The sequence below is a fragment of the Methylobacterium sp. 285MFTsu5.1 genome, assembly GCF_000383455.1.
In the GTDB taxonomy this organism is placed as follows: Bacteria; Pseudomonadota; Alphaproteobacteria; order Rhizobiales; family Beijerinckiaceae; genus Methylobacterium.
Genome location: NZ_KB911273.1, coordinates 113,519 through 205,448 on the forward strand (window position 1 = coordinate 113,519; position 91,930 = coordinate 205,448).

The 91,930-nt window shown below is 71.5% G+C and carries 91 protein-coding genes (1 of these 91 only partly in view); 57 read left to right on the forward strand and 34 right to left on the reverse strand.

What is annotated here, in order from left to right; genetic code table 11:
- Together H288_RS0109130 and H288_RS0109135 are read left to right on the forward strand one after the other, a co-directional pair.
- Positions 1-1,473: the 3' portion of an MDR family MFS transporter gene (locus tag H288_RS0109130; protein ID WP_020092280.1), read on the forward strand. Its footprint begins 63 nt before the window's first position; only the last 1,473 of its 1,536 coding nucleotides appear in the window; the start codon falls outside the window, past its left edge; its stop codon occupies positions 1,471-1,473.
- A gap of 275 nt (positions 1,474-1,748) precedes the next feature.
- On the forward strand, positions 1,749-2,783 hold the full coding sequence (locus H288_RS0109135; RefSeq protein ID WP_020092281.1) for a TerC family protein: 1,035 nt from the start codon (positions 1,749-1,751) through the stop codon (positions 2,781-2,783).
- 24 nt (positions 2,784-2,807) lie between these two features.
- On the opposite strand, the gene H288_RS0109140 is transcribed toward H288_RS0109135, so the two are convergent.
- From H288_RS0109140 to H288_RS0109150, 3 genes are all read right to left on the reverse strand, one after another.
- Entirely contained in the window at positions 2,808-3,563 is a 756-nt protein-coding gene (locus tag H288_RS0109140; RefSeq protein WP_020092282.1) for an N-acetylmuramoyl-L-alanine amidase, read from the reverse strand.
- Positions 3,560-4,300, reverse strand: a complete 741-nt coding sequence (locus tag H288_RS0109145) for a TerB family tellurite resistance protein (RefSeq protein WP_020092283.1) — start codon at positions 4,298-4,300, stop codon at positions 3,560-3,562. Before H288_RS0109145 ends, H288_RS0109140 begins: the two co-directional genes overlap by 4 nt.
- A 152-nt stretch (positions 4,301-4,452) precedes the next feature.
- Positions 4,453-4,722, reverse strand: a complete 270-nt coding sequence (locus H288_RS0109150; protein WP_012318984.1) for a hypothetical protein — start codon at positions 4,720-4,722, stop codon at positions 4,453-4,455.
- 251 nt (positions 4,723-4,973) lie between these two features.
- Here H288_RS0109150 and H288_RS0109155 point away from each other — a divergent pair, with 251 nt between their 5' ends.
- Positions 4,974-5,675 (forward strand): urease accessory protein UreE, encoded by a 702-nt coding sequence (locus tag H288_RS0109155; protein ID WP_020092284.1) that lies wholly within the window; start codon positions 4,974-4,976, stop codon positions 5,673-5,675.
- A 95-nt stretch (positions 5,676-5,770) separates the two neighbouring features.
- On the opposite strand, the gene H288_RS0109160 is transcribed toward H288_RS0109155, so the two are convergent.
- Together H288_RS0109160 and H288_RS0109165 are read right to left on the reverse strand one after the other, a co-directional pair.
- Positions 5,771-6,196, reverse strand: coding sequence for a GFA family protein (locus H288_RS0109160; RefSeq protein WP_020092285.1), 426 nt, complete (start codon positions 6,194-6,196; stop codon positions 5,771-5,773).
- A 164-nt stretch (positions 6,197-6,360) separates the two neighbouring features.
- Positions 6,361-6,576: a hypothetical protein gene (locus tag H288_RS0109165; RefSeq protein ID WP_020092286.1), complete on the reverse strand. Its 216-nt coding sequence runs from the start codon at positions 6,574-6,576 to the stop codon at positions 6,361-6,363.
- Positions 6,577-7,031: 455 nt separating this feature from the next.
- Here H288_RS0109165 and H288_RS0109180 point away from each other — a divergent pair, with 455 nt between their 5' ends.
- Positions 7,032-7,907, forward strand: a complete 876-nt coding sequence (locus tag H288_RS0109180; protein ID WP_020092289.1) for an SDR family oxidoreductase — start codon at positions 7,032-7,034, stop codon at positions 7,905-7,907.
- A 68-nt stretch (positions 7,908-7,975) separates the two neighbouring features.
- Here H288_RS0109180 and H288_RS0109185 read toward each other — a convergent pair whose 3' ends face one another.
- Complete coding sequence (locus H288_RS0109185) at positions 7,976-8,653, reverse strand: methyl-accepting chemotaxis protein (protein WP_020092290.1); 678 nt, start codon at positions 8,651-8,653, stop codon at positions 7,976-7,978.
- Between the two features lie 108 nt (positions 8,654-8,761).
- Between H288_RS0109185 and H288_RS32225 the strand changes: the two genes are divergently transcribed.
- The 17 genes from H288_RS32225 (at position 8,762) to H288_RS32235 (ending at position 22,808) form a co-directional block, all read left to right on the forward strand.
- The gene (locus tag H288_RS32225; RefSeq protein ID WP_020092291.1) at positions 8,762-9,976 is read left to right on the forward strand and encodes an integrase arm-type DNA-binding domain-containing protein; all 1,215 of its coding nucleotides are present in this window, start codon (positions 8,762-8,764) and stop codon (positions 9,974-9,976) included.
- On the forward strand, positions 9,966-10,532 hold the full coding sequence (locus H288_RS35050) for a hypothetical protein (protein ID WP_158684200.1): 567 nt from the start codon (positions 9,966-9,968) through the stop codon (positions 10,530-10,532). Before H288_RS32225 ends, H288_RS35050 begins: the two co-directional genes overlap by 11 nt.
- A gap of 108 nt (positions 10,533-10,640) precedes the next feature.
- Positions 10,641-10,865, forward strand: coding sequence for a helix-turn-helix domain-containing protein (locus H288_RS0109195; RefSeq protein WP_020092292.1), 225 nt, complete (start codon positions 10,641-10,643; stop codon positions 10,863-10,865).
- A 207-nt stretch (positions 10,866-11,072) separates the two neighbouring features.
- A complete protein-coding gene (locus H288_RS0109200; protein WP_020092293.1) occupies positions 11,073-11,504 on the forward strand; it encodes a hypothetical protein in 432 nt (143 codons plus the stop codon).
- The gene (locus H288_RS0109205; protein WP_026604791.1) at positions 11,501-11,734 is read left to right on the forward strand and encodes a hypothetical protein; all 234 of its coding nucleotides are present in this window, start codon (positions 11,501-11,503) and stop codon (positions 11,732-11,734) included. The genes H288_RS0109200 and H288_RS0109205 overlap by 4 nt, the downstream gene beginning before the upstream one ends.
- Positions 11,734-12,903, forward strand: coding sequence for an AAA family ATPase (locus H288_RS0109210; protein ID WP_020092295.1), 1,170 nt, complete (start codon positions 11,734-11,736; stop codon positions 12,901-12,903). The genes H288_RS0109205 and H288_RS0109210 overlap by 1 nt, the downstream gene beginning before the upstream one ends.
- A gap of 271 nt (positions 12,904-13,174) precedes the next feature.
- Positions 13,175-13,864, forward strand: coding sequence for a recombinase family protein (locus tag H288_RS0109215; RefSeq protein ID WP_020092296.1), 690 nt, complete (start codon positions 13,175-13,177; stop codon positions 13,862-13,864).
- A 231-nt stretch (positions 13,865-14,095) separates the two neighbouring features.
- Positions 14,096-14,491, forward strand: a complete 396-nt coding sequence (locus H288_RS35055; RefSeq protein ID WP_158684201.1) for a hypothetical protein — start codon at positions 14,096-14,098, stop codon at positions 14,489-14,491.
- Positions 14,492-14,570: 79 nt separating this feature from the next.
- Entirely contained in the window at positions 14,571-14,939 is a 369-nt protein-coding gene (locus H288_RS0109225) for a hypothetical protein (protein WP_020092298.1), read from the forward strand.
- A complete protein-coding gene (locus H288_RS0109230; protein ID WP_020092299.1) occupies positions 14,936-16,333 on the forward strand; it encodes a hypothetical protein in 1,398 nt (465 codons plus the stop codon). Before H288_RS0109225 ends, H288_RS0109230 begins: the two co-directional genes overlap by 4 nt.
- A complete protein-coding gene (locus H288_RS0109235; protein ID WP_020092300.1) occupies positions 16,333-16,644 on the forward strand; it encodes a hypothetical protein in 312 nt (103 codons plus the stop codon). Before H288_RS0109230 ends, H288_RS0109235 begins: the two co-directional genes overlap by 1 nt.
- A gap of 62 nt (positions 16,645-16,706) precedes the next feature.
- Positions 16,707-16,910: a ribbon-helix-helix protein, CopG family gene (locus H288_RS35060; protein ID WP_158684202.1), complete on the forward strand. Its 204-nt coding sequence runs from the start codon at positions 16,707-16,709 to the stop codon at positions 16,908-16,910.
- Positions 16,897-17,895 (forward strand): DUF2213 domain-containing protein, encoded by a 999-nt coding sequence (locus tag H288_RS33490; RefSeq protein ID WP_020092301.1) that lies wholly within the window; start codon positions 16,897-16,899, stop codon positions 17,893-17,895. The genes H288_RS35060 and H288_RS33490 overlap by 14 nt, the downstream gene beginning before the upstream one ends.
- Positions 17,895-18,689, forward strand: a complete 795-nt coding sequence (locus tag H288_RS0109245) for a hypothetical protein (protein WP_020092302.1) — start codon at positions 17,895-17,897, stop codon at positions 18,687-18,689. The genes H288_RS33490 and H288_RS0109245 overlap by 1 nt, the downstream gene beginning before the upstream one ends.
- Positions 18,690-18,937: 248 nt before the next feature.
- Positions 18,938-19,399, forward strand: a complete 462-nt coding sequence (locus H288_RS0109250) for a phage tail assembly chaperone (RefSeq protein WP_158684203.1) — start codon at positions 18,938-18,940, stop codon at positions 19,397-19,399.
- Between the two features lie 23 nt (positions 19,400-19,422).
- Positions 19,423-21,852, forward strand: a complete 2,430-nt coding sequence (locus H288_RS0109255; RefSeq protein WP_020092304.1) for a hypothetical protein — start codon at positions 19,423-19,425, stop codon at positions 21,850-21,852.
- On the forward strand, positions 21,849-22,808 hold the full coding sequence (locus tag H288_RS32235) for a hypothetical protein (RefSeq protein ID WP_020092305.1): 960 nt from the start codon (positions 21,849-21,851) through the stop codon (positions 22,806-22,808). Before H288_RS0109255 ends, H288_RS32235 begins: the two co-directional genes overlap by 4 nt.
- A gap of 23 nt (positions 22,809-22,831) precedes the next feature.
- Here the strand turns inward: H288_RS32235 and H288_RS35065 are convergent, their stop codons facing one another.
- From H288_RS35065 to H288_RS35075, 4 genes are read right to left on the reverse strand one after another with little or no spacing between them, the layout of a single operon-like run.
- The gene (locus H288_RS35065; protein ID WP_158684204.1) at positions 22,832-23,353 is read right to left on the reverse strand and encodes a hypothetical protein; all 522 of its coding nucleotides are present in this window, start codon (positions 23,351-23,353) and stop codon (positions 22,832-22,834) included.
- A 32-nt stretch (positions 23,354-23,385) separates the two neighbouring features.
- Positions 23,386-23,673 carry a hypothetical protein gene (locus H288_RS35070; RefSeq protein ID WP_158684205.1) on the reverse strand — a complete coding sequence of 96 codons (288 nt, stop codon included), beginning with the start codon at positions 23,671-23,673 and terminating at the stop codon, positions 23,386-23,388.
- Positions 23,674-23,692: 19 nt separating this feature from the next.
- Positions 23,693-23,998 (reverse strand): hypothetical protein, encoded by a 306-nt coding sequence (locus H288_RS33495; RefSeq protein ID WP_020092306.1) that lies wholly within the window; start codon positions 23,996-23,998, stop codon positions 23,693-23,695.
- On the reverse strand, positions 23,995-24,141 hold the full coding sequence (locus tag H288_RS35075; RefSeq protein WP_158684206.1) for a ribbon-helix-helix protein, CopG family: 147 nt from the start codon (positions 24,139-24,141) through the stop codon (positions 23,995-23,997). Before H288_RS35075 ends, H288_RS33495 begins: the two co-directional genes overlap by 4 nt.
- Before the next feature lie 152 nt (positions 24,142-24,293).
- Here H288_RS35075 and H288_RS0109270 point away from each other — a divergent pair, with 152 nt between their 5' ends.
- Genes H288_RS0109270 through H288_RS0109285 form a run of 4 tightly spaced genes read left to right on the forward strand, consistent with a single transcriptional unit; the run spans position 24,294 to position 25,628 of the window.
- The gene (locus H288_RS0109270) at positions 24,294-24,683 is read left to right on the forward strand and encodes a hypothetical protein (protein WP_245274486.1); all 390 of its coding nucleotides are present in this window, start codon (positions 24,294-24,296) and stop codon (positions 24,681-24,683) included.
- Positions 24,680-24,973, forward strand: coding sequence for a hypothetical protein (locus H288_RS0109275; protein WP_020092308.1), 294 nt, complete (start codon positions 24,680-24,682; stop codon positions 24,971-24,973). Before H288_RS0109270 ends, H288_RS0109275 begins: the two co-directional genes overlap by 4 nt.
- Positions 24,970-25,455, forward strand: a complete 486-nt coding sequence (locus tag H288_RS0109280; RefSeq protein ID WP_020092309.1) for a hypothetical protein — start codon at positions 24,970-24,972, stop codon at positions 25,453-25,455. Before H288_RS0109275 ends, H288_RS0109280 begins: the two co-directional genes overlap by 4 nt.
- Positions 25,446-25,628 carry a hypothetical protein gene (locus tag H288_RS0109285; RefSeq protein ID WP_020092310.1) on the forward strand — a complete coding sequence of 61 codons (183 nt, stop codon included), beginning with the start codon at positions 25,446-25,448 and terminating at the stop codon, positions 25,626-25,628. Before H288_RS0109280 ends, H288_RS0109285 begins: the two co-directional genes overlap by 10 nt.
- Before the next feature lie 555 nt (positions 25,629-26,183).
- Here the strand turns inward: H288_RS0109285 and H288_RS0109290 are convergent.
- The 3 genes from H288_RS0109290 to motA all read right to left on the reverse strand — a co-directional run bounded on the left by H288_RS0109290 (position 26,184) and on the right by motA (position 29,901).
- The gene (locus tag H288_RS0109290; protein ID WP_020092311.1) at positions 26,184-27,254 is read right to left on the reverse strand and encodes a cache domain-containing protein; all 1,071 of its coding nucleotides are present in this window, start codon (positions 27,252-27,254) and stop codon (positions 26,184-26,186) included.
- A gap of 900 nt (positions 27,255-28,154) precedes the next feature.
- A complete protein-coding gene (locus tag H288_RS0109300) occupies positions 28,155-29,015 on the reverse strand; it encodes a flagellar motor protein MotB (RefSeq protein ID WP_020092313.1) in 861 nt (286 codons plus the stop codon).
- A gap of 22 nt (positions 29,016-29,037) precedes the next feature.
- Positions 29,038-29,901, reverse strand: coding sequence for a flagellar motor stator protein MotA (gene motA, locus H288_RS0109305; RefSeq protein WP_020092314.1), 864 nt, complete (start codon positions 29,899-29,901; stop codon positions 29,038-29,040).
- Positions 29,902-30,192: 291 nt separating this feature from the next.
- On the opposite strand from motA, the gene dusA reads away from it, so the two are divergent.
- Positions 30,193-31,251 carry a tRNA dihydrouridine(20/20a) synthase DusA gene (gene dusA / locus H288_RS0109310; protein ID WP_081636460.1) on the forward strand — a complete coding sequence of 353 codons (1,059 nt, stop codon included), beginning with the start codon at positions 30,193-30,195 and terminating at the stop codon, positions 31,249-31,251.
- A 21-nt stretch (positions 31,252-31,272) separates the two neighbouring features.
- On the opposite strand, the gene H288_RS0109315 is transcribed toward dusA, so the two are convergent.
- The 3 genes from H288_RS0109315 to cobS are packed head-to-tail and all read right to left on the reverse strand — an operon-like array spanning position 31,273 to position 33,060.
- Positions 31,273-31,965, reverse strand: coding sequence for a TIGR02281 family clan AA aspartic protease (locus H288_RS0109315; RefSeq protein ID WP_020092316.1), 693 nt, complete (start codon positions 31,963-31,965; stop codon positions 31,273-31,275).
- Positions 31,962-32,174 carry a DUF1289 domain-containing protein gene (locus H288_RS0109320; RefSeq protein ID WP_020092317.1) on the reverse strand — a complete coding sequence of 71 codons (213 nt, stop codon included), beginning with the start codon at positions 32,172-32,174 and terminating at the stop codon, positions 31,962-31,964. Before H288_RS0109320 ends, H288_RS0109315 begins: the two co-directional genes overlap by 4 nt.
- Before the next feature lie 52 nt (positions 32,175-32,226).
- Positions 32,227-33,060 carry an adenosylcobinamide-GDP ribazoletransferase gene (gene cobS, locus H288_RS0109325; protein WP_020092318.1) on the reverse strand — a complete coding sequence of 278 codons (834 nt, stop codon included), beginning with the start codon at positions 33,058-33,060 and terminating at the stop codon, positions 32,227-32,229.
- Positions 33,061-33,146: 86 nt separating this feature from the next.
- On the opposite strand from cobS, the gene cobT reads away from it, so the two are divergent.
- Positions 33,147-34,187: a nicotinate-nucleotide--dimethylbenzimidazole phosphoribosyltransferase gene (cobT, locus tag H288_RS0109330; RefSeq protein ID WP_020092319.1), complete on the forward strand. Its 1,041-nt coding sequence runs from the start codon at positions 33,147-33,149 to the stop codon at positions 34,185-34,187.
- Positions 34,188-34,326: 139 nt separating this feature from the next.
- Here the strand turns inward: cobT and H288_RS0109335 are convergent, their stop codons facing one another.
- Positions 34,327-35,919: an ABC transporter substrate-binding protein gene (locus H288_RS0109335; protein ID WP_020092320.1), complete on the reverse strand. Its 1,593-nt coding sequence runs from the start codon at positions 35,917-35,919 to the stop codon at positions 34,327-34,329.
- 117 nt (positions 35,920-36,036) lie between these two features.
- On the opposite strand from H288_RS0109335, the gene H288_RS32245 reads away from it, so the two are divergent.
- The 4 genes from H288_RS32245 (at position 36,037) to queC (ending at position 38,938) form a co-directional block, all read left to right on the forward strand.
- Positions 36,037-36,714: a GntR family transcriptional regulator gene (locus H288_RS32245; protein WP_020092321.1), complete on the forward strand. Its 678-nt coding sequence runs from the start codon at positions 36,037-36,039 to the stop codon at positions 36,712-36,714.
- A 104-nt stretch (positions 36,715-36,818) separates the two neighbouring features.
- Complete coding sequence (locus H288_RS0109345) at positions 36,819-37,772, forward strand: dihydrodipicolinate synthase family protein (protein ID WP_020092322.1); 954 nt, start codon at positions 36,819-36,821, stop codon at positions 37,770-37,772.
- A 100-nt stretch (positions 37,773-37,872) separates the two neighbouring features.
- The gene (queD, locus tag H288_RS0109350; protein ID WP_020092323.1) at positions 37,873-38,229 is read left to right on the forward strand and encodes a 6-carboxytetrahydropterin synthase QueD; all 357 of its coding nucleotides are present in this window, start codon (positions 37,873-37,875) and stop codon (positions 38,227-38,229) included.
- Positions 38,219-38,938, forward strand: coding sequence for a 7-cyano-7-deazaguanine synthase QueC (gene queC, locus H288_RS0109355; RefSeq protein ID WP_020092324.1), 720 nt, complete (start codon positions 38,219-38,221; stop codon positions 38,936-38,938). Before queD ends, queC begins: the two co-directional genes overlap by 11 nt.
- Here queC and H288_RS0109360 read toward each other — a convergent pair.
- Positions 38,925-39,491: a TetR/AcrR family transcriptional regulator gene (locus tag H288_RS0109360; protein WP_026604793.1), complete on the reverse strand. Its 567-nt coding sequence runs from the start codon at positions 39,489-39,491 to the stop codon at positions 38,925-38,927. The genes queC and H288_RS0109360 overlap by 14 nt on opposite strands.
- Positions 39,492-39,651: 160 nt before the next feature.
- Here H288_RS0109360 and H288_RS0109365 point away from each other — a divergent pair, with 160 nt between their 5' ends.
- From H288_RS0109365 to H288_RS0109390, 6 genes are all read left to right on the forward strand, one after another.
- Positions 39,652-40,614, forward strand: coding sequence for a quinoprotein relay system zinc metallohydrolase 2 (locus H288_RS0109365; RefSeq protein ID WP_020092326.1), 963 nt, complete (start codon positions 39,652-39,654; stop codon positions 40,612-40,614).
- A gap of 41 nt (positions 40,615-40,655) precedes the next feature.
- On the forward strand, positions 40,656-41,510 hold the full coding sequence (locus H288_RS0109370; protein WP_020092327.1) for a quinoprotein dehydrogenase-associated SoxYZ-like carrier: 855 nt from the start codon (positions 40,656-40,658) through the stop codon (positions 41,508-41,510).
- Positions 41,511-41,512: 2 nt separating this feature from the next.
- Complete coding sequence (locus H288_RS0109375) at positions 41,513-42,109, forward strand: rhodanese-like domain-containing protein (protein ID WP_020092328.1); 597 nt, start codon at positions 41,513-41,515, stop codon at positions 42,107-42,109.
- 123 nt (positions 42,110-42,232) lie between these two features.
- Positions 42,233-43,051, forward strand: coding sequence for a 3-methyl-2-oxobutanoate hydroxymethyltransferase (panB, locus tag H288_RS0109380; protein ID WP_020092329.1), 819 nt, complete (start codon positions 42,233-42,235; stop codon positions 43,049-43,051).
- Positions 43,052-43,064: 13 nt separating this feature from the next.
- Positions 43,065-43,346 (forward strand): DUF333 domain-containing protein, encoded by a 282-nt coding sequence (locus H288_RS0109385; protein ID WP_020092330.1) that lies wholly within the window; start codon positions 43,065-43,067, stop codon positions 43,344-43,346.
- Positions 43,347-43,493: 147 nt separating this feature from the next.
- Positions 43,494-45,050: a serine hydrolase gene (locus H288_RS0109390; protein WP_020092331.1), complete on the forward strand. Its 1,557-nt coding sequence runs from the start codon at positions 43,494-43,496 to the stop codon at positions 45,048-45,050.
- 6 nt (positions 45,051-45,056) lie between these two features.
- Here the strand turns inward: H288_RS0109390 and H288_RS0109395 are convergent, their stop codons facing one another.
- Entirely contained in the window at positions 45,057-46,052 is a 996-nt protein-coding gene (locus tag H288_RS0109395; RefSeq protein WP_020092332.1) for a membrane protein, read from the reverse strand.
- Positions 46,053-46,270: 218 nt separating this feature from the next.
- Here H288_RS0109395 and thiE point away from each other — a divergent pair, with 218 nt between their 5' ends.
- The 3 genes from thiE (at position 46,271) to H288_RS0109410 (ending at position 48,574) form a co-directional block, all read left to right on the forward strand.
- Positions 46,271-46,999 (forward strand): thiamine phosphate synthase, encoded by a 729-nt coding sequence (thiE, locus tag H288_RS0109400; protein WP_020092333.1) that lies wholly within the window; start codon positions 46,271-46,273, stop codon positions 46,997-46,999.
- On the forward strand, positions 46,996-47,811 hold the full coding sequence (gene thiD / locus H288_RS0109405) for a bifunctional hydroxymethylpyrimidine kinase/phosphomethylpyrimidine kinase (protein ID WP_020092334.1): 816 nt from the start codon (positions 46,996-46,998) through the stop codon (positions 47,809-47,811). The genes thiE and thiD overlap by 4 nt, the downstream gene beginning before the upstream one ends.
- A 136-nt stretch (positions 47,812-47,947) precedes the next feature.
- Positions 47,948-48,574 (forward strand): XRE family transcriptional regulator, encoded by a 627-nt coding sequence (locus H288_RS0109410; RefSeq protein WP_020092335.1) that lies wholly within the window; start codon positions 47,948-47,950, stop codon positions 48,572-48,574.
- On the opposite strand, the gene H288_RS0109415 is transcribed toward H288_RS0109410, so the two are convergent.
- The 6 genes from H288_RS0109415 to H288_RS0109440 form a co-directional block, all read right to left on the reverse strand.
- Positions 48,549-49,568 (reverse strand): helix-turn-helix domain-containing protein, encoded by a 1,020-nt coding sequence (locus H288_RS0109415; RefSeq protein WP_042673838.1) that lies wholly within the window; start codon positions 49,566-49,568, stop codon positions 48,549-48,551. The two genes, H288_RS0109410 and H288_RS0109415, sit on opposite strands and share 26 nt — an antisense overlap.
- Before the next feature lie 252 nt (positions 49,569-49,820).
- Positions 49,821-50,399 (reverse strand): ABC-type transport auxiliary lipoprotein family protein, encoded by a 579-nt coding sequence (locus H288_RS0109420; RefSeq protein WP_020092337.1) that lies wholly within the window; start codon positions 50,397-50,399, stop codon positions 49,821-49,823.
- Between the two features lie 121 nt (positions 50,400-50,520).
- Positions 50,521-51,603: an MlaD family protein gene (locus tag H288_RS0109425; protein ID WP_020092338.1), complete on the reverse strand. Its 1,083-nt coding sequence runs from the start codon at positions 51,601-51,603 to the stop codon at positions 50,521-50,523.
- Positions 51,604-51,749: 146 nt separating this feature from the next.
- Positions 51,750-52,559 (reverse strand): ATP-binding cassette domain-containing protein, encoded by an 810-nt coding sequence (locus H288_RS0109430; protein ID WP_020092339.1) that lies wholly within the window; start codon positions 52,557-52,559, stop codon positions 51,750-51,752.
- A 10-nt stretch (positions 52,560-52,569) separates the two neighbouring features.
- Entirely contained in the window at positions 52,570-53,724 is a 1,155-nt protein-coding gene (locus H288_RS0109435) for an MlaE family lipid ABC transporter permease subunit (RefSeq protein ID WP_026604795.1), read from the reverse strand.
- 48 nt (positions 53,725-53,772) lie between these two features.
- Complete coding sequence (locus tag H288_RS0109440; RefSeq protein WP_020092341.1) at positions 53,773-54,948, reverse strand: MFS transporter; 1,176 nt, start codon at positions 54,946-54,948, stop codon at positions 53,773-53,775.
- Between the two features lie 145 nt (positions 54,949-55,093).
- On the opposite strand from H288_RS0109440, the gene H288_RS0109445 reads away from it, so the two are divergent.
- Entirely contained in the window at positions 55,094-56,392 is a 1,299-nt protein-coding gene (locus H288_RS0109445) for a hypothetical protein (RefSeq protein ID WP_020092342.1), read from the forward strand.
- Between the two features lie 103 nt (positions 56,393-56,495).
- Positions 56,496-56,936 carry a DUF1489 domain-containing protein gene (locus H288_RS0109450; RefSeq protein ID WP_020092343.1) on the forward strand — a complete coding sequence of 147 codons (441 nt, stop codon included), beginning with the start codon at positions 56,496-56,498 and terminating at the stop codon, positions 56,934-56,936.
- 71 nt (positions 56,937-57,007) lie between these two features.
- Here H288_RS0109450 and H288_RS0109455 read toward each other — a convergent pair whose 3' ends face one another.
- Positions 57,008-64,411: a hypothetical protein gene (locus tag H288_RS0109455; protein ID WP_020092344.1), complete on the reverse strand. Its 7,404-nt coding sequence runs from the start codon at positions 64,409-64,411 to the stop codon at positions 57,008-57,010.
- A 288-nt stretch (positions 64,412-64,699) separates the two neighbouring features.
- On the opposite strand from H288_RS0109455, the gene H288_RS0109460 reads away from it, so the two are divergent.
- Both H288_RS0109460 and H288_RS0109465 read left to right on the forward strand, forming a co-directional pair.
- Entirely contained in the window at positions 64,700-65,020 is a 321-nt protein-coding gene (locus tag H288_RS0109460; RefSeq protein WP_020092345.1) for an Hpt domain-containing protein, read from the forward strand.
- A gap of 133 nt (positions 65,021-65,153) precedes the next feature.
- Positions 65,154-65,474, forward strand: a complete 321-nt coding sequence (locus tag H288_RS0109465; RefSeq protein ID WP_020092346.1) for a 2Fe-2S iron-sulfur cluster-binding protein — start codon at positions 65,154-65,156, stop codon at positions 65,472-65,474.
- Between the two features lie 169 nt (positions 65,475-65,643).
- Here the strand turns inward: H288_RS0109465 and H288_RS0109470 are convergent, their stop codons facing one another.
- Positions 65,644-66,819, reverse strand: coding sequence for a VWA domain-containing protein (locus H288_RS0109470; protein ID WP_020092347.1), 1,176 nt, complete (start codon positions 66,817-66,819; stop codon positions 65,644-65,646).
- 335 nt (positions 66,820-67,154) lie between these two features.
- On the opposite strand from H288_RS0109470, the gene H288_RS0109475 reads away from it, so the two are divergent.
- Positions 67,155-67,562, forward strand: a complete 408-nt coding sequence (locus H288_RS0109475; RefSeq protein ID WP_020092348.1) for a hypothetical protein — start codon at positions 67,155-67,157, stop codon at positions 67,560-67,562.
- A 76-nt stretch (positions 67,563-67,638) separates the two neighbouring features.
- Here H288_RS0109475 and H288_RS0109480 read toward each other — a convergent pair whose 3' ends face one another.
- A complete protein-coding gene (locus H288_RS0109480) occupies positions 67,639-69,483 on the reverse strand; it encodes a cation:proton antiporter (protein WP_020092349.1) in 1,845 nt (614 codons plus the stop codon).
- 310 nt (positions 69,484-69,793) lie between these two features.
- On the opposite strand from H288_RS0109480, the gene H288_RS0109485 reads away from it, so the two are divergent.
- The 7 genes from H288_RS0109485 (at position 69,794) to H288_RS0109515 (ending at position 76,944) form a co-directional block, all read left to right on the forward strand.
- Positions 69,794-71,053 carry a hypothetical protein gene (locus H288_RS0109485; protein WP_020092350.1) on the forward strand — a complete coding sequence of 420 codons (1,260 nt, stop codon included), beginning with the start codon at positions 69,794-69,796 and terminating at the stop codon, positions 71,051-71,053.
- On the forward strand, positions 71,050-71,691 hold the full coding sequence (locus H288_RS0109490) for a hypothetical protein (protein WP_020092351.1): 642 nt from the start codon (positions 71,050-71,052) through the stop codon (positions 71,689-71,691). The genes H288_RS0109485 and H288_RS0109490 overlap by 4 nt, the downstream gene beginning before the upstream one ends.
- 233 nt (positions 71,692-71,924) lie before the next feature.
- Positions 71,925-72,776: a MoxR family ATPase gene (locus tag H288_RS0109495; protein ID WP_020092352.1), complete on the forward strand. Its 852-nt coding sequence runs from the start codon at positions 71,925-71,927 to the stop codon at positions 72,774-72,776.
- A gap of 64 nt (positions 72,777-72,840) precedes the next feature.
- Positions 72,841-73,791: a 3-hydroxyacyl-CoA dehydrogenase family protein gene (locus H288_RS0109500; protein ID WP_020092353.1), complete on the forward strand. Its 951-nt coding sequence runs from the start codon at positions 72,841-72,843 to the stop codon at positions 73,789-73,791.
- Entirely contained in the window at positions 73,788-74,546 is a 759-nt protein-coding gene (locus tag H288_RS0109505) for an SDR family oxidoreductase (protein ID WP_020092354.1), read from the forward strand. The genes H288_RS0109500 and H288_RS0109505 overlap by 4 nt, the downstream gene beginning before the upstream one ends.
- Before the next feature lie 18 nt (positions 74,547-74,564).
- Complete coding sequence (locus H288_RS0109510) at positions 74,565-75,452, forward strand: 3-keto-5-aminohexanoate cleavage protein (protein WP_020092355.1); 888 nt, start codon at positions 74,565-74,567, stop codon at positions 75,450-75,452.
- A 262-nt stretch (positions 75,453-75,714) separates the two neighbouring features.
- Positions 75,715-76,944, forward strand: a complete 1,230-nt coding sequence (locus H288_RS0109515; RefSeq protein WP_020092356.1) for an ABC transporter substrate-binding protein — start codon at positions 75,715-75,717, stop codon at positions 76,942-76,944.
- A gap of 158 nt (positions 76,945-77,102) precedes the next feature.
- On the opposite strand, the gene H288_RS0109520 is transcribed toward H288_RS0109515, so the two are convergent.
- Positions 77,103-77,972, reverse strand: a complete 870-nt coding sequence (locus H288_RS0109520; protein WP_020092357.1) for an aldo/keto reductase family oxidoreductase — start codon at positions 77,970-77,972, stop codon at positions 77,103-77,105.
- Positions 77,973-78,064: 92 nt separating this feature from the next.
- Here H288_RS0109520 and H288_RS0109525 point away from each other — a divergent pair, with 92 nt between their 5' ends.
- Positions 78,065-78,985, forward strand: coding sequence for a LysR family transcriptional regulator (locus H288_RS0109525; RefSeq protein WP_020092358.1), 921 nt, complete (start codon positions 78,065-78,067; stop codon positions 78,983-78,985).
- Here the strand turns inward: H288_RS0109525 and H288_RS0109530 are convergent.
- From H288_RS0109530 to H288_RS0109540, 3 genes are all read right to left on the reverse strand, one after another.
- Positions 78,969-82,130, reverse strand: a complete 3,162-nt coding sequence (locus H288_RS0109530; protein ID WP_026604797.1) for an autotransporter domain-containing protein — start codon at positions 82,128-82,130, stop codon at positions 78,969-78,971. The genes H288_RS0109525 and H288_RS0109530 overlap by 17 nt on opposite strands.
- A gap of 411 nt (positions 82,131-82,541) precedes the next feature.
- Positions 82,542-84,320, reverse strand: coding sequence for a methanol/ethanol family PQQ-dependent dehydrogenase (locus H288_RS0109535; RefSeq protein WP_020092360.1), 1,779 nt, complete (start codon positions 84,318-84,320; stop codon positions 82,542-82,544).
- A gap of 34 nt (positions 84,321-84,354) precedes the next feature.
- Positions 84,355-84,951, reverse strand: coding sequence for a TIGR00730 family Rossman fold protein (locus H288_RS0109540; protein WP_020092361.1), 597 nt, complete (start codon positions 84,949-84,951; stop codon positions 84,355-84,357).
- Between the two features lie 227 nt (positions 84,952-85,178).
- Here H288_RS0109540 and H288_RS0109545 point away from each other — a divergent pair, with 227 nt between their 5' ends.
- Entirely contained in the window at positions 85,179-86,675 is a 1,497-nt protein-coding gene (locus H288_RS0109545) for an Ig-like domain-containing protein (RefSeq protein ID WP_020092362.1), read from the forward strand.
- Between the two features lie 10 nt (positions 86,676-86,685).
- Here the strand turns inward: H288_RS0109545 and H288_RS0109550 are convergent, their stop codons facing one another.
- Positions 86,686-88,020, reverse strand: a complete 1,335-nt coding sequence (locus H288_RS0109550) for a PLP-dependent aminotransferase family protein (RefSeq protein WP_020092363.1) — start codon at positions 88,018-88,020, stop codon at positions 86,686-86,688.
- Between the two features lie 104 nt (positions 88,021-88,124).
- Here H288_RS0109550 and H288_RS0109555 point away from each other — a divergent pair, with 104 nt between their 5' ends.
- The 3 genes from H288_RS0109555 (at position 88,125) to H288_RS0109565 (ending at position 90,638) form a co-directional block, all read left to right on the forward strand.
- Entirely contained in the window at positions 88,125-88,319 is a 195-nt protein-coding gene (locus tag H288_RS0109555; RefSeq protein ID WP_020092364.1) for a translation initiation factor IF-2, read from the forward strand.
- 87 nt (positions 88,320-88,406) lie between these two features.
- A complete protein-coding gene (locus H288_RS0109560) occupies positions 88,407-90,329 on the forward strand; it encodes an ABC transporter ATP-binding protein/permease (protein WP_020092365.1) in 1,923 nt (640 codons plus the stop codon).
- Positions 90,330-90,401: 72 nt separating this feature from the next.
- A complete protein-coding gene (locus H288_RS0109565; protein ID WP_020092366.1) occupies positions 90,402-90,638 on the forward strand; it encodes a hypothetical protein in 237 nt (78 codons plus the stop codon).
- A gap of 60 nt (positions 90,639-90,698) precedes the next feature.
- On the opposite strand, the gene H288_RS0109570 is transcribed toward H288_RS0109565, so the two are convergent.
- Positions 90,699-91,604 carry an NAD(P)-dependent oxidoreductase gene (locus H288_RS0109570; protein WP_020092367.1) on the reverse strand — a complete coding sequence of 302 codons (906 nt, stop codon included), beginning with the start codon at positions 91,602-91,604 and terminating at the stop codon, positions 90,699-90,701.
- Between the last annotated feature and the right edge of the window lie 326 nt (positions 91,605-91,930).

Here is a 91,930-nt window from a genome sequence, read left to right on the forward strand (position 1 = left end):
GCCGCGCTCAGCCCCGGCGAGATCCGCGCCATCGTCTACGGGCTGATGACCGCGATGCTGCTCGCGGCCCTCGACCAGACCATCGTGGCGACCGCCATGCCGACCATCGGCCTCGACCTCGGCGACGCCGCGAACCTGCCCTGGATCGTCACCGCCTACCTGCTGGCCTCCACGGCGGTGACCCCGCTCTACGGCAAGCTCAGCGACATCCACGGCCGGCGGGTCATGCTGCTGATCGCCATCGCGACCTTCGTGGTCGGCTCGCTCGCCTGCGCGCTCGCGCCCACGATGGTGGCGCTGGCGCTCGCCCGGGGTCTCCAGGGTGTCGGCGGCGGCGGTCTGATCGCCCTGGCGCAGACCATCCTGGCCGACATCATGTCGCCCAAGGAGCGGGCGCGCTACCAGGTGGTGATCGCGGGCGTGTTCGTGACGGCCTCGGTGGCGGGGCCGCTGCTCGGCGGCCTCTTCGCCCAGCACCTGCACTGGTCCCTGATCTTCTGGATCAACCTGCCGATCGGCGTCCTCGCCTTCGCGCTCACCAACGCCAACCTCAAGCGCCTGCCCCGCCACGAGCGCCGCCACCGGCTGGACTATCCCGGCGCCGCCCTGATGGTGGCGGGCTCCGTCACCCTCCTGCTGGCCCTGAGCTGGGGCGGGGTGCGCTATCCCTGGGACTCGGCGCCGGTCCTCGCCCTCCTGGCCGGGGCGGCCGTGCTGGGCGGCGGCTTCGCGGCGCGGCTCGCCACGGCGGCCGAGCCGCTGATCCCCACGGAGGTGCTCAAGGACCGGGTGGTCTACAGCGCGACGCTGGCGGCGTGCTTCGCCATGGGCACCTTCATCGGGCTCACCATCTACGTGCCGATCTTCCTCGAAGGGGTGATCGGGCTCTCGGCGAGCGAGTCCGGAGTGGCCCTGGTGCCGCTGATGATCGGCACCGTCACGGGTGCGACCCTGTCGGGCCGGTCGATGCTCCATTTCCGGCACTACAAGCGCGTGCCCCTGGCGATGATGTGCGTCAGCCTCGCCTGCTGCGCCACCATCGCCTGGCAGGGCCGGGCGCTGCCCTTCTGGCTCATGGAGGTGCTGTTCGCGCTGCTCTCCATGGGGATCGGGACGATCCTGCCGCTCTCGACCATCTCGATCCAGAACGCGGTGGAGACGCACCAGCTCGGCATCGCCACCGCCGCGATGAACTTCTTCCGCTCCCTCGGCGGGGCGCTGATCGTGGCGGCCTTCGGCACGATCGTGCTCGGCGGCGCCGCGGGCGGGGCGGGGGGAGGGGCCCACGACGTGGAGAGCCTAATCCGCGGCGCGGACCCGGCCCAGCTCGCCCTAACCTTCCGCCACGTCTTCCTGGCCGCCTGCCTCGGCCTGCTCGGAGCCTTCACGTTCCTGGCGCTGATGGAGGAGCGGCCCCTGCGCGAGCGCACATCCCCCAAGATGGCCGCCGAGACGCCGGACGCCTCCGCCTGACGGCGGCGCGGAACCGGACGCGGTCCCTCACCCCGCGCGCGCTCCTGTTCCAGGACAGGAGGCCGCCCCGACGCGCGCGCCCGCGTCGCGGCGGGGCCACGGGGAGCGGACAGCGTCACCGGACCGCGCGCCGGCCGGGCGCTCTGCCCTTGATTCGCCCGGATCACCGCTTACGTCGGCCCCATCGGCTGCGGGCCCCTCTGGCGGGCGCTCCTCAGCGCCCGTGATGTCGGAGCCGATGCTTTCCATCTGGAATCAGCATCAGGTCCCCGCACATGATGGACGTCCTCACCGTCGAATGGCTCGGCAAGCCGTTGTGGATGTGGCTCGGGTTCCACGTCCTGATCGCCTGCCTGCTCGCCTTCGACCTCGGGCTCCTCCACCGCGACAAGGAGCACGAGATCGGCGTCCGGGAGAGCTTGGCTCTCACTGGCTTCTACCTCGCCCTCGGCCTCGCCTTCGGCGGCTGGATCTGGTGGTATCTCGGGCCGTCTTCCGCCGAGGAGTACGTCACCGGCCTCGTGGTCGAGAAGTCGCTGTCGATGGACAACGTCTTCGTCATCGCCATGATCCTCACGGCCCTGGGCATCCCGCGGGCGGCCCAGCACCGGGTTCTCCTCTGGGGCATCCTGGCGGCCGTGGTGCTGCGCGGGCTGATGATCGGGCTCGGCGCCGCCCTGGTGCACGAGGTGCACTGGGTGCTCTCCCTGTTCGCCGCCTTCCTGATCTACGCCGGCCTGAAGATCCTGCTCTCGGGCGACGAGGAGGAAGGCGACTTCCAGAACAGCGCCGTCGTGCGCTGGTTCAAGACGACCTTCCGGGTCACGCCCGACCTGCACGGCCAGCGCTTCACCGTGCGCAAGACCGACCCGAGGACCGGCAAGGTCGCCCTGTACTTCACCCCGCTGGCGCTCGCCCTGGTGCTGGTGAACGGCGCCGACGTGATCTTCGCGGTCGACAGCGTGCCGGCGATCTTCGCGATCACCACCGACACGTTCGTGGTCTACACCTCCAACATCTTCGCGATCCTGGGCCTGCGCGCCCTCTACTTCGCGCTCGCCGCGATGGTCGACCGGTTCGCCTACCTGAAGACGGCGCTGGCCTTCATCCTGATCTTCATCGGCGCCAAGATCGTGGTCGCTGACACGTTCGGGCTCATCCACGTGCAGCCCTGGGTCTCCCTGGTGGTGACCCTGACGCTGCTGGCGGCCGGCGTCTTCTACAGCCTCTGGCGGACCCGGACCGACGCGCCGGTCGCGCCGGCCCCGGAGGCCGGACACCCCCGCGAGGCCCGGGCCCACCGCGCCTGAGGGGGCCCGGCGGGCGCCTGGCCCTCAGGCCGGCGGCAGCGCCGCGATCAGGTCGCGCAGGGTGGTGATGGTGGAGGCGTCGGCCACGCCGTCCACCCGCGCCGGGCGGAAATGGCGCTGGAACGCGGTGACCACCGCGTGGGTGCGCGCGTCGAACAGACCGGTCACCGGCAGGTCGTAGCCGTAGAGCGCGAACATCGCCTGCAGCGCCTCGACGGGCTGGCCGGCATCGCCCCGCGCGAAGAACCGGCCGTCCTGGAGGCGCGCGGGGGGCACGCGGTGCCCCACCCCCGCCGCCGCCAGACGGTCCCACGGGAAGATCTCCCCCGGATCCTCCTTGCGCTCGGGCGCGACGTCGGAATGGGCGAGCACCCGCTCCGGCGGGATCGGCCAGCGGGCGAGGATGTCCCGGGCCAGCGCGATCACCGCCTCGACCTGGGGCTCCGGGTAGGGCGGCAGGCCGCCGGCATGGCCCGGGTTCACGATCTCGATCCCGATCGACCGGGAATTGACGTCGGTCTCGCCCTTCCAGGCGCCGGCGCCGGCGTGCCAGGCCCGGCGGGCCTCCGGCACCATCTGGACGATCCCGCCATCCTCGAACACGAGGTAGTGCGCCGAGACCTCGCTCAGCGGGTCGCGCAGGCGCGCGAGGGCGGCGGCCCCGCTGTCCATCCCGGTGTAGTGCAGGATCAGCATGTCGAGCGGCCCCGCGCGGCGGGCGCCGTGATTCGGCGAGGGCGCGACGCGGCGGGCGAGGGGGCTGTCGGGGGTCAGGCTCACCGCAGCCCGCGCTCCTGCGCGATCCGGTCATAGGCGGCGTTGATCGCGGCGAGCCGCCGCGTGGCGATGGCCACCGCCTCCGTCGGCAGGCCGCGGGCGAGCGCCCGGTCCGGGTGGTGCTCGGCCACCAGCGCCCGGTGGCGGGCCTTCACGGCGGCGTCGTCCGCCTCGCGGTCGAGCCCGAGGACGCCGTAGGGATCGTCCGGCAACCGCACGTGGCGGGCGGCGATGCGCCGGAACGCCGCCTCGTCGAAGCCGAAGATGCCCGAGACCGCGCGCAGGTAGCGCTCCTCGGCCTCGTGCAGCGCCCCGTCGGCGCCGGCGATCTGGAACAGGCCGTCGAGCACGTCCTCGAGGAGGGCCGGCTCGTCGCCGAAGGTGGTCGCCAGTTGCTGGGCGTAGGCCTCGAAGCCGTTCGTGGTTTTCTTGGCGAGGTCGAACAGGCGCTCGACGCCCGCCCGCGCGGACGGCTCCACCTGCACGACCCGGCCGAACGCCTCGACCTCCGAGGGCAGCACGACGCCGTCGGACTTGGCCATCTTGGCGGCGAGCGCCACGAGTCCGGTGGTGAACACGACGTCGCGCGGCGTCCGCCCGAAGGGCGCGCCGACGCGGTCGAGCAGGAAATGACCGGCGACCCCGCCGATCAGCGCCCCGAGGGGGCCGCCGATCGCGAGGCCGAATCCCGCGCCGCCGAGCTTGCCCCAGACGCCCTGAGTTTTGGTCGCCTGAGTCATGGGACGACCGGTCCCGGCGCTGATCCTCGGCTCGGCTCTGTCATCGGCGGCGGCGGGGTTCCGGCACCGGGACGGGCCCGGCCGAGCGACGGGATAGCCGCTCCGCACGCCGCGAGGAAGGGCCGGGACGCGCCCGGCCCTTCCCCTTCAGCTCAGCGGCAGTACACGTTGCCGTAGGCGTCGCGATAGGTGCCGTAGGGGCAGCGCGGCGCGGTCGAGGCGCCCACGATGGCGCCGCCGGCGCCGCCGATCGCGGCACCCGCCAGGGCACCGCCCGCGCGGCCGGTGGCCGCCGCGCCGATCGCGGCACCGGTCAGGGCGCCGAGGCCGGCGCCGCCCAGAGCCCGGTCCTCCGGGGTGTTGCAGCCGGCGAGCGAGAGGGCGGCGATGGTGGCGATGGCGGCGGCCGTCAGCTTCTTCATGGTCCCCAGAACTCCCTTGTGAATCCGGTCCGGCCGGTGGCCGTGATCGTTGCGGATCGGGTCGAGCTTAGCAGGAAAGGAATGTCGGCCATACGGCTAAGGTTCCATCGGCCGCGAGACGCGTTGCGAGACGAGTTGCGCCCGGTTCCCGTCTCGCCCTATGCCACGTTCGGAGGCGCTCCGGCCGCGGTGCCGCGACGCCCTATCCGGCACCACGCCCGGCACCAGTCCGGCACATGTCCGAGGGTCCCATGCCGACAGCCACCACGATCGTCCGCCGGGCCGCGGTCCGCGCCGACCGCGTCGCCGACACGGTGACCCTCGACCGCGCGGGCCGGGCTGCCGTCGCCGGATCCCTGGTCGCCGAGGGCGGCCTCGGCTTCGACGTCGCGCTCACCAAGGCCGCGGCGCTCGAGGACGGCGACGCCCTGCGCCTCGACGACGGCCGGCTCGTCGCGGTGCGGGCGGCCGCCGAGGATCTCCTGGAGGTGCGCGCCGAGAATCCGGCCCGCCTGCTGCGCCTGGCCTGGCAGCTCGGCGGCAGCCACGTGGACGCCGAGATCGGCGCGGACGTGCTCTACGTGCCGGCGACGCCCGCCGCGGCCGAGCTGGTGCGCGGGCAGGGCTGCGTCGCGACCCCGGTCTCCCGTGCCTTCCGTCCCGAGCAGGCCGCCCACGATCACAGCACCTGCGGGCACGATCACGGGCACGACCATCACGCCCACCATCATCACGACCACGGGAATGAGCACGGCCATGAGCACGGCCATGACCACGGGCATGACCACGCCCACGCGCACGATCATGGGCACAGCCACGATCACGGGCACGAGAAGCACGGCCACGATCATGCCCACGGTCACAGCCATGATCACGGCCATGATCACGAGCACGGGCACCAGAAGCACGGCCACGTGCACGGTCCCGGCTGCGGCTGCGGCCACGATCACTAGCGGTTGAGCCGGGCCCGATCGGGGATCCCGCACCGGGCCCCGACCGCGGACGGTCCGCCGCCGTCACGCGACCCTCACGCAGCCCTACGCGGCCGTCACTCTGCCGAGACGAAGCGCAGCGTGCCGGCGCGCCGCGTGGGCTGGCCGGTGTCGTTCGTGTGATTGACGCCGTCCATCACCGGGACCTCCGGAAAGTCGAAGGGGCTGACCCCGTCCAGGCAGGCCACGTTGACGGCGTGGACGTTCGGGTCCGACCGCCGCTGATGGTGCGTGTAGACGCCGCAGCGGGAGCAGAAGAAGTGCTGCGCCGCCCCGGTATGGAACCGGTAGGTCGTCAGCGCCTCCGACCCCTCCAGGATCCTCACCCCGCCCGGCCGCGCCATGACGACGACGGCGCCGCGCATGCGGCAGTAGGAGCAGGTGCATCGACGGATCGACGCGAGATCGTCGTCGAGGGCCGCCTCCAAGCGCACCGCCCCGCAGTGGCAGCGTCCGGACCGGATCGTCGCGTCATCCGTCATGATGCCGGGTCTTCCGTGCGTTTTCCTGTGATCGAGCGCGGTGGCGGAGCCAGCCGGCACCTCGAACCGTAAGTTTCCGGCACCGTGCGGACAATCACCATGTCCTCACACGATGTGTCAGGAAAACTCACGCAGGGTCTCCGGCGGGCCGAGATCCTTGCCGGTCACAGGCGCTTCGGGACGGGCCTGAGGCAGTAGAGGCGCGACGCCTCGGCGGACAGGCTGTCCTGGGCGGCCACGCACTGGTCGAGGGTGAGGCCGATGCTGGCCGCGTAGGGCTCGTTGGGCGACAGCGCCGCGCGGGCGAGGGCCGCTAGGTACAGCAGGAACGCCGCGACCGCGACGACCAGCGCGGCGACGAGGACGCGGTTCAGCAGCATCGCCGGCGACCGCTCACGGGATCCCGACCAGCAGCAGCGCGAGCGCGAGCACCGTGAGTCCCGCTCCGATCAGCGTCACGGCGGTGTAGTCGCGTCCGGACCGCCGCGCGGGCGCGCGACCGGGCCGGCTCACTGCAGCAGACCCCACAGGCCCGTCGCCAGTCCGAAGGTGAGCGAGAGCATCGCTGCGCAGATCAGGACCCGGTCGATCACGCGGGCGGCCCGATCCTCCGGCTGAACGTCGATCATGGCGGGACCTCCTCGCGGCCAGAGTGACGAGCGGCTGTTGCTGACCTGTGTCGGCCCCTCGCCGGCACACGGGTTCGTGTTGTCCGCGAGGGGGGAAGGGCGGCGGGCGGCCTCGAACAGGGCTGTGCCGGCGGGGCGCGGCGCCAGGGCACCGGAACACCCGGGATGCCGTGCGGTTGGACCGGCATCCCCATCGGAGACGACGCGTGACCACGGATCCGCTGCACAAGTATCCCCGCCCGCCCTTCGCGGCGCAGCCCCAGAGCTTCCCCGGCAAGACCGGCCGCATGGAGCCCGAACCCGACCACGGCGAGGCGAGCTACAAGGGCTCGGGCAAGCTGACCGGCCAGGCCGCGCTGATCACCGGCGGCGATTCCGGCATCGGCCGCGCGGTCGCCATCGCCTTCGCCCGGGAGGGGGCCGACATCGCCATCTCCTACCTGCCGGACGAGCAGGCCGACGCGGAGGCGGTCGCCCAGTGGGTCGAGAAGGCGGGTCGGCGGGCGCTGCTCCTGCCGGGCGACCTCAAGGACGCCGCCTACGGGCGCCAGATCGTCGCCCGCACCGTCGAGACGTTCGGGCGCCTCGACGTGCTGGTCAACAACGGCGCGTTCCAGCAGCCGAACGAGGACCTCGCCGCGATCGACGACGCCGTGTTCGAGGACCATTTCCGCACCAACGTGTTCGGCGCGTTCTACGTGACCAAGGCGGCGCTCGCCCATCTCAAGCCCGGCGCCTCGGTGATCTTCACCTCCTCGGTGAATTCCAAGCACCCGATGCCGTCGCTCATGGCCTACAGCGCCACCAAGGGCGCCCTGAGCAACATGGTGCTCAGCTTGGCCCAGCTCCTCGCCGAGAAGGGCGTGCGCGTGAACGGCGTGCTGCCCGGGCCGATCTGGACCCCGTTCATCCCCTCCGGGATGAGCCAGGATTCGGTGAAATCCTTCGGCAGTCAGGTTCCGTTCGGTCGGCCCGGACAACCGGCCGAACTCGCCTCAGCCTACGTGATGTTGGCCTCCGACGAGAGCAGCTACACGTCGGGCGCGCTCGTCACGGTGGCCGGGGCCATGCCGGTGTTCTGACGCGCCTCTCCCACGCACGTCACGGATGTGCCCCGCGCCAGCGGCGCCCGTCCGGGGCGTCGGCGCGCTCAGGCGGCGCGCATCTCGACGAGGAAGCGCATCACCTCGGCGCGCAGGGCCTCGGCGCTGCGGCAGACGTCGCCGGCCGCGGCACCGACCTCCCCGGCCACGCGGTGCGTCGCCTCCGCCGCCGACGAGGCCGAGACCACGTTCGCGCTCACCGCGTCGGTCCCCCGGGCGGCCTCGTCGATGTTCTGAGAGATGTGCCCGGTGGCGAACCGCTGCTGCTCGACCGCCGCCGCGATCGCGCTGGCGATCGCGTTCATCGTGTCGACGGTCCTCCCGATCGAGTGGACCGCGCCGACCGCCTCCGTCGTCTCGCCCTGGATCGCCGCGATCTGCGCGGTGATCTCCTCCGTGGCCTTCGCGGTCTGCCCGGCCAAGCCCTTCACCTCGGCGGCGACCACCGCGAAGCCGCGCCCCGACTCGCCCGCCCGCGCCGCCTCGATCGTGGCGTTCAGCGCCAGGAGGTTGGTCTGCTCGGCGATCGCCGAGATGATCCGCACGACCTCCCCGATCCGCTCCGCCGCCCCGGCGAGGCCGCGGATCTGCCGGTCGGTCCGCTCCGCCTCGCTCACCGCCTGACCGGCGATCGCGGCCGACTTGGTGACCTGCCCGCCGATCTCGCCGATCGAGGCGGACAGCTCCTCGGTAATGGCATTCCTGGGAACGCCTGGGGATCTCATAACGCGCTGAAAAGCAGAGGCTATTTCGGAGGCGAAGTCCCCAGCGGTGCCCTGGCGTTCCCACAAATCCGCGTTTACGGTGTGGGTAGAAGCGCGGGTGAAGATCCTATGCAGGGTAAGCTCACGGCCCTCGGCGTGGCTCGGCTGAAGACGCCGGGCATGTACGGCGACGGGCACGGTCTGTGGCTCCAGGTGACCGGCAAGGGCGGGAAGAGCTGGATCTTCCGGTACAAGATCGCCGGCCGGGCGCGGGAGATGGGGATCGGGTCGTGCGCCACCTGGTCACTCGCCGAGGCGCGCGAGCGGGCGCGTGAGTGCCGGAAGCTAACCTCCGAGGGCGTCGACCCGATCGAGGCCCGCAAGGCGAAGCGCCAAGAGGCGGCTTTGGAGGCCGCAAAGGCCATCACATTCCGCGCCTGCGCCGAGAAATACATCGAGGCTCACAAGGCCGGCTGGCGCAACGCCATCCACGCGGCGCAATGGCCGTCGTCGCTGGAGAACCACGTCCACCCGGTGATCGGCGACCTGCCGGTCCAGGCGATCGACACGGCCTCGGTGATGAAGGTGCTGGAGCCGATCTGGACCACGCGATCCGAGACGGCGACGCGGGTGCGCGCCCGGATCGAGTCAGTGCTGGATTGGGCGGCCACCCATGGCTACCGGCGCGGCGAAAATCCTGCGCGCTGGCGTGGGCATCTGCAGAACCTCCTCCCGAAGCGGTCCCGGGTGAAGCGGGTGCAGCACTACGCGGCACTGCCATTCAAGGAGATGCCCGCCTTCATGGTCGACCTTCGAGGCGAGGACTCTGTCCCGGCCCGCGCGCTAGAGTTCACGATCCTGACCGCCGCACGCTCAGGCGAGGCGCTGGGCGCCCGCTGGTCCGAGATCGACATGGAAGCCGGGATTTGGACCATACCGGCCGAGCGGATGAAATCCGGCATAGAGCACAGGGTGCCACTGTCGGCGCCTGCTCTGGACCTCTTGGCGAAGATGCACGGCCTCAACGAGACCTTCGTGTTCCCTGGCAGCCGGAGCCGGCGTCCGCTCACGGACAAGATGGCGCGCGACGTCCTCGTGAAGATGGACCGAGCCGGACTGACCGTTCACGGCTTCAGATCGTCGTTCCGGGACTGGGCGGGCGAGTGCACGGCCTTTCCGCGCGACCTCGCAGAGATGGCGCTGGCTCACACCGTGGGCGACGCGACCGAGCGAGCCTATCGGCGCGGCGACCTTTTCGAGAAGCGGCGCGAACTGATGGCGGCTTGGGCGCACTACGCCACTTCGGCGGCGGAGCTATCGCGAGGTGACAGCGATGGACGATAGGCAGGATGAGGCTACGCTGAAAGCACTCGGGGCAGTTGCCGGGCCGGCGTTCATTGCGAAAGAGTCCCCCTATTTCACTTCGGAGGAAGCCGAAGCCTTAAAGGCTGAAGCTCAAACTCTTTGGTCGCACGGGCATTGGCTGCACGCACTCCTGCAAGATCACGGCGAGTTGCTTCGTGATCCGAGCACAGATGTGCCCGCGCCGACGTTCAGCAAGCTTGATGAGGCGTTGGCTGCCGTCATCGTGTCGGCTTACCGAATTGGTGCGGCTTCATTCGTTCACCCAGCCAACAAGCGGCACCTCAAGTCCGCCGAAATGCAGGACAGGCGAAAAGCCAAAGCGCTCTCGCCGAAGCAGATCAAGCGTGAGCGCATCAAGAACACCGTTCTGCCGGCTCTATTAGCGAAGGGCTTGCGGCGGCATGAATTGCTCACGGAGCTGAACAGGGCGCTAGCAGCTGAAGGCGCCACCCCGATTTCACAAGAGACAGCGGACCGCTGGAGGAAGGAGCAGGCCTCGACGGCAGTACCTGTCAAAAAACCTCTGACTGAGTGACTGTCACTCTGTCAGAGTGACCTCAATCATCCGTTGCTAGTTAGCCGAGCCAAACCCTAGTCTACCGTTATTCCCAGCAATTCCTGGGACCGACTAAGGATAGCTACCATGAACTACACGGTTCAGGGTGCCGCGGGAGAACCGCGCGCGCCAACGGGGAAGCTTTTGCATCGTACCAAGGATGCTCAGCAGATCCTCAGCATCAGCAATACGACCTTCTACAGGCTCGCTGCCGCGGGAAAGCTAAAGGTCGTCCGGATCGGCGCGTCCAGCTACGTCACCGACGAGAGCATCCGCACCTTTCTCGCTTCTTTGGTGCAGGAGGCCGCGTAGAGGAATGGCTTCCAGAAAAGGTGAAGCCCGCACGGCGGTGGCACGCCAGCGGGCTTCGGAAATGTCGTATCGCATCGACCCTTCCGATATAGCGCCTCACACCCTCGCGGTCCATAGGATCAGCAATCGTTTCGGGCTTTCGCCCGCGACAGCGGCGGTCGTCGCCGAACTGGCCTTCCCTCAGATCGATACTTGGAGGGCCCGCGCATGATCGCGAATGCCAACCCCATTCACATCGCCACCATCAACGGCGTGTCGGTCCGCTTCTTCCGCGGGCCGTCCGATGGCCCTGACATGCCGTGGCATGCCCACGAGGAGTTGTTGGCGGCGCTTGCGCTGCCACGCGACCTGCGCCGCGCTCTCAAGGCGGCTCTTCTGAAGAACTGGAAGGACGCCTGCCACACGGTCGAGGTCGACGGCGAGCCGGTGCTACTCGCCCCGCACTTCGTCGCTCAGGGCCTCATCGGCATGGCTCAGGAGGTCGGGAAGGGCGTCACCACGACGCCCGACCTCGTCGACCGCGAGTACGCCCGTGCCGGTGTAGCCGCGATGAACGCGCTCACGGCGCACATGCCGGCGGCAGAGGATCGGTTCACCTGGGCGATGCAGGCCTTCCACAACCAGGGAGGCTCGGCATGAATGCGCCGATCCGAAGTCCCGAGCGGGCGGCCATGCTCGCTCACACTTTCGAAGCCATCGCGGAAGCGGCCGGTATCGCCGAGACCTATGCTCGGACGGCCGCCGATATGGCTGCGATCGGCGACAGCCGGGGCGTGAACTACGCCCTGCGCCAAGCCGCCATTGCACTCTCCAGCGCCGCAGACACTGCCGCGACGCTCCGTCCCGCCGGCTCGCGCGGAGGTGCCTGATGTCAGAGCGCGCCTACAACGGACCGGTACTCGATTGGCCATCCCCCGCCAACGAGTCGCGCAGGCGGGCGGGCAGTTCGACCACTCAGCAGAAGGAGCGCCCCGCAGAGGGGCGCTTCCCCCTCATTGCCTTCGATCAGATCCGGCTCAGCACCAGCCCGCGCTATCGCGTCCGTGGCCTGCTTCCGATCCGAGGCCTCGCCGTCGTGTGGGGACCGCCGAAGTGCGGCAAGAGCTTCCTCGCCTTCGACATGCTGATGCACGTCGCGCTCGGCTGGACCTACCAGGGCCACCGCGTCGAGCCTGGCACCATCGTCTACTGCGCGTTGGAGGGACAGCAGGGCTTTGAGGCTCGCAAGGTCGCCTTCGAGCAAGCACACCTTGAGACCTTTGAGGGCGAGGTACCGTTCTACCTGATGCCGGCGACCCTCGCGCTCGTCGCTGACGCCGCCGAGCTGATCGCGGCGATCCGAGCGCAGCTGCCTGACGGTGGGCCGCCCGCGGTGGTCTGCCTCGATACGCTCAACCGCAGCTTCACGGGTTCGGAGAGCGACGACCGAGATATGACCGCGTATGTGCGGGCGGCCGACATGATCCGCGACGCCTTCGGCTGCCTCGTGGTGATCGTCCACCACTGCGGGCTCGAAGGCACCCGGCCGCGCGGCCACTCCGCGCTGGCCGGCGCGGTAGACGCCCAGCTCGCCGTGAAGAAGCTCGGCGACGGCGTCCTGACCTGCACCGTCGACCTCATGAAGGACGGACCCGACGGGGAAACGGTCACATGCCGGCTTGAGCGGGTCGAGGTCGGCGTCGACGATGCGGGCGAACCCATAACGTCGTGCGTCGTCAGGCCGGAAGTAGCTTCCGAGGGGCCCGCGTCTGCCTTGGTGTCAAAGCCGTTGCCGGACAAGTTGCGGCTCGGCCTGCGCGCCCTCGCCGAGGTGGTTCTGAACGAAGGCACACCCGCACCTCCCGAATGCCATGCGCCGCTGCAAACGCGCGTCGTTCATCGGGATCACTGGCGGGATGAATGCTTCCGCAATGGAGCCCTCGACAAGGAGGCCGCGAACCCGCGCTCCGACTTCCAGCGGCTCCGACAGAAGCTGTCCACCCGCTGCCTGATCGGCGAACGCGACACCATGGTCTGGCTCACCGGGTCAGGGGCGTAGCACCTGAGTGTAGCAGTGTAGCCCCTCTTATAGAGGGGGCTACGCTACAGCTACATGCTACAGGCCGTAGCTGCTACAGAAATGCTACGCTACTGCTACAGTGCTACACCACGATCCAAGTTTGGATTGGCGGGCTGAAAGCAGGGCCCGAGACACAAACCCCGTCGCCCGAAATTTCCTGCCCGCCCCTTCGAGGCTGCGAAGTAGCGCTTGACTGAGTCGGCAGCCTATTTACAATCTAGTCAACGAGCGGTGACTAGGGCGTAATACCATGGCCTCAGGCGGATTTATTACCTATCTCCGCGTTTCCACCGATCGGCAGGGCAAGTCGGGCCTCGGGCTCGACGCTCAGCGTGAGGCGGTTCGCACTTACCTCAACGGCGGCAATTGGAAGATCCTAGCCGAGCACGTTGAGGTGGAGAGCGGTCGGAATGATGCCCGGCCTGCGTTGGATGCCGCTCTCTCCGAGGCCCGCCTGAAGCGCGTGCCGCTGCTCGTGGCGAAGGTGGATCGGCTCACCCGCTCAGTGGCTTTCCTGTCGCGTCTGCTCGCCAGTGGCGTCGAGGTGCGGTTCTGCGACCTGCCTCAGATCGAGGGGCCTGCGGGCAAGTTCATGCTCAACCAGATGGTGGCTGTAGCCGAGTTGGAAGCCGGTCTGATCAGCGCCCGCACGAAGGCCGCTCTAGCAGCCGCCAAAGCCCGTGGGACCAAGCTTGGCGGCAACCGGGGCGTCGTCATGTCGGCGGCCGTCAGCGAGGCTGGCAGGGCTGCTCTGTCGGCCAAGGCCAGCGCCCGCACGGCGGACCTCGCCCCCGTCATCGCTGAGATCCAGGCCGAAGGCATCACCTCCGCTCGCGGCATTGCCATCGCCTTGAACGAGCGCGGGATCGAGACCTCGACCGGCAAGGGCCAGTGGCAGGCCGTGCAGGTTCAGCGAGTGCTGTCGCGGCTTGGCAGCTAGTGTGCGGGACTTTCGCCTTCGTCAAGAAGGTCCTGTCAGTGATCTCTAGTGTCCAGGCCAACGATGTCTATCAACTGAGGGCGTATCGCTGCGGAACTGGCGAGTCGTAGCGTGCGCACTGCGCTAGGCGGTAAACGAGCCCCACTCAGGTCCAGCGAATATTGACGAGAAGCGCCGTGTGAGCAACTCTCTGGGATTGAGATTGATCGATGTTCGGGAGAGCTTGAGACCATGTCAGACGACAAGCCGCAACCTAAGTTGTCCGATTGGGAACTAGCTAAAGAAATTTCACATGTGAAGAAAACAGAAGCTGGAGCTCTCCGTAAACTAGAAGACGCCAGAAAGAATGACAACAATTATAAAGACGGCCGAGAAGTAATGTCGGCGGATCATCAGCATGAAATGGAAAAAATCAAGCTTCGAGAGCTTATAAGGGAAAAGGGCTCTCGGGAGGCGGCCGGGAATTACAAGCCCACTCCTCCGTCAAATGCCAAGGTTGAGGATGCGAAATTCGAGGCTTCGAAGAAGAAGAAGCCAGCGTCGCCGCAGCCAAGGACCTCTTCGGTGGATGAAAAGCACGCTATGTTCTTCGACCTGTCGTCGATGCTGCCAAAGAACAGGCGGTAGCCCTCCAGTCCGCGCGTGACACTGTATAGCAAATGCTATATTATCGGCCTGATATCGCCAGATCGGGTCGGGAAACCTCATGAAGGGGCGCAGACGCAGCACCGTCACGAACGGCAACCGCCTCGGGGTCGGTCTCGACGGGCGAACGGTCTGGGGCCGGCGGATGCGGGATCTCATTGATCTGCACACGGCCGACCTCGGCGGGGAGTCTGAGGTTTCCGAGGCCGAGCGGTCTCTGATCCGCCGAGCGGCCACCATCGCCACTGAGTTGGAGCGGCTGGAGGCGCAGTTCGCGGCAGCCGGTGCTGCCGATCCCGAGTCCTTAGACCTCTACGGCCGACAGGCTGGAAACCTGCGGCGGCTCTACGAAGGGATCGGCCTGAAGCGCCGCCCGAAGGACATCACGCCAGACCTTTCCGACATCATCAGAGCGAGGCCGACGGCATGAACCTGCTCGAGGCCACGAAGCATCCAGATCTATTCAGGTCCTGGTTTAAGGACGAAGCCACCTGGACGGCGTGGCGTGCCTTCCTGGGCGCCCTGTTCGGCCTGCCGCTCTCCGATGCCGAGGCCGACGTCTACCGGGCCTGTACGGCTCGCCAGACGATCCCGGCGGCCCCCTATAGTGAGGCGTGGCTTGTCTGCGGCCGGCGCGGCGGCAAGTCCTTCGTGATGGCGCTGGTGGCTGTCTATCTCGCCACCTTCCGCGAGTACCGCCAGCATCTCGCCCCGGGTGAGCGGGCGACGATCCTGATCCTGGCCGCCGACCGGCGGCAGGCGCGGGTCATCTTCCGCTATGTGCGCGCGCTGCTGACCGAGGTGCCGGTCCTGCAGAAGATGATCGAGCGTGAGACGGCGGACGAATTCGATCTCAAGAACCGAGTAACGGTCGAGGTCGGGACATCATCCTACCGTGCCGTCCGTGGGCGCACGCTGGCTGCCGCGTTGGCGGACGAGATCAGTTTTTGGCCGACCGATGACGCTGCAGAGCCTGACTACGCGATCTTGGACGCGCTCAGGCCCGCGATGGCGACGATCCCCGGCGCGGTGCTGCTTTGTGCCAGCAGTCCCTACGCGAGGCGTGGCGCCTTGTACGATGCCCACAAGCGGCACTACGGCAAAGACGGGTCGAGTGTGCTCGTCTGGCAAGCTGCCACCCGAACCATGAACCCGACGATCCCGCAGAAGCTTATTGACGAGGCTTTGGAGCGGGATCTCCCGAGCGCGTCCGCCGAGTATCTGGCGCAGTTCAGATCGGACGTCGAAAGCTTCGTGTCCCGCGAGGTGGTCGAGGCGGCCATCCCGATGGGCGTCGTGGAGAAGGCGCCGATCACGGGCATCACCTACAGCGCGTTCTGCGATCCCTCGGGGGGCGCTTCGGACTCGATGACGATGGCGATCGGCCACAGGGAGGGCGAGCGGCTGATCCTCGATGCGGTGCGCGAGCGCAAGGCGCCGTTCTCGCCCGAGTCGGTGGTGAGTGAGTTCTCGGACCTGCTGAAGCGCTACGGCATCAGGAAGGTAGTCGGCGACCGGTACGGCGGCTCTTGGCCGTCAGAGAGTTTCCAGCGCCACGGGATCACCTACACGCCGGCCGAGAAGCCGAAGAGCCAGATCTATGTTGATCTCTTACCCAGGCTAAACTCCGGCGAGGTTGAGTTGTTGGACGTGCCGGTTCTCGCGACGCAGCTCGTGATGCTGGAGCGGCGCACGGCCCGCGGCGGCCGGGAGAGCATCGACCACGCGCCAGGCGCACACGACGACGTGGCGAATGCCGCTGCTGGCGTCTTGGTGAGTGTCGGTTCGCGGCAGAAGTCCACCTACAACCTGGCTGCCTTCTGATGCTTGATCCGGCTCTCCCCCGCGTCCTGATCCCATTCAACCGGGACGAGGCCCTGACTGTCGGCGAGGCGGCCTACATCGCCGGGAAGTCGGCCGGCACCATGCGGCAGTGGGCATCCCGCTTCGACATCGGGCGCCGCGTCGGCGGCGGAGACTGGATGATCTCGCATCCGGCTCTGCTGATGCACCTCGACGGAGACGACGACGCGCTTCGCTCCTACCTTGCCGGCGAGCGGCAGAGCGAGGACATTCGAGGCTACTTCGTGCGAGCCTCAGACGAAAAGCGCGCGCGAAATCGTCAGAAAGCTTAGATCCGCGAGCATCCTCAGAGTTGCCGTAGAATATTCGCGCGAGTGCGCGCACAGTCCTCCCCATGACGAGGACTGCTTCTCAGTTCAAGCCACCGGATGACGGCCGTGGCCTCTACCCGGCCAGCATCAAGGTCGGCGTGCCGCGCGATCTGCCGGCGCAGATCTACGCCGCAGCCGAGGCTGAGGGCTGCAGCATTAGTGAATTTATTCGCCGCGCCATCGCTGCGCGGCTGCAAGATCTGAAAGTTGCCGATGCACTTCTCTGACAGCGCCACCATCGCCGGCACGCGCCGGATGAGCGACGGATATCTCGTTGCCGACGTGCGGACGGCCCGCGTCGGCCTACAGACCTACTCAGGCCACGAGTGCGGCAAGCCCGAGCGGGCGAGCGTGACGCTCTATCGACCGGAAAGCGAAGTGTTTCACGTCGATAGCGTCAGCAGCTATGCGCACAAGCCGGTGACGATGGGTCACCCGCCCGGCGCAGTCACGTCCGACAACTATCGCCAGTACGCCCGTGGCCACATCGAGGGCGACGTCCTGCGCGACGGTGACTTTGTCCGCGTCCCGATGATGGTTGCAGACAGCGAAGCCATCGCCAGCATCACGAGCGGCGTTCGAGAGGTCTCCGCGGGGTACACCTGCGATGTCGAATGGACGCCCGGCCGGACACCGCAGGGGCAGGCCTATGACGGCATCATGCGCCGGCTGCGTATCAACCACGTGGCAATCGTCCCACGGGGAAGAGCTGGGCCCGAGTGCCGGTTCGGCGACAGCGCGCTCTCACCAAACGGAAGTACTTCCATGACGAACGACGCTGCCCGCATGTTCGCGGACACCTATGGTCCAGGCGCCGAATGCCTCGCCGGCTTCAGCGAACGTGTGAAGGCGCAGTACGCGCTGGCCGACGCTCGAAGCAATGAGGTGTTCCGGGTTCAGGATGCCGCCGATCGGCTGCGCAGCCTCGCCCGCCGGGCCGCGATGGTCGCGAGCGGTCAAAGCCGGGCTATCTTCGGCGACTCCGCCGACAACAGCTTCGCGGTCACATCCTTCCTGACCCGGATGGCCGATGAGGCACAGGGGAGAGCGATGGCGCTTCGTGTCGGCCAAAGCTCCGGCAGCGTCGAGCGCTTCGACCCCCGGCAGAACCAGCGCATCGCTGATGCCCGCGCGCAGGGCGACGAAGGCCGAGCTGCCTACGAGATCCACAAGGCCCGATTGAGCAACGCTTGGCAGGGAGGGAACCGCTGATGACCGACGTGAGCTCCTTCGACGCGGCCGATGCCGCTTTCCGCGAGATCCACGAAGGGCTGGGCACAACCCTCACGTCCAAGGATGTGGGCGCCCTCATCGCCCGCGCGTCCGAGCATGTGGCGGCCTGCGACGCCCTCGCGGCCGAGAAGATCGCGGCGGCCTCGGATGCCACCCTACCGACCCGCGAGGCCCTTGCTGCGAAGCGAGAGGGCGAGGAACTGCACTTCGCGGCCGGGCGCCTCCGTAGCCTGATGCCGACCCTCGATAAGCGGCTGGCGGGCGAGCGGGATGCGGAGGAACAGCGCGAGCGGCGCGCGCAGCACAGCCAGGCCGGCAAGCGCGTGGACGAGATCGCCACGCGGGTGAAGAAGGAATACCCCGCCCTCGTCGCCAAGATCCTCGACCTCGTGGCCGAGATGGAGAAGGCGAACGCCATCGCGACCGACGCCAACCGGAACCTGCCGCGGGACGTGGAACACGTGCCCTCCGTCGAGACGACGATCGGCGCCGAGATCCTGTCCCGGCTGCACCTTCCGGCCCTCGATGGCACGCTCGCGCATGAGATGAGCGAGGCCGCTGCGGACGCGCACAAAACCGCGTTGTGGAACCGGGAGCAACAGGCGCGATGGGCGCCCATGGCTGCGCTCGAGGAGAAGCAGCGGGCCGCCGCCCTCGCCGAGCGCAAGGCCGCTGCCGACGCACACAACGGTACGGAGGAGGAGAAGCGCAACATCCGCGCCGGCTTCCCGCCTCGCATGGTCGGGCCCGGTCGCCCGGATCGAGCTGCCTAACCAATTGGATCGCGCCGTTCTTCATCACGGCGCCGCGGCCAGTGTGCAGGTGCCGCGCTCGGAGGGGCAGTAACAGCACACAGCCGGCGGGGCGGCCATCCTTCCGCCCGTGGCCGGCAGCCATTCGAGATAGCGCATCGTCCTGGGCGGATGGCGCCGCGGCAAGTCGGACAGTGCCGCGTCAGTAACACCGACAGCCGGCGGGGAATTGATACCACCCGCGGCCGGCAACTTCTTGAAGGTGCCCCATGCTGCTTGAGTTCGATTTAGCCGGAAACCGATACCGCTTCGACGGGATCCCACCGCTTGTCGAGACCCGCATTGCCCGGCGGCTCACCCCGCTGATGGCTCAGGCCATGTCGACCATGCTCAAGCGGACGAGCAAGCCCGGCAAGCCGCTGGAGCTGCGGCCCGACGCCAACGTCTACAAGTTTGTGGAAGGCGTCCTGAACCGCCTGGGCTCGCTGAGCGACGACGATACCGACGTGGTGCAGCGGGAAGCCCTCCGCGGCCTGTCCCGACAGGTCGGAGGCGATTGGGAGACCATGTGGTCGGAAGCGATCGATGGTCCGGCCTTCGCCGATATCGACGGCGCCCTGATGATGGGCCTCACGATCCGGTCGCTCGGATGCGTCGTCAAGAACTGGCTCCAGCACAGCGAGGATCTGGACGCGGCCTTCAACGCCGGCCTCGCTGAGATCCTGCACTAATCGGCGTCCTCCGGAGCACGCGCATGGCTTTCACGATCGCCGACTTCGTCGCCAGCATTGGCTTTGCTGCCGATGATGCATCACGGACGCGGGCCGAAGGTAGCCAGGCGAAGTTCGAGAAGGCGGTCCGGGACTCGGAGGCTCGGATCGAGAGAGCGCGGAAAGATGGCGCCAAGGCCGCTGTCATCTACGCGCTTGAGATCGAGGCTGCGCAGAACCGTGAGGCCTTGGAGGCGGCCAAGGCTGCCAAGAAGGTCGCCGACGCGGAGGCTATGAAGCTCAAGGCTGTGGAGACCACGGCCAAGGCCACGAAGACGCACTCCGAGTCCTTCGTCAGGGGCATGACGGCGATCACGCTGGCGGCTGGCACGATGGGGCTCGCAGTCGGAGCCGCGCTCGGCAAGGTCGTCGGCGCCTTCGACAACCTGTACTTTGCCTCGCAGCGCACGGGCGCTTCGGTGAAGAACATCCAGGGCCTGCAGTACGCCTTCTCTCAGGTCGGCAGCACGGGCGCGTCCGCTTCCTCGGCGATCGAGTCGTTCGCCCGGCAGATGCGGACCAACCTCACGGGCGGGTTCATCCGTAGCCTTGGCGTGGCGACGCACGAAGGCGGCAAGGCGCGGGATACCTTCGACATCCTGTCTGACACGATGGACAAGATTTCGGAGCGCCAGCCCTATCATACCGGCGCGCAGATGGCCGAAATCCTCGGCTTGTCTGAGGAGCAGTTTGAGACCTTCAACAAGCACCGTTCCGAGATCAAGCAGTTCCGGTCGGAATACGAAGCGACGCTCAAGACGGTCGGGCTAAACAGCCAGGAAGCCGCCAAGCAGTCCGAGCATTTCGAGCAGACCCTACGTCGTATCGGCATGCAGGTTAGCGTCGCTGGACAGGCGTTGCTCGTGCAGCTCCTACCGGTGCTCGACCGCGTGGCTACGTCGATCGGTAGGTTCATGACCGACAACGCGCCCGCGTTGAACCGCTTTTTCGTGAAGGTCGCTGATCTGGCGCAGTCGGCCGCGCTCGGTATCGAGGCGTTCATCAAGGGCTTCGATGGTGACGAGGGCGCGAAGAGACTTCGAAGCGTGACGGATGGCGTGCACGAGATCGGCCAGGCCTTTATGGGGCTGATCCGGATCGGCAATCTGTTCGTGCAGTCGGACTTCTTCAAAGTCCTCAAGCTGCTGACGATCGACAACCCGCTGGCGACGTGGCCGGTGCGGCTGTTGAGTTCCATCGCGGGTTCGGCGCAGGCGGCTACTGGGGGCGCGGTAGGAGCTGGGGCTCCTGCTGGCGCTGTCCCACCGGACGACCGCTCGCTCTATCAGAAGATCGCGCCCAAGGCCCTCGGGGGGAAGGATGCACCCGCGGCCGGCGATGGCTCTCGGTCCTTCCGCAACAACAACCCCGGGAACATCAAGGCCGGGCCGTTCGCCACCAGCATGGGCGCGACCGGGAAGGACGATAAGGGCTTCGCGACGTTCCCCGACTATGCGACGGGCCGAAAGGCCCAGGAAGCCCTGCTCTTCGACAGCAAGGGCTACAAGGATCTGACGATTGCCCAGGCCATCGCGCGATGGGCTCCGGCCGGCGACGGCAATGATCCTGCAGGCTATGCCGCACAGGTCGCTAAGGCGGCGGGCGTGGGGGTTGATGCCCCGTTGGCGAGCCTGACGCCGGAACAGCGCTCCAAAGTCCTCGACGCGCAGCAGCGGAAGGAAGGCTGGATCCCGGGCTATCAGGCGACTGCGAGCGATGCGCCGGCTCCGGCTGGGACGCCGCGGATGCGGAGCGGGCTTGCGACGGTGAAGGCCAGCAACGGTCGATCCTTCCAGGTCGCCGCGGAGTACGCCCGCAACTTCCAGGGCTTCATCGACGACTACGAGAAGGCCGGCGGCGTCATCGGCCCCAATAGCGGCGGCAACAACGAGCGCGCGCACAACGCAAGCTACCACCCGGTCGGGCGGGCGATCGATGTGAACCAAGTGGGGCGCGGCGTTCGTGCCGGCGGCGTCACTCTACCGCTCGATGTGGAAGATGCGCTCGCGGCAAAGTGGGGCCTTCGATCCGGCAACAGCTTCCGCAGCAACGACAACGGGCATTTCGAGGTCAATCGGGCTGCGATGGCGCGCGCTGCGCTCGAGCGCATGAAGGCGCCCGCCGTGACGGCGGCGGATGCCATGGCCGCGAGGCCTCAGATCACCGTGCCGAGCATGCCGAAGCTCAACATGTCGCCCGGCGGCTTCGACGTGAACAAGATCGCCGGGCAGCCGATGGGTGCCGGAAGCATCACGACCACCACGAACAATGCCGGTGCGACCGTGACGATGCAGCCGACCACGCACGTCACGATCACGGGCGGCGATCCGGCGAGCAATGCAGCTCAGTTCGAGCGGGCGGCCGGGCGGATCAACGACTCAGCGCTGCGCAACATCCAGACGGCAATCCGATGACCCTGCAGTACCTTCGAGAATGGCGCGTCGTCGTGAATGGCGTTGAGCTGTCGGGCGACGACACGGGCCGTGGGTTTAAGGTCCGGTTCGACACCCACCAGGCCCTGTCCAGCACACCGCACCACGCGAACATCTACATCTATAACCTCTCGGCGCAGACGCTGGCGCGGATGCAGAAGGAGAAGGGCCGCGTCGAGCTGTACGCCGGCTATCGTGGCGCCTCGGGCAAGATCTTCGGCGGGCAGGCAATCCAGGTCCGCGCCGGTCGTGAGAATGTAGTCGACAGCTATGTGCACGTGTTGGCCACCTCCTCCGAGGATGCGCGCAACTACGCGATCACCAACGAGGCGCTGGCGAAGGGCCACACCCTGAACGACCGGTTGCAACTTGCCGTGAAGGCTATGCGAGAGCACGGCGTGAAGCCTGGGACCATGGACAATCTTGGCTCACGGCAGTTCCCCCGGAACTACGTGTTCTCCGGCATGACCCACGACTTGCTGCGGGAGGTGTGCGAGGCGGCGGGCGCCACGTGGCACATCCACGACGACAAACTGACCGTGCTCAAGAGCAGCAGCGCTCTGCCGGGCGGCATCGTCGAGATGAACTCGGAAACCGGGATGGTCGGCCTACCGGAGCAGACGCTCGGCGGCGTGATCGTCCGGTGCCTCCTGAACCCGAGGATCTATCCGGGCAGCCGGATCCACATCAACGAGAGCAGCATCCAGCGGGCAGCATTCAGTCCGACGACGCGGGACTCGGCGCAGAACGTCGAGTTGGAGAGCGGCCTACTCAGCCTCGCGGCAGACGGTATCTACAAGGTCTGGCAGGTCGGCCACGTCGGCGACACCCGTGGCGATCCCTGGTGGAACGAGATGGTCTGCACGAAGCAGGATCTGCCGCTGGCGGCCAAGGGGCTGATGCTGCCGGACGGCATTCCGGGCGACGGGTCTCAGTAGTGGCTGGTGGCGGTGCCGCCGCTCTAGAGCTTTCTTTCCAAGTGAGAAAAACTGAAAATGAACTCTGGGTCGTTAAAGGCACCATTGTTCGTCAGGCTAACTTCTCTAGCGCACCCATTATCATTAAGGCCGAAAAATCCTGAGAATGTTACTTTCATCCCCTCGCCTAACTGAGACAATGTTTTGAACATTTGACTGCCTCTATCGATCTTGAATTTATCGTCGCCTAAGTCTCCTCCGGTCCTAACTGTTATATCTGGAGCAATTTTTATATTAATGCTTGCAAATTTGCCGCCGTAAAAGGTCCCAACGCTTTCAACAACACCAACCCAATTTGAAGCACTCTTTCCGAATTGACACAATCCATTATCGCGCGCCTGCGGCATGTTCTCTTTCTGGATGCTATTAATTGCGCTGCCCCAGGTAGAACGCCAGGTATGCAAAAACTCTACGAACTTTTTCTGGCTTTCAGGCTGGTCGGCGTAGGGACTAGGTGAACATGTTGCGAGGAGGAGCAATCCAGAGGCGGCGAGAGCGTAACGCATCAAAGCTCATAAACTCTTGTTGCGGAAATAGATCAACTGTGCTCGGGGCGCGATGTCTTGTAATTAATAGTCATCGGCATTTCTGGATCAACGTTCTCGGGCTTTATGACATTCTTCAAATATCTTCGAGTGGGTCCATCGAGGCCGCCATACGAGACAAAAGCGACAAGCGATGTCATGAAGATTTCGGCACATGCTTGATCTGGCAGATCAACGCCGTAATGTTTCAAGGCGCCCTCTAAAGCATCGCGGGCATGGCTGAAGCCCGCAATCTCGTCGGCGCTGAGTTCAAAGCTTTGCCTACGCTCGCTTTTTGCCATGATCAGGATCTCTTCGCCTTCAAGGCTTCTTCGATGAGGCGACGGATGGCTCAAATGACCCGGCCCAGCGCTGAGCCTCATCCTCGCTCGGTTCCAGCTTGATCGCCTCAATCTGCTCTGCGAACAGGTCCAGGGCCTGTTGGACGATCGGCGGCCAAGGCACGTTGTTTTCGTGAAGGAACCGGGTCGCACTCACCAGCGCGTTGAATTGAGGCTGAGTGAAGGGCTGCCCCTCGCTTTGTGCAGCGAGTATCTGCTCCGCGAGCATCGCCGCCAAAGCGAGGATTTCATCCTGCTTCGGCAGCTCGGCGTCAGCGGCCGTCACTTCAGATAGCCCTTCGTCTTCAGGTGCTCGGTGAGGATCTGGCGGATCGCTTCAGATCGATGCTGTCCGTCGGAGCCGTCCTCGGATCGAAGTGCGTCCAGGGCCGCAGCCTGCTCAGCAGTTAGTCGAAGCTGAACCTGCACCGGGACTGTCTGTCCGGGAGGCCGGCCGCGTCGTTTCGCGTTTACGGGAATTGACATCCACATATTTTCCCGTTTACAACAAATACGGGCCGAACGGAAGGGCTCAATCTTCCATCCGGCCCTAACCACCAACCGCACCAGGAGTGCTGTTCATGGCTATCCACCACCCTACACCACCCCTCGGCGGCGGTGAACGCCCGCGCTTGCCTTCAGCACAGGTAGGACCGGTCACACAGGCCATCCGCGCGATGCGGGCCGATGTTCCTCAGTCTGAGAAGGCTGTCCAACTTGGGCACCCTTCGCCCTTCATGCTCGGCGCAGAACTGCGCTCAGTTCGCGCCCTGTCCAGGACCGAGGTCGAGGATCTGATCGGCGGCCTGATCGACCTCCTTGATGCCATGGACGGCGACGCGGACGCAGAGGACGTCGACGTAGATCTGGAAGACGGCCACGACGCCGAGGGCAATACCGACGACAACGGCATCGCCGACTACGACGCGATCGGCGAGCAGGGCTTCCCGGGCTACGGGAGGTGCGCATGACCGCCGCCCGAACCCAGACCGAGCTTGATGCTTGGAACGAGGAGTTAGGTAAGCGCTATCGCGAATGCGAGGGCGATATATGCGACCTACGGCTTCGCGGCATCGTCCTCGAAGCATTCTTCTCTGAGACCATCAGGGAGACTGAGGGGGCACCGAAGTTCGGCAAGAACGTCACGATCGTCCTGACCCGAGAGCAGATCGAGGCTTTGGACTTCCTGATCAGCCAGCAGCAGACCCAGGTCCTGGCTCTCCACCGCCGCTTCTATGCCGACGTGGAGGGCGCGCAATGACCGCCTCTACCCGCCGCGCCGCTCTCGGCGCCATCCTCTCGGCTCCCCTGGCATCTGTGCCGGCGATTGCTGCTCAGTCTTCATTGCCGGACTATGAGGCGCAATTCCTCGCGCTGCTCCCGCAACTCCGGAAGCTCTTGCCGCCCCTTGAGCGCGCGAAGGCGTACATGGCTACTTTGTACGCGCTCGGGGACCGTCAAGCGGGCGAGCATCCTGGCTGGGGGGATTGGAAAGTAGCGAGCGCGTGGGCGGACCGCGCGACAGCCGCCCGCAAGCGCAACGGCTACTCGGAAGCTTGGGACAGCGTGAACCGGCATTCGGCGAAGATCGATGAACTCGTGTCGGAGTTCATGGACCAACGGATGACAACGCTGCCCGCTATCGCGTGGAAGGCACGGATCGCTGACGCCCTGGATTGCTGGGAAGAGGAGGCCGGATCTGATCTGGCAGCCTGGGCTAGGGAGGATGGGGCATGCGCGTGATCTACGCCTTCCTCGCGGTCCGGATGCTCCGGCTCGCCCGCTTCGACCTGTTCCGGCACGAGCGGCTGATGGCTGACGCGGATGCAGCTCTCGCCCGTTCACGGGATCGGGTGCGGATCGCCGAGGCCCTGGCCGCTCGGGCTGACCTGCCGCCTCGGGCGCTGCTGCGGTGACCAAGGGTGGGGGATCGGTCCCCCACCTTGCGCTCCGAACAGACCGGAACGCTCGGTTATCTTATGTTCAGTCCGGCGCGAACGGACCGGGGCTGAACGGGGCACAGTCCCTCAACATCCACGCCCGCCCTTCGGGAGGGGGGACGAACGTCAGGGCGGGCGTGGCGGTCGAGGGAAGGCTCGACGGCCGGGCTGAATGCAAAATGCATGCTCCACACCCACCATTATGGGGGTTTGAGGGGTCCACCAGGCGGCAGGCGTGGAGGTCGACCGGAGTCGACGGACCCCAAATGTAGAACCCGACCGAAGCGTTCGATCACGTTTCTGTGTCCGTGCGCAGCCGGTACGAACGGCAATCGGCCAACGCATCCACGCCCGCCGCGACAGCTGAGGGGCATATCTGCGGACGGGCGTGGACGGCCAGCGGGGGCTTAGGCCGCCGGCCGGGCGACCTACGACGGCCAAGCTTGCTGGATTGTGTCTCGTTCACGAAATCGCGAGCGAAATCCGCGCAGCCAAATACCTAGGCGTCCCCCGCCGTGCCTCTGTAGCCGCTTATGCAGCGCGGGCTAGGGTGTGGGTAGAGCGAACAGTCAGAAAGCTACAACGCTGATGTATAATCCAATTTCTGACGGAACCCGAGGCGGACAGCTCCTCGGTCGCCGCCGCCACCGTCTGCACGTTGGCGGCGGCCTGCTGCGCCGCCCCGGCGGCCGAGCCGGCCTGCCGCGACGCCTGCGCGGCGGTGTCGGCCATCGCCCGACAGGCCTCCCGCATGCCGGCCGCGGCGGTGTCGACCCGTGCCAGGAGCTGGCTCGCCTCGGTGTCGAAGCTGCGGGTCACCGCCTCCATCCACTGGGCCCGCTCCTGCCGACGCTCCTGCTCGGCGCGCTGCTCGGTCGACAGGGTCCGCGCCTCGATCATGCTGTCCCGGAACACGCCGGCGGCCTCGGCCATCTGGCCGATCTCGTCGCGCCGGCCGAGACCCGGGATGGCGACGTCCGTCGCGCCGCCGGCGAGGCGGCGCAGGGCGGCCGTGAAGGCGCTCAGGGGGCGGGTGATGCTGCGCGCCAGCAGGAACCCGACCAGCCCGATCCCGATCGCGAGGGGGATCAGCCAGAGCAGGGTGGTGACCATCCGCGCCCGGTCCAGGGCGTGGATGTCGTCCACGTACAGGGCCGAATTGATGACCCATTGCCAGGGCTCGTAGGCGAGCGAGTAGGCGACCTTCGGGGCGGGCTCGGTCTCGCCGAGGCGGGCCCAGCGGTACTCGGTGAAGCCGCCGCCCTCCCGGGCGTGCTGGATCATCGTCCAGACGAAGGTCTTCTTCATCGCCGCGTCGTCGCGGGACCGCGTGCCCTCGATCTTGGGATCGGGATGCACGACGTTGCGGCCGATGTTGCCCGGCTCCGAGCTGTAGACGAAGACGTAGTCGCCGCCGTTGTAGCGCATGGCCCGCAGCGCCTCCGCCGCGCGCCGCCGCGCCTCGTCGGCCGAGACGGCGCCGGCCTCCGCCTGCCGGGCGAACGCCGCCACGATGCCGTGCGCCGACTCGACCTGGGCGCGGATGGCGGCCTTGCGCCCCTCCATCATCACCGCGCCGACGGACGAGACCTGGACGCCCACGATCGATATGAATGCCAGAAGGATGCTACTGATAAGACAAAATATCTTTCTACCGATCGTCATATCAAATATTCCTAACTATAAATAAAGCTACACCGCGAAGCTCGCAGATCGAATCAACTGCCCTTCGGCGCCGCGCCCGCCGATCATCTGCCGAACATTGGAATAATTCCATTCCGGCCACACATGTGAGATATGCTTCATCGCGCTCCCGGCGGAGCGGTCGGCCGGGACGATCGACCTCGTCGCGGACGGTCTCGTGCCGCCGTCGCACGGCCCGCGGGCGCCGATCGGCGGGCCGGACGCGCCCACCGCGCTGCCGGAGCGGGCTAGGCAGGGACACGACGTTCGAGAGGTTCACGCCGCGCGACACGCGGCGGGTCAGCGAGCCGCCGGTCGTCCACGCCCGCCCGTCGGCCGCGCTCGACCGGCTGCTCCGGGCGGACTGCCGCCGGTCCGCTTCCGGGAGTCAGGGCGGGGGAGGCGGGTTGCGCTCAGGTCCCGGCGGTGAATCGTCGGACGCTGTCGCGCCCCGTGGAGCGCGCGGCGCGCGGCCCGACCGCGACATCGATTTCCGGCATCCCGGCCGAGAGGATGCCCGGGGCTGACCCGGATCGCGACGGTGCGGCCTCGAACCCGGAGGCTCCGAGCGCGGCGGGCTCAGGGATCGCGGTGCCGCTCGCGGGCGACGTGCGCGCGCCGCCGCGCCGTCAGCCTACCGCCTCGGCGCGGCGCGGGCGCTCGGCCCGGTCGCCGGCCACCCGCGCCGCCTCGACACCGCGCGCCGGAAGCGACGCGGCGGCGCGCGGTCCCGCGCGGAGCGCGTGACGCGCCGCGGTGACGTGAGGCGGCATCGACGGCGCGCCGCGTCGCGGTCCGACGCGACGCGCCGCTCCGGCGTCAGCGGAGAAGGTTCGGGGGCACCGGCGGGCTCGCGTTGAGCAGCGTGATCGTCACCCGCCGGTTCGGCGCGAGGTAGGGATTGTCCGGGAAAACCGGCTCCGTGTCGCCGCGTCCCGACACGGAGGAGAAGTTGTCGTTGGGAACCCCGGCACCCGACAGGACCTCGCGCACGGCGAGGGCACGCCCGGCGGAGAGGTTCCAGGGCTCGCCGGCCCGCGTCGAGCCCGGGCGCGCGACGGCCGTGTAGCCGGTGATCGACAGGCGGTTGGGCAGCCGCCGGATGGCGGGCGCGAGGGCCTCCAGCACGCGACGGGTGCGGTCGTAGGGCTCGACGGACCCCTCGCGGAACATGGCGCGGCCGTCCTGGTCCACGAGGGAGACGTTCACGCCCTCCTTGGTCTGCTCGATCACGATGTTCTTCGACAGTTCGGCGATGTCGGGCATCGTCTGGAGCGCCTGCCGGAGGCTGGCTATGGCGCTGAAATTGGCCTCCACGTTGGCGACCGGGCGGCTGGCATCGACGTCGCTGACGCGCCCCGGGCTGGTCGGGCGCGTGATCTCCTCCCGCTCGGCGGAGCCCCGCTCCGCGTCGCGGGGCGTGGACGGCTTGTTGCCGGACGTGTCGAGGGCGGTCCCGTACAGGATTCCGCCGGCGCCGCTGGTCGCAGGGCTCAGAGCCGCCGGCGAGAAGTACTCCGCCAGGCCGATCTTCTGCTCCTGCGTCGTCATGCTGATCAGCCACATCAGCAGGAAGAACGCCATCATGGCGGTCACGAAGTCCGCGTAGGCGATCTTCCAGGCCCCGCCGTGGTGGGCGTGGGCGGCCTTCTTGACCTTCTTGATGATGATCGTCGCCATGGACTCCCTCCCGGATGTCGGATCAGCTCTGGGCGGGCAGAGCGGCGGTCGCCGCTTCCACTTCGTTGAAGGTCGGGCGGACGTCGCTCATCAGGGACTTGCGGGCGAACTCGACCGCCATCACCGGCGGCTGGCCGGCGATGTGGGCGAGCAGCCCCGCCTTGAGCGAGAGATAGTACTTGGACTCGGCCTCGAAGAGGCTCTTGAGCGACTGCGCCATGGGCCCGAAGAAGCCGTAGGCCACGAAGACGCCGAAGAAGGTGCCGACGAGCGCGCCGCCGATCAGGTGTCCCAGCACCTCCGGCGGCTCCTTGATCGCCCCCATCGTCTTGATCACGCCGAGCACGGCGGCGACGATGCCGAGCGCCGGCGTCCCGTCGGCGAGCGACTGCATGGCCGAGACGACGCGCTCCTGCTCCTGATGGTGCGTCTCCAGCTCCTCATCCATGAGCGCGTCGATCTCGTGGACGTTGTTGGCGCCCAGCGTCACCATGCGCATGTAGTCGCAGACGAACTCGACCGCGTGGTGGTTCGCCGCGAAGGTCGGGAAGGCGTTGAACAGCGTCGACTCGCCCGGATCCTCGATGTGCGGCTCGAGCGCCATCGCACCCTTCTGCTTCGCGAGCTTGAACAACGAATACTGCATTCCCAGCAGTTCGACATAGGATTGCTGGTTGTACTTGGGGCCCTTGATCAGCGTGCCCAGCATGGCGGGCACGGCCTTGAGCACCGGCCCGGTGTTGCCGATGACGAAGGCGCCGATCGCCGCACCCAGGATGATGACGAACTCGAACGGCTGCCACAGGACCAGCAGATGGCCGCCCATCGCCGCGTAGCTGCCGAAGACGCAGGCGAAGACGATCACTGTGCCGACGATCAGCCGCATGATGTGCCATCCTTGCGCGGCGGCAGGTACAGCCCGCGCGACGCTACCAATGACCTGGGAAATCACTGATCTTGGTTAACGGCGCGTTTAGAGCCGCGGCGGGCGCGCCGGTCGACGGTCCGGGCCCCGCGGTGGACCGTGCCGTCTCTTTTGACGACGGTCCGGGCGTGATACCCCGTCGTCCCGTGCTTCCCGGCGGACTCGACGATGCGCCCCATCGCGCCCCCGCGGTGGGACCGGACGGGGCCGAGCGGGCACGCCACAGCCGGATTCCGAGCAGTCCGACGCCCGATGGGGCATCGCCGAGGTACAGCACGAGAGCGACAGCAAGTGATTGCCGCAACGGAAGAACCCGGAACTCTCAGTGGATGGCGCTTCTCCGTCGCCCCGATGATGGACTGGACGGACCGCCACTGCCGGGCGTTCCACCGGTCCCTCTCGGCGCGCGCCCGCCTCTACACCGAGATGGTGACGACCGGCGCGGTGCTGCACGGGCCGCGGGAGCGCCTGCTCGGCTTCGCGGAGATCGAGCACCCGGTGGCGGTCCAGCTCGGCGGCTCGGACCCGGCGGACCTGGCGCGGGCCGCCCGGATCGCCGCGGATCTCGGCTACGACGAGGTCAATCTCAACGTCGGCTGCCCCTCGGACCGGGTGCAGGAGGGCCGCTTCGGCGCCTGCCTGATGCGCGAGCCGGCCCTGGTCGGCGACTGCGTCGCCGCCATGAAGGCCGCGGTCTCCGTGCCGGTGACGGTGAAGTGCCGGATCGGCGTCGACGACCAGGACCCCGAGGCGGCGCTCGACACCCTGGCCGACGCCGTGGTGGCGGCGGGCGTCGACGGGCTGATCGTCCACGCCCGCAAGGCCTGGCTTCAGGGGCTCTCGCCCAAGGAGAACCGGGACGTGCCGCCCCTCGATTACGGCCGCGCCGCGCGGCTGAAGCGGCGGCTTCCCGGCCTGCCGATCGCGGTCAACGGCGGCCTGCGCGACCTGGATTCCGCGCGGGCGCGGCTCGCCGAGGTCGACGGCGTCATGGTCGGCCGCGCCGCCTACACCGAGCCGGCGCTCCTGCTCGGGGTCGATCCCGACCTGTTCGGCGTGCCGGCGCCGGCCCCCGACGCCTTCGCGGCGGTCGCGGCGTTCGAGCCCTACATCGCCGCGTGCCTCGCCCGGGGCGAGCGCCTCCACGCGGTCACCCGGCACATGCTCGGCCTGTTCAACGGCCGGCCGGGCGCGCGGGCCTTCCGGCGCCACCTCTCGACACACGGCATGCGCCCGGAGGCCGACCTCGCGACCCTGCGGGAGGCGGTGGCGCTGGTCTCCCGCGCCGCCCCCGAGGCCCACGCCGCCTGAGCGTCTTGCGCGGCGGCCCGGTCAGGGCCGGCGCAGGATCAGGCGGTCGCCCCGGACCTCGTAGCCGGAGAGCCGCGACAGGAAGGTCTGGCCGAGGAGGTTCGCCGAGAGCGCGCCCGGCTTGGCCACCATGGCGTTGACGCGCCGCTCGGTGATCGTCCCGACGCTGAGCGAGTCGAGCTGGGTCGGCGCCGCGTAGGTGATGCCGTTGGCGGTGGAGACGCGGGCGGTGAACTCGGCAGGCGCGGGCGTGAGCCCCAGCGCGGCGGCGTTCTCGGCGGTGAGCACGACGCTGCTCGCCCCGGTGTCGAACAGGAAGGGCTGCACCCGGCCGTTGACCGAGGCGTCGACCCGGAAATCGCCGTCCGCCCGCCTTGTGACGGTGACGGAACCGTCGCCGCTCGAGGTCGCGCTCCCCGGCCGGAGATCGCCGAGCACCCGGGCGCCGACATCCTGGATCCGGTCGCGGTAGCTGTAGCCGATCACCAGGGCGAGGCCGATCAGCGCCCAGGCCAGGAGCGCCTGCAGGTTCGCGCCGAGCCGGGCCGTGAACTGCCGCCAGAACCCGGCCACCACCAGGAGCAGGATCGTGCCGGTCCAGGCGAGGTTCGCCAACTGGTCGGGCTCGATCACGCCGCCGACGCTGTCGCTGCCGTCGCTGAGGACCAGGGCGACGAGAACCAGGGCGAGGGCCGCGAGGCCGAGATAGATCATGACGGCAGCGGCGCTTCCAGGGGGGTGAGGCCGGCGGCCCGCATCCGGGCGCCGAGCCCCGCCATCACGGCGCGGCGCCGGTCCTCCGACAGCGAGCCCCAGGCGGCGATCTCGTCGCGGGTCCGGCCGCAGCCGCAGCACAGGCCGGTCGCGGCGTCGAGGACGCAGACCTTGGTGCAGGGCGAGGAGGGTTTCGGCGCGGGCGGCATCGGTGATCCTTGGCCGGGGGATCGTGGCCGGGTCAAGACGCGGCGGCCTCCCTCAATCCGCCACGCCCGCCGTCGCCGCCACCAGGGCCAGCAGGGCGGCGATCTCCGCGACCTGCTGGCAGGCGCCGATGACGTCGCCGGTCTGGCCGCCGATCCTGGCGCGCGCCAGCCGGGTCAGGCCCAGGGCCGCGAGGCCGGCGCACAGGATCATCAGCGCGACGCCGCCGAGGGGCAGGCCGAGGGGCACGGCGCCGAGCGCCAGCACCGCGCCGAGGCCGAGCGCGGTGGCGAGACTCGCCCGGCCCGGGCGGCCGACCGAGGCGGAGAGGCCGCCCGGCCGCGCCGGCGCGAGCAGCGCCATCGGGGCGAGGGCGGCGACCCGCGACAGGGCGGCCGCCAGGATCAGGCCGGCCACGGCCGCGTGGCCGATCCGGTCGAGGAGCGTCGCCAGGGCGCCGATCCGCAGGGCCAGCGCCAGGACCAGGGCGGCGCCGCCGTAGGCCCCGATCCGGCTGTCGCGCATGATCTCCAGGCGGCGCTCCCGCGTGGCGCCGCCGCCGAACCCGTCGGCGACGTCCGCGAGCCCGTCCTCGTGGAGGGCACCGGTCGCCACCACGGCGACCGCCACCGCGAGGGTCGCGGCCAGGAACGGCCCGAGCCCGACGGCCCAGCCGGCCGCCAGCACCAGGGCGGCGGGCAGCGCCAGGATCAGGCCGGCCAGCGGCAGCATCCGCGGCAGGGTGGTGAAGTCGGGGCTCCGGTGCGGGTCCGGCTCGCCGGGCAGTTGCGGCACCGGCAGGCGGGAGTAGAAGCGCAGGCACCCGGCGAGGTCGTAGAGGGCGCCGCGCCCGGGCCAGTCGGCCTCCCCGCCGGTCTGCCTGTCCATCGCGGCCTCTCGCATCCGCCCGCCACCGCGCGCCGCTCCCGTATAGTCTCCCCGTCCGGAGGCGCCCACAGGAAATCATCGCCGCCATGACCGATTCGACGACCGCTCCCGAACCCGGCCCCTTCGACGACATCCGCAACCTGCTGAAGGCGATGCCGGGCCCCGACGCGGAGGCGAAGGAAGCCGTCGCGGCCCGGGACGCGACCCTGACGAAGCCCGCCGGTTCGCTGGGGCGCCTCGAGAGCCTCGTGACGTGGCTGGCGGCGTGGCAGGGCAAGGCGCCGCCGACCTTCGACCGGCCGCTGGTCTGCGTCTTCGCCGGCAGCCACGGGGTCACGCGCCGCGGCGTCTCGGCCTTCCCGGACGCGGTCAACCGCCAGATGCTCGACAACTTCGCCGCCGGGGGCGGGGCGATCAACCAGATCTGCGCGGCCTACGGCCTCGGCTTCAAGGTGTTCGACCTCGCCCTCGACATGCCCACCGGCGACATCGCGGAGGGGCCGGCCCTCGACGAGCGCGCCACGGTCGCCACCATGGCGTTCGGCATGGAGGCGGTGGCCGCCGGCACCGACTGCCTCGGCATCGGCGAGATGGGCATCGGCAACACCACGGTGGCGGCCGCCCTCTACGCCGCCCTGTTCGGCGGCGATCCCGCCCACTGGGTCGGGCGCGGCACGGGCGTCGACCGGGACGGCCTGTCCCGGAAGGTCGCGGCCGTGGAGGCGGCGCTCGCGCACCATGCCGGCCACCTCGACGACCCGCTCCAGGTCCTGGCGCGCCTCGGCGGCCGGGAGATCGCCGCCATGGCGGGGGCGATCCTGGCCGCGCGGCTGCAGCGCATCCCGGTGGTGATCGACGGCTACGTGGCGACCGCCGCCGCGGCCGTGCTGCACGCCGCCGACCCAAATGCCCTCGATCACTGCCTCGCCGGCCACGTCTCGGCGGAGGGCGCCCACGCGGAGGTTCTGGAGCGGCTCGGGCTGGTGCCGCTGCTGGCGCTCGGCATGCGCCTCGGCGAGGCCTCGGGCGCCGGCATGGCGATGGGCCTGCTGAAGGGCGCGCTCGCCTGCCACACCGGCATGGCGACCTTCGCGCAGGCCGGCGTGTCGGGGAAGGGCGCGGGCTGAAGACGCGCGGGCACCTGCGCCCTCGCGTCTTTGCGAGCGGAGCGAAGCAATCCAGCGGCGCCACGCCCATCAGCGGCCCGCTGCCCTGGGTTGCTTCGCTGCGCTCGCAAAGACGAACCTTCCTCGGGAGCGCCCGGACTCAGGCGGTCTTCTCGATGTTCCAGAAGAACTGCACCGGGGCCATGACCATGCCCTTGAGCTTCGCGCTGACCGCCATCGGCTGCTGCACGAGGCCTGCCGGGGCGTAGGGCACGACCGCGAAGGCCCGCTCCTCGATGCGTGCGGCGAGCGCCTTCTGCTGCGCCTCGTCGCTGGTGGCGATCCACTCGCTGCGCAGGCCCTCCAGGGTCGGGTCGTCCGGCCAGCCGAACCACGCCGCCTGACCGTTGGCGCGGATCAGTGGGTGGAGCGCCGGGTTCAGCACGTCGGCCCCCGACCAGAGGGTGTGGAACAGCGACCAGCCGCCGGCATCGACCGGCCCGCGGTTGCCGCGGCGGGCGATGAAGCTGCCCCAGTCGGTCGAGACCAGATCGACGTTCATGCCGAGCTGCTTGAGCAGGTCCTGGGTCACCAGCGACTGGTTGTAGGCGATCGGCTGGTCGGCCGGGGCCAGCAGCACCACGCGCTCGCCCTTGTAGCCGGCCTTGGCCAGCATCGCCTTGGCCTTGGCGAGGTCCGCCTGCATGGCCGCGGCCCCGCCGGCCCCGGTCGACATCGGCGAGCCCGGCGTGAAGAAGGTCTTGGCCTCCCGGTAGTATTCGGGGCTGCCGACCACCGCCTGCATGTAGTCGTCCTGCTTCATGGCCATCATCACGGCCCGGCGGATCTCGGGATTGTTGAACGGCGGCTGCGTGTGGTTGAACCGCATCAGCAGGATCAGCCCGAGCGGCACGTTGCGGATCTCGATCCCCGGCTTGCCCTTGAGGACGGGGATCAGGTCGATCGCCGGCTGCTCGTACCAGTCGACCGCGCCCTGGATCATCGCGCCCACCGCCGCCGAGGCCTCGGTGATGGCGAGCCACTCGATCCGGTCGACCTTGGCGACCTTGCCGCCGGCCGCCCAGGAGGGCGCTTCCTCGCGGGGGCGGTAGCCGGCGTGCCGGGTGTAGATCGCGTTCTGGCCGGGGATCCATTCCCGCGCCTCGAAGCGCCACGGCCCGGAGCCCGTGGCGTCGGCGATCGGCTTGGACGCGTCCTGGAGGGCGACGCGCTCCGGCATGATGAAGGGCACGTTCGAGGACAGCTTGCCGAGCGCCGCCGGGAGCAGGGGGAACGGCTTCTTCAGCGCGACCGTGAAGGTCCGCGCGTCCTCCTGGCCGTACCCCTCCACGAAGCCCGCCAGGGTCTGGCCGAACGCGTCCCGCTTGGACCAGCGCGCGATGGACGCGATGCAGTCCTTGGCCTCGACGGGGGAGCCGTCGTGGAACGTGAGGCCGTCGCGGAGATGGAAGGTCCAGCGCAGGCCGTCGGGCGCGGTCTGCCACTCGCTCACCATCTGCGGCTGGATGCGGAAATTCTCGTCGGTGGCGAACAGCGTGTCGTAGACGAGATAGCCGTGATTGCGGATGACGTAGCTCGTGGCGACGATCGGATCGAGGGACGGCAGGGGCGTCGACGGGATGAAGCGCAGCACGCTGCCGCCGCCGGGCTGGGCCCGGACCAGGTGCGGGAGGCCGAGGCCGGCGGCCGCGCCGGCGGTTCCGGCCAGAATCTGGCGACGGGAGAGCGTCATCGCGGGCACCCTTGTCCTGATCGAGCCCGTTGCCCGATTGATTTTATACAATTTCAACACCGGAGCTCCGCCGTCAAGGGTCCTGCGGGGCATCCGGGATCGACCGGGAGCGAGACGATGAAGAACCGGACCATCGCGAGCTCGATCGGGACCGAGATCCGGCGGCGCATCCTCGACGGCCGCTATCCGGCCGGCTCGCAGCTCCGCCAGGATGGCCTCGCGGCGGAGTTCGGCGCCAGCCGGATCCCGGTGCGGGAGGCCCTGTTTCAGCTGGAGGCCGAGGGCCTCGTGCGGATCCTGCCGCATCGCGGGGCCATGGTGGCGCCACTCTCGGCTGCCGACGCCGCCGAGGCCCTCGAGCTCCGGGGCGCCCTCGAGCCGCGCCTCCTGGCCCTCTCGGCGCCCCGCCTGACCGCCGACGACTACGCCCGGGCCGACACCCTCTTGGAGGAGTACGCCGCGGCCCTGCGGGCGGGCGCGACGGCGCGCTGGGGCGCCCTCAACACGGAGCTGCACCTCCTCCTCTACGGCCGGGCGGATCGTCCCCGCGCCCTCGGACTGGTCGGCTCCCTGCTGGCCGAGTGCGACCGCTACACCCGCCTCCAGCTCTCCACCGACAGCGCCGAGCTGGAGCGGGCCGACCGCGAGCACCGCGAGATCGTCCGGCTCTGCCGGAACGGCCACGTCTCGGCCGCCTGCGCCCTCCTGACCGACCATATCGACCACGTCGCCGCCGCGCTGATGGCCTTCCTCGGCGCCGCGCCGGTCCCGGCCCGCGCGACAGAGATTGTATAAAATCCTTGCCAGACTCGCGCGGCGCTGCCATGGAGAGGCGTGCCGCCCCGCGAGGCCCGCGGGGCCGGCCGGGACGATCCCACCTCCCAGCAGGCGAGCCGGCGATGGCCTTCGATCGACACATCTTCTCCGGCACGATCCCGGCCCTGATGACGCCCTGCCGGCCGGACCGGACGCCCGACCTCGACGCCCTGGCGCGCAAGGGGCGGGAGCTCGTCGGTGCCGGCATGTCGGCGGTCGTCTACTGCGGCTCGATGGGCGACTGGCCGCTACTCACCGACGAGGAGCGGATGGCGGGCGTCGAGCGGCTGCTCGCCGCCGGCGTCCCGGTGATCGTCGGGACCGGCGCGCAGAACCCGAAGCGGGCGGCGGCGCTCGCGGCGCACGCCAAGGCGGCCGGCGCCCACGGCCTGATGATCATCCCGCGGGTCCTGTCGCGCGGCAGTTCGGCCGCGGCCCAGGAGGCGCATTTCGGCGGCATCCTGGAGGCGGCCGTCGACCTGCCGTCGGTGATCTACAACAGCCCCTATTACGGGTTCGAGACCCGGGCGGACCTGTTCTTCCGCCTGCGCGCCCGCCACCCGCACCTCGTCGGCTTCAAGGAATTCGGCGGCGCGGCCTCGCTCACCTACGCGGCCGAGCACATCACCGGCCAGTCCCCCGACATCACCCTGATGGTCGGGGTGGATACCCAGGTGGTGCACGGCTACGTCAATTGCGGCGCCCGGGGCGCCATCACGGGCATCGGCAACGTCCTGCCGCGGGAGGTGCTCCACCTCGTCGCCCTGTGCGAGAAGGCCGCCGCGGGCGACGTCCGGGCCCGGCGCCGGGCCGAGGAACTCGACGCCGCGCTGGCGATCCTGTCGAGCTTCGACGAGGGGACCGACCTCGTCCTCTACTACAAGCACCTGATGGTGCTGGAGGGGAACCCGGAATACGCGCTGCACTTCAACGCCACCGACGCGCTCAGCGCCGGTCAGCGCCACTACGCGGAGACGCAGCTGCGCCTGTTCAAGGCGTGGTACGCGCAGTGGTCGGAAGCCGGCGCCGGGGCCTGATCCCCGGCCGCGCCGCCGAACGCAGGGCAGCCCGCCTTTGCGCGGGACCGCCCGTCGGCGCTATGGCGGGGGCGAGATCGGCCACACCCGCGAACCGTCCATGAAGATCACCCAAGCCTTCACCTTCGAGGCGGCCCACCGGCTGCCGAACGTGCCCGAGACCCACCGCTGCCACCGGATGCACGGGCATTCCTACCGGGTCGAGCTGACGGTCGCCGGCCCGGTCGATCCCCACACCGGCTGGGTGATCGACTTCTACGACATCGAGTCGATCTTCGGGCCGCTGCTCGCCCGGCTCGACCACCACTGCCTCAACGAGATCGAGGGGCTGGAGAACCCGACCGCCGAGAACATCGCGGCCTGGATCTGGCAGCGCCTCCGGCCGGACCTGCCGGGCCTCGCGCTCGTGCGGGTCGCCGAGACCCCGATGTCCTGGGCCGAGTACGATGGCGAGTGACGCCGCCATCCCGGGGGACCGCGCCGCGCTGGTGCTGTTCTCCGGGGGCCAGGATTCGGCCACCTGCCTGGCCTGGGCGCTCGACCAATTCGACCACGTCGAGACCCTCGGCTTCGACTACGGCCAGCGCCACCGGGTCGAGCTCGACCGCCGCGCGGCCCTGCGGGCGGGCACGACCGCCCTCGATCCCGCCTGGGCGGCCCGCCTCGGCGAGGACCACACGCTCGCCCTCGACGCCCTCGGGCAGGTCTCCGAGACGGCGCTGACCCGGGAGGCCGCGATCGGCTACGAGGCGTCGGGCCTGCCCAACACCTTCGTGCCCGGCCGCAACCTCGTGTTCCTGACCTTCGCGGCGGCGCTCGCCTACCGGCGCGGGCTCCGGCACGTGGTCGGCGGCATGTGCGAGACCGACTATTCCGGCTACCCGGATTGCCGCGACGACACGATCAAGGCCCTGCAGGTGGCGCTCAATCTCGGCATGGAGCGGCGCTTCGTGCTGCACACGCCGCTGATGTGGCTCGACAAGGCGCAGACCTGGGAGCTGGCCGAGAGCCTCGGCGGGCGGGCGCTGGTCGACCTGATCGTCGAGGAGAGCCACACCTGCTACCTCGGCGAGCGCGGGCAGCGGCATCCCTGGGGCTACGGCTGCGGCACCTGCCCGGCCTGCCGGCTGCGGGCGGACGGCTACGCCCGGTTCACTGCGGCCTGAGGCCGTCGACCAGCACCGCCAGCGTCCCCCGGAAGGCGTCGGGGCTCGCGAACAGGCGCTCCATCAGGAGCGCCCCCTCCAGGGTGGCGACGACGTAGCGGGCGAGCGCCGCCGGATCCGCGCCGCCGCGCACGCTGCCATCCACCTGGCCCGCGCGCAGGATGCCTTCCAGCCACGCGAGATGGTCCGCGAAGAAGGCCGCGACGTCCCGGCGCAGGCGCTCGGGCAGGGCCTCGCCCTCGATGGCCAGCGCCGCGCAGAGGCAGCCGAGCCCCTGCTCGACGCCGCCGAGATAGAGCCGCCCGTAGGCCTCGACCCGGCCCGGCCCGTCCGGCACGTCCCGGCGGATCGCCTCCAGGGCCGCGGCGTAGCGCGCCGCGTAGGCCGCCACCAGGGCGGCGCCGAGATCGACCTTGGTGGGGAAGTGGTGGTGGATGCTCGCCTTGCGGATGCCCACCGCCGCCGCGAGGTCGGCGTAGCTGAAGCCGGCGAAGCCGCGGCCCCGCACCAGGGTCTCGGCCTGCATCAGCAACTCGGCGCGGGTATCCCTCATCGCGGCGAACGTCGCTCCAAAACTCACCCCCGTCATCGCACGAAGTCACGCGAACGTGCGGCCGCGGCGGGGACCGGCTCCCGGCGACCCCTTGACGGACGATCAATCTACCTACTTAATGGTAGACAATCAAGAACGGGCAAGATCGGGAGGTTTCGGCATGACGGCACGCGCCGTCCATCCGCGGGTGCAGACCGCCGGGCCGACGCGACGGCACGCCCTCTTCGCGGGGCTCTGCCTGTGCTGCCTGCCGACGCTGGGCCGCGCCGCCGAGAGCTTCACGATGGAGGAGGTCGGGCCGGGCCTGTACGTGCGCAAGGGCCTGATCGCCGACGCCACCCCCGACAACGCCGACGCCATCGCCAATATCGGCTTCCTCGTCGGCAGGACCGGCGTGGTGGTGACCGAGTCCGGCGGCAGCCTCGCCGACGGCCAGTGGCTGCGCGCCGAGATCGCCAAGCGCACGGACAAGCCGATCACTCACGTGGTTCTGACCCACGTCCACCCGGACCACGTCTTCGGGGCGGGGGCCTTCGTCCAGGACAAGCCGGTCTTCATCGGCCACGCCAAGCTCACCGAGGCCCTGGCGGCCCGGGGCGAGTTCTACCGCAAGCGGCTGATCGACCTGCTCGGCGAGGACCGGACCGGGCCTGTGGTCTACCCGACCATGACCGTCGCCGACACGGCCGAGATCGACCTCGGCGACCGCCGCCTGACCTTCACGGCGCACGGTCCGGCGCACACCACCTCGGACCTGTCGATGATCGATTCCGGCAGCGGCCTGCTGTTCCCCGCCGACCTGCTGTTCGTGAACCGGATCCCCTCCCTCGACGGCAGCCTCAAGGGCTGGCTCGCCGAGATCGAGCGGCTGAAGGCCATGGGTCCCGCCCGGGCCGTCCCGGGCCACGGCCCCGTCGCGGTCGACCTCGCCCCGGCGCTCGCCGACCTCTCCGGCTACCTGGCCGCCCTGCGCGACGGCACCCGGGCGGCGATCGCCAAGGACGTGCCCATCGAGAAGGCCGTGACCAGCGTCGCGGCGGACCAGCGCGACAAGTGGGCCCTGTTCGACACCTACAACGGCCGCAACGTCACCGTGGCCTACCAGGAACTCGAGTGGGAATAGGTTTCAGAATCCCCATATCCAAGCCAATCGGGAGGCACGCCATGACGCACAGGATCGGACAGACCTTCATCGGACAGACCTTCTCCAGCCTCGCCCTCGGCCTCGTCCTGGCGACGACGGCGCTGTCGGGACCGCTCGCCGGCGCCGCGCGGGCGGCCGGCGCCTCCGACACCGATCAGGAGCGGGCGGCCCGCTGGCAGGAGATCGCCAAGTCGATCTTCGGCGACCGCCAGATCGCCCCGACCGACAGCCTCGTGAAGATCGAGGCGCCCGCCCGGGCGCTCGACGCCGCCCTGGTTCCGATCACCCTGACCATGCCCAAGGACGGGCAGATCAAGGCGGTCTCGCTGATCATCGACGACAACCCGGCGCCCTACGCGGCCAAGTTCGAGTTCGGGCCGGCCGCCGACCCGGCCGAGCTGAAGCTGCGCGTGCGGGTCAACAACTACACCGACATGCACGCCGTGGTGGAGACCACGGACGGCAAGCTCTACGAGGCCAAGCAGTTCGTGAAGGCCTCCGGCGGCTGCTCGGCCCCGATGGGGATGAGCGACGAGGAGGCCATGAAGGGCATGGGCGACATGCGCATGAAGTTCGCCGAGACGGCGGCCGGCAAGCCCGTGGAGGCGACGCTGATGATCCGCCACCCGAACTTCTCCGGCATGCAGATGAACCAGGTGACCCGCGACTACACGCCGGCGCGCTACATCGACAAGCTCACCGTCTCGGCGGGCGACCGGAAGGTCTTCACCATGACGGGCGACATCTCGATCGCGTCGAACCCGGTGATCAACTTCGCGTTCAAGCCGGACGGCAAGCCGATCCAGGTGGCGGCCTCCGACAACCAGGGCGGCCAGTGGCAGCACAGCTTCACCGCGCCGAGCCCGACGAACTGACCATGCGGCGCCTCCTCCTGACCGGCCGGGCCGCGGCGGCCTGCGCCGCGCTCCTCTGCCTCGCCGCGGCGCCGGCCGATTCGCCGGTGAACGTGCCCGAGCCGGAGGGGCTCTACGCCGGCCCTCCGAAGGGCTACACGCCGCAGACCCTCAAGGGCGCCGCGGTGGTCGACGCCGACGCCGTCGCCGCCCTGATCGCCGGCCCCGACAAGCCGGTGCTGCTCGACGTGGCGGCGCCGGACCGCAAGCCGTCGAACTTCCCGGAGGGCCGCCTCTGGCTGCCGGTGCATCCGTCGATCCCCGGCGCCGTCTGGATGCCGGAGGCCGGCGCCGAGCCCCTGGCGCCGGCGCGCGAGGCGCTCTTCTACGCCCGCGTCGCGGCGCTGACCGGGGGCGACAAGGCGAAGCCCGTCGTGGTGTTCTGCCACGTCGAGTGCTGGGGCAGCTGGAACGCCGCCAAGCGGCTGGTGCTGAAGGGCTATACCGGCGTGCGCTGGTTCCCCGAGGGCGTCGAGGGCTGGCAGGAGATGCACGAGACCGCGAACCTGACGGTCGATCCGGACTGGAAGGCGGGCGCCGAGCCGCAGGCGGGGCGCTGACCCGCATCGCCGGGCATTGTAAGAGACGCCGCGGAACAAGGCTCGCGTGGCGGGGCGCGCCCTCTCCCGGGCGGGAGAGGGGGCCCGCGCCGCGTCCCGAGTGGCCGGAATGAGGTCTGAACCATGTCGCAGGTCGTGCAGTCCCGACGGCTCCGGGCGGTCGATATCGGCAAGCGCAAGGCCGAGGGGCGCAAGATCATCGCGCTCACCGCCTACCACGCCCACACGGCCGGCATCGTCGATCCCTATTGCGACTTCATCCTCGTGGGCGATTCCCTCGGCATGGTGATGCACGGGATGGAATCGACGATCCCCGTGACCCTGGAGATGATGATCCTCCAGGCCCAGGCGGTGATCCGCGGCACGCAGAAGGCGCTGGTCGTGGTCGACATGCCGTTCGGCTCCTACGAGGCGAGCCGGGAGCAGGCCTTCCTCAGCGCCTCCCGGGTTCTCAAGGAGACCGGCGCCGGCGCGATCAAGATGGAGGGCGGCGCCCATTTCGCCGAGACGGTGGCGTTCCTCGTCCAGCGCGGCGTGCCGGTGATGGGCCATATCGGCCTCACCCCGCAGGCGGTGAACACGATGGGCGGCTTCAAGGTCCAGGGCCGGGCCCCCGACGACGAGCGCCGCCTCCTGGAGGATGCCCGCGCCATCTCGGAGGCCGGCGCCTTCGCGATCGTGCTCGAGGGCATCGTCGAGCCGGTGGCGCGGGCGATCGCGACCTCCCCCCAGGTCACCGCCGCCACGATCGGCATCGGCGCCTCGGCGGTCTGCGACGGCCAGATCCTGGTGCTGGAGGACATGCTCGGCCTGTCCGAGCGCACGCCGAAATTCGTGCGCCAGTTCGGGAGCCTGCGGACCCACATCGAGGACGCCGTGAAAGCCTACGCGGACGAGGTCCGGGCCGGCCGGTTCCCGGCCGACGACCACACCTACGGTTAGGGCAGGGCGGCCCATGACGCGCATGATCGGACCGTGGAGGGCGCCCGCCGCGTGGCCTGTCCGCGCGCTCGCGGTCTGCGCCGCCCTTGCCGGATCCGGGCCGGCCCGCGCGCTGGAGAATCCGGCCTCGGCCTTCTGCGCGACGATGGGCGGGCAGACGATCCTCGCGAAGCTGCCCGATGGCGGCACGATCGGGCTCTGCGCCCTTCCGGGGCGGAAGATCGTCGAGGAATGGACGCTGTACCGGATGCTCCGCGGCGTGAAGCCGGCACCCGGCGCCGACCCGTTCCGCTAGCCCGGCCCGGTTCCCGAACAGTCTTCGTCCGTGTCCGTCAGGCCGGCCCGCGCATTCGCGGCGCGGCCCGGGGCGGCGCGATTGATTTCGGCGGCCCGACGATGCCACTCTCGAGGTCCGAGCTCTCTCAGGCGGGATCGACGACTCATGCAGCGGGCCCGATCGCGCCGGCGCCTCGTCGGCGCGTGCCTCGCCCTCGGCCTGATCGCGGCCGGGCCCGGAGCCGGATCCGCCGGGACGCTGACGCGGGCGCAGGTCGAGGCGCAGCTGCCGGCGCTGGAGGCGCTGGCGCGGCGGGCCGTCGACGCGGGCGCGGTGCCGGGCCTCGCGGTCGCGGTCGTCCTCGGCGACGAGACGCTCCTCCTGAAGGGATACGGCCTCAGGCAGGCCGGGAAGCCCGAGCCGGTCGGCCCCGACACGGTCTTCCAGATCGCCTCGCTGTCCAAGCCCGTCACCGCGACGATCGTGGCCGCCCTGGTGGGCGACGGGGTGGTCGACTGGGATTCGCGCGTCGCGGATCTCGATCCCGCCTTCCAGCTGCACGAGCCCTACCCGACCGCGCAGGTCACGGTGCGCGACTTCCTCAACCATCGCAGCGGCCTGCCGGGGACCGCCGGCGACGATCTGGAGGCGATCGGCTTCGGCCGCGACGCGATCCTGCACCGGCTGCGCCTCGCGCCGCCCGCCTCCAGCTTCCGCGCCGGCTACGCCTACAGCAATTTCGGCTTCACCGAGGGCGCGGTCGCCGCCGCGAAGCCGACCGGCCAGCCCTGGGAGGCGGTGGCCCGGGACCGGCTGTTCCGGCCGCTCGGGATGGCCGCCACCGGCACGACCCACGCGGATTTCCTCAGCCGGCCCGACCGCGCGGCGCTCCACGTCCGGGCCGGCGGCGTCTGGACCGCCAAGATCGAGCGCGATCCCGACGCGCAGGCACCGGCCGGCGGCGTCAGCAGCGATGTCCGCGACCTCTCCCGATGGCTGCGGCTCGTGATCGGCAAGGGCCGTTTCGAGGGCGCGCAGCGCGTCGCGGCCCCGGCCCTGGCGCAGACGCACGCCCCGCTCATGGCCCGCGGCCGCAACCCCGTGACCGGCGGCGCGTCCTTCTACGGCCTCGGCTGGAACGTCGAGTACGGCCGGCACGGCCTCGTCTGGGGCCACGCGGGCGCCTTCAGCGTCGGCGCGCAGACGCTCGTCTCGATCCATCCGGAGGCCGGTCTCGGGATCCTCGTCCTGACCAACGCCTTCCCGTCCGGCGTGCCGGAGGGGCTGGCCGACAGCTTCGCCGACCTCGTCTTCGACGGCCGCGTCGGCCGGGACTGGGTGACGGCCTGGGGCGCGGCCTACGAGAGCCTGTTCGCGCCGGGCATCGCCGCCGACAAGGCGGCCTACGGCACACCGCCGGCGCCGCCCGCCGCGCCCCTGGCGCTCTCGGCCTATGCCGGACGCTACGCCAACGCCTATGTCGGCGAGGCCGTGGTGGCGGAGGCGGACGGCGCCCTGACGCTGACGGTCGGCCCCGCGGGGGCGCGCCGCTACCCCCTCCGGCACTTCGACCGCGACCTCTTCCTCAGCTTCCCGGACGCCGAGGCGCCCGACCGCCCCTCCGCCGTCCGCTTCGCCATCGGCAGCGACGGCCGGGCCGCCGCCGTGACGGTGGACGCGCTCGACGCGAGCGGGCTCGGCACCCTGGCGCGGCGAGACTGACCGCCGTCACCCCGCCCGCCGCGACGGCAGCCGCAGGCCCGGGGCCGGGCGCTCCAGCAGCACCTCCCGGCGGAAGCGCACCAGCCGCGCCGGCCGGCCGGCGGCGCCGCTGGTCACGCTCTCGGTCTCCTCCACCAGCCCCTGCTGGGCCACGAGGCGCCGGAAGTTCTGCTTGTGCAGCTGCGTCCCCGACAGGGCCTCCACGGTCTTCTGCAGCTGCAGCAGGGTGAATTCCGGCGGCATCAGCTCGAACACCACCGGGCGGTACTTGATCTTGCCCCGGAGCCGGCCGATCGCGGTCGCGAGCACCCGCCGGTGGTCGAACGCCATGGGGACGCCGGTCGGGTCGTTCGGCAGGGCCGGGCCGGGATTGCCCCGCGCCTCCGGGATCAGCCCGGCCTCGAACAGCAGCTCGTAGCGCTCCAGGACGCGCTCCTCGTTCCACGTACCGCCGTTCATGCCGAAGGTCAGGCCGAGGCGGTCGAGGCGGCGGGTCCGGGTGGCGCAGTCCGCGGGCTCGGACGCCCATTCGGCGAGCCGCGCCTCGATGGCGTCGAGCTGGCGCGGGCGCCCCTGCCGGAAATCCTCGTAGGGCAGGTAGCGGTACCAGTTCTGCCACGCGGCCTCGGCGAGCCCCGCCGGCCGCTCCTCGCGGACGAGCGCCAGATAGGCCACCGAGAGCGAGTGCACCCCCGACAGGGTCGCCGTGCCGGAGCGGTCGCGGTCGCCGAAGGTGTAGAGCTGCTCCACGTAGCCGAGGCGCTGGTGCGTCTGCCGCTCCACCCAGGCGCGCAGGCCCCGCTCCAGCGTGGCGTGCTCGGGGACGAGGGGGCCGGCCGGCAGGCCGTCGCCGCGGCCGGGCGCCTGGTCGGGGACCCGGATCGTCAGGGCGCGCGGCTCCCCCTTGGTCGCGGCGACGATCACCGCGACGAGGCCTACGGAGGAGCGCTCCGGCGGGGCCTGCCCCCCGCGCGCGTCCGTCTGCGCCGCGGCACCCGTCATCGTTCCTCGACCGTCCGTCCCCCGGGATGCGCCGTAGCGGATCCCACCTATAGGGGGACAGGATCGCCGCGCGTCAACGCCGCCGTATGACGGAGCGGGGGGGGCCCGTCGACGCACCGCTGTCCACCCGCCGCTTGCCAACGCCGCGAGCCCTGCCCAAACAGGGGTCCGGGTAGGCTGGCACGGGACCGGCCGAGGCGGACCGAGCGACGACAGCGATGCCAGCGAGCGCGACTTCCCCCGCAGCTTCCCCCTCGACCCCGACCGGCAGCCGGGCCGTCGACCTGCGGCTCTACGGGCTCCTCGATGTCGGCGTCTGCGGCGCCGACGGGGCGCGGCTGGCGGAGCTCGGCGCCGAGGCGGTGGCGGGGGGCTGCACCCTGCTCCAGTACCGCGAGAAGTACATCGCCGATGCCCGCGCCGCCCTGGCGCGGATCCGGGCGATCCTGGCGGCGGTGGGCGGCCGCGTCCCGGTCCTCGTCAACGACCGCGTCGACCTCGCCCTCGCGGCCGGAGCCGACGGGGTGCATCTCGGCCAGGGCGACCTCCACCCGGCCGACGCCCGCCGGCTGCTGGGGGAGGGCGCGATCATCGGCCTCACCCTGAAGAAGCCCGCCCAGGCCGACGAATTGTACCGGCTGCCCGTCGACTACGCCTGCATCGGCGGCGTGTTCGCCACCACCAGCAAGGACAATCCCGACCCGCCGGTGGGCCTCGACGGCTTCGCCAGCATCGCCTTCCGCGCCCGCCTCGCCCGCGGAGCCGGCCTGCCGCTCGGCGCCATCGCGGGGATCGGGCTCGACAACGCCGCCGCGGTGGTCGCCGCGGGGGCGGACGGGGTCGCGGTGATCACCGCGCTGTTCGGCGCGGAGTCGGTGCGCCAGCGCGCCCGCGACCTGCGCGCGCGGATCGACGGCGCCCTGGCGGAGCGGGCCGGCGCCCGATGAGCGGCCCCGCGCCCATCGCGGTCACGATCGCGGGCTCGGATTCCGGCGGCGGCGCCGGCATCCAGGCGGATCTCAAGACCTTCTCGGCGCTGGGCGTCTACGGCGCCAGCGTGATCACGGCGCTGACCGCGCAGAACACGACGGGGGTCCAGGGTATCCACGACGTGCCGGCGGAGTTCGTCGCCCGGCAGATCGACAGCGTGTTCTCCGACCTCGCCGTGAGGGCGGTGAAGATCGGCATGCTGTCGCAGACCGCGGTGATCGCGGCGGTCGCCGACGGCCTGGCGCGCCACGCCGGGTCGATCCCGGTCGTCCTCGACCCGGTGATGGTCGCCACCAGCGGCGACCGGCTGATCACCGACGACGCCGTGGCGACGCTCCGCGAGCGGCTGCTCCCGCGGGCCGACCTGATCACCCCCAACCTGCCGGAGGCGGCGGTGCTCCTCGGCGAGCCCGTCGCCGCGGACGCGGCAGCGATCGTGGCCCAGGCGCGGCGGCTGGTCGCCCTCGGCGCCCGGGCGGTGCTGATCAAGGGCGGCCACGGCGCGGGGCGCGAGAGCATCGACCACCTCGTCACGGCGGACGGCACCCTGCGGACCCTGTCGGCGCCGCGGATCGCGACGCGCAACACCCACGGCACCGGCTGCACCCTCTCGGCGGCGGTGGCGGCGGGCCTCGCCCAGGGCTTGGCCCTGCCGGAGGCGGTGGCGGAGGCCAAGGCCTACCTCACGGCCGCCCTCGCGGCGGCGGACAGCCTCGCGGTCGGGACGGGGCACGGGCCGGTCCACCACTTCCACGCCGTCTGGACTTAGAGGCCGATCCGGCCGCCGCTTTCCGGTGCGCACGCCGCCGCGCACGCCGCCCGCCGCCTTGCAACCGGGCGTCGATTGCGTTTGAAGAAGCGCACGATCGTTCGGATAATGGAACGGTGCAGGCGGATCGGGGACGATGCAGGATCAGGCGGAACGGCCCGACCGGGCGCGCGGGCGCGACCTGCTGACCGGCGCGCAGGTGCTCTCCGGCCAGCTCGGCAAGACCATCCAGCGGCTGCGCAAGGCCTACAACCTGTCGCTCTCGGAACTCGCCGAGCAGTCCGGCGTGGCCAAGTCGATCATCAGCCAGATCGAGCGCAACGAGACCAACCCGACGCTGGCGACGATCTGGCGCCTGTCCCAGGCCCTCGACGTGTCGATCGAGCGGGTGTTGGCGGCCGGCGACGAGGAGCCGTTCATCGAGAAGACCTCCCGGGCCGACACGCCGATCCTCGTCTCCGAGGACGGGAAGGTGCGGCTGGCGATCATCGGCTGGCTCAAGACGATCGAGTGGCTGCAATGGTACGAGGTCACGGCCGACCCGGGCGGCGTCCTCGACTCGGACCCGCACCAGCGCGGCTCGGTGGAGTCGCTCTCGGTCACCGAGGGGGCGTTCGAGGTCGAGATCGGCGGCGTCGTGCAGCGGGCGCGGGCCGGCGAGACCCTGCGCTACCGCTGCGACCGGCCCCACCTCGTGCGCTGCACGGACGGTCCGGCCCGGGCCACCATGGTGGTGATCATGAAGGCCGCCGTGATGGAGTGAGGCGGCCCGGTCGGCCCTCCGGCCCACCCTCGGCGCCCCGCGCGAGGGCGCGCACGCGGTAGTCGCGGGGGCTCAGGCCGTAGCGCTCCTTGAAGCGGCGGGAGAAGTGGGACTGGCTGAGGAAGCCGCAGCCATACGCCAAGGTCCCCAGCGGCATGTGGAGGCAGCCCGGATCGGCCAAGCGCTTGGCGGCCGCCTCGAGCCTGCGGTGCCAGATCCAGTCGGAGACGTGCCGGTCCTGCGCGCGGAACAAGGCCTGCAGCCGGCGCAGGGACACGCCGGCCGCGGCCGCGAGCCGGGGCGGGTCCAGGGTCGGATCGTGGAGATGGGCCTCGAGATAGGCCCGGGCGCGCTGCACCACGACGCTGTCCTGGACGGGCCGCTGCGCCTCCCGCGCGAGCCGCTCCGCGAGGCTGGCGACGATGAGGTCGAGCCCCGTGGAAACCATGCTCTCGGCCACCTGGGGCGTCAGCCGGTCGCCCAGGCTGAGCAGGTTGCCCAGGAACGACCGGGTCAGGGTCGCGGTCGGCAGATCGCCGCCGACAGTCACGCCGGCGAACAGGCGTGCGGAGCCCAGAGCCCTCTCCAGCCGCTCCCGCGGGATCCCGATGGCCAGCACCTCGCTGTAGCCGCTGTGCTCGATCGTCCAGGGTGTATTCGTATCCCGGATCGAGAAGTCGCCGACCCGATCCGTGCTCGACCGATCGTACTGATCCGCGCGGACCTGTCCCGAGAGCACGATGCTCATGAACAGGTGGTCGGTCTTGTGGTTTTCATGGCGAAGCGTGCGCGGCGTCGTGGCCGCCCGCAGGTTGCGCAGCGCGAATTTCGTGAAGACCAGGCCGCCGATACTGGCCCCCTCGATCGTCGCGTGAAAGGGCTCGTCGTTGAGACAAGTCTGCGCCATCGGAACCAGGCGATCTTCGCAGATATCTCGCCAAAGGCGAAACTTGTCCTTCTCCAATACACCTTCAGTTGAGAACAGAGTCTGCATCGCGGCAGCCGTATGACCGCGATTGCTGCGAACCGCAACCGCGCCCCGTCCACGCACGCCGCCGCGGCGCCGCGGGACACGGATTGATCGGCAGGAAATCCCGCGCGCCCACGATGCACCGTCGGGCCCGTCCCATCACCCGTGGCGCCTGTCGGGCCGTGGAGCGGATCCGCGCGGCTGGCATTCGGAGGACGTTCCGTCGCGAGCGCCCCGCCCCGGCGGGGGCGTCGGCGCGGCCCGGCCGCGGGGCCGTCAGCGCCCGCTGTTCACCCAGCGCACCACGTCGGCCAGCACGATGCTCAGCGCCTGATCGAGGGCGCGGGCGCCGCTGCCGGCATCGATCTTGGACACCGGCACGCGGGCCGTGAAGATCCGCGCCGCCGCAACCCTGCCGGTGCCGTCGGCCACGAGCTTCAGCGACAGGTCGACCACCGCCTCGCCGGTCCCGGACTGCACGTCGAAGGCGCGGATCTCGCTGATCAGCTGGTAGTCGGCCACGACCTTGTCGCCGGGCCGGCTCACCGAGCGGAGCCGCCCGGAATTCTCCAGGCTCTGGATGAGCCGCGTCTGGATCAGGCGCGGCAGCCGGTCGGCCCACTGGCCGCCGCCCAGGAACGACAGGGCGCCGCCGTTCTCGCGGACGATGATCCGGTCGGCCTCGAAGGGCTGGATGCTCACCGGCTCCGAGACCGCGATCGAGCGGCCGGCCGCGATCGGCCGCCCCGCGGCCGGCAGCGCCGCGAGGTCGAAGGTGAGGGGCGCCGCGCCGCCGCAGCCGCCCAAGAGGGCGGCGAGCAGCGCGGCGGCGGCGATGTGGGACGAGCGGACCATACGCATGACCTGAAGGACCCCGCCGGCGAACGGCGGAGCTGTATAAGCTATGCGGTTAAAACTAATCCGCTGCGGCATCCGTGCCGTGCGCCGGGACACATCCGCCCGGCGACGCGGCATTTCACCGGCCACCGTTGTATTCAGGCAACGAAGGCTTGCCGCCGAAGATCACCTGGCTCGGGTCGCGCTCCAGGCTGCGCACCGTGCGGTTGAGGGTGCTCAGCGTCCGCTGCCCGTCGCCCGACAGGGCCTCGACCTCCCGGCGGCCGGTGCCGCTCAGCCGGCCGAAATTGGCCGAGATGCTGGCGGTGCGCTTGTCGAGGTTCTCCGACATGGTCCGGAACGCCTTGCCGGCGTCGCGCACCGAGATCGCCGCCGCGCGGATCTCCGTGAAGGTGCTGGAGCCCTCCTGGCCGGAGGCCGAGCCCAGGAAGCTCTGGGCGCCGTTCAGCACCGCGTCGATCTTGTCGGCCGAGGCGCTGAGCTTGCCGGCGAGCAGCCGGGCGTCGTGCAGGCCGGCCTCGATGTCGGGGCTGGCCTTGGACAGGGCGGCCGAGAAGCGGTCGGCGTTGTCGATCACCCGGCCGAGCTTGGCCCCGTCCACGGCCTTCACCAGCGCCGAGATGTTCGGGCCGGCATCGGCCAGCGTCTTCGAGAAGGTCTCGACATTGGTCAGCGACCGGTTGATCGCCCCCTCGTTGGCGGAGACCAGCCGGTCGAGGCGGGCCAGCATGTCGTCGGCCCGCTGCGCCACCTGGCGCGCCAGCGCCATCATGTCCTGCATGTCGGAGGAATCGGCGAAGATCGTCGGCGGCTCGCCGTTGGCCATCGGGGTCAGCACCGGCGCGTCGGCATTGCCGCCCGACAGGGAGATCACCGAGACGCCGGTGAGCATCGCCGAGTCGAGGCGGGCGCGGGTGTCGGCCCGGAGCGGGGTCGCGGGATCGACTTTGATCGTGGCGAGCACCCGGCGGGGATCCTGCGGGGCGAGGCGGATGTCGGTGACCTCGCCGACCTTGATGCCGTTGAAGTTCACGCTCGAGCCGCGCGACAAGCCCCCGACCGAGCCGGAGAAGACGATGCGGACGAGCTGGCTGACCTGCCGCGAGGAGCCGCCGGAGAGCCACAGCACGGTGCCGAAGCCCGCCAGGATGACGGCGATCGTGAAGGCCCCGATCAGGGCGTAGTTCGCGCGGGTTTCCATGCGCTCAACCTGCGGTTCTGGCCGGCGGAGATCCGGCCGGGCCTGGAGCCCCGGCTCCCGGAGGGGAGCAGGGCGGGATCTGGGTGGGACGGCGGCGATCGGGCATCGGGTCAGGCACGGGAGCAGGCACGGGATCAGGCATGGGATCAGGCATGGGCCGAGGCGCCCCCCGTCGCGATGGTCCGGGCGCGCTTGCCGTGGAAGTACGAGCGCAGCCAGGGATGGTCGCTCGCCAGCATCTCGTCGATCGTGCCGGCGGCGATGATCTGGCCGTCGCCGAGCGCCGCGATGCGGTCGCAGGCGGTGTAGAGGCTGTCGAGGTCGTGGGTGACCATGAAGACGGTCAGCCCCAGCGTCTCCTTGAGGGTCGAGACGAGGTCGTCGAACTCGCCCGCGCCGATCGGGTCGAGGCCCGAGGTCGGCTCGTCGAGGAACAGGATCTCGGGATCGAGCGCCAGGGAGCGGGCGAGCGCCGCGCGCTTGATCATGCCGCCCGACAATTCCGAGGGCAGCTTGTCGGCGGCGTCGGGCTTCAGGCCGACCATCTCGATCTTCAGCCGGGCGAACTCGTCGAGCAGGCGCTCGGACAGGTTCAGGTGCTCGCGCATCGGCACCTGGATGTTCTGCTTGACGGTGAGAGCCGAGAACAGGGCGCCCTGCTGGAACAGCACGCCCCAGCGCTGCTCCATCCGGCGCCGCTCCGCGTAGGTGAGCGCGTCGACGTCGCGGCCGAACACCTCGATGGTCCCGGCCCGCTTCGGGTTGAGGCCGAGGATCGTCCGGGTGAGCACCGACTTGCCCTGGCCCGAGGGCCCGACGAAGCCCAGGATCTCGCCGGCGCGGATGTCGAGGCTCAGGCCCTTCAGGATGTTGCGGTCGCGGAAGCCGACCACGAGGTCGCGCACGCGGATGATCGGGGCGGGGCCATTCGGCGAGGCGGTCATCGGGGCATTCATCGCGGCGGCCTCAGAAATCGATCGCGGCGAAGAACACCGCGAACAGGCCGTCGAGGACGATGACCATGAAGATGGACTTCACCACCGACGCGGTGACGTGACGGCCGAGCGATTCCGCGGAGCCCTCGACCGCGAAGCCCTCGATCGTGGCGATCACCCCGATCGTCAGCGCCATGAACGGCGCCTTGATCAGGCCGACCATGACGTGGTGGACGCCCACCGCCGCCTGGAGCCGGACCAGGAACTGGTCGAGGGTCAGGCCGCCGTAGAGCATCGCGGTGAGGCCGCCGCCGGCGAGCGCCGCGAGGTCGCCGATCAGCGTCAGCATCGGCAGGCCGATCATCAGCGCGAGCACCCGGGGCACGATCAGGATCTCGACGGGGTCGAGGCCCATGACCCGGAGCGCGTCGACCTCCTCGCGCATGCGCATGGAGCCGATCTCGGCGGTGATCGCCGAGCCGGAGCGGCCGGCGACCATGATCGAGGTGAGCAGCACGCCCATCTCGCGCAGGATCAGGAGGCCGATCAGGTTGACCACGAAGGTCTGGGCGCCGAAGCGCTGGAGCTGGAAGATGCCCTGCTGGGCGACGATGCCGCCCACGAGGAACGAGATCAGCACGATGATCGGCGTGCCGTTGAGCGCCACCTGCTGGATCTGGTTGATCAGGGCGTTGCCGCGGAACGTGCCGGGCCGCAGGGCGACGCGCCCGCAGGCGGCGATCAGCTCGCCCAGGAACGCGAGGGCGGTGACGAACTCGCGGCCGCCCTGCACGGTCCGGCGCCCGGTGGAGTCGAGCAGGCCGACGACCGGGCCGTGCCGCCGCGGCGGCGGCGCGTCCGGCTCGCGCAGCCGGACCTCGCCCAGCAGGGTGCGGTGCTCCGGGCGGGCGCCGAGATAGGTGAGGGCGCTGCCCGCCTGCTCGATCTCGGCGCGGGTCCGCTCCAGGACCCAGGCGCCGAGCGTGTCGAGGCGCTCGATCCCCGACAGGTCGACCGCCACCGGCCCGGCGCGGCCGGCCGCCGCGATGCGCGCGGCCGCGGCCTCGACGGTCGGGGCCTGGTCGGCGGTCCAGCGGCCGTCGAGCGCCAGGCGGCCGTCGGCCGACCGGTCCCGCAGCGCGGCGCCGGCCAAGGCGCCGGGAACAGTGCCCTCGCTCAGCAACACCCATACTCCTCGATCGAGGCACCACCCTGCCCGGCGGTTATGACGACATTACGGTTGACGATCCGTCTCCAACCTCACCCCCCGCGCGCGGCGGGACGCCAGGGCGAGGCCCAGGCCGGCGGCGGCGAGCGGCGCCATCAGCAGGAAGGCGAGGGGGCCGCCGGCCCGGTAGGCGACGCCGCTCCCCAGGGTCGCGACCACCGAGATCCCGGCATTGACCGCGCTGAGCGTGCCCTGCGCCCGGCCCCGCGCGCCGTCGGGGGCGTAGGCCGAGACCGCCGCCATGGCGCCGAGCTGGGTCGCCCCGAAGGTCAGGCCGTGGAGGCACTGGAGCGGCACCAGCGCGGCGAGATGGTCGCCGAGGAGGTACATGCCGATCGCCCGCAGGATCGCCGCGACGGCCCCGGCGCCGAGGAGCCGCACCGGGCCGCGCCAGGCGGCGGGCAGGGCGGGGAGGCCGGCGAACAGGGCGATCTCGGCCAGCACCCCGGTCGCCCAGAGCGCGCCGACCCAGGTCGGCGGGATGCCCTGGCCGGTCCAGTAGATGCTGCCGAACCCGTAGATCGCCCCGTGGCTCGCCTGGATCGCGGCCGCCGCGCCGATGCACAGCCAGAGCCGCCGCGGCAGCCGCGTCCGGCCGTCGCCCGCCGCCGACGGCGGCAGGGCCGCCACCGCGCGGCTGCGCCACGCCACCAGACCCGCGCCGAGGGCGAGGCCGGTCAGGAGCAGCGGCACGGCGAGCCGGCCGCCGAGCGCCGTCAGCAGCAGCCCGCCCGCGAGGTTCGCCAGCAGGAACGCGATGGAGCCCGCCATCCGGATCCGCGCGTAGGTCAGGCGGGCGTCTTGGCGCACGGCCGCGAGCGTCAGGTAGTCGATGCAGGGCACGAGCGGCGCGCCGGCGACCGCGTTGAGCACGATCAGCCCGGCCAGCAGCGGCCACCCGATCCCGGCCGCGGCGGGCATCAGCGCGTAGGTCAGGCTCAGGGCGAGGCTGCCGAGCAGGATCAGCCGCCGGGGCCCGAGGCCGCGGTCGAGGAGGCTCATCAGCGGCGCCGTGGCGGCGATCCGCGTGGCGATCGGCAGGGCGAGGAGGAGACCGATCACCCGGGCATCGAGCCCCAGGGCGTCGAGCCACAGGGGCATGAACGGCATCGCGATGCCGATCTCGGTGAACACCACGGCGTAGAGCAGCGACAGGCGCGCCGGGCCGGACGGGCGGGGCAAGGCGGGTCTCGACGAGCGGGGTGAGCAGGGAGGTGGGACCGGGACGGCGTCCGTAAGCGCCCGTTAAAGGCCCTCTGTCAAATTCGCCGCGATTGGCGCGCATCGGGGCCGCCGCCGCGCCCGCATTCAGCGTCCAGAGAGGCCCATGTTCGGTTCCGTCAACCCGAGCGCGCACGCTTCGGCCGAGTACGAGGCGATCGAGGCGACGATCAGCGCCAGCGAGCGCGGCCGCTGGTTCCTCGCCGAGTACGCCCGGCGCAACCGGGGCGCCGAGACCGAGGTGCTGCTCGGGGCGATCGCGCGGCTGGAGCGGAGCGTCACCGCCGACCGCGGGCAGGAGGCCTTCGGGCACCTGCGCGGCAATCTCCTCGATATGGCCGACGCGATCAGCCGGACCAAGGGCGAGATCGCGGCGCTCAACACCCCGAACGGCGACGAGACCCGGCTGACGCAGGCGTCCCTCGCCCTCGACGCCATCGTGCGCGAGACCGAGCAGGCCACCTCCGACATCCTCAGCGCCGCCGAGTCGATCCAGGAGGCGGCCTGGACCCTGCGCGAGCACGGGGCCGAAGCGCAGGCCTGCGACGCCCTCGACCGCCACGCGACCGCGATCTACACCGCCTGCTCCTTCCAGGACCTGACCGCGCAGCGCACCGCCCGGATCGTCTACACCCTGCGCTACCTGGAGGACCGGGTCTCCGCGATGATCGCCATCTGGGGCGAGGACGCGGTCCGGGTGCCGCCCCACCGGGGCGCGCGGCCGGCCGGCGAGCCGGCCGATCTGAACCAGAGCGACATCGACCGCTACATCGCCATGGACGTGCCGGCCGTCACGGTGGCGGCCCTCGTGGCCCGCCCCGGCAGCCCGGCGCTGCACGAGGATCTGGTGTTCCTGCCGGTCCAGGCGGAGGCCCGGGCGCCGGAGGCCGAGCCGGAGACAGAGGTCGCGGCCGAAGCGCCGGCCGCGCCGGAGCCGGTGGCAGAGGCCGAGCCGGACGCCGTGTCCGAGCCGGGGGGAGTGGCCGCGCTGGCATTCGCCCCGGAGCCGGACCTCGCCGCGCCGGGGGACGGGTCGGAGGCCGCACCCGCGGCCGACTTAGAGGCCGGCTTGGAGGCCGGCTCGGAGGCCGATCTGGAAGCGGACTGGGCGGTCGATCTCGAGGCCGCCCCGGAGCCGGAGCCGGCTCCGGAGGTCGCCTCCCTTCCCGTCGCCGATCCGTCCGCCGCGGACGCGCCGGAGCCCGCCACCGCGATCGAGGAGGCGTTCGAGGCGGACGTCGAGGCGGACGTCGAGGAGGACATCGCGCCGGACGTGGTCGACCTCACCTGGGGCGAGACCGTCGCGGCGGCGCCCCAGCCGGCGATGCCGCCGGAGGAGCCGGCCCTGAGCTTCGCCGAGATCGACGCGCTGACGCCGGAGCAGCGGCTCGCGCTCTTCGCCTGACGGGTCCGGCCCGGCGCCGGCGCTCCGGCGCAGTTCGACAGGCGCGCGCCGGCGCGGACCCTGCTATCAGGGGCGCCCCCGGCACCCCCGAGCACGCGCATCCGTGGCCCTGCACCTGATCAAGCTCTGCGTCGGCCCCGCCACCATCGCCGATCTCGAGGCCCGGCAGGCCCGCTTCCGCGCGGAGGCGCTCCGGGACGGCCGGCAAGCGGCGCCGTTCCACGTCACCCGCACCCTGCCCAAGCGCCACCGGGAGATCACCGGTCAGGGCTCGATCTACTGGGTGATCCGCGGGACGCTGTCCTGCCGGCAGGCGATCACCGCGATCGAGCCGCTCACCGACGCGGACGGCATCCCGCGCTGCCGGCTGGTCTTCGATCCCCGGCTCGTCCCGGTGGCGCCCCGGCCCTACCGGCCGTTCCAGGGCTGGCGCTACCTGACGGCCAGCGACGCGCCGGCCGATCTCGGGGCCGAGGCCTCGGGAGACCTCGCCGAGATGCCCGAGGCCCTGCGGCGCGAGCTGGTCGGCCTCGGCCTGCTGTGAGGGCGCGACGGGTCTCGTCGCCCCCGGTCAGGCGCCCGCCGGCGCCGCGAGCGGCCCCGGCGGGATCGGTCCTACGCCCCGTCGAAGCGCCCGCTGGCATGGGCCAGCATGGTGTAGACCTTGCCGGTCTCCGAGGTCAGGTAGGCGTCGGTGCGCTTGGCGTCGCTGTCGTTCTTGACCACGTCGCCGAGCAGGCGCTCGAACTCGCTGACGTAGCGGTCGACGCTGCGGCGGAACTCCGCGTCGGTCCTGTACCGGCGCTGGATCTCCGCGAAGGTGGCCCGGCCCTGCGGCGTGTAGATCCGCGGGTCGAACAGGTTCGGCTCGCCCCGGCGGTACCGCTCCCACAGGTCGACCGCGGTCCGGTGCTCGATCATCTTGGCGATGTCGGTCGAGATCGTGTCGAGGGCGATCCGCCCGGTCTCGGCGGCCGCCACCGCGGGGCGGCGGGCCGCCGGCGCGGGCGCCGGGGCGGCGGCCGGCGCGTCGGCCGCCGGCTCCTCGTCGTCGTCCAGCGAGGCGCGGGTCAGCAGGTCGGACAGCCAGCCGCGCTTGTCGCCGGCCTGCGCCGGGCGGGCGGTCGCGGACGGGCGCGGCGCCTCGATCTTGGCCGCGGCGGGCCGCGGCGTCGCCGCGGGCGCCGGCAGGGCCGGAGCCGCGGGGGCCGCCGTCGGCATCGCCGGTGCGACCGGGGCCGCGGCGGGCGCCGCCGCCGCGACGGCGCGGCCGCCGCTCTCCGCGACCCGGCGCTGGGGCTGCGCCTGCGGCTGGGCGACGTCGACCGAGCGGCCGGAGCGGGAGACCAGGGACGACAGCTCGTTGAGGGCCTTGATCTGGTCCGCTACCACCCGGCGCATCTCGCCGGTTGCGTCCTGCGTCTCGCGCGGCAGCTCGAGGACGCCCTTGGCGAGCTCGGCGCGGGTCGCGTCGAGTTCGCCGCGGATCGAGCCCGCCATCTCGCGCAGGGCCGAGAAGGAGTCGCCGAAGCTGGCCTGGGCCTCCTGGAAGCCGCTGCGCATCTCGCGGGCCGCCTCCTCGATGACCTGCCGGACGCCCTGGGCGGCCTTCTCGCCCTCGGCGCTGGCGCTGTCCTTCAGGTCGGCGAAGGCGCTCGTCACCGAGGCCCCGGCGCCCTGGGCCGACTGGGCCAGGGACTCGCCGACGCTGCGGGCACGCTCCTCGGCGGCGCGCAGGGTCTGCTCGATGGTCTGGGCCAGGGCGGTGCCGTTCTGCTCCAGGGCGGCGGCCCGGGCCTCGAACGCGGCCAGAGCCTCGGTCAGCTTGGTCTCGCGGCCCGACAGGGCCGAGTCCAGGCGCTCCTCGATGGCCGCCAGCGAGGCCGCGGCCCGGTCGAGGGCCGCCACGTGCGCGGCGGTCTGCTCGCCGAGGGAGCGGCCGCGGCCGTCGAGGGTCTCGGCGAGGCGCGAGGCCTCGCTGAGCGCCCCGTCGGCGGCGCCGCGCAGGGCCTCGACCTGGGCCGAGACGCCGGCGCTGGCCCGGCCGGTCTCGGCGGCGATGCGCTCCAGCGCCCCCTGGACCTGCTCGATCCGGCCGGCGAGACCCTGCTCGATCGCGCCGAGGTTGGTGTCGGCGCCGGCCACGAGGTCGGTCAGCGCCGTGTTGGCGGCCTCGATCCGCTGCAGCAGCGCGCCGAGCTCGCGGCCCATCCGGTCGTTGGTCTCGAACAGCTCCGAGAGCGTGCGGCCCGCGCCGTCCTCGACGGCGGCGCGCAGCAGCTCGGCCGAGGCCCGCGACTGCACGGCCAGCTCCTCGGTCCGCTCCCGCAGGCTCTCGGCGAGCGGCATTCCGGTTTCGGCGAGCGTCCGCTCGATCGCCTCGGCCCGGTCCGACAGGGCCCGCGACAGGTCCATCATCGGCCCGTCGATGGCGCTGCGCAGGCGCTCGACATGGCCCTCCAGGCTGTCGCCGACGGCGCGGCCACTGCCCTCGACGCTGGCGAGCAGCGCGCCGCCGCGCTCCTCGATGGCGCGCACCAGGGTCTCGGCGCTCTCGGCGAGGCGGCGGGACAGGGCCTCGCCGCGGGCGTCGACCAGGGCACCGAGCGCCGTGGCGCGGCGCTCGAACCCGGCCCCGAGGGCCTCGGTGCGGGCGTCGATCAGGCCGGCGAGCGCGGCCTCGCGGCGGCTGAGCGTCTCGGCCAGGGCCGCGTTGTGGGCCTCGACCTGCTCGGCATGGGCGCGGGCCCGCTCGTCGAGGGCGGCGACCAGGGACGCCGTGCGCTCGTCCATGAGGCCCGCGAAGGCCTCGTGGCGGTCGTCGAAGGCGGTGGCCAGGGTGTCGGCGCGCTGCGCCACCAGGGTCGCGAACAGCCGCATGCGGCTGTCGATGCGCTGCGTGAAGGCGTCGGCGCGGGCGTCGACGCCGCGGGCCAGGGCCTCGCTCTGCGCCTCGACGGCCTGCGCCAGGGCCGCGGTGCGGCCCTCGACCACGCCGTCCAGCTCCCGCAGCCGGGCGTCGAAGGTCTCGACCAGGGCGCCGGTCCGGCCCTCGACGGCGCCGTCCAGGGCGCGCAGGCGGGCGTCGAAGGTCTCGACCAGGGCGCCGGTCCGGCCCTCGACGGCACCGTCGAGGGCGCGCAGGCGGGCGTCGAACACCTCCACCAGGGCGCCGGTCCGGCCCTCGGCGGCCGCCACCAGGGCCTGGCCGCGGTCCTCCAGCAGGCCCTCGATCGCGGCGCGCGCCTGCTCGAAGGTCGCCCGCAGGGTCTCGACGCGCGCGTCGACCCGCTCGGACACGTCGCGGCCGGTGCCCTCGACAAGGGCGCCGAGGCGGTTCTGCACCCGGTCGAACAGAGTCTGCAGCTCGCCCGTCCGCTCCTTGAGGGTCTCGGCGAGGCGGTTCTCGCGCTCCTCGAGCAGGCCGGCGATCGCCGGGTTCACGCCCTCGATCGTGGTCTGGAGCGCCTGGGTGCGGTGCTCGATCGTGCCGGCGATCTGGCGGCCGCGGGTGTCCACGAGGCGGTCGATCTCGCCCTGCGCCCGCTCGAACAGGCCCTGAAGGTCGGACAGGCGGGTGTCCAGCAGATCCGCCATCTGGGCGGGCGCCGCGTCGAGGGTCGTGCGCAGGCCCTCGGTCCGGGCCGCGATGGCGTCGGCGACCTCCTGGCCGCGCCCGTCCACGAGGTCGCGCAGGCCGGCCTGGGCCTCCTCGAACAGGGTGTGGAGGCGCTGCGTGCGGGCGTCGAGGGTGGCGGCGAGCTGGCGCTCGCGGGTCTCCACCAGCGCGGAGACGGCGGCGGGCGCCTCCTCCAGCACCGCGCGGAGGGACTGAATGCGGGCGTCGACCGCGGCGGCGAAGCGGCCGCCGCCGCCCTCGACCACGCCGTCGAGGGCCGACTGAGCCTCCTCGAACAGGGTGCGCAGGGCCTGGGCCCGGGCGGTGAGGGTGTCGGCGAGGCGGGTGCCGCGGCCGTCGACCAAGCTCTCGAGGTGGCCCAGCCGCTCGTCGAACAGGCTGCCGAGCTGGCGGGTGCGGTCGTCGAGGGCGCCGGTGGCGGAGCCGAACGCGCCCTCCAGGGCGGCGACCATCGCCTGCCCGCGGCCGTCCAGCGCCTCGTGGATCGGGCCCATCCGGCCGTCCAGGGTGGCGGCCAGGGTGCCGGCATGGTCGTCCAGCAGGACGCGGATCTGGTTGGTCCGGTCGTCCAGCAGGGTGTGGACCGAGCGGACGCCCTCGTCGAGGAGGCCGCTGATGTCGGCCGTGCGGCTCGACAGGGTGTGGCCCAGGCGGCCCTCGCCGGCATCGAGCATCCGCTCGGCGTCCGCGATGGTCTGCTGGAGCTTGGCGAGCACGCTCTCGCCGCGCTGGTCGATGAGTTCGGCCAGCGAGGTGCCGCCGCGGTCGAGCAGGCGGGCGAGCTCGGTGATCCGGCCGCCGATCGCCCCGAACACGGCGCGGCCCTTCTCGTCGAGCTCGCCCGACATGGCGGCGATGCGCTCGTCGATCAGGCGGCCGATGAGGTCGGCGCGCTCCGCGAAGGCCGCGTGCACGGCCTCGGTGCGGGCGGCCAGCGCCGCGTCGGCGTTCTCGGTGCGCTCGTCCACCAGGCGGATCATCGAATCCGCGCGGTTCGCCAGCGCGGCCTCGAGGCCGCGGGTGGCCTCCTCGATGGTGCCGGTGAGGGCGCGGACGCGCTCGGCCATGGCGCCGTCGAGGCCGCCGGTCCGGTCGGCGATCATCGCCACGAGGTCGCGGGTCCGGCCGGCCAGCTCCTCGTCCACCGCGCGGGTGCGCGCCTCGATCAGGCGGATCGCCTCGAAGGCCTGGACGCCGAAGCTCTCGTCCACGAGGCGGGCGCGCTGGTCCAGGGTCTCGGCGATCGCCTGCAGGCGGCCGATGACGCCGGTGTCGAAATGGCCGGCGCTCTCCTCGATCCGCCGGGCGATCTCGCCCGTGTGGCGGGCGATGTCCTGGCCGAGCCCGGAGGTGCGGCCCTCCAGCATCTCCATCAGACCGCGATGGCCCTCGGCCATGACGCGGGCCATCTCGTCGGTCCGGGCGCGCAGCGCGTCGTCCACGGCGTTCGCGCGGCTGCCGAGATGGTCGTCGATCTGGCCGACCAGCGCCGCCACGGCGGCCGCGATGGCGGCGGCCCGCTCGGCCGAGCGCGTCTCCAGGCCGCCGAGATGGGTCTCGATCAGGCTGCCGGCCTCGCGGGCCCGGGTGGCGATCGTCTCGGCGACGGCCTCGCCCTTGCCGGTGAGGAGGCGGTCCATCTCCTCCAGCCGGGCGCCGACAGTCTCGCCCAGCGCGGCGGTGTCGCGGTTGATTCGGTCGGCCAGGATGTCGCCGCGGGCGATGGTCTCCTGCAGGGCGGCGAGGCGGTTGCCCAGCGTCTCGTCGATCGCCCGGACCCGGCCGTCGGCGGTCTCGGCGAAGCTCGCGCCGGTCTGGCTGAGGGTGTCGGCGATGCGGGCGCCCTGGCTCGCCACGGCGAGCACGATGTCGCGGCCGGTGCCGCTGATCCGGGCCTGGGTCTCGTCGGCGTGGCCGGCGAGCAGCTCGGCGACGCTCCGGCCGTGCTCGCCGAAGGCCGCCTCCATCTCGCCGATCCGGGCGGCGAGGTCGGCCGAGATCGCGCGGGCGGCCTCGGCGAGGCTGCCGGTGGCGTCGCCGGTCCGGGCGGCGAGCTCGCGGTTGAGATCGTCCAGGGCGGCGCGGACCGCCGCGACGGCGTCCGTGCCGCGGGCGCCGAGCTCGGTGCCGGCCCGGTCGGCGGCGTCGCGGAACCGGGCGGTGAGGATCGCGGTCTCGGCCTCGACCGCGCCGGTGACCTCGCCGGAGGCGTTGCGCAGGGTGTCCAGGGCCGCGGCGAGCCGGGCGGCGGCGTCCCGCGTCTGCGTCTCGGCGGCTTGGCTCGCCTGATCGGCGGCGGCCCGCAGCGCGGCGGCCGCCTCCTCGGTCCGCGCCGACAGGGCGGCGGCGGAATCCGCGACCCGGCGCTCGAACACCCGCACGGCCTCGAGGGTCCGGGCCTCGACCGCGCCGGTGGCGTCCTCGGCCGTGCCGCGCAGGGCATCGGTGGCCGCCTCGGCCCCGCGCCGGAGCGCCGCGACCGCCTCGGCGGTGCGGCCGTCGATCTCGCCCGACAGGCCCTCGACGGTGCCCCGCAGCGACTGGACCGCGGAGGAGGCCCCCGTCTCGAAGCCCCGGCCCAGGGCCGCGAAGGCGGCCTCGAGGTTGGCCGCGACCGTCTCGGTCCGGTGCGCGATGCTGCCGCCGGCCTGCTCGGCCGCCGCCGCGACCCGGTGCTCCAGGTCCGCGGCCCGGACCGTCACGGTCTCGTCGAGGCGCGCCGCGATGCCGTCCATCCGCTCGGCGAGGGCGCCGCCGCGCTCCGACAGGGCCTCGGCGATCCGCTCGGCGGTGCCGACGAGGTCGTCGCGCACGGCGCCCGCGCGGGCCGCCAGGGTCTCGCCGGCGCCGCTGGCGGCGAGCGCCAGGGCGGCCTGGGCGTCGCGCCCGCGGCCCTCGATCGTCTCGGCGACCGACAGGCCGGCGCTCTCGATCTCGGCGCGCAGCGCGAGGCCGCGGCCGGCGATGTCCTGGGTCAGGGCCGAGCCGGTCTCGGCGAAGCGGGCGGTGATCTCGGCGCCCATCGCGCCGAAGCGCTCGGTCAGCTCCGAGCCGCGCGACAGGAAGGCGGATTCGAGCCCCGTCACGGAGCGCTCGAAGGTCTCGCGCACCGTGCCGGCCTGGCGCTCCAGCGCGTCGCTCACGCGGCTGCCGGTCTCCTCCAGGGTCCGGGTGAGGGCGCCGGCATTCTCCGACAGGCGCTCGGCCAGGGCGGTGCCGGCGGCCTGGAAGGCGCCGGTCGCCGTGCCGGCGCGGTCCTCGAAGCTGCGGGTCAGGGTCTCGCCGACCTCCTGGAAGCTGCCGCGCACCTCCTGGCTGGTGGCCGCCAGCGTGTCGATCAGGTCGCTGCCGCGGGCGGTCATCAGGTTGACCACCCGGTCGCCGGCCTCGCCCAGGGAGGCGGTGATCGCGGCGCCGCGGGTCTCCAGCGCGCCGGTCACGCGCTCGCCCGCGCCGGTCACCGCGGAGACGATCCGGTCGGAGGCACCCTCCAGGTCCTGGCTCAGGCTCTGGTGCGACCCGGTGATGGCGCTGCGCACCCGCTCGGCGTTGGTGACGATCGCCTCGCGCTGGGCCACCAGCTCGTCCACGAGGGAGCGGATCCGGATCTCGTTGTCGGAATAGGCCCGCTCCAGGGTGGCGATCTCGCCGCGCACCAGGGTCTCCAGCTCGCCGGCCCGGGCGAGCGCCCGCTCGACGCCGTCGCCCACCGCCGCCACCTCGCGGCGCACGGTCTGCGACATGGTCAGGACCGCGTCGGTGGAGAAGCTCTCGGGCTCGGCCAGGCGCACTGCGACCTCGCCGACCGCGCGGGCGACGAGGCGCATCTCCTGGGCGCGCACCGCCAGCATGGCGGCGATCACGAACAGCACCACCGGACCGAACAGGGCCGCGGCGCCGACGCTCGCCTGGAGGGCCGAGAGGCCCGACAGGACGGCGCGCAGGTCGCCGTCGGACTTCGACCACGCGACCAGCACCAGGGCGCCGATCCAGACGGCGCCGGCCGCGAGGGCGAGCAGGTAGGGCTTGGGCGAGGAGCGCACCCGCAGGGTCTGCTGCAGGATGCCGATGTTGCGCCGGTCGTCGTTGGCCACGAGCGAGCGGTCGGGGGGCAGGAGGCCGCCCTCGCGGCGGGGGCGGTCCAGGCCCGGCGGCGGCAGGTCGGAGGCGAGCGGCGGGTCGAGGTCGAGGCGCGGCGGCATGGTCCGGCCGGCGTCGAGACCGCCGTCGCGCAGCGGGTCGGCGTCACCGACATCGGGCAGGCGCGGCTCGGCGCGGCCGTCGGTGCCGTTCGGCGTCAGGGCGTCGAGGTTCAGCGCCTGCTCGATCGCAGAGAGCGCGGCCTCGGCCGGGTCCTTCAGCTTCTTCTCGGTCGCCATACAACGCCTCGTTACACGGGTTCACCGGCGCCTGGAGAGGCTTGAGCCGGAGACGCAACGCCCCGTTTACCATTACAAGACTAAACTCGGGCAGCGACTGCCGATACCCGAGCCCTCGACCGGCCCCAGAAAAGGTTAACCGAATGGTTACCGGGCCCGTCGCTCGCCGCCTCCACCATCCTGCCGCAGGGGAGGGGTCGGGCGCGATCCCCACCCGGCGAATCAGGGGGTGAATTGTGTGGATCAGATCCGCAATCCCCGACGAATCCGGATGCCGGGAGCCCGAGCATGCAGGCCATCGACCCCGCGGAACTCGAGGCCCAGACCGGCGGCGACGCCGATCTGGCCCGTGAGGTTCTGGAGCTGTTCGCCGGCCAGTGCCGGTCGATCCTGCCGCGCCTCGCCGACCCGGCCCTGCCGCGGGCGCAGCGCGCCGACCTCGCCCACACCCTGAAGGGCTCGGCCGCGGGCGTCGGGGCGATCCACGTGCGGGCGCTCGCGGACGCCGCGGAGACGCGCCTGCGCGCCGGCACCGGGGCGGTGCCGGTCGACGACCTCGCGGCCGCGGTCGCGCGGGCGCTGGCGGAGATCGCGGAGGCGCGCGCCTGACGGTGTCGCCCAATGCGGCGATCGATCCGGGACCGGTGTCTAATGCCGCGCTTGCATTCCGCGTTTCCAGCCGCCAAGCAGGCACGCCGCCCGTCGGACAGATTGCGCTCGACGCGAGCCCGGAGCCCCCAGCATGCCCAAGATCACCTACGTCGACCACGCCGGGACGGAACGGACCGTCGAAGGCAGCGTCGGCGCGACCGTGATGGAGACGGCTATGCGCAACAACGTCCCGGGCATCGACGCGGAGTGCGGGGGCGCCTGCGCCTGCGCCACCTGCCACGTCTACGTGGCCGACGCCTGGATCGACACGGTCGGCAAGGCGCAGGACATGGAGCAGGACATGCTGGATTTCGCCAGCGACGTCCGCGAGAATTCCCGCCTCTCCTGCCAGATCAAGATCACGCCGGCGATGGACGGCCTCGTGGTGACGACGCCGTCCCAGCAGGGCTGAGACGGAAACCGTCTCGGTCGCGCGATCCCCGCCCGTCCTCGCGAGCGCAGCGAAGCGACCCAGGGTGGCACGACGTCCGCGTATGCGGCGCTGCTGGATCGCTTCGCTGCGCTCGCGAGGACGGCATCGCCTCCGGTCGCGTCGCGCTGTGAGGCCGTAAAGGCACCTGTCATCGCACCAGCGCCCGCGCCGCGGCGTCGAGCCCGTCCAGGGTGAGGGGGAACATCCGACCGGCGACAAGCCGCTGCATCATGCCGATCGACTGGGTGTAGCCCCAGTGCGTCTCGGGCACCGGGTTCAGCCACGCCGCCTTCGGGAAATGGTCGAGGAGCCGCTGCATCCAGGTGGCGCCCGCCTCCTCGTTCCAGTGCTCCACGGAGCCGCCGGGCGTCGCGATCTCGTAGGGGCTCATCGAGGCGTCACCCACGAAGACGAGCCGGTAGTCGCTGCCGTAGGTGCGGATCACGTCGAGGAGCGGCGTCTTGGCCTCGTGGCGCCGCCGGTTCTCGGTCCAGACCGCCTCGTAGGGGCAGTTGTGGAAGTAGTAGTGCGCGAGGTGCTTGAACTCCGAGCGCGCCGCCGAGAACAGGGCCTCCGCCTGCTCGATGTGCCAGTCCATCGAGCCGCCGACGTCCAGGAACAGCAGCACCTTCACGGCGTTGCGCCGCTCCGGCCGCAGCTTCACGTCGATGTAGCCCTGGCGGGCGCTCGCGCGGATCGTGCCGTCGAGGTCGAGCTCCTCCGCCGCGCCGGTCCGGGCGAAGCGGCGCAGGCGCCGCAGCGCCAGGCGCATGTTGCGCGCGCCGATCTCGCGGTCGTCGTCGAGGTCCTTGAACTCGCGCTTGTCCCAGACCTTCACCGCCCGGAAGTTGCGGTTGCCGTCCTGGCCGATGCGGATCCCCTCGGGATTGTAGCCGTAGGCGCCGAAGGGCGAGGTGCCGCCGGTCCCGATCCATTTCGAGCCGCCCTGGTGGCGCCCCTTCTGCTCGGCGAGGCGCTGCTTCAGGGTCTCGAACAGCTTGTCCCAGCCGAGCGCCTTCAGCTCCGCCTTCTCGGCCTCGGTCAGGTACTTCTCGGCGAGCTTCCTGAGCCATTCCTCCGGGATCGCGGCGGGCTCGACCGCCTCGCCCAGGGTCTCCAGCCCCTTGAACACCGTGCCGAACACCCGGTCGAACCGGTCGAGATGCGCCTCGTCCTTCACGAGCGCGGTGCGCGACAGGAAGTAGAACGCCTCGACGTCGTGCTCCGCGAGGCCCCGGTCCAGGGCGCCGAGCAGGGTCAGGTACTCCTTCAGGGAGACGGGGACCTTGGCGTCCCGGAGGGCCGTGAAGAACTGCAGCAGCATGCCGGGAGAACGCGCCAGCCGGGCGTCCGGGTCAAGCCCGCGCGAATCGGTCGGCGCGCCGCCGAGCGTGGCAGGACTTTTCCGAAGGACTTCCGAGTCTTCGCCGATGGTCGACAAGATTCAGCCCCGTCGGCAGCGCCGATTCCGGCGCCCAAACGAGTCTCTCCGACCCGATGGGACTCATAACCTGGGCATAAGTCGTCGAATCTGTTGATATGTGACCGGACAAGCCTCGCCCAGTCACTCAATCGGTCATGGGAATCGCTCAACTCGGGACATCGAGTGTGTGCGGACGCGGCAGCGCGGCCGACACGGAGCTAGCGAGGAGACCTGCGATGGCGGTCATCCTGCGGAATCTGACGGAATTCAAGCGGTTTCTCGGGAAGCCGGGGGCGACGATTCAGCTGGTGCGCAACACCTTCATGGACCGCCAGCCGGAGGCGACCCGGGACGCCTACCGCGACAAGGGCATGTACGCCCCGCGGGCGGTGCAGGCCCTGTCGCGCAAGGCCGCGGTCTTCACCCTGCGGGGCTATCCCGGGACGGTCTGGCTCTACTGGGACAAGGGCGCCCGCGGCTGGCGCTTCTCCGGCGACACCGTGACGGTGCCCCTGGTCACCGGCCTCGGGCCGGCGGACGAGCTGGTCTACCGGTGCAGCTTCGCCGACGGGTTCGAGCCGGCGCCGCGCAGCCGCGCGGCGCGGCGGGCCAAGCACGAGGACGCGCACCCGGTCCTGATCTGAGCGGGGCCCCCGGGACCTCCGCTCGGATCTCCCGCCTCAGGCCGCCCCCTCAGGCCGCCCCCTCTAGGCCGCCCCCTCAGGCCTCCTGGCCGGCCGCCTCCTGGCGCTCGGGCTCCCGCTTGACCGGGGCCTTGCCGAGTGCCTTCCCGACGGTCCGGCGGGCCCGGAAGATCGGCTTCGACTCGCCCTCGCGCTTCTTCAGCAGGGCGCGGTACTCGTCCCGCCGCTCGTGGATCGACGCGATCACCAGCCCCATCGGCACGCCGACATCGACCAGCACGGCCTCCGACAGCTGCAGCGAGGCCTCGATCGTCTCCGGGACCGCGTCGTCGACGCCGAGCTCGTAGAGCGAGGAGGCGTGGCGGGCGTCGCGGGCCCGGGCCACGATGGTCAGGTCCGGCCGCTCGGCGCGGGCCGCCGCCACCGCCGCCTCGACGGCGCGGGGATTGTCGAGGGTGACGACCAGCGCCCGGGCCGTGGCGATGTCGCAGCGGCGCAGCATCTCGGTGTTGCCGCTGTCGCCGAAATAGACCGGCGCCCCGGCACGGCGCTGCTCGGCCACCCGCGCGGCGTCGGAATCGAGGGCGATGTACGGGATCTTGTGCCGCTCCAGCATCTCGCCGACCTGCCGGCCGACGCGGCCGAACCCCGCGACGATCACCCGGTTCCCCACGCGCTCCGGCACCGGCTCCGCCTTGGCGGTGGCCTGGGCGCTGGCGGTCGCCCGCAGCTTGAGCCGGCGGCCGACGGCGGCGAGCGCCGGGATCATGATCATCGTGACCGTGGTCACCACGAGGGCCGCCGCGCCGACCTCCTCCGGCACCAGGCCGGTGGCCATGGCGCCGCCGATCAGCACGTAGGCGAACTCGCCGCCCGGACCGAGGAGGAGCGCCGTCTCCAGCGCCACCGGCCGGGGGATCTTCAGCACGGGGGCCGCCATCATCACCACGGCGGCCTTGATCAGGACCAGCGCCAGCGACAGGCCGATGATCGCCCCCGGCGTCGCCATCAGCTGCGCCGGGTCGAGGTTCATGCCCACCGAGACGAAGAACACGCCGAGCAGCAGGCCCTTGAACGGGTCGATCGTCGCCTCGATGGCCCGGCGGTACTCGGTTTCGGCCAGCAGCAGGCCGGCCACGAAGGCGCCCAGCGTCATCGACAGGCCGCTCGCCGCCGCGGTCAGCGCCGTGCCGACGATGACCAGCAGGCAGGCGGCCATGAACAGCTCGGTGGAGCGCGTGCGCGCCACGAGCTGGAACAGCGGGCGCAGGGCGAGGCGGCCCGCCACCACGATCAGGGCCAGCGCGATCGCCGCTTGGCCCAGCGCCAGGGCGAGGGCCCAGCCCTTGTCGCCGCCGTCGTCGCGGCCGAGCACCGCGATCGCGAACAGGGCCGGGGCCACCGCTAGGTCCTGGAACAGCAGCACCGCGAAGCTCGTGCGCCCGGTCGGCGCGTTCAGCCGCTTCTGCTCGGCGAGGACCGGCAGGACCACCGCGGTCGACGACAGCGCGAGGCCGATGCCGACGATCACCGCGCCGGTGAGCGGCACGTTGAGCCCGTAGAGGATCGCCCCGAGGATCAGCGCGGAGCAGCCCACCTGCAGGGAGCCGAGGCCGAAGACCAGCCGGCGCAGCACCCGCAGGCGCTCCCACGACAGCTCGATCCCGATCATGAACATCAGGAAGATCACGCCGAACTCGGCGAGGTGCGAGATCTCGGCCCGGTTGCCGATGGTGAAGAGGTGCACGGAGGGATAGGTGTCGGCCAGCCGGCCGAGGCCGAAGGGTCCGAGCAGGGCCCCGGCGCCGATGAAGCCGAGCACCGGCGAGATCCGCAGGCGGTGGAACAGCGGCACCACGATGCCCGCTGTGACGAGAAACAGGATCGCTTCCTTGTAGGAGCCGGCGTGGACCTCTGGCATCGGCGGCGGATCGAACCTCGTCTCTCGGGGGTGGGGAGCGCCGCTCACGGCCGCGCGATCATGGGTCGGCGGCGCCCTCGGAGCAACCGGATTCGGCCGGCGACCGGTCCCGCGGACGTGCGTTCCGACACAAGCCGGATACAGGCGCGGGTGAGACATTTCGGTCACCGGCACGCGGGATGCGGACGGCATCCAAAGGAGGCATGCGGTGAAGGCGTGCAACGCGGCCCAAAATCGGCACAATGCGCGCATACACGCCTGAGTTAACCGGGGGTTAAGCTCGGCCGGGCTCGGCCCGGAACTGGACCGGATGGATGCGACGAGGCCGATGATCTCCATCAAATCGATATTTGCCGGTCCGGCAGCGCCCCCCAGCCGCGACCTCGAGCGCGAGAAGCGCGAGTGGAAGCTCGAGTCGGACCGCTGGCGGCACCAGCGCCACGTCGAGAAGGGCTACCGCATCAAGTGGGGCTACGTGGCGATCGCGTACCTCGTCGAGTTCATGGTGATCGGCGCCTCGCTGTGGGGCGCGTGGCTGTTCGCGGGCGTCTACAGCGACGGCGACTGGCACGCCTTCTACTTCATGCTGCTGGCGCCGCTGGTCTACGCCGCGGTGGAGCTGTGCCGCGTGCCGCTCGGCATCCTGGCCCGGACCCAGCGCTCCTACTTCGTGCGCGGCCTCGCCGTGCTGGGCATCATCTTCGCGGCGGGCGTGACCACCAAGTCGGTGTCGCAGCTCGGCGAGATGATGTTCCATCCCCGCCTGATGGAGGCGGCCCGGACCAAGACCGCCCTGAAGGACGCCCAGGCCGACCGCGCCACGATCGGCGACCGGATCAAGGCGGCCGACGAGCGCGTGGCGCAGTACACGGCCGAGCTCGACCAGATCGAGAAGCGCTCCGCCGACAACGCCCAGCAGCTCGCCGGCCTCCCGGCCCAGCGCTGCGAGCGGGTCTTCGGCACCAACAGCAAGGGCCGGAAGTACCAGAACCTGAAATGCGTGGCCGATCCCCGCGTCGCCGCCCTGTCGCAGGGCGTCGCCAAGGCGTCCGCCGACCGCGCCGGGATGATCAAGGACCTGGAGGAGGCCCGCAAGGCGCGCGCCGCCCTCGATCCGGGCGCCGCCGACCGCCGCGTGGCCGATGCCGAGCAGGGCTACCGCAACGCGGTCAACCGCTCGCAGCTCCACTCCTTCACCGCCATGGTCTACGGCGTCGACCCGATCGACGTGACCGAGAGCCAGGTCCACGCCTTCCTGCGGATCTTCGTGTTCCTGCCCGCGGTCTGCGCCGCCTTCGCGTCGACGATCCTGGCGCTCTGCGCGGTCTCGACCCGCCGGACCTTCATGGACGAGGACGATCTCGGCGCCGCCGTGAACCCGGAGGCGGCCCCCTACATGCTCGACGCGATCGCCGACGCCCTGCGCTCGCACCCCGAGCCGATCCTGCCGCGCGCCGCCAACGCGTCGGGCGCGGTGATCCCGATGAACCGGCCGGCCCAGGGCCAGCAGGCGCTGCCGAACCAGACCCATCCGGGCCCGACCCTCCCTGCCGCTGGAGCCGGCGCATGAACTACGTCGCGAGCGGGACCCCCGAGAACATCGCCCTCGCCCAGCAGGTGAATTCCCGCCTGCGGGCGGATTCGAGCTACGTCGCGGCCCGGGCCTTCCTGTTCCGGGCGCTGGGCTTCGGCGCCTTCGCGTGCCTCGCGGGCATCGGCGTCGGCGCGGCGGCCTACGGCTGGGCGACCCTGAACCAGTTCGACACCGCCGCCGAGAAGATCGCCGCCGCCATGCAGGCGGCGCTCTCGGACGTGACCCTGAAGACCAAGGGCGAAGTCACGCTCACCGACAACACCCTCAAGCTCGAGGGCCTGCCCAAGGCGCCGGCGACGCCGACGCCCACCAAGGCGCAGCTCGGCAACGACGCCGCCCCGGCCTCCAAGGCCGCGGTGAACACGACCTTCACGGTGTTCAAGCAGGTGCCCTACCTCGACGGGCAGATCGTGACCGGCTGGAACTTCAAGGACAGCGCCGAGCAGCCCTACCAGCAGTACTGCTACTTCTCCCGCCGCTCCAACGAGGCGAAGGGCCAGGTCGAGATCAAGATCGACCTGGCCATGGACGGCAAGACCCTGCCGCAGCCGCAGAAGTCGGACGTCAACCTCGAGATCCTCGCCCGGAACTGCGTCTGGCACGAGAAGGGCTGAGATCGCTCGCGGCGCCACCGTCCTTGCGAGCGAAGCGAAGCAATCCAGGGTAGCGCCCCGCCTCCGAACGTCCCGCTGCTCTGGGTCACTTCGCTTCGCTCGTGATGACGGCGTGGACCATCGGGCGGGCGCATCAGCCGGCACCGACTGGGACGGCCGGACGGGGACGGCGCTTGCGGCCCGGCGGCGCGGCGCGCTACCCCTTGGCCCGAGCCCCTCTCTCCGAGACCGCGATGCGCTTTTCCGGAACCGAGACCTACGTCGCGACCCCCGACCTCACCGCGGCGGTCAACGCCGCCGTGGTCCTGGAGCGGCCGCTCCTCGTGAAGGGCGAGCCCGGGACCGGCAAGACCGTGCTGGCCGAAGAGATCGCCAAGGGCTTGGGCGCGCCGCTGATCGTCTGGAACATCAAGTCGACCACCAAGGCGCAGCAGGGGCTCTACGAGTACGACGCGGTCTCGCGCCTGCGCGACTCCCAGCTCGGCGACCCTCGGGTCTCGGACATCTCCAACTACATCCGGCGCGGCAAGCTCTGGGAGGCGTTCACCGCGCCCGAGCGCCCGGTCCTGCTCATCGACGAGATCGACAAGGCCGATATCGAGTTCCCCAACGACCTGCTGACCGAACTCGACCGGATGGAGTTCCACGTCTACGAGACCGGCGAGACCGTGAAGGCCGTGCGCCGGCCGATCGTGATCATCACGTCGAACAACGAGAAGGAGTTGCCGGACGCGTTCCTGCGCCGCTGCTTCTTCCACTACATCAAGTTCCCCGATTCCGAGACGCTGCAGCGCATCGTCGACGTCCACTATCCGGGCATCAAGCACCGCCTCGTCGAGGAGGCCCTGCGGACCTTCCTGGCGATGCGCGAGGTCCCGGGCCTCAAGAAGAAGCCCTCGACCTCGGAGCTGCTCGACTGGCTGAAGCTCCTCGTCTCCGAGGACATCACCCCCGAGACCCTGCGCGAGCAGGACGGCCGCAAGCTGATCCCGCCGCTGCACGGGGCGCTCCTGAAGAACGAGCAGGATGTCAGCCTGTTCGAGAAGCTGGCCTTCATGATGCGCCGGGACCAGCGCGGCGGCTGAGGCCGGACGGACGACCCGAGGATTCCCGCGAGAGGAGCCCGGGGCAGGGACAGGAGCGTGCGGCATGGGCGAGATCGCGATCGTCGGCGGCGGCGTGATGGGGCACGGCATCGCCCTGGTGCTGGCGCTCGCCGGCCACGGCGTGCGGATCACCGACACGCGGCCCGAGACCCGGGCGCGGATCCCCGGCCTGATGGAATCCGCCCTCGCGACCCTGCGGGAGGCCGGCGCCGCCCCGGAGGGCTGGGATGCCGCGCGGCTCGCCCGGGCCGTCCGGGTCGAGGCGGCGCTCGACGCGGCGGTCTCGGGCGCCGGCCTCGTGATCGAGGCGATCACCGAGAACCCGGAGGCCAAGCGCGCGCTCTTCTCCGAGCTGGACCGGCTCTGCCCGGCCGACGCGATCCTCGCCAGCAACACCAGCTACCTCGACGTCTTCCCGCTGATCCCGGAAGCCCGGCAGGCGCGGGCGCTGATCCTGCACTGGTACACGCCGCCCTACATCGTCGACCTCGTCGACGTGGTGCCGGGGCCCGGCACGGACCCGGCGGTCGTCGCCGCCATGGCCGAGTTCGTGCGCGGCCTGGGCCAGGTCCCGATCGTGCTGAAGCGCTTCATCCCGGGCTACGTCGCCAACCGCATCCAGCAGGCGATCAGCGCCGAGGTGTTCCGGCTCCTCGACGAGGACGTCGCCGCGCCGAAGGACATCGACGACGCGATCATCCACGGGCTCGCCTTGCGCATCCCGATCCTCGGCCACCTCGCCAAGGCGGACTTCACCGGCCTGGAGCTGACGCAGCGGGCGCTCGCCAACGGCAGCTACGCGCCGCCGCCGCCTCGCACCCGCTCCGAGACCCTCGACGCCCTCTGCGCCGAGGGCCGGACCGGGGTGATGGCCGGCAAGGGCTATTTCGACTGGGGCGGGCGGCCGCCGGAAGAGCTGTTCCGCGAACGCGACCGCAAGCTCCTGGCGCTCAAGGCGGCGATGGCCGGGATCGGCCGGATGGAGGGATCATGATCGGAGCGGACCTGTCCGGACGGCGCGTCCTCGTCACCGGAGCCTCGTCGGGGATCGGGCTCGCGACCGTCGCGATCTTCGCCCGCAACGGCGCCACCGTGGCGCTGAACCACCTGCCGGACGATCCCCGCGGCCCCGAAGAGGCCGCCCGGCTCGCCGGCGCCGGATTCTCGGTGATCGCGCTGCCCGGCGACGTGTCGCGGGCGGGCGAGGCCGAGGCGATGGTGGCGGCCGGCATCGACCGGCTCGGTGGCCTCGACGTGCTCGTCAACAATGCCGGCACGTCGGGCACGACCACGCCCATCGCCTTCGAGGACCTCGACGCGATGACCGAGGATTTCTGGGCCACGATCCTGGCGACCAACCTGCTCGGGCCGTTCCGCTGCGCGAAGGCCGCGGCCGCGACCCTCAAGGCGAGCCGCGGCGCCATCGTCAACACCGCGTCGGTGGCCGGCCTCGGGCGGCGCGGCTCGTCGGTCGCCTACTCGGCGAGCAAGGCCGGACTGATCAACCTGACCCGCAGCCTCGCCCGGGCGCTGGCGCCGGACGTGCGCGTCAACGCGGTGGCGCCCGGCCTCGTCGCCACGCCCTGGACCGAGCCCTGGTCGGAGGAGCGCAAGGCCTCGACCGTGGGGCGCACGATGCTCGGCCGCATGGCCCGCCCGGAGGACATCGCCGAGACGATCTTCTTCCTGGGCGCGGGCGCGGCCTACATCACCGGCGAGACCATCACGGTCGACGGCGGAGCGATCTGACGCTCGGGGAGCACAAACATGGCGAGCACGACCGTCATCACCTGCGCCCTCACGGGCTCCTTCGACACGCCGCGGAAGAACCCGGCCGTGCCGGTGAGCCCGGAGGCCATCGCGCAGTCAGCCCTCGAGGCCGCCGCCGCCGGGGCGGCCGTGGTCCACATCCACGTCCGCGACCCCGAGACGGCCGCGCCGAGCATGGAGCTCGCCCATTACCGCGAGGTGGTGGAGCGGATCCGCGAGAAGAACGACGCCGTGATCCTCAACCTGACCACGGGGGCGGGAGGCCGGTTCGTGCCGGGCGACCCCAACCCGTCGGTCGCCGGCCCGGGCACGACCTTCGTGGGACCGGAGGCCCGCACCCGGCATGTCGGGGCGCTGCGGCCGGAGATCTGCACCCTCGACATCGCCACGATGAATTTCGGCGAGCACCTGTTCCTCAACACCCCCGGCCACCTGCGGGCGATGGCGGGCCACATCCGCGACGCGGGCGTGAAGCCCGAGATCGAGGTGTTCGATCTCGGCCAGATCGAGCTGGCCCGGCACCTGATCGCCGAGGGGCATCTGGCGCGCCCGCCGCTGTTCCAGATCTGCCTCGGCATCCCCTGGGGGGCGCCCGCGACGCCGGAGGCCCTCGTGGCGATGCGCGCCCGACTGCCGGAGGACGCGGTCTGGTCAGCCTTCGGCATCGGCCGGGAGGAGTTCCCGATCCTCGCGGTCGCCGCCGGCATGGGCGGCAACGTCCGCGTCGGGCTGGAGGACAACCTGTACCTGTCCCGAGGCACGCTCGCGCCGAGCAACGCCGCCCTGGTGGAGAAGGCGGTGAGCCTGCTGGCCCACATCGACCGGGAGCCGGCCACGCCCGATCAGGCGCGGGCGATGTTTGGATTGACGCCGCGGGGCGGTTGAGAGGCCGATCGCCGCCGCTCCCCGTCATCGCGAGCGCAGCGAAGCGACCCAGGGCAGCGCGACCTCGGCGAGCGTGGTGCTGCTGGATTGCTTCGCTCCGCTCGCAAAGACGGGGGCAGCACCTCGCGAGGGCTGCCCCTGACGGATCGCCGGCATCCTCACGCGCACCCGTTCCAGCCGCGGACCGCCGCGGATACTCTGCCTTCGGAAACATTCCGAGCGGCGATCAACGCCGCCGGGTGGACACGACAGGGAGAGAGACATGACGCTCCGCCACCGCGCCGCGGCGCTGCTCGGGAGCTTGTGCGCGCTCGGCGCCGGCGCGGCGCTCGCGGCCGACCTCGTGCCGGTGAAGATCGGCGTGCTGAACGACCGCTCCGGCGTCTACTTCGACTCCACCGGCGAGGGCTCGGTGGTGGCCGCCCGCATGGCGGTCGAGGACTTCAAGCCGGAGGAACACGGGCTGAAGGTCGAGGTCGTCGCCGCCGACCACCAGAACAAGCCCGATGTCGGCGCCTCGATCACCCGGCAATGGTACGACCGCGACGGCGTCGACGCGGTGTTCGACGTGCCGACCTCCTCGGTGGCGCTCGCCATCGCGCAGATCACCAAGGAGAAGAACAAGGCGTTCATCAACTCGGGCGGCGGCACCGCCGACCTCACCGGCCCGGCCTGCACGCCCAACACCGTGCACTGGACCTACGACACCGCGGCGCTGGCCAACGGCACCGGCAAGGCCATCCTCAAGCGTGGCGGCAAGTCCTGGTACTTCATCACCGCCGACTACGCCTTCGGCCTCGCCCTGGAGCGCGACACCAAGGCGGTGGTGGAGAAGAACGGCGGCAAGGTCGTCGGCGGCGTGCGCACGCCGTTCCCGAACCCGGACTTCTCCTCGTTCCTGCTCCAGGCCCAGGCCTCGGGCGCGCAGGTGATCGGGCTCGCCGATGCCGGGCTCGACGCCGCCAACGCCATCAAGCAGGCGCACGAGTTCGGCATCCGCCAGGGCGGCCAGACGCTCGCCGCCCTGCTGATCGCCATCACCGACATCCACTCGCTGGGCCTGGACGTGGCGCAGGGCCTCGCCTTCACCGCCTCGTTCTACTGGGACCTCAACGACGGCACCCGGGCCTTCGCGGAGCGGTTCGAGAAGCGCATGCCCGGCAAGAAGCCGACCTCGTACCAGGCGGGCGTCTACGCCAGCACGCTGCACTACCTGAAGGCGGTGGCGGCCCTGCACTCGGCCAAGGACGGCGCCGCCGTGGTCGCCAAGATGAAGGAGATGCCGACCGACGACCCGCTGTTCGGCAAGGGCACGATCCGGCCGGACGGGCGCAAGATCCACCCGATGTACCTGTTCGAGGCCAAGGCGCCGTCCGAGTCGAAGGGCGCGTGGGATCTCTACAAGGTGCTGGAGACGATCCCGGCCGAGCAGGCCTTCCGCCCGATGAGCGAGGGCGGCTGCCCGATGGTGGCCGGCATGACGGCGAAGTAGGCCTCGGGTCGCTCCTTTCCGCACCGCCGTCCTTGCGAGCGGAGCGAAGCGATCCAGACGGCGCGACGCCGACCGTCGTCGCGCTGCCCTGGGTCACGTCGCTGCGCTCGTGGTGACGGTGAGGGAGCCTCCAACCGAAGCGTCCGGACGGAAACCGTTCACGCCGCCCCGATCCGATCCAGCGCCGCCATCGCCTCATCCGGGAGCGCGAGCGTGGCCGCCGCGAGGTTCTCGCGGAGGTGGCCGAGGGACGACGTCCCCGGGATCAGCAGGATGTTGGGCGACCGGCGCAGCAGCCACGCCAGCGCCACCTGCATGGGCGTCGCGCCCAGCCCGGCCGCCACCGCCGACAGGGTGTCCGACTGCAGCGGGCTGAACCCGCCCAGGGGGAAGAACGGCACGTAGGCGATCCCGGCCGCCGCCAGATCGTCGACGAAGGCGTCGTCGCCCCGATGGGCGAGATTGTACTGGTTCTGCACGCAGACGATGTCGGTGATCCGCCGCCCGTCCGCGACCTGCCGGGGCGTCGCGTTGCTCAGGCCGATCCGGCGGATCAGCCCCTGGCGCTGGAGATCCGCCAGCACCGTCAGCGGCGCCTCGATCGAGCCTTCCGCGGGGCCGTGGACGTCGAACATCAGGCGCAGGTTGACCACGTCGAGGGCGTCGACGCCGAGGTTGCGCAGGTTGTCGTGGACCGCCCGGGTGAGGTCCTCGGCCGAGAAGGCCGGGTTCCACGAGGCGTCGGCCCCGCGCTCGGCGCCGACCTTGGTGACGATCACGAGCCCGTCCGGATAGGGGTGCAGCGCCTCGCGGATGATCTGGTTGGTGACGTGCGGCCCGTAGAAGTCGCTCGTGTCGATGTGGTCGACCCCCGCCGCCACGGCCGCGCGCAGCACCGCGACCGCGGCCGCGCGGTCCTTGGGCGGCCCGAACACGCCCGGCCCGGCGAGCTGCATGGCCCCGTAGCCCAGGCGCTTCACGGTGCGGTCGCCGAGTTGGAAGGTCTCGGCCTGCGCGAGATCGGTCATGGCAAATCTCCTGTTGGTGGCCCGGATGTAGACGCCCGTTTTTGCGTCGATAAGCCGTGACAATCGGCACGGCCTGTGCGGATTCCCGAACGATGTCCCAGGATCTCACGGACCTCGCCGCCTTCGTGACCGTGGCGCGGGCCGGCGGTTTTCGCGACGGCGCCCGGGCGAGCGGCGGGAGCGCGTCGAGCCTCAGCGAGGCGGTGCGCCGGCTGGAGGCGGGGCTCGGCGTACGCCTCCTGAACCGCACCACCCGCAGCGTCGCGCCGACCGAGGCGGGGGCCCGCCTGCTGGAGCGGCTCGGGCCGGCGCTCGCCGAGGTGGAATCCGCCCTCGACGTGGTGAACGGGTTCCGCGACCGTCCCGCGGGCACGCTCCGGCTCAACGTGCCGCTGAGCGCTGCCCGGCTGGTGCTGCCGGCCCTCGTGCCGCCCTTCCTGGCGGCCTACCCGGAGATCCGCCTGGAAGTGGTGGTCGAGGACGGGTTCGTGGACGTGCTGGCGGCGGGCTGCGACGCCGGCATCCGCTACGACGAGCGGCTGGAGCAGGACATGATCGCCGTGCCGATCGGCCCGCGGCGGCAGCGCTTCGCCACCGCGGCGGCCCCGGCCTATCTCGAGAAGCGCGGCCGGCCGGACCATCCGCGGGATCTCCTGGAGCACGCCTGCCTGCTCGGGCGCTTCCCCAGCGGCGCCCTGACGGCGCCGTGGGAGTTCGAGCGCGACGGCACCATCGTCCGGGTGGACCCGTCCGGCCCGCTGATCGTGCGGGTCGCCGCCAGTGACCTCGCGGTCGAGGCGGCGGTCGCCGGCACCGGGATCGTCCACCTGTTCGAGGACTGGCTGCGGCCGCATCTCGACAGCGGCGCCCTGGAGCCGGTGCTGGAGCCCTGGTGGCAGGTCTTCTCCGGCCCGTTCCTGTACTATCCCGGCCGGCGGCACCTGCCGGCGCCGCTGCGCGCCTTCGTGGACTTCGTCGGCGCGCAGGCGTCGCGCGCTAGAACCGGAGGGTGAAGCGGCCCGTCACGGCCTGGTCCTGGGCGCGGGCTCCGGTCTGGCCCGTGTAGGCCACGCCCAGGCTCGCGTCCGGCGCCACCGCCAGGTCCAGGCCCACCTGCGCCACCAGCGCGTCCCGGGCGATCGGCACGCCCGCGCTCAGGAAGGCCGGGCCGCCCGCCCCGAAGGCCAGCAGAGCCGTCGGCACGACGTCGCCGAACGCGCGCCGGTAGCCGACGAGACCGCGCAGCGTCACCGGCAGGCCGAGGCCCAGGTCCAGGCGCGCCTGCGCCCGCACGCCCACCGTCGCCGCGCCGAGGTCGTAGTCCCGCGCGAAGCTCGCCAGCGCCGCCGCGCCCCCGGCCTCCGCGAAGGCGCCGCGCCGGATGCCGACATAGGCCCCGCCCGCGAACGGCTCGACGAAGCGCGCCGCCGGCGTGCCCAGCGCGATCCTCCAGCCGATCTCGCCGAAGCCCTGCACCGTGGAGCCGCCGCCGTGCCCGCTCAGCGTGTCGGCCAGGCCGTACTGCACCGCGCGGCGGGTGCGCGCGTCCGTGTCGGCGTAGAGCGCGCCGAGCCGCAGCGACAGCGGGCCGAGCTCGTAGCCGCCGTACAGGCCGCCGAACCCGCTCCTGAGCGTCGCGCTCTCCGCCCGGCTTGCGCCGCCCGCCCGGCCGGCGCTGTCGAGGAAGGCCTCCGTGTAGCCCCCGACCGCGCCGAAGCGCAGCCCGCTGGGGAGCCGCACGTCCGCGCCGGCCGCGAAGCCGGCGATCTGCCGGTCGAGGTCGAACGCGTTGCCGCCGCCATCGGCCGTGCCGAGGGCGCCGAGGCCCTGGCCCCAGAGCCCGAACACCTGCGGGTCGAGGGTGCGCACCGGCACAGTCGCCACCACCGGGGCCCGGCCGGGCCGGTCGGCCGCGTCGGCGGCCGGCAGGGCGCCGGCGTCGAGCCCGGCACCGGGATCGCCCCAGCGCAGGCGGTCGAGCACCGCCTCGCGCACGAAGAAGGCGGTCTCGTAGGCGGTGGACACGGTGCCGGCGTGGATGTCGCCGGCCAGCGCCCGGAAGCCGCTGCCGGCCTCGTTGGCCGTGAAGGCGACCGCCGCGTCGTAGAGCCGGCCGGCGCCGATCGCCTGGATCGCGTTGGCGGCGGCCGCGCCGTTGCGCGAGGTAGCGCTGGCGGCGAAGGGCACGTCGTTGCGGGTGAGCGTCAGGTCGACCGCGTCGGTCCGGTAGCGCAGGCCCGGGGTGAGGAAGGCGAGGTTCGCGGTCACGCCGGCGAACCGGCCGGAGACGCCGCCGGCGGCGGAGAGGATCGTGTAGGTGGTGCGCGGGTTGTAGGCGCCGGAGGCGGCGCGCACCTGGACGGTGCCGCCCGACAGGGTGGCGGTGCCGGTGGCGGCGATCCGGTCGGCCCGGCCGGCGGCGTCGGCCTCGACCCGGTAGGTCGACCCCGGCGCCAAGCCGACGTTGCCGGCGACCGTGAGCGTGCCGATGGAATTGCCCGGCGCCACCGTGGCGCCCGCGAGCGCGACGATCCCGCCCAGCGTGCCCGAGCCGCCGAGCTCGGCCCCCGGCAGCACCGACACGACCGAGTGGGCGAGGCCGCCGTTCACGACGAGCCGACCGGCCTGCACCGCGGTGGCGCCCGTCAGCGTGCTGAGCCCGGTGAGCGTGAGGGTGCCCGCCCCGGTCTTGGTGAGGGTCCCGGAGCCCGAGACGGCGTTGGCCAGCGTCCCGTCGGTCGATTGATCCACGACGAGCGCCGCGTCGTCGACGATGGCGCCCGTGCCGAAGGCGCCGGCATGGCCGACGAGCGTCCCGCCGCCGATCGTCGTACCGCCCGCGTAGGTGTTGGCGCCGGTCAGGACCAGCGTCCCGCTGCCGAGCTTCACGAGGCCGCCCGCGCCGCCGATGCCGTTGCGCCAGACGTCGTAGGCCGAGAACCCGCCCCGGGCCGCGTCCATCGTGACGGTGACCGTGCCGTTGAAGGCGCCGTAGCCGTCGGCGGCGGCGAACAGGTTGATGCGGTCGTAGCCCAGCCCGTTGTCGAGGAAGCCGCCGGAGGGCAGCTCCGTGGTCGCGATCACGTCGCGGCGCTGCGCCGCCGTGAGGTAGGGAAAGCGGGTCGCGAGCAGCGCCTCGGCACCCGCCGGGACCACCGGCGGACGGTCCGTGGGCCCGACCGGTGGCAGGCCGTAGGTCAGGCGCGCCGTGTAGGCGGCCTTGTTGCGCGCGTAATCGGAGAACCGGTCGGTGGCCGGATCCACGGGCGCGTGGGCGCACCGCTCCAGCGGGCCGCCGCAGGCCTGGCTCAGGTAGCTCTGCGCCTGCGCGAAGGCCTCGCCCAGCAGGGCCGCGTTCGCGGGATCGTTGAGTGCCCGGATGGCGAAGTAGGTCGCCAGCACGCGGCCGCCGATCACGTCGGTGGGCGAGTGCATGCCCGCCTCGATCCGGTTGTCGCCGAGCTCGCTCGCGCGGGTGAGCAGTTCCTGGAAACGCTGCGGGACCGCGTAGGCCAGGGCGAGGGCCGAGAGATAGGCGGCGTTGGTGTGGCCGCTCGGGAAGCCGCCATCCGTCGCGGGGGTCGGGCTCTTCTCCGGCCCAAGGGAGGGCGGCACGACGAGGCCGAGGCTCTGGCCGTCCAGGCTCTGCCGCCAGGGGCGCGGATAGCTGTAGGCGTCCTTGGCCGGGCCGGTGGAGGCGTTGGTCCGGAACGCGTTGACCAGCTGCACGACCTTCCCGAGGGGCGACGTCGTCACGCCGGCACCGGTCCCCTGGTCAACGTACTGCACGCGCGACGTGGTCGCGTCGAAGGCCGGGATCGTGGTGGTCGCCCCCGATCCCGCCAGATAGGCCCGCGTCAGCGGCCCGAGGCCGTCGATGACGCTGTAGCTCTGGTTGCGGCGGTCGTCGTAATAGGCGGCGATCTCCTGCGCGCCGGTCCGCTCCCGCGCCCGCTCGGCGACGATCTGGATGTTGCGCAGCAGGAGGGGCGCCCCGAGCGCCGTGGGCGATCCGGTGTCGTAGGTCCGTCCGGGGATCCAGATCCGCCGGAAACCCGACAGGATGTCGACGCCGTTGCCGGCCGTCTGCGCCTGGGCGCCCGGACCGAGCAGCACGACCGCCAGCGCGGCGAGTGAGACCCCATATCCTCGTGTCATGACGCGCTCCCCGACACCGCCCCGTCCGGCCGGTCGCGCGCCCCATATCCAAGATCATCGAGGTCAGATCGTCATAGTTCGTTCAAAATCGGACGCATTTTCGATTCGTATCCTCTGAGCAACACTCTGTGAGGCGGCTTATTTCTTATAGCTATGTTTGAGAAATTGGAATTTTTACTTCTGAATTTGCCCGAACAGCACTTCTGACCGGTCATCGATCGCCGTGAGCGGCGCGGCCGCATCTGGATAGGCCCGCCCGAGGCCGGCCACCGGCGCCGGTGACGGGGTCATGCGGGACAGGAGAGGTGGCCCGGGATGCGTCCAGCCAGACCCGGCGCGGGAGCGCCTCGGAAGGTCGGGGAGATGCCGTGCGAATCGCCCGGCGGCGCGTGCGGACGCCGCCGGGGCGGCTCACTGCGGCAGTTCGAACACCGTGAGCTGCCCGCCCGGCGCCGTGTACTGCGACAGGGCCGCGTAGCCCCCCACCGCCCCCGAACCGTCCGCGGGGTCGGTCAGCCCGGCCGCCAGGCCGATCCCGGCCCAGCCGCCGACCCCGGACAGCACCGCGACGTACTGCTTGCCGCCGTGCAGGTAGGTGGTGACGTTGCCGACGATCCCGGACGGGGTCTTGAACCGGTACAGCTCGTGCCCGTCCCGGGCATCGACCGCCTTCAGGTAGCCCTCCAGCGTGCCGTAGAAGACCACGTTGCCCGCCGTGGCGAGCGCCCCCGACCAGACCGAGAACGGCTCCGGGATCGTCCAGGCGATCCGGCCCTTCGCGCCGTCCCAGGCGATGAACGCCCCGGTCCGGTCCGAGCCCTCGGGCGGGTGCAGGGTGAGCGTCGCGCCGACATAGGGCTGGCCGGGCGTGTAGGTGACCCGGAACGCCTCGTAATCCATGCACATGTGGTTGGTCGGCACGTAGAACAGCCGCGTCTTGGCCGAGTAGGCGGCCGGCTGCTGGTTCTTGGCACCGAGCGCCCCGGGACAGATATTTTTGGTTGCTTCGTCCTCGTCGGCCTCGCCGGGGGCGTAGCGCTTGTCGACCACCGGCTTTCCGTAATCGGGCGCGGCGGGATCCACGCTGATCCGGCTGGCCCAGTTCACCGTGGGGTCGAACTTCTCCGCCACCAGCAGCGCGCCGGTGGCCCGGTCCAGCGTGTAGCCGAAGCCGTTGCGGTCGAAATGAGTCAGCACCTTCCGGGCGCGGCCGTCGATCACCTGCTCGGTGAGGATCATCTCGTTGACGCCGTCGTAGTCCCACTGGTCGTGGGGGGTCATCTGGTAGACCCAGCGGGCGATGCCCGTATCGGCGTCGCGGGCGATGATCGCCTGCGCCCATCGGTTGTCGCCCGGGCGCTGGTTCGGGTTCCAGGTCGAGGGATTGCCGGTGCCGTAATAGACGAGGTTCAGGTCCGGATCGTAGGAGAACCAGCCCCAGCTGCAGGCGCCGCCGGTCCGCCACTGGTCGCCCTCCCAGCTCTTGAGCGAGGAATCGCGGCCGACCGGGCGCCCGAGCGCGGTGGTCCTCTCCGGATCGACCAGCATGTCGGCGTCCGGCCCGGTGGCGTAGGCGCGCCAGAGCCGCCGGCCCGTCGCCTGGTCGTAGGCCGTCACGTGGCAGCGCGCCCCGTACTCGCCGCCCGCGAGCCCGACGATGAGCTTGCCGCGCACCGGCAGGACCGTGGCGGTGTTGGTCTCGCCCCGGCCCGGGTCGCCGTTCCTCACCGACCACAGCACCCGGCCGGTCTCGGGGTCGAGCGCCACCACGGTGGTGTCGGCCAGCTGGAGGAACAACCGCCCGTCCGCGTAGGCGAGCCCCCGGGAGACCGTGTCGCAGCACATCACGGCGATGACGCTCGCGTCCTGCCGCGGTGCGTAGCGCCACAGGATCCTCCCGCCCCGGTCGAGGTCGAGGCCGTAGACCACGTTGGGGAACGGCGTGTGCACGAACATCAGGTGTCCGACCACGATCGGCGCACCCTCGTGGCCGCGCAGGACGCCGGTGGAGAAGGTCCAGGCGACCTTCAGGCGCCCGACATTGCCGGCGTCGATCTGGTCGAGGGCCGAGTAGCGGGTGTTGGCGTAGTCCAGGGTCTGCAGGACCGGCGACGGGCCGGCCGCCGCCGCGGAGGCGAGGCCGGCGAGCGGCAGGGCCGCGAGCAGTGAAGCACGCATCGACGCACGCATCCTCGTGATCCTCATCGCCGCGCGGCGCGCGCACCTACATGCGCTGCTGGACGATGCTCTCGGCCTGGGGGTCCGGCTCGTGGCCGGCCGCGCGGAGCATCGGCACCACCTCGGCCGCCTCGCGCGCGACGAGGTAGCTCAGGTCCAGGCCCTCGCGGATGAAGCCGTGGCCGCGCATGTGCTCGAACAGGGCCAGCAGCGGCGCCCAGAACTCCGCCACCGAGACCAGCACCACCGGCTTCCGGTGGCGCCCGAGCTGCGCCCAGGTCAGCTGCTCGACCAGCTCCTCCAGGGTGCCGATGCCGCCCGGCAGGGTCACGAACGCGTCCGAGCGCTCGAACATCAGGCGCTTGCGGGTGTGCATGTCGGAGACCACCACGGTCTCCTGGATGTCCGCCAGCATGTGCTCGCGCGCCTGGAGGAAGTCCGGGATGATGCCGGTGACGTGGCCGCCGGCGGCGAGCGCCGCCCGCGCCACCGTGCCCATCAGCCCGACATCGCCGCCGCCGTAGACGAGGCCCATCCCGGCCTGCGCGACCGCGGTCCCGAGGATCTCGGCGGCCTCGCGGAAGGCCGGGTCGCGGCCGAAGCCGGAGCCGCAATAGACACAGACTGTCCTCACCGGAGCCATCCGGCGTCCTCCTCGCGCGTCCGTTGCGAGCCGTCCAGATCGCGCCCCGCGCCCAGCACTCCACGTGCCAAACTGCTGAATTCGCGTGGGATTCACCCGCCTGGGCGGCAGGACGGCTTGGTGTGGGGACCATGTACGGTATTATGGGCGGCGCCGTCGACGGCTTTTCGCGCGGGCGGACGGCCGCCCGCCGGGCGGCGGCAGGATGAGGGGAGGCCTTCGTGGCGATGTCGAGACAGGTGCGGCGCAGTCTCGCCCTGGCGCTGGCCGGCCTTCTCGGCGGACTGGGACTCGTGCTGGCGCTGTTCGGCGGCGACTCCTTGCGGCGGCTCACCGGCCGCGGTGGTCCCGAGCCGTCCGCGTCGTCGGCGCCGAGCGGCAGCCTGCGCAGCCTCGCCGATCCGGGCGCCCTGGCCGGCCGCGCCGACCCGACGATCGACTTCCGCGACGACAAGCCGGGCCGGGCGAGCCCGGCGCCGGGGGAGGGCCCCGTGGCGGCGCTCCCGCAGGCCCCCCGTGCCGGCACCCCCGGGGCGCCGCAGGCCGGCACCGCCGGGGCGCAGCAGGCCGGTCCGGGCCAGGACGCGCGCCTGCCGGATGCGGCTGAGGCGCCGCGCTTCGACATCGTCCGCGTCGAGCCGAACGGCGACGCCGTGGTGGCCGGCCGCGGCGCGCCGGACGCCGCGATCGAGATGCTGGTCGACGGCAAGCCCGTGGCCCGGGCGAAGGCCGATTCCAACGGTCAGTTCGCGATCGTGCCGCCGGCCCTGCCGACGGGCGCCAGCACGCTCCGCCTGCGCATGACCGGCGCGGACGGGCGCGCGTCCGAGTCGCAGCAGAGCGTCGCGGTGGACGTGGCCCCCGGCCGGGACCGCCAGCCCCTCGTGGCCCTGACCGCCCCGGACGCCGCGACCGTCGTGCTGTCGCAGCCCGGCGCGCCGGGCGCGACGGCCGACGCGAAGGGCGGCGCCAGATCCTCCGGTCCGGCTTCCGAGCCGGGTACCCGGGACGCCGACGCGGCGCGGGCCGGCCGGCCGGCCGGGAGCGGGGAGACCCGCGAGGCCGCGGCGTCCGGGGCGGGGCCGACCCGGATCGCCAGCGTGGACGTGCAGGGGAACGGCCGCCTGTTCGTGACGGCCACCGGCACGCCGGGGGCGCGGATCCAGCTCTACCTCAACGACACGATGATCGCCCCGGGCAGCATCGGGCCGGACGGCCGGGCGACCTTCACGATCGGGCGCGGGATCAAGCCCGGGCAGTACCAGGTGCGGATCGACCAGGTCGATCCGGCCACCGGCAAGGTCGCCAGCCGCGCCGCGGTCCCCCTGTCGGTGCCGGAGCCGACGCAGGTCGCCGCCCGGGAGACCGCCGAGTCCGGACCGTCGCCCGCCCAGAGCGGCGCGCGGGATCGCGCCGGCCCCGATCAGGCCGCGCGCGACGGTGCCGACCGGGACCGGCCGGCCGCGGCCTCGCCGCCGGCCGCCGTCTCGAACCCCCAGGCGGCCGACATGGCGGAGCCGGACCGGGTCGGCGCGGTGTTCGTGCCGGAGATCAGCACCGCCCGGATCACCCGCGGCGACAACCTCTGGCGGATCAGCCAGCGCACCTACGGCCGCGGCGAGCGCTACACGGTGATCTACGACGCCAACCAGAACCAGATCCGCGATCCGGACCTGATCTACCCGGGCCAGATCTTCGTGCTGCCCACAGACAAGCGCGGCTGAGCGGCGCCGCCTACTCCACCACTTGGTCGTCGCCCGCGAAAGCCAGCCGGCGCAGGCCGCGCAGCGCCCGGTCGAGCTCCTCCCGCGACGGCGAGGCCAGGGCGAGGCGCACCGCGTTCGGCGCGTGGCCGGGATGGACCGCGAAGGACGAGGCCGGCAAGAGGGCGATGCCCTGGCGCAGGGCCGCGGCCGCGTAGGCCTCGGCCCGCCACGTCTCGGGCAGTTCCAGCCAGAGGTGGTAGGCCTGCGGATCGCCCACGACCCGCAGGTCGGCGAGCGCGGCCCGGGCGAGGGCCTGCCGGGCCGCGGCGTCCCGGCGCTTGGCCTCGGCCAGCGCCGCCGCCGAGCCCCCCGCCATCCAGTGCATGCCGGCCGCGAGCGACAGGCCGAGCACCGTCCAGGCGCCCTGGCGGACGGAGGCGGCGAGCCGGTCGGTGAGGGCAGGCGGCGCGGCGATCAGGCCGACGGTCAGCGCCGGCATCACCCGCTTCGACAGGCTGTCCACGAAGATCACCCGGTCCGGCGCGAGGCCGGCGAGCGGCGGCGCCTCGGCGAGGAAGCTGTAGACCGCGTCCTCGACGGCGGTGAGCCCGGTCCGCTCCAGCACCTCCGCCAGGGCGGCCCGGCGCGCCGGCCCCATCGTGGCGCCGAGGGGGTTGTGCAGGGTCGGCTGGAGATAGACGCCGCTCAGCGGGGTCGCGCGGTGGGCCTGGAGCAGCGCCTCGGGGCAGACGCCCTCCGCGTCCATGGCGAGCGGGATCAGCGTGATCCCGAGCCGCGCCGCGATGCCCTTCACCCCGGGATAGGTCAGGGGCTCGCAGCCGATCCGCTCGCCGGGCGCCGCCAGGGCCGCCAGGGCGGCGGCCAGCGCCTGCCGGCCGTTGCCGGTGAACAGGATGTCGGCGGGATCGGGGGCGTAGCCCGCCCGCGCCAGGAACCCGGCGGCGATCGCCTGCGCCGAGGGCGTGCCCGCGGGCCCGTACTGGGTGAAGCCGATCTGGCCGTCGTCGCGGGCGAGCGCCGCCAGGGTCTCGGCCAGGACCACCTCCTGCTCGGGCAGGCGCGAGTGGGTCCGCTGCAGGTCGAGGGCGGCCGGGGGCGGCTCCGGGCGGAGCAACCCGGCGCGCCCCGGCTCGCTGCGGACGTAGGTCCCGCGCCCGACCTCGCCGGTCACCAGCCCCCGGCGGGCCAGCTCGGCGTAGACCCGGCTCGCCGTCGAGACCGCGATGCCCCGCGCGTAGGCGAAGTCGCGCTGCGGCGGCAGCCGCGCGCCGGGGCGCAGCCGGCCCACCGCGATGTCGGCCGCGATCGCGTCGGCGACGGTGCGGTAATCCGCGGGGCGCATAATTGCTCCGAGGTCAATGTTTCGATTGATCCGATCTTTGTATCGGATCAATGCTCCGCCAGCAATCCCGGCCGGACTGCCTTCCCGCCACCGGATCGTCTGCGATGCAAGCCGTCACCCTGTCCTCCTCGCCCGCCGTCACGCGTCCGACCGCGCGCCCGTCCCTGCTCCGCACGTGGCTGCAGCGGATCCGCACCCGCCGCGCCCTGGCGGCGCTCCACCCCGACCAGGCCCGGGACGCCGGCCTCGAGCCCTGGGACCTGCGCGCCGAGGTCGCGAAGCCGTTCTGGCGGGCGTGAGGCGGGGGCCTGCACGCAGCGCGGGTGCTCCGGCGCGGCAGCGGGCCTATATGCGGGACCAGGACATCCCGCCCCGCAGAACCCTTCATGACCGACAACACCGCGCCCGCGGCCGGGACGCCGATCCCGGCCGAGCGCCCCGGCCTGATCGCCACCTACCGGCGGCTCTGGCCGCATCTCTGGCCCCACGGCCGGCCCGACCTTCAGCGCCGGGTCTTCCTGGCCTTCGGCCTGCTGCTCGCCGCCAAGCTGGTGACCATGGTGACGCCGTTCACCTTCAAGTGGATCACCGACGCGCTGGTCGCCGCGGTCGGCGGCAAGGACGAGGCCGTGCCGACCGGCCTCCTCGCCGCGCCGATGCTGCTGATCGCCCTCTACGGCCTCTCGCGGATCGCCATGTCGGCGCTGACGCAGGTGCGCGACGGGCTGTTCGCCAAGGTGGCGATGCACGCGGTGCGGCGGCTGGCGCTCCAGACCTTCGAGCACATGCACCGCCTGTCCCTGCGCTTCCACCTAGAGCGCAAGACCGGCGGCCTGACCCGGGTGCTGGAGCGCGGACGCGCCGGCATCGAGGAGCTGTCGCGCCTGATGGTGCTGACCCTGGTGCCGACCATCGTCGAGTTCGTGCTGGTGCTCGGCGTGCTGGCCTACGAGTTCAACTGGACCTACGCGCTGACCGCGTTCCTGACGGTCGCCGCCTACCTGGCCTTCACCTACAAGGCGACCGAGTGGCGGATCGCGATCCGCCGCCGGATGAACGCCTCCGACACCGACGCCAACACCAAGGCGGTCGACTCGCTGCTCAACTACGAGACGGTGAAGTATTTCGGCGCGGAAGCCCGGGAGGCCGGCCGCTACGACGAGTCGATGGCCAAGTACGAGAAGGCCTCGACGCAGACCTACGTGTCGCTGGCGGTGCTCAATGCCGGGCAGGCGGTGATCTTCACGCTCGGCATGACCGTGGTGATGTGGCTCGCGGCGCGCGACATCCTGGCCGGGCGCACCACGATCGGCGGCTTCGTGCTCGCCAACACCATGCTGGTGCAGCTCGCGATGCCGCTCAACTTCATGGGCATGATCTACCGCGAGATCAAACAGGCGCTGATCGACATCGACGACATGTTCCGCATCCTCGGGCAGAACCCCGAGATCGCCGACCGGCCGGGCGCCGCCCCGCTCGCGGTCGCGGGCGGCACGGTGCGGTTCGAGGACGTGCGCTTCGCCTACAATCCCGAGCGGCCGATCCTGCGCGGCGTCACCTTCGAGATCCCGGCGGGCCAGACGGTGGCGGTGGTCGGGCCCTCGGGCGCCGGCAAGTCGACGCTCTCGCGCCTGCTGTTCCGGTTCTACGAGCCGCAAGGGGGCCGGATCAGCGTCGACGGGCAGGACATCGCCGCGGTGACGCAGGCGTCGCTCCGGGCGGCGATCGGCATGGTCCCGCAGGACACGGTGCTGTTCAACGACACGATCGGCTACAACATCCGCTACGGCCGGGCCGACGCCACCGACGCGGAGCTGCGGGAGGCGGCCCGCCTCGCCCAGATCGACCGCTTCGTCTCGGGGCTGCCGGAGGGCTACGACACCCCGGTGGGCGAGCGCGGCCTGAAGCTCTCGGGCGGCGAGAAGCAGCGGGTCGCCATCGCCCGCACGATCCTCAAGGCGCCGCCGATCCTGGTCCTCGACGAGGCGACCTCGGCGCTCGACTCCTTCACGGAGGCCGAGATCCAGGCGGCGCTCGACCGGGTCAGCCGCGGCCGGACCACCCTGGTGATCGCCCACCGGCTGTCGACGGTGGTCAACGCCGACGCGATCCTGGTCCTCGACCAGGGCCGCATCGTCGAGCGCGGCACCCACGCCGCGTTGCTGGAGGCCGGGGGCGTCTACGCGGCGCTCTGGGACCGCCAGCGGGAGGCCGACGCCGCCCTGGAGGTGCTCCAGCGCGCCGACGCGCCGGTGCTCCCGCCCCGGACGGGCCACGCCGCCGTGCCGGAGACCGAGGCCGCGGAGTGACCGAAAGGCCACACGCGGTCCGCGCAACGCGGCCGGGACGCAACCGGAGGCGGTAAGCGCGGTTCTGCGGTTATGCCGCACTTCTACCTGCACATCCGGGACGGTCAGTGGCTGGTCGAGGATCTCGACGGCGCCGACCTGCCCGACCTCGACGCCGCCCGCACCGAGGCCGAGCGCTCCGCCCGGGCGCTCTTGGAGATCCAGCGGGTCGACGGCGCGGTGCTGGCCGGGCAGGTCTTCGAGATCGCCGACGCGTCGGGGCAGGTCCTGGCGGTCGTGCCGCTGAGGGACGTGCTCGAGCTGCCGTAAGATCCAGGGCGCGGGCGGGCCGGTCGGGATCGACCGCCCGATGGCCGCTACGGCCGGCCCCTACGGCCGCGACCGCACACGGACCCCGAGCAGGTCCTCGAACGGCAGCACCATGGCGCCCTTGTCCCGGTCGCCGTGGCCCTGGCGCAGGGCGGTCTGGTAGGTGGCGGTGGCGGCCGCCGTGACCGGCATCGGGAAGCCGTTCTCCGCCGCGACCGCCGCGGCGGCGACGAGGTCCTTGTAGGCCGCCCCCATCGGGTAGCCCTCGTCGAACTGACCCCGGAGGATCCGCGGCACGAAGTACTGCGCCGCGTAGCTCTGGCTCGTGCCCGTCGTGACCACCTGGGCGACCTGATCCGGGTCGAGCCCCATGGCGACGGCCATCGGCAGCACCTCGGCCAGCGCCGCGATGTTGATGTCGTAGAGCACGTTGTTGATCGTCTTGGTGAGCTGGCCGGACCCGGCCGGGCCCATGTGCAGGATTGTCGTGCCGATCCGCTCCAGGAGCGGGCGCACCCGCGCGACCGCCCCGGCCGCGCCGCCGCACATCACGGTGAGCGTCCCGGCCTCGGCGCCGGCCGGCGCGCCGGAGACGGGCGCGTCGACGAAGGCGCGCCCGGTCGCCGCCACGGCGCGGCCGACCGTGAGGGCCTTGGCGTGCGCGATGGTGCTGAGGTCGACCACGACCGCCCCCGGGGCGAGGCGCTCCGCCAGGGCGCCGTCCCCGAGGAGGGCCGCCTCGACGGCGTCGCCGTTCGGCAGGCACAGGAACAGCACGTCGGCGCCGGCGGCCTGCCCGGGATCGGTGGTGGCGACGAGGCCCGGCGCGGCGAGGCCGGCGAGGCGCGCCGGGTCGGTGTCGATCGCGACGAGCGTCTCGGCGTCGGAGCCCCGCTTGGCCGCGAGGTTGCGGGCGATGGGGTGCCCCATCGCGCCGAGGCCGAGGAGGGCGAGGCGCGCGGCCATGCGGGTGTCCCTGTTCCGAGTGTCCGGGCGCCCCCTGTCCGTGCGGGGGAGGCGCCGCGCCAGCATGTCGCCGGACGGGGCCGTCTTCCAGCCCCGGCCCTGGAATTACGGCCGATGGCTTCTCGGCACCGACGTCCTTGCGAGCGGAGCGGAGCGGGCCAGGGTCGCGCCCCGCTCAACGACGTCGCGCGGCCCTGGGTCGCTTCGCTGCGCTCGCGATGACGGAGAGGGGCGTCGACCGGGGCGCGGCTCAGTTTTCCTTGACAATGTTCCTATTTTGTGCTTCCTGACCGCACCTGTCCGCGGCGGCCCGGGAGCGATCCCGG

Excerpts from the sequence above, each read along its gene's own strand:
- H288_RS0109135 (WP_020092281.1), top strand. The coding sequence starts at position 1,749 with ATGATGGACGTCCTCACCGTCGAATGGCTCGGCAAGCCGTTGTGGATG.
- H288_RS0109145 (WP_020092283.1), bottom strand. The coding sequence starts at position 4,300 with ATGACTCAGGCGACCAAAACTCAGGGCGTCTGGGGCAAGCTCGGCGGC.
- H288_RS0109150 (WP_012318984.1), bottom strand. The coding sequence starts at position 4,722 with ATGAAGAAGCTGACGGCCGCCGCCATCGCCACCATCGCCGCCCTCTCG.
- H288_RS0109155 (WP_020092284.1), top strand. The coding sequence starts at position 4,974 with ATGCCGACAGCCACCACGATCGTCCGCCGGGCCGCGGTCCGCGCCGAC.
- H288_RS0109160 (WP_020092285.1), bottom strand. The coding sequence starts at position 6,196 with ATGACGGATGACGCGACGATCCGGTCCGGACGCTGCCACTGCGGGGCG.
- H288_RS0109165 (WP_020092286.1), bottom strand. The coding sequence starts at position 6,576 with ATGCTGCTGAACCGCGTCCTCGTCGCCGCGCTGGTCGTCGCGGTCGCG.
- H288_RS0109185 (WP_020092290.1), bottom strand. The coding sequence starts at position 8,653 with ATGAGATCCCCAGGCGTTCCCAGGAATGCCATTACCGAGGAGCTGTCC.
- H288_RS32225 (WP_020092291.1), top strand. The coding sequence starts at position 8,762 with ATGCAGGGTAAGCTCACGGCCCTCGGCGTGGCTCGGCTGAAGACGCCG.
- H288_RS35050 (WP_158684200.1), top strand. The coding sequence starts at position 9,966 with ATGGACGATAGGCAGGATGAGGCTACGCTGAAAGCACTCGGGGCAGTT.
- H288_RS0109195 (WP_020092292.1), top strand. The coding sequence starts at position 10,641 with ATGAACTACACGGTTCAGGGTGCCGCGGGAGAACCGCGCGCGCCAACG.
- H288_RS0109200 (WP_020092293.1), top strand. The coding sequence starts at position 11,073 with ATGATCGCGAATGCCAACCCCATTCACATCGCCACCATCAACGGCGTG.
- H288_RS0109205 (WP_026604791.1), top strand. The coding sequence starts at position 11,501 with ATGAATGCGCCGATCCGAAGTCCCGAGCGGGCGGCCATGCTCGCTCAC.
- H288_RS0109210 (WP_020092295.1), top strand. The coding sequence starts at position 11,734 with ATGTCAGAGCGCGCCTACAACGGACCGGTACTCGATTGGCCATCCCCC.
- H288_RS0109215 (WP_020092296.1), top strand. The coding sequence starts at position 13,175 with ATGGCCTCAGGCGGATTTATTACCTATCTCCGCGTTTCCACCGATCGG.
- H288_RS35055 (WP_158684201.1), top strand. The coding sequence starts at position 14,096 with ATGTCAGACGACAAGCCGCAACCTAAGTTGTCCGATTGGGAACTAGCT.
- H288_RS0109225 (WP_020092298.1), top strand. The coding sequence starts at position 14,571 with ATGAAGGGGCGCAGACGCAGCACCGTCACGAACGGCAACCGCCTCGGG.
- H288_RS0109230 (WP_020092299.1), top strand. The coding sequence starts at position 14,936 with ATGAACCTGCTCGAGGCCACGAAGCATCCAGATCTATTCAGGTCCTGG.
- H288_RS0109235 (WP_020092300.1), top strand. The coding sequence starts at position 16,333 with ATGCTTGATCCGGCTCTCCCCCGCGTCCTGATCCCATTCAACCGGGAC.
- H288_RS35060 (WP_158684202.1), top strand. The coding sequence starts at position 16,707 with ATGACGAGGACTGCTTCTCAGTTCAAGCCACCGGATGACGGCCGTGGC.
- H288_RS33490 (WP_020092301.1), top strand. The coding sequence starts at position 16,897 with ATGCACTTCTCTGACAGCGCCACCATCGCCGGCACGCGCCGGATGAGC.
- H288_RS0109245 (WP_020092302.1), top strand. The coding sequence starts at position 17,895 with ATGACCGACGTGAGCTCCTTCGACGCGGCCGATGCCGCTTTCCGCGAG.
- H288_RS0109250 (WP_158684203.1), top strand. The coding sequence starts at position 18,938 with ATGCTGCTTGAGTTCGATTTAGCCGGAAACCGATACCGCTTCGACGGG.
- H288_RS0109255 (WP_020092304.1), top strand. The coding sequence starts at position 19,423 with ATGGCTTTCACGATCGCCGACTTCGTCGCCAGCATTGGCTTTGCTGCC.
- H288_RS32235 (WP_020092305.1), top strand. The coding sequence starts at position 21,849 with ATGACCCTGCAGTACCTTCGAGAATGGCGCGTCGTCGTGAATGGCGTT.
- H288_RS35065 (WP_158684204.1), bottom strand. The coding sequence starts at position 23,353 with ATGCGTTACGCTCTCGCCGCCTCTGGATTGCTCCTCCTCGCAACATGT.
- H288_RS35070 (WP_158684205.1), bottom strand. The coding sequence starts at position 23,673 with ATGGCAAAAAGCGAGCGTAGGCAAAGCTTTGAACTCAGCGCCGACGAG.
- H288_RS0109270 (WP_245274486.1), top strand. The coding sequence starts at position 24,294 with ATGGCTATCCACCACCCTACACCACCCCTCGGCGGCGGTGAACGCCCG.
- H288_RS0109275 (WP_020092308.1), top strand. The coding sequence starts at position 24,680 with ATGACCGCCGCCCGAACCCAGACCGAGCTTGATGCTTGGAACGAGGAG.
- H288_RS0109280 (WP_020092309.1), top strand. The coding sequence starts at position 24,970 with ATGACCGCCTCTACCCGCCGCGCCGCTCTCGGCGCCATCCTCTCGGCT.
- H288_RS0109285 (WP_020092310.1), top strand. The coding sequence starts at position 25,446 with ATGCGCGTGATCTACGCCTTCCTCGCGGTCCGGATGCTCCGGCTCGCC.
- H288_RS0109300 (WP_020092313.1), bottom strand. The coding sequence starts at position 29,015 with ATGGCGACGATCATCATCAAGAAGGTCAAGAAGGCCGCCCACGCCCAC.
- motA (WP_020092314.1), bottom strand. The coding sequence starts at position 29,901 with ATGCGGCTGATCGTCGGCACAGTGATCGTCTTCGCCTGCGTCTTCGGC.
- dusA (WP_081636460.1), top strand. The coding sequence starts at position 30,193 with ATGGGGCATCGCCGAGGTACAGCACGAGAGCGACAGCAAGTGATTGCC.
- H288_RS0109315 (WP_020092316.1), bottom strand. The coding sequence starts at position 31,965 with ATGATCTATCTCGGCCTCGCGGCCCTCGCCCTGGTTCTCGTCGCCCTG.
- H288_RS0109320 (WP_020092317.1), bottom strand. The coding sequence starts at position 32,174 with ATGCCGCCCGCGCCGAAACCCTCCTCGCCCTGCACCAAGGTCTGCGTC.
- cobS (WP_020092318.1), bottom strand. The coding sequence starts at position 33,060 with ATGGACAGGCAGACCGGCGGGGAGGCCGACTGGCCCGGGCGCGGCGCC.
- cobT (WP_020092319.1), top strand. The coding sequence starts at position 33,147 with ATGACCGATTCGACGACCGCTCCCGAACCCGGCCCCTTCGACGACATC.
- H288_RS0109335 (WP_020092320.1), bottom strand. The coding sequence starts at position 35,919 with ATGACGCTCTCCCGTCGCCAGATTCTGGCCGGAACCGCCGGCGCGGCC.
- H288_RS32245 (WP_020092321.1), top strand. The coding sequence starts at position 36,037 with ATGAAGAACCGGACCATCGCGAGCTCGATCGGGACCGAGATCCGGCGG.
- H288_RS0109345 (WP_020092322.1), top strand. The coding sequence starts at position 36,819 with ATGGCCTTCGATCGACACATCTTCTCCGGCACGATCCCGGCCCTGATG.
- queD (WP_020092323.1), top strand. The coding sequence starts at position 37,873 with ATGAAGATCACCCAAGCCTTCACCTTCGAGGCGGCCCACCGGCTGCCG.
- queC (WP_020092324.1), top strand. The coding sequence starts at position 38,219 with ATGGCGAGTGACGCCGCCATCCCGGGGGACCGCGCCGCGCTGGTGCTG.
- H288_RS0109360 (WP_026604793.1), bottom strand. The coding sequence starts at position 39,491 with ATGAGGGATACCCGCGCCGAGTTGCTGATGCAGGCCGAGACCCTGGTG.
- H288_RS0109365 (WP_020092326.1), top strand. The coding sequence starts at position 39,652 with ATGACGGCACGCGCCGTCCATCCGCGGGTGCAGACCGCCGGGCCGACG.
- H288_RS0109370 (WP_020092327.1), top strand. The coding sequence starts at position 40,656 with ATGACGCACAGGATCGGACAGACCTTCATCGGACAGACCTTCTCCAGC.
- H288_RS0109375 (WP_020092328.1), top strand. The coding sequence starts at position 41,513 with ATGCGGCGCCTCCTCCTGACCGGCCGGGCCGCGGCGGCCTGCGCCGCG.
- panB (WP_020092329.1), top strand. The coding sequence starts at position 42,233 with ATGTCGCAGGTCGTGCAGTCCCGACGGCTCCGGGCGGTCGATATCGGC.
- H288_RS0109385 (WP_020092330.1), top strand. The coding sequence starts at position 43,065 with ATGACGCGCATGATCGGACCGTGGAGGGCGCCCGCCGCGTGGCCTGTC.
- H288_RS0109390 (WP_020092331.1), top strand. The coding sequence starts at position 43,494 with ATGCAGCGGGCCCGATCGCGCCGGCGCCTCGTCGGCGCGTGCCTCGCC.
- H288_RS0109395 (WP_020092332.1), bottom strand. The coding sequence starts at position 46,052 with ATGACGGGTGCCGCGGCGCAGACGGACGCGCGCGGGGGGCAGGCCCCG.
- thiE (WP_020092333.1), top strand. The coding sequence starts at position 46,271 with ATGCCAGCGAGCGCGACTTCCCCCGCAGCTTCCCCCTCGACCCCGACC.
- thiD (WP_020092334.1), top strand. The coding sequence starts at position 46,996 with ATGAGCGGCCCCGCGCCCATCGCGGTCACGATCGCGGGCTCGGATTCC.
- H288_RS0109410 (WP_020092335.1), top strand. The coding sequence starts at position 47,948 with ATGCAGGATCAGGCGGAACGGCCCGACCGGGCGCGCGGGCGCGACCTG.
- H288_RS0109415 (WP_042673838.1), bottom strand. The coding sequence starts at position 49,568 with ATGCAGACTCTGTTCTCAACTGAAGGTGTATTGGAGAAGGACAAGTTT.
- H288_RS0109420 (WP_020092337.1), bottom strand. The coding sequence starts at position 50,399 with ATGGTCCGCTCGTCCCACATCGCCGCCGCCGCGCTGCTCGCCGCCCTC.
- H288_RS0109425 (WP_020092338.1), bottom strand. The coding sequence starts at position 51,603 with ATGGAAACCCGCGCGAACTACGCCCTGATCGGGGCCTTCACGATCGCC.
- H288_RS0109430 (WP_020092339.1), bottom strand. The coding sequence starts at position 52,559 with ATGAATGCCCCGATGACCGCCTCGCCGAATGGCCCCGCCCCGATCATC.
- H288_RS0109445 (WP_020092342.1), top strand. The coding sequence starts at position 55,094 with ATGTTCGGTTCCGTCAACCCGAGCGCGCACGCTTCGGCCGAGTACGAG.
- H288_RS0109455 (WP_020092344.1), bottom strand. The coding sequence starts at position 64,411 with ATGGCGACCGAGAAGAAGCTGAAGGACCCGGCCGAGGCCGCGCTCTCT.
- H288_RS0109460 (WP_020092345.1), top strand. The coding sequence starts at position 64,700 with ATGCAGGCCATCGACCCCGCGGAACTCGAGGCCCAGACCGGCGGCGAC.
- H288_RS0109465 (WP_020092346.1), top strand. The coding sequence starts at position 65,154 with ATGCCCAAGATCACCTACGTCGACCACGCCGGGACGGAACGGACCGTC.
- H288_RS0109470 (WP_020092347.1), bottom strand. The coding sequence starts at position 66,819 with ATGCTGCTGCAGTTCTTCACGGCCCTCCGGGACGCCAAGGTCCCCGTC.
- H288_RS0109475 (WP_020092348.1), top strand. The coding sequence starts at position 67,155 with ATGGCGGTCATCCTGCGGAATCTGACGGAATTCAAGCGGTTTCTCGGG.
- H288_RS0109480 (WP_020092349.1), bottom strand. The coding sequence starts at position 69,483 with ATGCCAGAGGTCCACGCCGGCTCCTACAAGGAAGCGATCCTGTTTCTC.
- H288_RS0109485 (WP_020092350.1), top strand. The coding sequence starts at position 69,794 with ATGGATGCGACGAGGCCGATGATCTCCATCAAATCGATATTTGCCGGT.
- H288_RS0109490 (WP_020092351.1), top strand. The coding sequence starts at position 71,050 with ATGAACTACGTCGCGAGCGGGACCCCCGAGAACATCGCCCTCGCCCAG.
- H288_RS0109495 (WP_020092352.1), top strand. The coding sequence starts at position 71,925 with ATGCGCTTTTCCGGAACCGAGACCTACGTCGCGACCCCCGACCTCACC.
- H288_RS0109500 (WP_020092353.1), top strand. The coding sequence starts at position 72,841 with ATGGGCGAGATCGCGATCGTCGGCGGCGGCGTGATGGGGCACGGCATC.
- H288_RS0109505 (WP_020092354.1), top strand. The coding sequence starts at position 73,788 with ATGATCGGAGCGGACCTGTCCGGACGGCGCGTCCTCGTCACCGGAGCC.
- H288_RS0109510 (WP_020092355.1), top strand. The coding sequence starts at position 74,565 with ATGGCGAGCACGACCGTCATCACCTGCGCCCTCACGGGCTCCTTCGAC.
- H288_RS0109515 (WP_020092356.1), top strand. The coding sequence starts at position 75,715 with ATGACGCTCCGCCACCGCGCCGCGGCGCTGCTCGGGAGCTTGTGCGCG.
- H288_RS0109520 (WP_020092357.1), bottom strand. The coding sequence starts at position 77,972 with ATGACCGATCTCGCGCAGGCCGAGACCTTCCAACTCGGCGACCGCACC.
- H288_RS0109525 (WP_020092358.1), top strand. The coding sequence starts at position 78,065 with ATGTCCCAGGATCTCACGGACCTCGCCGCCTTCGTGACCGTGGCGCGG.
- H288_RS0109530 (WP_026604797.1), bottom strand. The coding sequence starts at position 82,130 with ATGACACGAGGATATGGGGTCTCACTCGCCGCGCTGGCGGTCGTGCTG.
- H288_RS0109535 (WP_020092360.1), bottom strand. The coding sequence starts at position 84,320 with ATGCGTGCGTCGATGCGTGCTTCACTGCTCGCGGCCCTGCCGCTCGCC.
- H288_RS0109540 (WP_020092361.1), bottom strand. The coding sequence starts at position 84,951 with ATGGCTCCGGTGAGGACAGTCTGTGTCTATTGCGGCTCCGGCTTCGGC.
- H288_RS0109545 (WP_020092362.1), top strand. The coding sequence starts at position 85,179 with ATGTCGAGACAGGTGCGGCGCAGTCTCGCCCTGGCGCTGGCCGGCCTT.
- H288_RS0109550 (WP_020092363.1), bottom strand. The coding sequence starts at position 88,020 with ATGCGCCCCGCGGATTACCGCACCGTCGCCGACGCGATCGCGGCCGAC.
- H288_RS0109555 (WP_020092364.1), top strand. The coding sequence starts at position 88,125 with ATGCAAGCCGTCACCCTGTCCTCCTCGCCCGCCGTCACGCGTCCGACC.
- H288_RS0109560 (WP_020092365.1), top strand. The coding sequence starts at position 88,407 with ATGACCGACAACACCGCGCCCGCGGCCGGGACGCCGATCCCGGCCGAG.
- H288_RS0109565 (WP_020092366.1), top strand. The coding sequence starts at position 90,402 with ATGCCGCACTTCTACCTGCACATCCGGGACGGTCAGTGGCTGGTCGAG.
- H288_RS0109570 (WP_020092367.1), bottom strand. The coding sequence starts at position 91,604 with ATGGCCGCGCGCCTCGCCCTCCTCGGCCTCGGCGCGATGGGGCACCCC.